The 115343-nt window shown below is 70.5% G+C and carries 95 protein-coding genes and 1 pseudogene (2 of these 96 only partly in view); 53 read left to right on the top strand and 43 right to left on the bottom strand.

All coding sequences use genetic code 11. The features are described from left to right. A protein-coding gene (locus OG905_RS29795; protein WP_328678686.1) for a carbohydrate kinase family protein crosses the window boundary here: on the bottom strand, positions 1-828 show its 5' portion. The gene continues 147 nt to the left of window position 1, outside the view; 828 of the gene's 975 nt are visible here — the first part of the coding sequence; the start codon lies at positions 826-828; its stop codon lies off the left edge, out of view. A gap of 130 nt (positions 829-958) precedes the next feature. Between OG905_RS29795 and OG905_RS29790 the strand changes: the two genes are divergently transcribed. Both OG905_RS29790 and OG905_RS29785 read left to right on the top strand, forming a co-directional pair. Continuing rightward, positions 959-1165 carry a hypothetical protein gene (locus OG905_RS29790; RefSeq protein WP_266477263.1) on the top strand — a complete coding sequence of 69 codons (207 nt, stop codon included), beginning with the start codon at positions 959-961 and terminating at the stop codon, positions 1163-1165. 117 nt (positions 1166-1282) lie between these two features. Beyond that, a complete protein-coding gene (locus tag OG905_RS29785) occupies positions 1283-2761 on the top strand; it encodes a hypothetical protein (RefSeq protein ID WP_328678685.1) in 1479 nt (492 codons plus the stop codon). An 84-nt stretch (positions 2762-2845) separates the two neighbouring features. Here the strand turns inward: OG905_RS29785 and OG905_RS29780 are convergent, their stop codons facing one another. Then, positions 2846-3202, bottom strand: a complete 357-nt coding sequence (locus OG905_RS29780) for a HesB/IscA family protein (RefSeq protein WP_107018256.1) — start codon at positions 3200-3202, stop codon at positions 2846-2848. A gap of 276 nt (positions 3203-3478) precedes the next feature. Between OG905_RS29780 and nadA the strand changes: the two genes are divergently transcribed. Beyond that, positions 3479-4669: a quinolinate synthase NadA gene (gene nadA, locus OG905_RS29775; protein WP_328678671.1), complete on the top strand. Its 1191-nt coding sequence runs from the start codon at positions 3479-3481 to the stop codon at positions 4667-4669. A gap of 268 nt (positions 4670-4937) precedes the next feature. Here the strand turns inward: nadA and OG905_RS29770 are convergent, their stop codons facing one another. The 6 genes from OG905_RS29770 to OG905_RS29745 form a co-directional block, all read right to left on the bottom strand. Beyond that, positions 4938-5615: an alpha/beta fold hydrolase gene (locus tag OG905_RS29770; RefSeq protein ID WP_328678669.1), complete on the bottom strand. Its 678-nt coding sequence runs from the start codon at positions 5613-5615 to the stop codon at positions 4938-4940. A gap of 93 nt (positions 5616-5708) precedes the next feature. Continuing rightward, the gene (locus OG905_RS29765) at positions 5709-8840 is read right to left on the bottom strand and encodes an efflux RND transporter permease subunit (protein ID WP_328678668.1); all 3132 of its coding nucleotides are present in this window, start codon (positions 8838-8840) and stop codon (positions 5709-5711) included. 158 nt (positions 8841-8998) lie between these two features. Further along, on the bottom strand, positions 8999-9685 hold the full coding sequence (locus tag OG905_RS29760) for a response regulator transcription factor (RefSeq protein WP_328678666.1): 687 nt from the start codon (positions 9683-9685) through the stop codon (positions 8999-9001). Next, positions 9682-10902, bottom strand: a complete 1221-nt coding sequence (locus tag OG905_RS29755; RefSeq protein ID WP_328678665.1) for a sensor histidine kinase — start codon at positions 10900-10902, stop codon at positions 9682-9684. Before OG905_RS29755 ends, OG905_RS29760 begins: the two co-directional genes overlap by 4 nt. Positions 10903-11050: 148 nt before the next feature. Next, on the bottom strand, positions 11051-11329 hold the full coding sequence (gene pspAA / locus OG905_RS29750; RefSeq protein ID WP_328678664.1) for a PspA-associated protein PspAA: 279 nt from the start codon (positions 11327-11329) through the stop codon (positions 11051-11053). A gap of 9 nt (positions 11330-11338) precedes the next feature. Next, positions 11339-12133, bottom strand: coding sequence for a PspA/IM30 family protein (locus tag OG905_RS29745; RefSeq protein WP_266477245.1), 795 nt, complete (start codon positions 12131-12133; stop codon positions 11339-11341). 349 nt (positions 12134-12482) lie between these two features. Here OG905_RS29745 and OG905_RS29740 point away from each other — a divergent pair, with 349 nt between their 5' ends. The 3 genes from OG905_RS29740 (at position 12483) to OG905_RS29730 (ending at position 15926) form a co-directional block, all read left to right on the top strand. After that, the gene (locus OG905_RS29740) at positions 12483-13079 is read left to right on the top strand and encodes a DUF3043 domain-containing protein (protein ID WP_328678663.1); all 597 of its coding nucleotides are present in this window, start codon (positions 12483-12485) and stop codon (positions 13077-13079) included. Between the two features lie 68 nt (positions 13080-13147). Beyond that, the gene (locus OG905_RS29735; RefSeq protein ID WP_328678662.1) at positions 13148-13873 is read left to right on the top strand and encodes a class I SAM-dependent methyltransferase; all 726 of its coding nucleotides are present in this window, start codon (positions 13148-13150) and stop codon (positions 13871-13873) included. 283 nt (positions 13874-14156) lie between these two features. After that, entirely contained in the window at positions 14157-15926 is a 1770-nt protein-coding gene (locus tag OG905_RS29730) for an ABC transporter ATP-binding protein (protein ID WP_328678661.1), read from the top strand. A 177-nt stretch (positions 15927-16103) separates the two neighbouring features. Here OG905_RS29730 and OG905_RS29725 read toward each other — a convergent pair whose 3' ends face one another. After that, positions 16104-16313, bottom strand: coding sequence for a hypothetical protein (locus OG905_RS29725; RefSeq protein WP_328678660.1), 210 nt, complete (start codon positions 16311-16313; stop codon positions 16104-16106). A gap of 96 nt (positions 16314-16409) precedes the next feature. On the opposite strand from OG905_RS29725, the gene OG905_RS29720 reads away from it, so the two are divergent. From OG905_RS29720 to OG905_RS29705, 4 genes are all read left to right on the top strand, one after another. Beyond that, complete coding sequence (locus OG905_RS29720) at positions 16410-17612, top strand: bifunctional adenosylcobinamide kinase/adenosylcobinamide-phosphate guanylyltransferase (protein ID WP_328678659.1); 1203 nt, start codon at positions 16410-16412, stop codon at positions 17610-17612. Between the two features lie 45 nt (positions 17613-17657). Beyond that, a complete protein-coding gene (cobT, locus tag OG905_RS29715; protein WP_328678658.1) occupies positions 17658-18746 on the top strand; it encodes a nicotinate-nucleotide--dimethylbenzimidazole phosphoribosyltransferase in 1089 nt (362 codons plus the stop codon). An 80-nt stretch (positions 18747-18826) separates the two neighbouring features. Further along, the gene (locus OG905_RS29710) at positions 18827-20602 is read left to right on the top strand and encodes a phosphatidylglycerol lysyltransferase domain-containing protein (protein ID WP_328678657.1); all 1776 of its coding nucleotides are present in this window, start codon (positions 18827-18829) and stop codon (positions 20600-20602) included. After that, positions 20599-21309: a hypothetical protein gene (locus tag OG905_RS29705; protein ID WP_328678656.1), complete on the top strand. Its 711-nt coding sequence runs from the start codon at positions 20599-20601 to the stop codon at positions 21307-21309. The genes OG905_RS29710 and OG905_RS29705 overlap by 4 nt, the downstream gene beginning before the upstream one ends. On the opposite strand, the gene OG905_RS29700 is transcribed toward OG905_RS29705, so the two are convergent. Continuing rightward, the gene (locus tag OG905_RS29700; protein ID WP_328678655.1) at positions 21258-22013 is read right to left on the bottom strand and encodes a hypothetical protein; all 756 of its coding nucleotides are present in this window, start codon (positions 22011-22013) and stop codon (positions 21258-21260) included. The genes OG905_RS29705 and OG905_RS29700 overlap by 52 nt on opposite strands. A 79-nt stretch (positions 22014-22092) precedes the next feature. Here OG905_RS29700 and OG905_RS29695 point away from each other — a divergent pair, with 79 nt between their 5' ends. Beyond that, positions 22093-22869 (top strand): adenosylcobinamide-GDP ribazoletransferase, encoded by a 777-nt coding sequence (locus OG905_RS29695; protein WP_328678654.1) that lies wholly within the window; start codon positions 22093-22095, stop codon positions 22867-22869. On the opposite strand, the gene OG905_RS29690 is transcribed toward OG905_RS29695, so the two are convergent. From OG905_RS29690 to OG905_RS29670, 5 genes are read right to left on the bottom strand one after another with little or no spacing between them, the layout of a single operon-like run. Then, complete coding sequence (locus tag OG905_RS29690) at positions 22866-23663, bottom strand: endo alpha-1,4 polygalactosaminidase (protein WP_328678653.1); 798 nt, start codon at positions 23661-23663, stop codon at positions 22866-22868. The two genes, OG905_RS29695 and OG905_RS29690, sit on opposite strands and share 4 nt — an antisense overlap. Next, positions 23660-24307: a spherulation-specific family 4 protein gene (locus OG905_RS29685; RefSeq protein WP_328678652.1), complete on the bottom strand. Its 648-nt coding sequence runs from the start codon at positions 24305-24307 to the stop codon at positions 23660-23662. The genes OG905_RS29690 and OG905_RS29685 overlap by 4 nt, the downstream gene beginning before the upstream one ends. Continuing rightward, positions 24304-25902, bottom strand: coding sequence for a hypothetical protein (locus OG905_RS29680; RefSeq protein ID WP_328678651.1), 1599 nt, complete (start codon positions 25900-25902; stop codon positions 24304-24306). Before OG905_RS29680 ends, OG905_RS29685 begins: the two co-directional genes overlap by 4 nt. Continuing rightward, positions 25875-27347: a GT4 family glycosyltransferase PelF gene (pelF, locus tag OG905_RS29675; RefSeq protein WP_328678650.1), complete on the bottom strand. Its 1473-nt coding sequence runs from the start codon at positions 27345-27347 to the stop codon at positions 25875-25877. Before pelF ends, OG905_RS29680 begins: the two co-directional genes overlap by 28 nt. Before the next feature lie 32 nt (positions 27348-27379). Next, a complete protein-coding gene (locus tag OG905_RS29670) occupies positions 27380-29434 on the bottom strand; it encodes a hypothetical protein (RefSeq protein WP_328678649.1) in 2055 nt (684 codons plus the stop codon). Between the two features lie 287 nt (positions 29435-29721). Here OG905_RS29670 and OG905_RS29665 point away from each other — a divergent pair, with 287 nt between their 5' ends. The 7 genes from OG905_RS29665 to OG905_RS29635 all read left to right on the top strand — a co-directional run bounded on the left by OG905_RS29665 (position 29722) and on the right by OG905_RS29635 (position 40538). Continuing rightward, complete coding sequence (locus OG905_RS29665; RefSeq protein ID WP_328678648.1) at positions 29722-31266, top strand: leucyl aminopeptidase; 1545 nt, start codon at positions 29722-29724, stop codon at positions 31264-31266. Between the two features lie 266 nt (positions 31267-31532). Then, positions 31533-32921 carry a dihydrolipoyl dehydrogenase gene (lpdA, locus tag OG905_RS29660; RefSeq protein WP_328678646.1) on the top strand — a complete coding sequence of 463 codons (1389 nt, stop codon included), beginning with the start codon at positions 31533-31535 and terminating at the stop codon, positions 32919-32921. 52 nt (positions 32922-32973) lie between these two features. After that, on the top strand, positions 32974-34716 hold the full coding sequence (gene sucB, locus OG905_RS29655) for a 2-oxoglutarate dehydrogenase, E2 component, dihydrolipoamide succinyltransferase (RefSeq protein WP_328678645.1): 1743 nt from the start codon (positions 32974-32976) through the stop codon (positions 34714-34716). A 94-nt stretch (positions 34717-34810) separates the two neighbouring features. Then, the gene (locus OG905_RS29650) at positions 34811-35434 is read left to right on the top strand and encodes a GntR family transcriptional regulator (protein ID WP_328678644.1); all 624 of its coding nucleotides are present in this window, start codon (positions 34811-34813) and stop codon (positions 35432-35434) included. A 263-nt stretch (positions 35435-35697) separates the two neighbouring features. Continuing rightward, positions 35698-38391 carry a pyruvate dehydrogenase (acetyl-transferring), homodimeric type gene (gene aceE, locus OG905_RS29645; RefSeq protein ID WP_328678642.1) on the top strand — a complete coding sequence of 898 codons (2694 nt, stop codon included), beginning with the start codon at positions 35698-35700 and terminating at the stop codon, positions 38389-38391. Positions 38392-38734: 343 nt separating this feature from the next. Continuing rightward, entirely contained in the window at positions 38735-39553 is an 819-nt protein-coding gene (locus tag OG905_RS29640; RefSeq protein ID WP_328678640.1) for a MerR family transcriptional regulator, read from the top strand. 19 nt (positions 39554-39572) lie between these two features. Continuing rightward, the gene (locus tag OG905_RS29635; RefSeq protein ID WP_328678638.1) at positions 39573-40538 is read left to right on the top strand and encodes a helix-turn-helix transcriptional regulator; all 966 of its coding nucleotides are present in this window, start codon (positions 39573-39575) and stop codon (positions 40536-40538) included. Here the strand turns inward: OG905_RS29635 and OG905_RS29630 are convergent. Next, the gene (locus OG905_RS29630) at positions 40529-41458 is read right to left on the bottom strand and encodes an SDR family oxidoreductase (RefSeq protein WP_328678637.1); all 930 of its coding nucleotides are present in this window, start codon (positions 41456-41458) and stop codon (positions 40529-40531) included. The two genes, OG905_RS29635 and OG905_RS29630, sit on opposite strands and share 10 nt — an antisense overlap. Before the next feature lie 122 nt (positions 41459-41580). On the opposite strand from OG905_RS29630, the gene OG905_RS29625 reads away from it, so the two are divergent. Continuing rightward, the gene (locus tag OG905_RS29625) at positions 41581-42102 is read left to right on the top strand and encodes a DUF4240 domain-containing protein (protein WP_328682677.1); all 522 of its coding nucleotides are present in this window, start codon (positions 41581-41583) and stop codon (positions 42100-42102) included. Positions 42103-42142: 40 nt separating this feature from the next. On the opposite strand, the gene OG905_RS29620 is transcribed toward OG905_RS29625, so the two are convergent. After that, positions 42143-42640: a GNAT family N-acetyltransferase gene (locus OG905_RS29620; protein WP_328678636.1), complete on the bottom strand. Its 498-nt coding sequence runs from the start codon at positions 42638-42640 to the stop codon at positions 42143-42145. Positions 42641-42684: 44 nt separating this feature from the next. On the opposite strand from OG905_RS29620, the gene OG905_RS29615 reads away from it, so the two are divergent. After that, positions 42685-43584 (top strand): TIGR01777 family oxidoreductase, encoded by a 900-nt coding sequence (locus OG905_RS29615; protein ID WP_328678634.1) that lies wholly within the window; start codon positions 42685-42687, stop codon positions 43582-43584. A 218-nt stretch (positions 43585-43802) separates the two neighbouring features. Continuing rightward, entirely contained in the window at positions 43803-45152 is a 1350-nt protein-coding gene (locus tag OG905_RS29610) for an NAD(P)/FAD-dependent oxidoreductase (protein ID WP_328678631.1), read from the top strand. A gap of 388 nt (positions 45153-45540) precedes the next feature. Here OG905_RS29610 and OG905_RS29605 read toward each other — a convergent pair whose 3' ends face one another. Beyond that, positions 45541-46983 (bottom strand): regulator, encoded by a 1443-nt coding sequence (locus OG905_RS29605; protein ID WP_328678628.1) that lies wholly within the window; start codon positions 46981-46983, stop codon positions 45541-45543. A gap of 238 nt (positions 46984-47221) precedes the next feature. On the opposite strand from OG905_RS29605, the gene lipB reads away from it, so the two are divergent. From lipB to OG905_RS29585, 4 genes are all read left to right on the top strand, one after another. Further along, positions 47222-48049 carry a lipoyl(octanoyl) transferase LipB gene (gene lipB, locus OG905_RS29600; protein WP_328678627.1) on the top strand — a complete coding sequence of 276 codons (828 nt, stop codon included), beginning with the start codon at positions 47222-47224 and terminating at the stop codon, positions 48047-48049. 102 nt (positions 48050-48151) lie between these two features. Then, entirely contained in the window at positions 48152-49120 is a 969-nt protein-coding gene (lipA, locus tag OG905_RS29595) for a lipoyl synthase (RefSeq protein WP_328678626.1), read from the top strand. A 291-nt stretch (positions 49121-49411) separates the two neighbouring features. Further along, a complete protein-coding gene (locus OG905_RS29590) occupies positions 49412-49621 on the top strand; it encodes an SCO2195 family GlnR-regulated protein (RefSeq protein WP_328682676.1) in 210 nt (69 codons plus the stop codon). A gap of 19 nt (positions 49622-49640) precedes the next feature. After that, the gene (locus tag OG905_RS29585; RefSeq protein ID WP_328678624.1) at positions 49641-50348 is read left to right on the top strand and encodes a DUF4191 domain-containing protein; all 708 of its coding nucleotides are present in this window, start codon (positions 49641-49643) and stop codon (positions 50346-50348) included. A gap of 89 nt (positions 50349-50437) precedes the next feature. Here the strand turns inward: OG905_RS29585 and OG905_RS29580 are convergent, their stop codons facing one another. Beyond that, complete coding sequence (locus tag OG905_RS29580; RefSeq protein ID WP_328678622.1) at positions 50438-50905, bottom strand: RDD family protein; 468 nt, start codon at positions 50903-50905, stop codon at positions 50438-50440. A 231-nt stretch (positions 50906-51136) separates the two neighbouring features. Here OG905_RS29580 and glnA point away from each other — a divergent pair, with 231 nt between their 5' ends. After that, a complete protein-coding gene (glnA, locus tag OG905_RS29575) occupies positions 51137-52546 on the top strand; it encodes a type I glutamate--ammonia ligase (RefSeq protein WP_328678620.1) in 1410 nt (469 codons plus the stop codon). 124 nt (positions 52547-52670) lie between these two features. Here glnA and OG905_RS29570 read toward each other — a convergent pair whose 3' ends face one another. The 6 genes from OG905_RS29570 to OG905_RS29545 form a co-directional block, all read right to left on the bottom strand. Next, a complete protein-coding gene (locus OG905_RS29570; RefSeq protein WP_328682674.1) occupies positions 52671-53816 on the bottom strand; it encodes an RNA polymerase sigma factor in 1146 nt (381 codons plus the stop codon). After that, entirely contained in the window at positions 53813-54232 is a 420-nt protein-coding gene (locus OG905_RS29565) for a YciI family protein (protein ID WP_328678619.1), read from the bottom strand. The genes OG905_RS29570 and OG905_RS29565 overlap by 4 nt, the downstream gene beginning before the upstream one ends. 627 nt (positions 54233-54859) lie before the next feature. Continuing rightward, positions 54860-56668 (bottom strand): choline/carnitine O-acyltransferase, encoded by a 1809-nt coding sequence (locus OG905_RS29560; protein ID WP_328682672.1) that lies wholly within the window; start codon positions 56666-56668, stop codon positions 54860-54862. Positions 56669-56670: 2 nt separating this feature from the next. After that, a complete protein-coding gene (locus OG905_RS29555) occupies positions 56671-57528 on the bottom strand; it encodes a class I SAM-dependent methyltransferase (RefSeq protein WP_328678618.1) in 858 nt (285 codons plus the stop codon). Positions 57529-57682: 154 nt separating this feature from the next. Then, positions 57683-58552: a HalD/BesD family halogenase gene (locus tag OG905_RS29550; protein WP_328678617.1), complete on the bottom strand. Its 870-nt coding sequence runs from the start codon at positions 58550-58552 to the stop codon at positions 57683-57685. 111 nt (positions 58553-58663) lie between these two features. Continuing rightward, positions 58664-59167 (bottom strand): NUDIX domain-containing protein, encoded by a 504-nt coding sequence (locus OG905_RS29545; protein WP_328678616.1) that lies wholly within the window; start codon positions 59165-59167, stop codon positions 58664-58666. 152 nt (positions 59168-59319) lie between these two features. On the opposite strand from OG905_RS29545, the gene OG905_RS29540 reads away from it, so the two are divergent. Further along, positions 59320-59928: a GNAT family N-acetyltransferase gene (locus tag OG905_RS29540; protein WP_328678615.1), complete on the top strand. Its 609-nt coding sequence runs from the start codon at positions 59320-59322 to the stop codon at positions 59926-59928. Positions 59929-59960: 32 nt separating this feature from the next. Beyond that, positions 59961-60803, top strand: coding sequence for an MOSC domain-containing protein (locus tag OG905_RS29535; RefSeq protein ID WP_328678614.1), 843 nt, complete (start codon positions 59961-59963; stop codon positions 60801-60803). A gap of 10 nt (positions 60804-60813) precedes the next feature. Here OG905_RS29535 and OG905_RS29530 read toward each other — a convergent pair whose 3' ends face one another. Next, positions 60814-62178: a glycoside hydrolase domain-containing protein gene (locus tag OG905_RS29530; protein WP_328678613.1), complete on the bottom strand. Its 1365-nt coding sequence runs from the start codon at positions 62176-62178 to the stop codon at positions 60814-60816. Between the two features lie 186 nt (positions 62179-62364). Beyond that, entirely contained in the window at positions 62365-62604 is a 240-nt protein-coding gene (locus tag OG905_RS29525) for a hypothetical protein (RefSeq protein WP_443044092.1), read from the bottom strand. Positions 62605-62785: 181 nt separating this feature from the next. Between OG905_RS29525 and OG905_RS29520 the strand changes: the two genes are divergently transcribed. Continuing rightward, positions 62786-63154, top strand: coding sequence for an arsenate reductase family protein (locus OG905_RS29520; protein ID WP_328678611.1), 369 nt, complete (start codon positions 62786-62788; stop codon positions 63152-63154). 121 nt (positions 63155-63275) lie between these two features. On the opposite strand, the gene OG905_RS29515 is transcribed toward OG905_RS29520, so the two are convergent. Beyond that, positions 63276-63836, bottom strand: a complete 561-nt coding sequence (locus OG905_RS29515; protein ID WP_328678610.1) for a DinB family protein — start codon at positions 63834-63836, stop codon at positions 63276-63278. A gap of 651 nt (positions 63837-64487) precedes the next feature. On the opposite strand from OG905_RS29515, the gene OG905_RS39230 reads away from it, so the two are divergent. Then, complete coding sequence (locus OG905_RS39230) at positions 64488-65078, top strand: hypothetical protein (protein ID WP_443044091.1); 591 nt, start codon at positions 64488-64490, stop codon at positions 65076-65078. Positions 65079-65139: 61 nt separating this feature from the next. Here OG905_RS39230 and OG905_RS29500 read toward each other — a convergent pair whose 3' ends face one another. Continuing rightward, entirely contained in the window at positions 65140-66048 is a 909-nt protein-coding gene (locus OG905_RS29500) for a Gfo/Idh/MocA family protein (RefSeq protein WP_328678609.1), read from the bottom strand. 282 nt (positions 66049-66330) lie between these two features. Between OG905_RS29500 and glnII the strand changes: the two genes are divergently transcribed. From glnII to OG905_RS29480, 3 genes are all read left to right on the top strand, one after another. Further along, positions 66331-67350, top strand: a complete 1020-nt coding sequence (gene glnII / locus OG905_RS29495; protein ID WP_328678608.1) for a glutamine synthetase — start codon at positions 66331-66333, stop codon at positions 67348-67350. Between the two features lie 359 nt (positions 67351-67709). Further along, entirely contained in the window at positions 67710-68267 is a 558-nt protein-coding gene (locus tag OG905_RS29485; protein ID WP_328678606.1) for a winged helix-turn-helix domain-containing protein, read from the top strand. 87 nt (positions 68268-68354) lie between these two features. Continuing rightward, positions 68355-69353: an SDR family oxidoreductase gene (locus tag OG905_RS29480; RefSeq protein ID WP_328678605.1), complete on the top strand. Its 999-nt coding sequence runs from the start codon at positions 68355-68357 to the stop codon at positions 69351-69353. 231 nt (positions 69354-69584) lie between these two features. Here the strand turns inward: OG905_RS29480 and OG905_RS29475 are convergent, their stop codons facing one another. Then, complete coding sequence (locus OG905_RS29475; protein WP_328678604.1) at positions 69585-71714, bottom strand: MMPL family transporter; 2130 nt, start codon at positions 71712-71714, stop codon at positions 69585-69587. A gap of 216 nt (positions 71715-71930) precedes the next feature. Between OG905_RS29475 and OG905_RS29470 the strand changes: the two genes are divergently transcribed. Next, complete coding sequence (locus tag OG905_RS29470) at positions 71931-73199, top strand: sensor histidine kinase (RefSeq protein WP_328678603.1); 1269 nt, start codon at positions 71931-71933, stop codon at positions 73197-73199. After that, positions 73184-73831 carry a response regulator transcription factor gene (locus OG905_RS29465; RefSeq protein ID WP_328678602.1) on the top strand — a complete coding sequence of 216 codons (648 nt, stop codon included), beginning with the start codon at positions 73184-73186 and terminating at the stop codon, positions 73829-73831. The genes OG905_RS29470 and OG905_RS29465 overlap by 16 nt, the downstream gene beginning before the upstream one ends. A gap of 23 nt (positions 73832-73854) precedes the next feature. Here OG905_RS29465 and OG905_RS29460 read toward each other — a convergent pair whose 3' ends face one another. Continuing rightward, positions 73855-74388: a GNAT family N-acetyltransferase gene (locus tag OG905_RS29460; protein ID WP_328678601.1), complete on the bottom strand. Its 534-nt coding sequence runs from the start codon at positions 74386-74388 to the stop codon at positions 73855-73857. 198 nt (positions 74389-74586) lie between these two features. Here OG905_RS29460 and OG905_RS29455 point away from each other — a divergent pair, with 198 nt between their 5' ends. Beyond that, positions 74587-76146, top strand: coding sequence for a DUF1996 domain-containing protein (locus OG905_RS29455; protein WP_328678600.1), 1560 nt, complete (start codon positions 74587-74589; stop codon positions 76144-76146). Between the two features lie 72 nt (positions 76147-76218). On the opposite strand, the gene OG905_RS29450 is transcribed toward OG905_RS29455, so the two are convergent. Continuing rightward, entirely contained in the window at positions 76219-76707 is a 489-nt protein-coding gene (locus tag OG905_RS29450; RefSeq protein ID WP_328678599.1) for a hypothetical protein, read from the bottom strand. Positions 76708-76809: 102 nt separating this feature from the next. Between OG905_RS29450 and OG905_RS29445 the strand changes: the two genes are divergently transcribed. The 4 genes from OG905_RS29445 to OG905_RS29430 all read left to right on the top strand — a co-directional run bounded on the left by OG905_RS29445 (position 76810) and on the right by OG905_RS29430 (position 84182). Next, entirely contained in the window at positions 76810-79872 is a 3063-nt protein-coding gene (locus OG905_RS29445) for an alpha-N-acetylglucosaminidase (RefSeq protein WP_328678598.1), read from the top strand. A 68-nt stretch (positions 79873-79940) separates the two neighbouring features. Then, positions 79941-80735 (top strand): tyrosine-protein phosphatase, encoded by a 795-nt coding sequence (locus OG905_RS29440; RefSeq protein ID WP_328678597.1) that lies wholly within the window; start codon positions 79941-79943, stop codon positions 80733-80735. A 75-nt stretch (positions 80736-80810) separates the two neighbouring features. Next, a complete protein-coding gene (locus tag OG905_RS29435) occupies positions 80811-82793 on the top strand; it encodes a hypothetical protein (RefSeq protein WP_328678596.1) in 1983 nt (660 codons plus the stop codon). Positions 82794-83459: 666 nt separating this feature from the next. Further along, on the top strand, positions 83460-84182 hold the full coding sequence (locus tag OG905_RS29430) for a TetR/AcrR family transcriptional regulator (protein WP_328678595.1): 723 nt from the start codon (positions 83460-83462) through the stop codon (positions 84180-84182). Here the strand turns inward: OG905_RS29430 and OG905_RS29425 are convergent. Then, positions 84167-84517, bottom strand: coding sequence for a 5-carboxymethyl-2-hydroxymuconate Delta-isomerase (locus tag OG905_RS29425; RefSeq protein WP_328678594.1), 351 nt, complete (start codon positions 84515-84517; stop codon positions 84167-84169). The genes OG905_RS29430 and OG905_RS29425 overlap by 16 nt on opposite strands. 90 nt (positions 84518-84607) lie before the next feature. Here OG905_RS29425 and OG905_RS29420 point away from each other — a divergent pair, with 90 nt between their 5' ends. Next, positions 84608-85117: a GNAT family N-acetyltransferase gene (locus OG905_RS29420; RefSeq protein WP_328678593.1), complete on the top strand. Its 510-nt coding sequence runs from the start codon at positions 84608-84610 to the stop codon at positions 85115-85117. A 32-nt stretch (positions 85118-85149) separates the two neighbouring features. Here the strand turns inward: OG905_RS29420 and OG905_RS29415 are convergent, their stop codons facing one another. The 3 genes from OG905_RS29415 to OG905_RS29405 form a co-directional block, all read right to left on the bottom strand. Beyond that, positions 85150-86739: a fused response regulator/phosphatase gene (locus OG905_RS29415; RefSeq protein ID WP_328678592.1), complete on the bottom strand. Its 1590-nt coding sequence runs from the start codon at positions 86737-86739 to the stop codon at positions 85150-85152. A gap of 24 nt (positions 86740-86763) precedes the next feature. Beyond that, on the bottom strand, positions 86764-92058 hold the full coding sequence (gene pulA, locus OG905_RS29410; protein WP_443044009.1) for a pullulanase-type alpha-1,6-glucosidase: 5295 nt from the start codon (positions 92056-92058) through the stop codon (positions 86764-86766). A gap of 215 nt (positions 92059-92273) precedes the next feature. Then, on the bottom strand, positions 92274-93959 hold the full coding sequence (locus tag OG905_RS29405) for a carbohydrate-binding module family 20 domain-containing protein (RefSeq protein WP_328678591.1): 1686 nt from the start codon (positions 93957-93959) through the stop codon (positions 92274-92276). 737 nt (positions 93960-94696) lie between these two features. Here OG905_RS29405 and OG905_RS29400 point away from each other — a divergent pair. Both OG905_RS29400 and OG905_RS29395 read left to right on the top strand, forming a co-directional pair. Continuing rightward, positions 94697-95206 carry a GNAT family N-acetyltransferase gene (locus OG905_RS29400; protein WP_328678590.1) on the top strand — a complete coding sequence of 170 codons (510 nt, stop codon included), beginning with the start codon at positions 94697-94699 and terminating at the stop codon, positions 95204-95206. A 10-nt stretch (positions 95207-95216) separates the two neighbouring features. After that, the gene (locus OG905_RS29395; protein ID WP_328678589.1) at positions 95217-95687 is read left to right on the top strand and encodes a hypothetical protein; all 471 of its coding nucleotides are present in this window, start codon (positions 95217-95219) and stop codon (positions 95685-95687) included. 128 nt (positions 95688-95815) lie between these two features. Here the strand turns inward: OG905_RS29395 and OG905_RS29390 are convergent, their stop codons facing one another. Further along, entirely contained in the window at positions 95816-96343 is a 528-nt protein-coding gene (locus OG905_RS29390; protein WP_328678588.1) for a GNAT family N-acetyltransferase, read from the bottom strand. Positions 96344-96433: 90 nt separating this feature from the next. Here OG905_RS29390 and OG905_RS29385 point away from each other — a divergent pair. Continuing rightward, positions 96434-96765: pseudogene (locus OG905_RS29385) on the top strand (helix-turn-helix domain-containing protein); the annotation flags it as partial. A 38-nt stretch (positions 96766-96803) separates the two neighbouring features. Here OG905_RS29385 and OG905_RS29380 read toward each other — a convergent pair. From OG905_RS29380 to OG905_RS29360, 5 genes are all read right to left on the bottom strand, one after another. Next, positions 96804-97889: a LacI family DNA-binding transcriptional regulator gene (locus OG905_RS29380; RefSeq protein WP_443044008.1), complete on the bottom strand. Its 1086-nt coding sequence runs from the start codon at positions 97887-97889 to the stop codon at positions 96804-96806. Next, the gene (locus tag OG905_RS29375) at positions 97874-99541 is read right to left on the bottom strand and encodes a glycoside hydrolase family 13 protein (protein WP_328678587.1); all 1668 of its coding nucleotides are present in this window, start codon (positions 99539-99541) and stop codon (positions 97874-97876) included. Before OG905_RS29375 ends, OG905_RS29380 begins: the two co-directional genes overlap by 16 nt. Before the next feature lie 108 nt (positions 99542-99649). After that, positions 99650-100573, bottom strand: coding sequence for a sugar ABC transporter permease (locus OG905_RS29370; protein WP_328678586.1), 924 nt, complete (start codon positions 100571-100573; stop codon positions 99650-99652). A gap of 53 nt (positions 100574-100626) precedes the next feature. Then, on the bottom strand, positions 100627-101625 hold the full coding sequence (locus OG905_RS29365; RefSeq protein ID WP_328678585.1) for a carbohydrate ABC transporter permease: 999 nt from the start codon (positions 101623-101625) through the stop codon (positions 100627-100629). A 97-nt stretch (positions 101626-101722) separates the two neighbouring features. Continuing rightward, positions 101723-102997 (bottom strand): extracellular solute-binding protein, encoded by a 1275-nt coding sequence (locus OG905_RS29360; RefSeq protein ID WP_328678584.1) that lies wholly within the window; start codon positions 102995-102997, stop codon positions 101723-101725. Positions 102998-103361: 364 nt separating this feature from the next. Between OG905_RS29360 and OG905_RS29355 the strand changes: the two genes are divergently transcribed. From OG905_RS29355 to OG905_RS29345, 3 genes are all read left to right on the top strand, one after another. Beyond that, positions 103362-105008, top strand: a complete 1647-nt coding sequence (locus tag OG905_RS29355; RefSeq protein WP_328678583.1) for a glycoside hydrolase family 13 protein — start codon at positions 103362-103364, stop codon at positions 105006-105008. A 25-nt stretch (positions 105009-105033) separates the two neighbouring features. Beyond that, the gene (locus tag OG905_RS29350) at positions 105034-106080 is read left to right on the top strand and encodes a LacI family DNA-binding transcriptional regulator (protein WP_328678582.1); all 1047 of its coding nucleotides are present in this window, start codon (positions 105034-105036) and stop codon (positions 106078-106080) included. Positions 106081-106161: 81 nt separating this feature from the next. Further along, on the top strand, positions 106162-107040 hold the full coding sequence (locus OG905_RS29345) for a phosphatase PAP2 family protein (RefSeq protein ID WP_328678581.1): 879 nt from the start codon (positions 106162-106164) through the stop codon (positions 107038-107040). Between the two features lie 618 nt (positions 107041-107658). On the opposite strand, the gene OG905_RS29340 is transcribed toward OG905_RS29345, so the two are convergent. After that, the gene (locus OG905_RS29340; RefSeq protein ID WP_328678580.1) at positions 107659-110673 is read right to left on the bottom strand and encodes a bifunctional [glutamine synthetase] adenylyltransferase/[glutamine synthetase]-adenylyl-L-tyrosine phosphorylase; all 3015 of its coding nucleotides are present in this window, start codon (positions 110671-110673) and stop codon (positions 107659-107661) included. 180 nt (positions 110674-110853) lie between these two features. On the opposite strand from OG905_RS29340, the gene OG905_RS29335 reads away from it, so the two are divergent. From OG905_RS29335 to OG905_RS29310, 6 genes are all read left to right on the top strand, one after another. Further along, the gene (locus OG905_RS29335; protein WP_328678579.1) at positions 110854-111366 is read left to right on the top strand and encodes a pyridoxamine 5'-phosphate oxidase family protein; all 513 of its coding nucleotides are present in this window, start codon (positions 110854-110856) and stop codon (positions 111364-111366) included. Between the two features lie 40 nt (positions 111367-111406). Further along, entirely contained in the window at positions 111407-111838 is a 432-nt protein-coding gene (locus OG905_RS29330; RefSeq protein WP_328682666.1) for a VOC family protein, read from the top strand. 267 nt (positions 111839-112105) lie between these two features. Further along, the gene (locus OG905_RS29325; RefSeq protein ID WP_328678578.1) at positions 112106-112495 is read left to right on the top strand and encodes a response regulator; all 390 of its coding nucleotides are present in this window, start codon (positions 112106-112108) and stop codon (positions 112493-112495) included. After that, positions 112495-112869 carry a response regulator transcription factor gene (locus OG905_RS29320; RefSeq protein ID WP_266477124.1) on the top strand — a complete coding sequence of 125 codons (375 nt, stop codon included), beginning with the start codon at positions 112495-112497 and terminating at the stop codon, positions 112867-112869. The genes OG905_RS29325 and OG905_RS29320 overlap by 1 nt, the downstream gene beginning before the upstream one ends. Next, positions 112866-113966: a HEAT repeat domain-containing protein gene (locus OG905_RS29315; protein WP_328678577.1), complete on the top strand. Its 1101-nt coding sequence runs from the start codon at positions 112866-112868 to the stop codon at positions 113964-113966. The genes OG905_RS29320 and OG905_RS29315 overlap by 4 nt, the downstream gene beginning before the upstream one ends. Then, positions 113963-115343, top strand: partial view of a glycosyltransferase family 2 protein gene (locus OG905_RS29310; RefSeq protein WP_328678576.1) — the 5' portion only. It continues 161 nt past the right edge of the window; the window shows 1381 of its 1542 coding nt (coding positions 1-1381); it begins with the start codon at positions 113963-113965; its stop codon lies off the right edge, out of view. The genes OG905_RS29315 and OG905_RS29310 overlap by 4 nt, the downstream gene beginning before the upstream one ends.

Raw genomic sequence — 115343 nt, 5'->3', positions numbered from 1 at the left:
CGCGCGCTGGTGGCCCACGCCCCAGGACAGGCCCGACAGGAAGCCCGCGCGGAACGCGTCGCCGACGCCGGTCGGGTCGACCTTGGCGTCCTCCTCGGGGCAGCCGACCTCGATCGGCTCCTCGCCCTCCTGCTCGATGCGGACGCCGTTCGAGCCGAGCGTGGTGACCCGGGTCCCGACCTTGCCCAGGATCTCGGCGTCGGTCCAGCCCGTCTTGGACTCGATGAGCCCCTTCTCGTACTCGTTGGAGAAGAGGTAGGTGGCGCCGTCCAGGAGCGTGCGGATGTCGTCGCCGCTCATGCGCGCGATCTGCTGGGAGAAGTCCGCGGCGAACGGGATGGAGCGGGTCCGGCACTCCTCGGTGTGGCGGAGCATCGCCTCGGGGTCGTCCGCGCCGATCAGGACGAGGTCGAGGCCGCCGACCCGGTCCGCGACGGACTTCAGCTCGATCTGGCGGGCCTCGCTCATGGCGCCGGTGTAGAAGGAGCCGATCTGGTTGTGGTCGGCGTCCGTGGTGCACACGAAGCGCGCGGTGTGCAGGACTTCGGAGATCCGGACGGACGAGGTGTCCACGCCATGGCGGTCGAGCCAGGCGCGGTACTCGTCGAAGTCGGATCCGGCCGCGCCGACGAGGATCGGCCCGCTGCCGAGCTGGCCCATGCCGAAGCAGATGTTGGCGCCGACACCGCCCCTGCGGACATCGAGGTTGTCGACCAGGAAGGAGAGGGAGACCGTGTGCAGCTGGTCCGCGACCAGCTGGTCGGCGAAGCGGCCGGGGAAAGTCATGAGGTGGTCAGTGGCGATGGAGCCGGTGACTGCGATTCGCACGGCGAGGACGCTCCTGTGGCGGGGTGGCGTTGACAGTTAACGCTACCGGGTTTGGGCGCCCGCACTGAAGTGCGGAAACTACCCGATAGTAGGCCTTTTGTCATGGACCCCCGATGCATACGGTGCGGATATGACGAAGCCCATCGCCCGGCGCGAGCCGCGAGAGTCCGAGATCAGTCTGGCCCAGCTGCGCGGAGATTGCGCGCGAATGGCACCCCACTGGGTGGTTCCCGCGGCCGCCGTTCCCGCTCCCGTGCCCCCGTCGCACATCCATGGTGTCGTGGTACCGGCGTCTTCGGCCAGGTTGCTCGACGCCATGTCCGAATACGGCGACTGAGCCAGGGCGTACAACCCAGGGCGCACAACTGAGCGCGCACAAGGGAACCGTGCGCTCCCCCGCTCCGTCCCATCCGTGACCCCGTGCGACGGGGTCACGGAGACAAGGAGCGATGCGGTGAGCAGTACGGAAGACACGCACGACAGCCCCCGCCGCCGGCGTTCCCCGTTCGCCGTCGCCTCGGTGGCGGCGGCGGTGCTGGTCGCGGGCGGGGGTACGTACTTCGCGACCGCGGGCTTCGGGGGCGGCCACGACAGCGCCGACGCCAAGAGCGGCGCGCCGGGCCACGACGGCAATCCGCCCCCGCTCGCTGTCGAGGGCCGTACGGAGGGCGGGGACCGGGGCGGCATCGCGCCCGGTGAGCCCGACCCCTCGGGCGGCGGCGTGGTCTACAAGGCCGAGGGCAAGCTGCCAGCCGGACCGGCCGAGGCCGCTGTCCATCGCACGAAGGGCGCCGTGACCGCGGCCGAGGTGACCCGGCTGGCGAAGGCGCTCGGACTGCCGGGCACACCCCGGCTGGTCGGCCAGGCCTGGAAGATCGGGGCGGACAAGGACGGCGCGGGCCCGCTGCTCCAGGTCAACAAGCAGGCGCCGGGCACCTGGACCTTCGCCCGGTTCCTGGCGTCACCGGGCGGCGACAACTGCCTGAAGGGCAAGGAGTGCCCTGTGCGCGGCGAGACCTCGCCGACGGGCGCGAGCCCGGTGAGTGAGGAGGCCGCGAAGAAGGCCGCGTCGCCCGTGCTGAAGGCGCTCGGTCAGAGCGACGCCGATCTGGACGCACGCCAACTGATGGGCGCGGCGCGCGTGGTGAACGCCGACCCGCTGGTCGACGGGCTGCCGACATACGGCTGGACGACCGGGATCCAGGTCGGCGCGGACGGTCAAGTGGTGGGCGGCAGTGGGCAGTTGAAGACGCCCGTGAAGAGCGACGAGTACCCGGTGATCTCGGCCCAGGAGGCGCTGAAGCAGCTGAACAAGGACTCCCCGGGCAGCGGCACGATCGGGATCGGCGGCTGCGCCACGCCGGTACCACTGGAGGGCGAGCAGAAGCCCGAGGCTCCGTGCATGCCCAAGAGCAGGGTGAAGGGTCCGGAGCAACTGACGGTCACCAAGGCCGTCTTCGGTCTGGCCGCGCAGTACGTGGACGGGCAGCAGGCGCTCGTACCGTCGTGGCTGTTCGAGGTGAAGCCGAAGGGCGGCGCCCAGCCGTTCACGGTCACGCAGCTCGCGGTGGACCCGAAGTATCTGAAGGAGACCACTCCGCCGCAGCAGGACATCAGGCCGACCGAGCCGCCGCAGACTGCCCCGGCGCCGTCCGACCGGCGCATCGAGTCCTACACCGTGAGCGGGCGGACTCTGGCCCTGACCTTCTGGGGCGGTGTGTGCAGCGACTACGCGGCGAAGGCGAGCGAGAGCGGCACCTCGGTGACGGTCCGGATCGTCGAGACGAATCCCGACCCCGACCGGGTCTGCATCGCCATCGCCAAGGAGATCACCGAGAAGGTGGCGCTGAACAAGCCGCTGGGCGACCGGAAGGTCGTGGACGCGGCGACGGGTGAGGCCATCCCGGCGAGGCCGTCCGTCCCCGCGAAATAGCACGCGGGCACACGAAAAAGAGCATACGAAGGCGGCGGCCCCGCATGGGGGCCGCCGCCTTTCGTACGTGCGAGGTACGAAGCCTTAGCTGAAGGAGTCGCCGCAAGCGCAGGACCCGGTGGCGTTCGGGTTGTCGATCGTGAAGCCCTGCTTCTCGATCGTGTCCACGAAGTCGATGGACGCGCCGCCCAGGTACGGGGCACTCATCCGGTCGGTGACGACCTTCACGCCGCCGAAGTCCTTGACGACATCGCCGTCGAGCGAGCGCTCGTCGAAGAACAGCTGGTAGCGCAGGCCCGAGCAGCCGCCGGGCTGAACGGCCACGCGCAGCGCCAGGTCGTCCCGGCCTTCCTGCTCCAGCAGGCCCTTGACCTTGGCCGCGGCGGCGTCGGACAGGAGGATGCCGTCGCTCACGGTGGTGGTCTCGTCCGATACGGACATCTGCTTCTCTCCCGGGTTGTACGGAGACTGCTTGCCGACGGTTGCAACCGGCGGGGCCCCGGATTCATTCCGGGCGAGCCCTAGTCTTTCCCCTTCATGCTCGCACACCGGCCAAGCGAGGGGCAGCGGCCTGTGGACGGCGGGGTGCACCGCGGGTGTACGGGAGGGAGCAGGGGGGTGCGTCACATCGACGCTATGGACATCGTCAAAGTGACGTGAAGCAGTTATGATAGATAGCGTCAAATAGACGAGAAGTGCCTCTGCAGAAGAGAAAGGGTGCGTGACGTGACCACCGCCCAAGCCCGCCCTGAGCTCGACGTCCAGCCGACGCCGCTCGCCCTGCTGCTGCTCGGCCGCGAGGCCGACCCCAGGAGTGAGCGCGGCGTGGAGTGCCCCGGCGACCTGCCGTCCCCGTCCGACCCGGACCTGGTGGAGCGCGCCCGCGCGGCCAAGGAGAAGCTCGGCGACAAGGTCTTCGTCCTCGGCCACCACTACCAGCGCGACGAGGTCATCCAGTTCGCCGACGTCACCGGCGACTCCTTCAAGCTGGCCAAGGACGCCGCGGCCCGGCCGGAGGCCGAGTACATCGTGTTCTGCGGTGTGCACTTCATGGCCGAGTCCGCGGACATTCTGACCTCCGACGACCAGAAGGTCGTGCTGCCCGACCTGGCCGCCGGCTGCTCGATGGCCGACATGGCGACGGCCGAGCAGGTCGCCGAGTGCTGGGACGTGCTGTCCGAGGCCGGTGTAGCCGAGCAGGTCGTGCCCGTCTCGTACATGAACTCCTCGGCGGACATCAAGGCCTTCACCGGCAAGCACGGCGGCACGATCTGTACGTCGTCGAACGCGAAGCGTGCGCTGGACTGGGCCTTCGAGCAGGGCGAGAAGGTGCTCTTCCTCCCCGACCAGCACCTGGGGCGCAACACCGCGGTGCGCGAGATGGGCATGTCGCTCGACGACTGCGTCCTGTACAACCCGCACAAGCCGAACGGCGGGCTGAGTGTCGAGCAGCTGCGGGACGCCAAGATGATCCTGTGGCGCGGGCACTGCTCGGTGCACGGCCGCTTCTCGCTGGACTCGGTCAACGACGTGCGCGAGCGGATCCCGGGCGTGAACGTCCTCGTCCACCCCGAGTGCAAGCACGAGGTCGTGGCCGCCGCGGACTACGTCGGCTCGACGGAGTACATCATCAAGACGCTGGAGGCAGCCCCGGCCGGTTCCAAGTGGGCGATCGGCACCGAGCTCAACCTGGTCCGCCGGGTCGCGAACGCGCACCCCGACAAGGAGATCGTCTTCCTCGACAAGACGGTCTGCTTCTGCTCGACGATGAACCGCATCGACCTGCCGCACCTGGTGTGGGCGCTGGAGTCGCTGGCCGAGGGCAACCTGGTCAACCGGATCCAGGTCGACAAGGAGACGGAGAGCTTCGCGAAGCTCGCGCTGGAGCGGATGCTGGCGCTGCCGTAACGCTTGCGCCGTGCGTGTGAGGGGGCGCCCCGGCCGATCGCGGCCGGGGCGCCCCCCTTTGCAGGCCCTAGGGAGTGTCTTCAAAGTAGCGTCGTCCGCCCGGAGGGCGGGCCTGACGGCGTCTGGTGCGTGCGATCGCAAGGCGGAGGAAAGAGCCCACGCGGAGCGTCGGCGACTGACGACAACGCAGCGAGCGTGCGTGCCAGGCCTCGCCAGGTGGGGGTACCTCCCAGGCGAAGCTCTGGGGGAGGGACTTTGAAGACACGACCTAGCGGCAGATCAGGTCGGCCAGTTCCGCCGGGCGGCTCAGCGCGAGGAGGTGTCCGCCGGGCATCTCCTCGACGGCGATGCCCAGTCGTTCCCCGGCGATGCGGCGCTGGAAGTCGAGCGGGAAGAAGCGGTCCTCGCGCCCCTGGATACACCGGGTGGGGACGTCCGGCCAGGTGCCGAGCGGCCAGGGCTGGGTGAACACGGCCACCGTCGGTCCGGCCTCGCCCTGGGTCATGGCCTCCACGGTAACCTCCTGCGGAACGTCGTGGAAGAAATCCGTCAGCACGTCGAAGGCCGCGTTCGGGTTCCGGCCCTCCTGCACCGCGAAGGCCGCACGGGCCTTGGCCTGACCGGTGTTCGCCCACCAGTCCCCCGCACTCTCGCCGGGGGCCGGCACCATGGGGTTAACCAGGATCAGCCCGTCGACGGGGACGCGCTCGCAGACGAGCGGGGCGATGAATCCGGCCAACGACTGCGCGACGAGGACGAGTTCGCCGCCCGTGGGCGCGCCGATCGCCCGTACGACAGCGTCGGTGTACTCGGCGAGACCCGCGGACTCGTCCTGGGGCAGGTCCACGGTCACCACGTCATGGCCACGTGCGCCCAGCTCGGGCACGACCAAGTGCCAGTACCAGGCGCGGCCGTCCGCGCCGGGGATCAGTACGTACCTCGTCATGCGGCTCTCCTTACCCCGAAATGACCGAAAAGCACCACACCCGGCGGCGTCCCCCGCAAGGGACCGCCGCCGGGTGCGGTGCTTCGCGCCTGGTTACACGCCTGCCGGAGCCGGTTCCTCCGCCTTCTCGGAGTGCGGCTCACTCGCCGCGCCCGACCGGGCTGCCCGCTTCGCCGCCTTCTTCTTCGCGCGGCGTTCCTTGCGCAGCTCCACCATCGCGTACAGCGTCGGCACCAGCAGCAGCGTCAGCAGCGTCGAGGTGATCAGACCGCCGATCACCACCACCGCCAGCGGCTTGGCGATGAAGCCGCCCTCGCCGGTGACGCCGAGCGCCATCGGGAGCAGCGCGCAGATCGTCGCCAGTGCCGTCATCAGGATCGGGCGGAGCCGGTGGCGGCCGCCCTCGACGACCGCTTTCACCACGCCCAGGCCCTGGGCCCGGTACTGGTTGATCAGGTCGATGAGCACGATCGCGTTGGTGACCACGATGCCGATGAGCATCAGCATGCCGATCATCGCCGGGACGCCCATCGGCGTACCCGTCACGATCAGCAGACCGAGCGCGCCGGTCGCCGCGAACGGGATGGACACCAGCAGGATCAGCGGCTGGACCAGGCTCCGGAACGTCGCCACCAGCAGCATGAAGACGATGGCGATCGCCGCCAGCATCGCCAGGCCCAGCGAGGCGAAGGCGTCGTCCTGGTCGGAGGAGACGCCGCCGATCGAAGCGGTCGCGCCCTCCGGGAGGTCCAGCGACTTCAGCTTGCTCTGGAGCGAGGCGGAGACCGCGCCCGTGTTGTCGCCGGTCGGCTTCGCCGTGATCGTCGCGGCCCGCGAGCCGTCGATCCGGGTCATCGATACCGGGCCGGGGACCAGCTTCACATCGGCGATCTCACCGAGCTTCACCGTGCCGAGCGAGAGGTCGCGCAGCTCGGCCAGCGTCTTGGCCGGCTTGGCGGAGGTGATGACGACATCGCGCTCGGTGTCGTCGAGGATCGCCTTGCCCGAGGGGGTGCCGCGCACCGCCTGGCCGACGGCCAGACCCAGCGTGGTCTCGTTGAAGCCCGCGTCCGCGGCCTTCGCGTTCGCCCGGACGGAGATCCGCGGGATGCTCTGCGCCAGGTCGCTCTGTACGTCGGTGACGTCGTCGAGCTTCGCGACCTCGGCCCGTACCGCTTCCGAGGCCTTTTTCAGGGTGTCCGCGTCGGACGCCTTGACCACGACGCTCAGGTCCTGGTTGCCGAAGCCGTCGCCCGCCGCGATCGTCGTGTCGCCGATGCCCTTGAGCTTGCCGAGCTCCTCGTCGATGCGGTCGCGGGTCTTCTCGTACGACCCCGCGTCCTTCAGCGTGAGCTGGTAGGAGGCCTGGTTGGCGCCCGTACCGCCGCCGAAGGCCGCCATGAAGCCGGAGGAGCCGACGGTGACCTGGTAGTCCTTGATCTCGTCGATGCCGTCGAGGACCTTCTCGACCTTCCTGGCGGAGGCGTCGGCCGCCTCCAGGCTGGTGCCGGGGGCCAGTTCCTGCTTGACGGACATGACCTCCTGCTCGCCCTGGTCGAAGAAGTTGGTCTTGAGCAGGGGCGCCATGCCGAAGGTGCCGACGAGGACGAGCAGCGCCAGGGCGACGCTCGTGAGGCGGCGACGGGTCGCGAAGCGCAACACCGGGACGTACAGCCGCTGGAGCGGGCTGCGCGCCTCCTTCTCCTCCGCCTTGCGCCGGGCCTCCTCCGGGTCGATGCCGCGTACGGCCTTCGGCGCGCGCAGGAACCAGTACGAGAGCACCGGCACGACGGTCAGCGAGACCAGCAGCGAGGCGAGCAGGGCCGCGGTGATGGTCAGCGAGAACGAGCCGAACAGCTCGCCGACCATGCCGCCCACCAGGCCGATCGGCAGGAACACCGCGACGGTCGTCAGCGTGGACGCGGTGACCGCACCGGCCACCTCCTTGACCGCGGTAATGATCGCGCTCTGCCGCTCCTCGCCGTAGCCGAGGTGCCGCTTGATGTTCTCCAGGACCACGATCGAGTCGTCGACGACCCGGCCGATCGCGATGGTCAGCGCGCCCAGCGTGAGCATGTTGAGCGACAGGTCGCGGGTCCACAGCACGATCAGCGCGAGGACCACCGAGAGCGGGATGGAGACCGCGGTGACCAGGGTGGAGCGGAGCGAGGCCAGGAAGACCAGGATCACGATGACCGCGAAGAGCAGGCCGAGCGCGCCCTCGGTGGTCAGACCGGAGATCGACTTGGAGACGGCCGGGCCCTGGTCGGAGACGACGGTCAGCTCGGCGCCGGACCCCAGATCCTTGCGGAGCTTGGGCAGCTTGTCCTTGACGGCGTCGGAGATGGCGACGGCGCTGCCGTCGTTGTCCATGGTGGCGAGGACGGCGAGGCTCTGCTTGCCGTTCGTACGGGTGATGGAGACCCGCTCGGACTCTTCCTGCTTGACGGTGGCGATATCAGCCAGGCGTACCGGCCTGCCCTTGACCGGGCTCACGCGCAGGTCCTCGATCTGCTTCAGCGTGGTGAAGCCGCCGCCGACCTGGACGGTGCGGCTTTTGCCGTCCTCGGAGAAGGAACCGGCGGGCAGGGTGGCGCCGCCCGCCTTGAGTGCCTCGCCGAGGGCCAGGGTGTTCAGGCCCGCGGCCGCGAGCTTCTTCTCGTCGGGGGTGACGGAGACCTGGAGGTCCTGGACGCCGTCGACCGAGACCTGTCCGACGCCGTCGATGTCCTCGATGGCCGGGACGACGGTGCGCTCCAGCTGGTCGGCGAGCGCCTGCTGGTCCTTCGACGAGGTGACGGCGAGGACGACGGTCGGGATGTCGTCCGTCGAACCGGCGACGACCTGCGGGTCGACGTCCTCGGGCAGCTGGGTGCGGGCCCGGTTCACGGCCTGCTGGACATCGGCGACGAGCTGCTTGGTGCCGTCCCCATACTCGAAGCTGGCCATGATCACGGCGTTGCCCTCGCTCGCCGTGGAGGTGATCCCCTTGATGCCGTCGACGGCCTTGATGGTCGATTCGAGCGGTTCGACGACCTGCTTCTCGACCACATCGGGGGACGCGCCCTGGTAGGGGGCGAGCACCGACACCATCGGGAGCTCGATGGAAGGCAGCAGCTGCTGCTTGAGCTGCGGGATGGCGATCGCTCCGAAGACGATCGCGACGATCGACATCAGACCGACAAGGGCGCGTTGCGACAGGCTGAATCTGGACAGCCAGGACATGGGGTCTCTCTTCTGTGGCTTGCGCGGCAGGAAGGACTCGAAGGGGGCACAGTCAGCGGCCCACTTATACGATCAGGCATTCGAAGAGGCCCGACCGTCGCTCCCAGGTCCCGTTCCTTATGCCGCGCATACCGCAGCTGGAGTAGGCGGACCGCGGCTCACTCCACCCTTGGACGTACCAGGCCCGATTCGTACGCGACAACCACCAATTGGGCGCGGTCGCGGGCGCCCAGTTTCGCCATCGCCCGGTTCACATGTGTCTTGACCGTCAGCGGGCTGACCGCGAGACGCTCGGCGATCTCGTCGTTGGAGTGGCCGCCGCCGACCAGGACGAGGACCTCGCGCTCGCGGCCGGTGAGCCCGGCAAGGCGCTCGGAGTACGCCTGGGTCTCCTGCCCGTCGTCCGACGTGCCGCCCTGCGCGAGGAACTTGGCGATCAGGCCCTTGGTGGCGACCGGCGAGAGCAGCGCCTCGCCCGCGGCGGCGATCCGGATGGCGTTGAGCAGTTCCTCCGGTTCCGCGCCCTTGCCGAGGAAGCCCGAGGCCCCGGCCCGCAGCGACTGCACGACGTACTCGTCGACCTCGAAGGTGGTGAGCATGACGACGTGTACGTGAGCCAGCTCCGGGTCCGCGCTGATCATGCGGGTGGCGGCGAGCCCGTCCGTACCGGGCATCCGGATGTCCATCAGGACCACATCGGCCTTGGCGGAGCGGGCCAGGGCGAGAGCCTCGGCGCCGTCCGCGGCCTCGGCGACGACCTCCATGTCGGGTTCGGAGTCGACCAGGACCCGGAACGCGCTGCGCAGCAGTGTCTGGTCGTCGGCGAGCAGCACCCTGATCGTCATCTGTCCTCCCCCGTACGGGTCTTGAGGGGAAGTATCGCCTGTACACGGAAGCCGCCGCCGTAACGGGGGCCTGCGGTCAGCGCCCCGCCGAGTGCCGTGACCCGCTCGCGCATCCCGAGCAGACCGTGGCCGCCGCCGTCCGTCTGCCCGTCGGGCTCCACGCCGTTGTCGAGGACGGTGACCTCCAGCGTCGGGCCGACCCTGATCACGCTGACCTCGGCCTTGGCGTCCGTGCCCGCGTGCTTCTGCACATTGGTCAGCGCCTCCTGGATGATCCGGTACGCCGCGAGGTCGACGGCGGCCGGAAGCCGGACGCCGTCGTCGGCGCGAGCCACCTCGACCGGCAGTCCGGCCTGCTGGAAAGTGAGGACCAGTTCGTCGAGGACCTCCAGGCCGGGGGCCGGTTCGGTGGGGGCCTCGGGATCGCCGGACTGCCGCAGCAGTCCGACCGTGGCACGTAGTTCGTTGAGCGCGGAGCGGCTGGCCTCCCGCACATGGGCGAGGGCCTCCTTGGCCTGGTCGGGGCGTTTGTCCATGACATGCGCCGCGACTCCGGCCTGCACATTGACCAGGGCGATGTGGTGCGCGACCACATCGTGCAGATCGCGGGCGATCCGCAGCCGCTCCTCGGCGACCCGTCGCCGGGCCTCCTCCTCGCGGGTGCGCTCGGCGCGCTCGGCCCGTTCCCTTATCGCGTCGACGAAGGCGCGGCGGCTGCGCACGGCATCGCCGGCGGCCGCCGCCATCCCGGTCCAGGCGAAGATGCCGAGGTTCTCCTGCGTGTACCAGGGGGTCGAGCCGAAGAACATCGCCGCGCCGGTCAGCACGGTCATGGTCAGCAGGCCGACCCGCCAGGTGGTGGGCCGGTCGGTGCGCGAGGCGACCGTATAGAGCGCGATCACCGCGCTCATCGCGACCGGGGCCGCCGGATCCCCCACGACGAGCTCGAAGACGGACACCACTCCGGTGAAGAGGAGGACGGGCATCGGGTTGCGGCGGCGGAAGACGAGCGCCCCGGCCACCAGGACCATCAGCACCACACTGCGCAGCTCGGGGGTGCGGCTGCCGAACTCCGGGCCGTGCCGCCCGTTCGGGTCGGCGAAGGACCCGGCGACCATGCAGATCAGCACGACCGCTGCCAGCGCGCCGTCCAGCGCCAGCGGATGCGCGCGGAGCCAGAGCTGGGTGCGGGCGAACCCGGTGGCGAGTGAGGTCACATCCAGCAACGGTACGGCGTGCCGCGGCAGCCGCGTACACCCGCGAGCACAGCAGAAAACAGCAGAATGCCCCGCTCCGGATCAACCGGGGCGGGGCACGCCGTCTGTTGGAGTGAGGAGGTCGCCGGGGGTCGTCGGCCGGGGCTCGTCAGCCCGGAATGAGGCCGTCGTCGCCGAGCAGTTCCCGTACGTCTTCGAGCGTCGCGTCCGGAGCGGGAAGGATCAGCTCGGACGGCTCCAGGGAGTCGTCCGGCAGCGGCTCGCCGAGCTCCCGGACCTTCTCCAGGAGCGCGTGCAGAGTGCGGCGGAAGCCGAGGTCGTCGCCGCTCTCCATCTCGGCCAGCAGCTCGTCGTCGAGCTTGTTCAGTTCGGCGAGGTGGCTCTGAGCCACCTCCAGCTGACCCTCCCCCATGATCCGTACGATCATGACGAGTCCCTACTGCTTGTCGAACTTCGGGCGGTTCTGCTGCGAAGCGGCGTCCTGCGTGCCGTTGCCGCCTTCGATCGCCTGCTGCGAGGAGCTCGGGCCGCCCGCCAGCTCGGCCTTCATCCGCTGCAGCTCCAGCTCTACATCAGTACCACCGGAGATGCGGTCCAGCTCGGCGGCGATGTCGTCCTTCGCCATCCCGGACTGGTCGTCCAGGGCGCCGGAGGCGAGCAGCTCGTCGATCGCGCCCGCCCTGGCCTGCAGCTGCGCGGTCTTGTCCTCGGCCCGCTGGATCGCCAGGCCGACGTCACCCATCTCCTCGGAGATACCGGAGAAGGCCTCGCCGATCCGGGTCTGTGCCTGGGCCGCTGTGTAGGTGGCCTTGATGGTCTCCTTCTTCGTACGGAAGGCGTCGACCTTGGCCTGCAGCCGCTGGGCCGCGAGAGTGAGCTTCTCCTCCTCGCCCTGCAGCGTCTGGTGCTGCGTCTCCAGGTCGGTGACCTGCTGCTGGAGCGAGGCACGGCGGGACAGCGCCTCGCGCGCCAGGTCCTCACGGCCGAGCGCCAGCGCCTTGCGGCCCTGGTCCTCCAGCTTGGTCGACTGTCCCTGCAGCTGGTTCAGCTGCAATTCCAGCCGCTTGCGGGAGGTCGCCACATCGGCGACTCCGCGGCGCACCTTCTGCAGCAGTTCCAGCTGCTTCTGGTACGAGTAATCGAGGGTCTCGCGCGGATCCTCGGCCCGGTCAAGGGCCTTGTTTGCCTTCGCGCGGAAGATCATCCCCATACGCTTCATGACACCGCTCATGGGCTTCGCGCGCCCCCTTCTGACGGACTCAGCTTCAGCACTCCAACAGAACCCACAGTACGGGCCCTGCATCCATTACCGCACTGTTCGGGAGCGGATGCGCTCCTCCCCAAGGACGACTGCTCACGGGGCCGATCCGGCCCAAGGAGTAGGTGACCGTCAGGGAAACCACGGGCGACGTCCGCTCTGTCCGGCTTGTGGCCGGCTTCTGTCCTGTACTGACGCTCGGTGTTGCGGGATCGTTCCCCACCGGCGTTGGGTCCATGCGCCGACCCGTCTCCCACCACCGCCCTTCCAAAGAGGGACCTGCGGTCCCGCACCTCCTCCTTACCCCGTACCCTTGGGCTTTGTGTTTGGTAGCCGTTCCAAGGAAGAGAAGTCCCCCACCGACAAGGTGCCGCTGGACCTCTCCAAGCAGCCCCGCGACCCCGAGGCCCCCAAGGGCCGCCCCACGCCCAAGCGCAGTGAGGCCCAGACCCAGCGCCGCCGTGCCTCCAGCGCGCCGGCCGACCGCAAGGAGGCCACGAAGCGCCAGCGGGAAGCCCGCCGCGCGGACCTTGCCCGACAGCGCGAGGCCATGGCCAGCGGCGACGAACGGTATCTGCCGGCCCGTGACAAGGGACCGGTCCGCCGGTTCGTGCGGGACTTCGTCGACTCCCGCTTCTGCATCGCCGAGTTCTTCCTGCCGCTCGCGGTGGTGATCCTGGTCCTGAGCATGGTCCGGGTCGGCTCGCTGCAGAACATCGCACTGCTGCTGTGGCTCGGCGTGATCGTGCTGATCATCGTCGACTCCATCGGCCTGGCGTTCCGTATGAAGAGGCAGCTGAACGAGCGCTTCCCGAACGAGTCCAAGCGCGGCGCGGTCGCCTACGGCCTGATGCGTACCCTCCAGATGCGCCGACTGCGCCTGCCGAAGCCGCAGGTCAAGCGCGGAGAGCGGCCCTGAGCCCGGAAGTCTCCGGATTCGGGGGCGCTTCGGCCGAATGGCTGGCCGGGCTTGGCGGACTGCGCAACATGGTCCGCCAGGAGCTCGTCGCCCGTCAGCTCGACGAGCAGATAGCCGCCCGCTACCCGGTCGGGCAGCGGCTGCGGATCCTTGACGTCGGCATGGGCCAGGGCACCCAGGCGCTGCGCCTGGCACGGGCCGGTCACACCGTGACGGGCCTGGAGTCCGACGCCGAGATGCTCAAGGCGGCCCATCAGTCGCTGGCCGGCGAGCCGGCCGGGATCCGCGAGCGGGTCCGGCTGATCGAGGGCGACGGCCGCGACACCGGGGTGCACTTCCTGCCCGGCAGCTTCGACGTGGTGCTCTGCCACGGGGTGCTGATGTATGTCCAGGAGCCGGACGCGATGCTCGCGGGGCTGGCCAGGATGCTCGCGCCGGGGGGCCTGCTCTCCCTGCTGGTGCGCAACGGCGACGCGCTCGCCATGCGGCCCGGCCTCGCCGGGGACTGGCCGGGGGCACTGACCGCCTTCGACTCGGGCACGTACACCAACCGGCTCGGGCTGTCGGTGCGGGCGGACCGGCTGGAGGCGCTGACGGCGACCCTGGCGGGGATCGCGGCGCCGCTGCACGCCTGGTACGGCGTCCGGGTCTTCACTGACAACGTGCCGAACGACGCCGAGCTGCCCGCCGCGACGGAGCTGGAACGGCTGCTGGCCGCGGAGGACCGGGCGGGGCGCACGGAGCCCTACCGTCGGGTGGCGGCGCTCCTGCATCTGTGCGGAGTACGGGGCTGAGGACGCGGCTGCGGCTGCGCCGCTGCGCGGGGGAGTGTCCGCAAAGTATCGCCGTCCGCCCGAAGGGCGGGGCCCGCGGCGTCCGGTGCGTGCGATCGCAAGGCGCCGGTGCGCCCTCGTAGCGGAGCTACTTGGGCGTATCGGCAACGCAGCGAGCGTGCGTGCAGGGCGTCGCGGGCCAGGCGAGACTTTGCGGACACGACCTAGGCCGCATCCGGCCGAGTTCATGGCTGAATTCGGCTTCGGCACAGGTGTGTTGGGGTTTTTCAGCGTCCTCACTTGAGTGACCACCGCAGAAGCCACAGAGAAGCCGCCCGTCAGACTCCCGGCCCGGGAGACCTGGCGGGCGCTGTACGCACATTTCCGGCCGCACCGCTGGGTCGTCGCGCTCGGCGCGTCCCTGGCCCTGGTGGGCACGGTGACCGCACTCGCCCAGCCGCTCGCCGCCAAGTCCCTGGTCGACAAGCTCGGCCAGGACGAGTCGATCACCGGCGTCCTGCTGCTGCTCACCGCTCTGGTGGTGCTCGGCACGGCCATCGAGGCGGTGGGCACGTACATCCTGGAGCGCACCGCCGAGTCCGTGGTCCTTGCCGCACGCCGCTCGCTGATCGGGCGGCTGCTGCGGCTGAAGCTGCCCGAGGTGGAGCGCACCCAGCCCGGCGATCTGATGTCCCGCGTCACCTCCGACACGACGCTGCTGCGCGCGGTGACCACCCAGTCGATCGTCTCGGCGGCGACCGGCTCACTGGCCTTCCTCGCCACGATCGTGATGATGGGGCTGATGGACGTGGTCCTGCTCGGCGTCACGCTCGGCGTGATCGTGCTGATCGGCGGCTGTGTCGGGCTGCTGATGCCGAAGATCGCGCAGGCCACGAAGCGTTCACAGGAGGCGGTCGGCGAGATATCCACCGTGCTGGAGCGGGCCTTCGGGGCCTTCCGTACGGTCAAGGCCTCGGGCGCCGAGGAGCGCGAGACGGAGGTCGTGTCCAAGGCGGCACGGGAGGCGTGGCGGCACGGCGTACGGTCCGCGAAGTGGCAGTCGGCGGCCTGGTCGTCGGTGGGCCTGGCAGTGCAGGTGTCGTTCCTGGCGGTACTGGGGATCGGCGGGGCGCGGGTCGCCTCGGGCGCGATCTCCGTCTCGACGCTGGTGGCCTTCCTGCTGTTTCTCTTCTATCTGATCGACCCGGTGTCGAAGCTGGTGGAGGCGGCCTCGCAGTACCAGGTGGGCTCGGCGGCGATCGCGCGGATCGTGGAGGCGGAGCGGCTGGAGACGGAGACGCTGACACCGCCTGTGGGCGTCCCCGGCACGGGGCCCGCGTCGGTCGTCTTCAAGGACGTCACCTTCCGCTACCGGGACGATCTTCCCTATGTCCATCAGGGCGTCTCCTTCGAGGTGCCCGGCGCGGGGATGACGGCGTTCGTCGGCCCGTCGGGCGCGGGCAAGACGACGGTCTTCGGGCTGATCGAGCGCTTCTACGAGGCGGGTGGCGGGCGGATCCTCGTGGACGGCAAGGACATACGGGACTGGCCGCTGGCCGATCTGCGGGCCTCGATCGGCTACGTCGAGCAGGACGCTCCGGTGCTGTCGGGGACGCTGCGCGAGAACCTGGTCTTCGCGGCGCCCGACGCGAGCGAGGAGCAGATCCGGGACGTTCTCGTACGGGCCAGGCTCGATGCTCTGGTTGACCGGCTGCCGGACGGTCTCGAGACGGTGGTCGGGCACCGCGGTTCGAAGCTCTCGGGCGGCGAGCGCCAGCGAGTGGCGATCGCGCGGGCGCTGCTGCGTCGGCCGCGGCTGCTGCTTCTGGACGAGGCGACCTCGCAGCTGGACGCGGTCAACGAGATGGCGCTGCGGGATGTGGTCGCCGAGGTGTCGCGCGAGGTGACCGTGCTGGTGGTGGCCCACCGGCTGTCGACGGTGACGCTGGCGGACCGGATCGTGGTGATGGACGCGGGGAAGGTGCGGGCGGTGGGGACGCACGGCGAGCTGGTGGCATCGGATCCGCTGTACGGGGAGCTGGCGGCGACGCAGTTCCTGGCGACGGCGCGCTGATCGGGGGGCGGGTGGTGAGGCGAGGGCGGGTGGGGCGCCTGCGGCGGGCCTGTTCCCCTACCCGCCCCTTCCCGTAACCGGGGCGCTGCCCCCGGACCCCCGCGCCTCAAACGCCGGCGGGGCTGGATGTGCGGCGTGGCCGCACATTCAGCCCGTCCGGCGTTTGAGGACACGCCCCTACCCCTCGTTCGCGTGGAGAGACATCGGGCCGTAGATCTTCGTGCCGTCCTCCGACAGCACCACCTGGTCCGCCCCGCCCTCCAGCAAGTCCTTCCAGAACTCGCCGATCCAGGACTCCGCGTCACCCTGCGTCGTGAACTCCTCCGGCTGCATCGCCGGCTGGACCTCCGTTCCGTCGGACTTCTCGAAACGCCACGTCCATGCCATGTCCGCCTCCCACTCCCAGGGGCCACCAGCTGATCACTGCTGCCCGCAGCGTAGCCGGGCGCGCACGCCCCGCGGTGACGCGGGAGGATCAGAGGCGTGGAACTCACACTGCTCGGCACCGGCGCGCCCGCCGGACTCCCCCGGCCCGACTGTCCGTGCGCCGTCTGCGCCTCCGCGCGCGGGGCGTCCGCGCGGGCCGCCACCGCGCTGCTCGTGGACGGGGCCCTGCTGCTCGATCTCACGCCCGGCGCCGCCCTGGCCGCCGCGCGGGCGGGGCATTCCCTCGTCGGCGTACGGCAGGTGCTGCTGACGCATCCGCACGACGGGCCCGCGGTCGATCTGCCCGCCGGGCTGCCCGCGGCCGGGCGGGTGCCGGACGGGCGGAAGCTGACGCTGATCAGCGGGCACCGGGTGCGGGCCGTGCCGATGGACACCCCGGGCACGGGGTACGAGGTGACGTCGCCGGACGGCGAGCGGGTGCTGTATCTGCCGCCGGGCGGCTCGCCCGCGGGTCTCGCGGAGGGCCTCGCCGCGTACGAGATGGTCGTCGGCGATGTCGTGGGGCGGCCCGACGCGATCGCCCGGCTGCGCGCGTCCGGGGCGATCGGCCCGACCACCGATGTCGTCGCCGTGCACCTGGACCACGACGTTCCCGGCGGCGCCCCGGAGCTGGCTCGCCGGCTCGCGGCCGCGGGTGCGCGGGCGGTGCCCGACGGGACGACGCTGATCGTGGGTGAGTACCACGCCGTACCGGATCTGCCCCGCCGCACCCTTGTCACCGGCGGCGCCCGCTCGGGCAAGTCGCTTGAGGCCGAGCGCAGGCTGGAGACCTTCCCCGAGGTGCTGTACGTCGCGACCGGCGGCAGCCAGGAGGGGGACGCCGAGTGGGCGTCCCGGGTCTGTCTGCACCGCGAGCGCCGTCCCGGCTCCTGGCGTACGGCCGAGACCTGCGATCTCGTACCCCTGCTCGTCGAGGACGGGCCGCCGCTGCTGATCGACTGTCTGTCCCTGTGGCTGACCGACGCGATGGACAAGGTGGGCGCGTGGGACGACGCGACCTGGGCCACGGGTGGCGAGGACGCGCTGCGCGAGCGGGTCGCCGAGCTGGTCGCGGCCGTACGGGCCACCTCGCGCACTGTCGTCGCGGTGACCAACGAGGTCGGCAGCGGCGTCGTGCCCGCCACCGCGTCGGGCCGCCGCTTCCGCGACGAACTGGGCCGTCTCAACGCCGCTTTCGCCGACGAGTGCGAGCACCTCCTGCTGGTCGTCGCGGGCCAGGCCGTCGTGCTGCGCAGCTGACGGGCGCCGCGCAGACACGGCATGGCTGCCGGTACTGTTCGGCGAATGAGCAGGCTGAATCTCGACGACTTCTCCGATCTGATCGAGCGCCCCGACAGTGGCATCCGGCGTGACGCCGAGGAACGCCGGGAGCGGCTGATCGTGACGCCCGGTTCCCTCGGGCGGCTCGACGAGCTGGGCGAGTGGCTCTCCACCGCGCAGGCCTCGGTGCCGGTCAAGCCCATCGTGCAGCCGCGTGTGGTGCTGTTCGCCGGTGATCACGGAGTGGCCCAACTGGGCGTCTCCGCCCGGGAGTCCGGCTCCGCGCACCGGCTCGTGCGCGCCACGCTGGAGGGCGAGAGCCCGGTCGCCGTGCTGGCCCGCCGTGCGGGTGTGCCGGTGCGGATCGTGGACGCCGGTCTGGACTGCGACCCGGAGCTGCTGCCCGAGGAGGTCGTACGCCACCGGGTGCGGCGCGGCAGCGGACGGATCGACGTCGAGGACGCGCTGACGATCGAGGAGACCGAGGCGGCCGTACGCCTGGGCATGGCGATCGCCGACGAGGAGGCCGACTCCGGCACGGATCTGGTCGTACTCGGCGATCTGAGCGTCGGCGGCACCACGCCCGCTTCCACGCTGATCGCCGCGTTGTGCGGCACCGACGCCTCGGTGGTGACCGGCCGCGGCGGCGCGGGCATCGACGATCTGGCGTGGATGCGCAAGTGCGCGGCGATCCGCGACGCGCTGCGGCGCGCCCGGCCCGTGCTGGGTGATCAGCTGGAGCTGCTGGCGGCGGTGGGCGGCGCGGATCTGGCGGCGACGACCGGCTTCCTGCTGCAGAGCGCGGTACGCCGGATGCCGGTGATCCTCGACGGAGTCGTATCGGCGGCGTGTGCACTGGTCGGGCAGCGTGCCGCGTTCCGCGCGCCGGACTGGTGGCTCGCGGGCCAGGTGAGCGGCGAACCGGCGCAGGCGAAGGCACTGGACCGGATGGCGCTCAACCCGCTGCTCGATCAGGGCGTCACTGTGGGGGAAGGAACCGGGGCATTGCTCGCGCTCCCCCTCGTGCAGGCGGCCGCCGCGCTCGCGGCCGAACTGCCGGAGCGTACGGAGCCGGTGGATTCGGTGGAGCCGGTGGAGAGCGATTCGGACTGACGCGACGGCGCCGCGGCCGCCAACCAGGCAGCCGCAGCCTCGCCCATCTCGGCGCGTGATGCCCCATATCATCGCGTTTCATGGGAGAGGTCCGTTTGTCCAGCGTAGAGACGAGCCGAAGCACGAGCCGTAGCACCCACCGTTCACGGCGCAGCGCGGCGTTCGCCGTCTGGTATCTGCGCGCCGTGACGTTCATCAACCTCCTGAGCGCCGTCTGGGTCTCTCTCGGCCAGGATCTGCGGCGCCACAACATCGATAGCTACTTCACGCCGTATCTGCTGACGGCGGGCTTCGCCTCCGGAGCCTTCACGCTCTTCCTGGCCATCACCATGCGCCGCCGCAAGCGGGCCGCGTGGATCCTCAACTTCGTACTGGCGGGGCTCTTTCTGCTGCTCTTCGTCCTCGCGATCGCCGTCGACCCCGACATTCGCGAGCACGCCCAGAACTGGATCTCGCTCGGCCTGACCACCGCTTTCGTGCTCGCCCTGGCGCTCGGGCGCCGGGAGTTCTACGCGAAGGGCGACCGCTCCAACCCCCGGCTGGCCGCGGCCGTCGCCGTCGGCGGGCTGCTGGTCACCTCGCTGCTCGCCGCCATACTCGTCACCGCCACCAACTTCTCGACGGGCCACTCCACTTTCCTGGAGCGCTGGCGCTACGGCGCGATGCGCCTGGTCTCACTCGCCGCCGACGACTCCCGCTTCGCCGGGATCGCGACGCCCGGCTGGGTGAACGTCACGATCAACGTCCTGTCCACACTGCTGCTGCTCGCCGTGCTGTACGCGGCCTTCCGCTCCCGGCGGGCCGTCGACCCGCTCACCGAGGACGACGAGGAACGGCTGCGCGTCCTGCTCCAGCGCCACGGCGACCGGGACTCGCTCGGCTACTTCTCGCTGCGCCGCGAGAAGAGCGTGGTCTGGTCCCCCACCGGCAAGGCCGCCGTCGTCTACCGGGTCGTCGGAGGGGTCTCGCTCGCGTCGGGCGACCCGATCGGCGACCCGGAGGCCTGGCCCGGCGCGATCGCCCCCTGGCTGGCCGAGGCCCGCGAACACGGCTGGATCCCCGCCGTGATGGGCGCGAGCGAGGAAGCGGGCACCATCTACGCGCGGCACGGCCTGGACGCGCTGGAGCTCGGCGACGAGGCGATCGTCGAGACCGACGACTTCACCCTGGACGGACGCGCGATGCGGACCGTGCGCCAGGCCTGCAACCGGGTCAAGCGCGCCGGGTACGAGGTGCGGATCCGCCGCCACGAGGAGATCGCGCCCGAGGAGATGGACGTCCTTCTCCGGCGGGCGGACGACTGGCGCGACGGGGCCACCGAACGCGGCTTCTCGATGGCGCTCGGCCGGCTCGGCGATCCGGGTGACGGCCGCTGCGTGATACTCGAATGCACGGACGGCGACGGCGCGCTGCGGGCGGTTCTGAGCTTCGTGCCCTGGGGCCCCAAGGGCCTCTCGCTCGATCTGATGCGACGTGACCGGGACTCCGAGAACGGCCTGATGGAGTTCATGGTCATCGAACTCCTGCAGCGCGCGAACGAGATCGGGATCACACAGGTCTCGCTGAACTTCGCGATGTTCAGGTCGGTCTTCGAACGCGGCTCGAAGCTCGGCGCCGGTCCGGTGCTGAGGCTGTGGCGCTCGCTGCTCAGCTTCTTCTCCCGCTGGTGGCAGATCGAGTCGCTCTACCGCGCCAACGCCAAGTACCGACCGATCTGGGAGCCCCGTTTCATGCTCTTCGAGAAGAGCGCCGACCTGCTGCGCATCGGCATCGCCGCAGGCCGCGCCGAGGGCTTCCTGGAGGCGCCCGGTCTGCCCAAGTGGATGCACCGCAGACACCTGGAGACCAAGCGTTGAGCACGCTGAGCGCGTTCGCGCGCCGCGAGTGGGGACCCCTGTACTCGACTCTTCGGACGGCGGTCGTCACCGAGAAGTGGCGGGCCGTTCCGATGACGCTCGGGGCGGTCTGCCTCACCGCGTTCTTCCAGTTGGTGCAGAACCAGTCCTGGGGCTTCGGCCCGGTACGCGACATCGGCTTCGTCAAGGCGGATGACCCGCTGTGGGTGGCCCTGCTGCGCACTCCGCTGTCGCTGTTCGTGCCCGCGCTGGATCTGCCGGTGTGGGGAGCGCTGGCACAGGTGCTGGTGGTGTTCGGGATCGCGGAGATCTGTCTGGGCGGGTGGCGGACGCTGGCCATCGCGTACGTGTCGACGCTGGCCGGGACGACGTACGCGCGGATCGGCATCTCGCTCGGTCCCGACCATGTCCTCGGGCTGCCCGCGTCGGACGCCCAGGTCGTCGACACCGGCCCGTCCGCGGCGGTCATCGGTCTCGCGCTCTTCGTCTGCTGGCGCCACCACGCCTGGTTCACGGCCTCGCTGGTGATCGCCTCGATGATCGTCGAGGTGCTGGTCAAGAACAACCTCGCGGGCAAGGAGCATCTGACGGCGATCCTGGCCGTGTTCGCGGTGATCGGGATGTCGGCGCAACGACGGCGAAGGCGGCGCAGACTTCAGCGCTCGCGCACGGCGGGCCGGTCGGGCGCGCCGCCGATCAGGTCCTGAAGCTTGCGCCGCTTGCGGTCCCAGCGGCGGTCGTGGTGGAAGGAGCGCAGCCGGGCCTTGGCGCGGGCCTTGGGCCGGTTGCGGTAGAAGCGCCGGGCCCAGGGCGAGCCTGGCCGGGCAAGACGTACCGCTCCGAAGATCCCCACGAACGGCACCAGAACGCTGATGAGGGCCATCCGTGGCTTGCCCTTGAACATCGTGATGAGCACCAGCAGAAAGTTGATCACCAGCGTCAGGATCAGCGAGGCACGGTCCTGGCGTTCGTCGGCGCTCATGTCGTTGACGCCGAGCGGTGCGAAGCCACTGAGGACCAGCAGCGCCAGGGCCGCGGCGAGCACCACGACCTCCACGCTCTGACGGCCCTGCTCGGTCCAGTAGACGTCGTCGAGATGGAGGATCAGCGCGAACTCGTCCAGGACGAGGCCCGCCCCCATGCCGAAGATGACCGCGCAGACGGCGGCGGCGACGCCGTGCCGGCCGCTGCCGACCGCGCCGAAGCCGCCGATGACGGTGAGGATGACGCCGGGGACCACATGGTGGATGTGCATGCCGCCGGGGGTGACGTTCCGGAACGGCCCGCGCCCCGCCCTGATCATCCGGACGATCGTGCGGGTGATCACGAAGGTGAGCACGAAGGAGGTCAGCGCGAGCAGCATCGGGAGCTTTCCCGGCTCTGTGATGTTGCGGTAAAACCAGTGACCCATGCCGCCTGCTCCCGATATGTGGCTCTTGCGCAATTTACCTTCTGCCGGGCCGACTGTCGGGCCGGGCTACCCTTCGCCGGTGATCTCTTCGGCCGGTATACGTTTCGCTTTCGGCACCCTGACCGTCCTTCCGGTCCGTGTGAAGCGCTGGGACCGGGCCGCGGCACGCGCCGGAATGCTGTGCGCGCCGCTGGCCGGTCTGGTCGTGGGCCTGTGCGCGGCGGGCATCGGCGGAGTGCTGACGCTGCTGGGCTCGGGCCCGCTGCTCGCGGCCGTGGCCACCGTCGCCGTCCCGGCGGCGCTCACCCGCGGCCTCCATCTCGACGGCCTCGCCGACACGGCCGACGGTCTCGGCAGCGCCAAGCCCGCCGAGGACGCACTGCGGATCATGAAGCAGTCGGACATCGGTCCGTTCGGGGTCATCACGCTGCTGTTCGTGCTGCTCGCGCAGGTCGCGGTGGTGGCCGGGCTGTACGCCGAGGGCTGGGCGTACGGCGCGCTCGGCGCGGCGGTCTCGGCCGTGACCGCGCGCCTCGCCCTCACCCTCGCCTCCCGCACGGGCATCCCGGCGGCCCGCCCGGAGGGCCTGGGGGCGGCGGTCGCCGAGAGCGTTCCCGTACGCACCGGGCTGGCCGTCGCGGCGCTGGTCACCGCCGGCTGCGCGGCCGCGGGCACGCTCCTCGGCGGATACGGCGACGCAGTGCACCAGGCACTGGCGGTCCTGGCCGGTCTGGGCGCGGCCCAACTCCTGCTGCGTCACTGCGTACGGCGCTTCGGCGGGGTGACCGGGGACGTCTTCGGCGCGCTGGCGGAAACCGCGGCGACGGCCGCGCTGATCGCGCTGGCCCTCGGCTAACAGGGCCTGCGCCATACCCCCAGCTCGTACTTCTTCAGCATCGAGCTGAGCTTCAGCCGCCGGGCCTCGGGGCAGAACTCACTGGTCTTCAGCTCGTACTCGACATGGAAGACCGCCTTGCCCGCCTCGATGAACGACGTCAGCTCCTCGCACTCCTCGTGCTCCGCGCACTGTTCGTTGACCGCGAAGTCGAAGTCCCCCACCAGCTGCGGGATCTGGTCCAGGTCGTTCTTGAGGCCCACGGACAGGCCGCGGTCGTGGGCGAGGCGGGCGATCAGGCGGTTGTAGCGCAGCTGGTCGGCGGCGGTGACGGGGAAGCCGGTGGTGTTGGCGTAGCCGTCCATGTTGTCCGGCTCGACCGCGTCGAACCCCTTGGTGCGGCACATGTCGATGCGTGCCGCCATGAGGGGTTCGAGGATGTCGGTACGGCGGATGTCGAGCCAGCGCTCGCCGTCCCAGCCGTTGCCCCGGCCGAGGACCGACTTCGGGAACTTCCCGGCGTCCGGGCGGAAGTCCTCCCAGGCGCCGGTGGAGAGATAGCAGATGACCTTGCGGCCTCGGCGGTGCAGATCGTCGACCGCGGACTTGGGGTGGTCGAAGCCGTCGATGTCGTACACCGGCACATCCACGGTCGGATCGAGCCTGCCGCTGAGCTGCCACTGCCAGGCCACACCGGGCTCGGGCTGCCAGCGGCCGGGGGTCGGCCCGGGAGTCGGCTTGTCGTTGTCAGGCGATGTGGTGCAGCCCGCGAGTACGAGCAGGAGCAGCGCGAGCAGCAGCGGAGGACGTCTCACCGGGCGGGCTCCAGGGAGTGCGGGAGGGTGGCCCACGGGTGGGCCCCGGCGCCGGGCACGAGACAGTGCACGGCCGCTGTGGCACGAGCGTCGGAAGGGGCGGCATACACCAGATGGCAGAAGCGTTCGGGCGGGTGGGCGGCGGTCCAGAGCGGGACGGCGGTGCTCCGGTAGGTGTCCCACGGTCCCTCGAACGTGACCAGCAGGTCCACGAGTTCGGCATACGCGGGGTCGGGGTGGACGCCGTGGTTGAGGACGAGGGTCCCGGCTCCGGCCGCGCGGGCGGCGACGGCGAGGCGGCGGTAGTGGGGCAGCGCGTCCAGGTCCGCGGACGCCTGGTCGAGGAAGGCGCCGTCGGTGCCGTACCAGTCGCGGTGGCGCAGCAGGTCCCGTACGACGGCGGCGTGCGGGCGGCGCGCGTAGTCGGTGTCGGCGTATCCGAGGACGCGAACCCCGGCCGCACGCAGCCGCTCGGCGACCACCGCGAAGGCCGGGTCGGGGGCGTCGCCCGGGCCGTCGGCCGGGTTGAGCACCACGCCGTAGATCCGGGGCGCGGCGGCGACAAGGGCGTCCCAGGCGTCGGGCTGTTCGGCGGGATGCTCGTAGTACGGCACCAACTGGTTCTTCACGGAGCGCTTCCTCATATCCGGTGGGCCGTCGCACGGCCCAGCAGAACACACACCAGCCCCGCCAGCAGCCCCGCCGCCCCGGCCGCGACGCCGAGACCGAGGAGCCGCGTGCTTCCGGCGCCGGTGAACAGGGCGACGGTCTGGGCGAGTGCGGCCGTGCAGCAGACCGCGGCCGCGGCGGTCACCGCGCCGAACGACTGGAGCAGCAGCCCCGTCCACAGCGCCGTACCGATGAGCAGCAGGGTGGCCAGCCGGACCCCGCCGAGCGCGGGGGCGTCGGGCCACAGCAGCGTCCCGCCGACGGCGAGCACGAACAGGATCGCGAGATAGCCGGCCAGACACTCGGCGAGCACGGCGGCGGCGCCGCGCCGGAACGCCCGCGAGGTGGTGCTCGCGCGCAGCCCGGTGAGGCTCTCGCCGCGGCAGCGGTGAAGCAGCCATTCGGCGGGGCCCATGCTGAGGGTGAGTGCGACGGCGGACGGCGCGGACACGACGGCGCCGGGTCCGCCGGCGAGGACGTCGCCGAGGGCGGTGTGGAGGACGAGAAGACCGGTACCGAGGCCGAAGAGTCCGTGCGGGATCGAGGCCCGGACGGGCGGCCGGGTCTTTCCCCCACCCCGCCCTCCCCCAGAGCTTCGCCTGGGAGGTACCCCCATCCCTGAACTGGGGCTCCGCCCCAGACCCCGTGCGGTCGCTCCGCCCCCGAACCCCCGCGCCTCAATCGCCGGCGGGGCTGATTTTCTGCCGGTCCGGGGGAACCCCCCGGCCCCCAGCACGCCCCCCGCCAACCACACCGCCGCCCCCAGCGACACCACCAGCAACCCCACCCGCACCGGCACCCCCACCTCGTACGGGATCCCCAGCACCGCCCCCGCCGTCATCGGCAGCAGCGCGCACAGCAGCGCCCGTTCGCGGTCCAGGACCAGCAGGACCGTCGCCGCCGACAGATAAAGCGCCTGGGCCGCGGCGAAACCGGCAGCGGGCCATCGGCCCGGGCCCGGCGACGCCAGCGCCGCGGCCGTCGCAGCCGCCGCGCCGAGCAGCGCACCCGCGGGCGCGCCGGCCAGCAGGGAGCGTGCCGCCGCCTCGCGGTCGCCCAGGCCCAGCCAGGAGTAGGCGCGGTGGGAGAGCGCCTGGTTCCACACCCACCCGGTGAGCGCGCCCGCGAGCAGCGGGGCCAGGCCCGCTCCCCGCAGCAGCGGCGCGCCCAGCACGTAGGCGAGACCCGGCAGCGCGAAGACCAGCCCGCGCAGCAGACAGCCGAACAGCCCCACCCGCCAGGGGTCGACGGGCGGCCCGGGCGGTTCGGGATAGCTGCGCGGTATACGGGCGTACAGCTCCTCCGCCAGGGTGAAGGAGTCCTCGCGGCCGTAGGTGAGCCGGATGTGGTCGTCCGTCATGCCGTCGGATTCGAGGATCGCGGCGATCTCGTCGGGGTGGACCGCCGCCGCGGCCAACTCCTCCATCCGGTCGGCGAGTTCGTCGAGGGGATCGGCGGCCCGGCCGGACCCTTCGCGCTGCCGCGGCACCAGCGGCAGGGTGTCGACGTACCGGCCGGGCGGCCCTTGCCACAGCGGTCCGCTCACCCCAGGGCCCGCTTCGGAGCGCATACGTCTGCGTCCTCGCGCTCGGGCACTGCGGCCAGTTCGAGGTAGATACGGCGAAAGCCGTCCACCGAGCGCCGTAGCGTGAACCGGTCGACGACCCGCTGCCGGGCCAGCCGCCCCAACTCGGCCCGTCGTCCGGCGTCGCGCAGCAGGCCCAGCGTCGCCTCCGCCATCACCGCGGGTTCGCGCGGCGGCACCACGAGCCCGGTGTCACCGACCGCCTCCCGTACACCGCCGACGTCCGTGGAGACAGTGGCGCGACCGCAGGACATCGCCTCGATGAGCGAGAAGGGGAAGCCTTCGCTGATGCTGGACAGCAGCACCACGCTGCCCGACGCGTAGGCGCGGGCGACATCGCTGACCCGCCCCTCCCAGGCGATGCCGTCCACGACACCCAGTTCCGCCGCGAGTTTCTCCAGCCGGGTGCGGTAGGCCTCACCGCCCGCCGGTACCCCGCCGAACAACCGCAGCCGTGCTTCCGGGAGTTCGGCGCGGACGATGGCGTAGGCCCGGATCAGCGTCTCCAGGTCCTTGATCGGGTCGATCCGGCCGGCCCAGGAGATCGTCGGTACGTCCGGTTCGGGTCCTGCCTGTGGGAAGGCGTGCGGGTCGACGCCGTTGTAGACGGTGCGGATACGGTCCACGGGCGCCCCGCCCCGCTCCTCCCACCGCCGGTTGTACTGGTTGCAGGGCGTGATCAGATCGGCCCGCCGGTAGCCGAGCGTGTTGAGCTCCCGGTAGAAGCCCAGCATCAGGGCCTTCACGGGTGCTCGCTGGGCCTCGACGCGGTAGCCGAGATAGCGCTCGCGCAGATAGATGCCGTGCTCGGTCAGCAGGAACGGCACCCCTTCGAACCGCTGGGCCGACAGCGCGGGCAGGGTGGCGAGCCCCGCGCTGACGGCGTGCGCGATCGAGTCGTCGGGGAGCCGCGCCGCCAGCGGCCGCAGCGCGTGCTCCAGCAGATCGGTTGCGGTGAGCGCGTCGTGCACGGTGGGGCGGGACGCGGATATCCGCAGATGCGGCATGGTCCAGATCCATATCAGCGAGCGCAGTACGGACTCCGAGCGCAGCGCGGACGACAGCCGCCCGGCGCGGGCGAACTCGGCCAGCTGGTCCAGCCCTTCGCCGAAGTCGCAGCCCGCCGACGGATCGAGCACCGACAGCAGGAAGCGTTCGTAGACGTCGGTGAAGCGGCGCCGCTCCCGCCCGTGGAGCGGGAGCCGACGGCCCGGCACCGGCCCCCAGAGCGGGAAGGCGGTGTGTCGGTAGACGTTCGGCGGCAGCTCCCAGGTGACCGGCTCACGGCCGGTGCCGGTGAGGGCGACGACGTGGAAGTCGACCTCCGGCATGCCGCGTACGAGCTGGTCGCACCAGGTGGAAACGCCCCCGTGGATGTGCGGATAGGTGCCTTCGGTGAGCATGGTGACATGGCGCCCACGGCTCAGCATCGTTGTCCCCCCTGAACAGCGGTCATCGTCTCTCAGGCGGTCGGCAGCTTGAGCGTGACGGCCGACTGGAGCAGATCCGGCACGGTCCATGCCGAGCGTGCTCCCGCATACGCGGAACCGAACACCGTGCTGCCCAGGAGCAGTTGCTTACGGGTGCCCTCCGGCGCTGTCACCGGCGCGTTCACCCCCGACGGTGCCTTGACGGTGACGGTGTCGCCGATGCGGTACGCGGTCACCTTGCCGTCCGCGAGCTCCTTGTTCCAGACCGCGCGGCGCTGGAGCTCCGTACCGATCTCGCGCTGGCGCGGGTTGACGATCGGGGCGCTGTCGGCGAACAGAGCGCGGTAGTCGGCCAGCACCTTGTCGAGCACCGGGTAGAGGATGCGCTCCTCGGCGAGGTTGGACTGGTGGACGTAGTGCGGGCGCGGGTCGTTGGCCGTGACATGGCTCAGTGCGATACGGGCTTCCTGCGGCACGATGTACGACGCGTAGCCGGTCGCGGGGTCCAGCGGCTCGGCCAGGCAGGTGGAGGCGGGGTTGGTCTCGCAGACGCCGCTGCCCCCGTCGTCCTGCGCGGTGTAGATCCAGTTGTACTCGTCGGCCATCTCGGCGGCGGTGCCGACGTTGTAGTAGACGTTCATGGGGTGGCGCGGCACGGTCAGCGCCGTACCGACCTTGCGCTGCTGCGGCTCGCGGGAGTTGTCGCTCGCGGTCCACTTCACACCGTTGTCGGCGAGTGCCCCGGCGAGGTTCGGATTGTCCTGGGGCTGCTGCGGCAGGGTCATGAGGCCGGAGTGCTCGCCGGTGACCAGCTCGCTGCGGTCGATCGAGATGCCCTTGCCGGTGGCCCAGTTGTGGTTGTCGCGGATCTGCGCGGAGATGTCGGCGCGGCTCGTCCACTGCGTGGTGCCCGCGGCGTCCTCGGCGCACTGCCACGGCACGACCGAGACGTCCTGGATGCAGCCGAGGAACAGATGGGTGTAGGTGTGGTTGATCCAGCGGTACTGCGCGCGGTCGGCCAGCAGCTGGGCGGTGAGCGCGTCGGTGCCGCCGTGCTCGGCCTTCCACTCCTCGCCGGAGCCGGCGTTGTAGACCATGTCAAGGGTGAAGCCGCTGGTCTGTTGCCACTGCTTGGCGTACTGCGCGTCGGCGGCGGTCATCCGGATGTCGGTGGTGGTCGCTTCGGACCCGTCACCGCAGTCGATGTCGCCGGGCGTGCAGTTGCGTCCGGTGTCCCACCGGGCGTCCGGCGCGAAGACGTCGTCGATGTGCACGGCGAAGTACTGGCGGCTCTGCCCGAGGTGGATGCCCTGGGTGAGCCACTCGACCATGCCCCGGGCCAGCACCCGGAACTGGCGCTGGTAGCGGTTGTAGGCGAAGGTCACCACCATCTCGCGGCGCCCGTCGTGGGCGTACTCGCCGATCAGGCTGGCGCGCGCCCCGGCGTCGTCGACCGGGGTGTCCAGATAGCTGGTGAATCCCTCCCTCGGCCTGCCCGCGTAGCCGTAGCTCTCGGCGATCAGCGGGGAGTTGTCCTCGAAGGTGACGGGCCCGTCCAGATACCCGAAGGGTCCTGACGTGCGCCCCGCGGCGGTTACGGCGCTCTTCGCGCCGTCCAGAACGCCCGCGTAGCCGCCGTTGTCGGTGTACTCCAGGCCCACGCCCGGATGGGACCAGGTGTACGCGTCGATCTGGCGGATGCCGAAGGTCTGCTCGTACGCGAAGAGTGCTTCGTTCTCCGCGGCTCCGGCGGCCGACGACGCACCGAAGGGGTCCTCGTCGGGGACGACGACGCCCTGGTACTTGGCGCGCGGCCGCCCGCTGACGGTGTCGCTGAGGAAGGCGGCGTTCACCACCGGCCGCGCAGGATCGTCCAGCCGCAGCAGGCGGTAGGGCACCCCGATGTCCCTGAGCTCGGCGACGATCGCCTCGACCGCGCCCCCTCCGTCGTCGACGACGAGCACCGTCAGATCGATGCGCGGTACCGTGGCGGCCGCCGCTCCCGGCGCCGGTGCGGCGGTTGCCAGCACTCCGGCAGCCAGCAGCGCGGCCGCGATTCTGCCCGCGCGCGGTCCGTACGACCCCATGACTCTCCCCCCTCGCACGGCCGCTCGGACACACGCGTAGCGTGCGGAGGACCTGTGGAGATGATGCAAAGAAGCCCGTTGCCCCCTTGCCCGAATGGGGTGAGTGTGGCTGAGGTCTCGCCGCCCCGGCGCAGAACATGAAAGAGACTCCACGGACGAGTGAATTACCGCCGCCGTGAGCGAGACGTGTGACCGCGCGTAGGCTCTTGCCCGGCGTGGGATGCCGATCCATCCCCTGTCTACGGCTCTACGGCCCCGGAACTCAACGGAAGCGAGATTTCACCACCGTGACTGCTCTCACTCTCAGCACCGCCGGCGCGGCGACGCTCCGCGCCGACGCCCTCGTCGTCGGCGTCGCTAAGGGCGCCAAGGGCCCGGTCGTCGCGCCGGGCGCAGAGGCCGTGGACAAGGCGTTCGACGGACAGCTCGCCTCCGTGCTGGACACCCTCGGCGCCTCGGGTGCCGAGGGCGAGGTGACCAAGCTCCCGGCCCCCTCCTCCCTCAAGGCGCCGGTGATCCTGGCCGTCGGCCTGGGCGCGGTCCCCGAGAAGGGCGAGGCGTTCACCGCCGAATCGCTTCGCCGTGCCGCGGGCGCCGCCGCCCGTGCGCTGGCCGGTTCGAAGAAGGCCGCCTTCGCGCTGCCCGTCGAGGCGTCCGAGGACGCGGAGGCCATCGCTGAGGGCGCGCTGCTCGGCGCGTACTCCTTCACCGCCTACCAGGGCGGCGAGAAGGACGCGAAGAACACCAGGACCGGCAACGGCAACGGCCCGAAGCAGCCGCTCGCCGAGGTCGCCCTGCTCGGCGCCAAGCCGCGCGACAAGGCGTACAAGGCCGCGGCCGAGCGCGCGATCGCGCTGACCGAGGAGATCAACCGCGCCCGCGACCTGGTCAACACCCCGCCGAACGACCTCACCCCCGAGGCCTTCGCCGCCGTGGCCACCGCCGCCGGCAAGGAGCACGGCATCAAGGTCCAGGTCCTGGACGAGAAGGCGCTCCTCAAGGGCGGCTTCGGCGGCATCCTCGGCGTCGGCCAGGGTTCGCAGAACCCGCCGCGCCTGGTCAAGCTCTCCTACACCCACTCCAAGGCGGCCAAGACGCTCGCCCTGGTCGGCAAGGGCATCACCTACGACTCGGGCGGCATCTCGCTCAAGCCGGCCGGCCACAACGAGACGATGAAGTGCGACATGAGCGGCGCCGCCGCGGTGTTCGCCGCCGTCGTCGCGGCCGCCCGCCTGGGTCTCGCCGTCAATGTCACCGGCTGGCTCGCGCTCGCCGAGAACATGCCGTCGGGTTCGGCCACCCGCCCCGGCGACGTGCTGCGTATGTACAGCGGCAAGACGGTCGAGGTGCTCAACACCGACGCCGAGGGCCGTCTGGTCCTGGGCGACGCGCTCACCAGGGCATCCGAGGAGAACCCGGACGCGATCGTCGACGTGGCGACGCTGACCGGCGCGATGGTGATGGCGCTGGGCAACCGCACCTTCGGCATCATGGCGAACGACGACGCCTTCCGTACCTCGATCCACGAGATCGCGGAGGAGGTCGGCGAGCAGTCCTGGCCGATGCCGCTCCCCACCGAGCTGCGCAAGGGCATGGACTCCCCGACCGCCGACATCGCCAACATGGGTGAGCGGATGGGCGGCGGCCTCGTGGCCGGTCTGTTCCTGAAGGAGTTCGTGGGCGAGGGCATCACCTGGGCGCACCTGGACATCGCGGGCCCGGCCTTCCACGAGGGCGCGCCGTTCGGCTACACCCCCAAGGGCGGCACCGGCTCCGCGATCCGCACGCTGGTGAAGCTGGCCGAGCGCACGGCCGACGGCGACCTGGGTTAGTCGCTGCCGGGCCCGGCCCCCGGACCCGTGCCCCGATCGCAGGCGGAGGGAATCTTTGAGCCCGTCCTGCGCTTGAGAACACGGAGGTCCAGGGTCCGGGCCCGCGGTAACCCGGCCCCGGGTCCCGCCGTCCGTCAACAAGTGCGAAGATGGGTTCTCGGCAGGACAGGGCCCCCACCACAGGGCCGAAGAAACAGCGGCCGAACACCAGCCGCCGACCGGTCACAGAGGACCGGCGACCGGCGCACATGCATGGAGGACGTGACGTGGCGAACGACGCCAGCACCGTTTTCGACCTAGTGATCCTCGGCGGTGGTAGCGGCGGTTACGCTGCGGCGCTGCGTGGAGCTCAGCTGGGCCTGGACGTCGCCCTGATCGAGAAGGGCAAGGTCGGCGGCACCTGCCTGCACAACGGATGCATCCCCACGAAGGCACTGCTGCACGCCGGCGAAATCGCCGACCAGGCTCGTGAGGCCGACCAGTTCGGCGTCAAGGCCGCCTTCGAGGGCATCGACATGGCGGCGGTCCACAAGTACAAGGACGAGGTGATCTCGGGCCTGTACAAGGGTCTCCAGGGTCTGATCGCCTCCCGCAAGGTCACCTACATCGAGGGCGAGGGCCGGCTGTCCTCCCCCACCTCCGTCGACGTCAACGGCCAGCGCGTCCAGGGCCGCCACGTCCTTCTCGCCACCGGCTCCGTACCGAAGTCGCTGCCGGGCCTGGAGATCGACGGCAACCGCATCATCTCCTCGGACCACGCGCTGGTGCTGGACCGCGTCCCGCAGTCCGCGATCGTGCTGGGCGGCGGCGTCATCGGCGTCGAGTTCGCCTCCGCGTGGAAGTCCTTCGGCTCCGAGGTCACCGTCATCGAGGGCCTGAAGCACCTCGTCCCGGTCGAGGACGAGAACAGCTCGAAGCTTCTTGAGCGCGCGTTCCGCAAGCGCGGCATCAAGTTCAACCTGGGCACCTTCTTCGAGAAGGCCGAGTACACCGCGGACGGCGTGCGCGTCACGCTCGCGGACGGCAAGGCCTTCGAGGCCGAGGTGCTGCTCGTCGCCGTCGGCCGCGGCCCCGTCTCCGCCGGTCTCGGCTACGAGGAGCAGGGCGTCGCGATGGAGCGCGGCTACGTCCTGGTCGACGAGTACATGCAGACGAATGTCCCCACGATCTCCGCGGTCGGCGACCTCGTCCCGACCCTCCAGCTCGCGCACGTCGGCTTCGCCGAGGGCATCCTGGTTGCAGAGCGGCTGGCCGGTCTGAAGACCGTTCCGATCGACTACGACGGTGTGCCCCGGGTGACGTACTGCCACCCCGAGGTCGCCTCCGTGGGCATCACCGAGGCCAAGGCCAAGGAGATCTACGGTGCGGACAAGGTCGTCGCCCTGAAGTACAACCTCGCGGGCAACGGCAAGAGCAAGATCCTCAAGACCGCGGGCGAGATCAAGCTCGTCCAGGTCAAGGACGGCGCCGTGGTCGGCGTCCACATGGTCGGTGACCGTATGGGCGAGCAGGTCGGTGAGGCTCAGCTGATCTACAACTGGGAGGCTCTGCCGGCCGAGGTCGCGCAGCTCATCCACGCGCACCCGACGCAGAGCGAGGCGCTCGGCGAGGCCCACCTGGCACTCGCGGGCAAGCCCCTGCACTCCCACGACTGAGCCCCCCGGGCGCGACGACCATTCCGCACATTCGTTAGGAGCAACAGAAACCATGTCGGTTTCCGTAACCCTTCCGGCGCTCGGCGAGAGCGTCACCGAGGGCACTGTCACCCGCTGGCTGAAGGCCGAGGGCGAACGAGTCGAGGCCGACGAGCCGCTGCTCGAGGTGTCGACCGACAAGGTCGACACCGAGATCCCGGCCCCGGCCGCGGGCATCCTCGCCTCCATCAAGGTCGCCGAGGACGAGACCGTCGAGGTCGGCGCCGAGCTGGCGATCATCGACGACGGCAGCGGTGCGCCTGCCGCCGCCCCGGCTCCGGCTGCCGCCGAGACCCCGGCCGCCCCCGCCGCTCCGGCTCCGGTCGCCCAGGCTCCGGCCCCGGCCGCCGAGCCCGCTCCGGCCGCTGCCCCCGCGGGCGGCGCCACCGGTACGGACGTCGTTCTTCCGGCGCTCGGCGAGAGCGTCACCGAGGGCACCGTCACTCGCTGGCTCAAGCAGGTCGGCGAGAGCGTCGAGGCCGACGAGCCGCTGCTCGAGGTCTCCACGGACAAGGTCGACACCGAGATCCCGGCCCCGGCTTCCGGTGTGCTGCTGGAGATCACCGTCGGCGAGGACGAGACCGCGGAGGTCGGCGCCAAGCTGGCCGTGATCGGCGCCGCGGGTGCCGCTCCGGCCGCGGCTCCCGCGCCCGCCGCCCCGGCTCCGGCCCCGGCTGCTCCGGCTCCGGCTCCGGCTGCCCCTGTGGCTCCCGCGGCCCCGGCCGCTCCGGCTCCGGTCGCTGCCCCCGCGCCGGCCCCGGTCGCCGCTCCGGCTCCGGCTCCGGTCACCGCAGCCCCGGCTGCTCCGGCCGCGCCCGCCGCCGAAGCGAGCGACGCGTACGTGACCCCCCTGGTCCGTAAGCTCGCCGCCGAGAGCGGCGTTGACCTGGCCTCGGTCAAGGGCACCGGCGTCGGTGGCCGTATCCGCAAGCAGGACGTCATCGCAGCCGCGGAGGCCGCCAGGGCCGCCGCTGCCGCTCCGGCTCCTGCCGCCGCACCGGCCGCCGCGAAGGCTCCGGCCCTCGAGGTGTCCCCGCTGCGCGGTCAGACGGTCAAGATGACCCGCATGCGCAAGGTCATCGGCGACAACATGATGAAGGCCCTGCACACCCAGGCTCAGCTGACCTCGGTCGTCGAGGTCGACATCACCAAGGTGATGAGGCTGCGCAACCAGGCCAAGGACGCCTTCGCCGCCCGTGAGGGCGTCAAGCTGTCCCCCATGCCGTTCTTCGTGAAGGCCGCTGCCCAGGCGCTGAAGGCCCACCCGGTCATCAACGCCCGGATCAACGAGGACGAGGGCACCATCACGTACTTCGACTCGGAGAACATCGGCATCGCCGTGGACTCCGAGAAGGGTCTGATGACGCCGGTCATCAAGGGCGCGGGCGACCTGAACCTGGCCGGTATCTCCAAGGCCACCGCCGACCTGGCCGGCAAGGTCCGCGGCAACAAGATCACTCCGGACGAGCTGTCCGGCGCGACCTTCACCATCAGCAACACCGGCTCGCGCGGCGCCCTGTTCGACACGGTCATCGTGCCGCCGAACCAGGCCGCCATCCTGGGCATCGGCGCCACCGTCAAGCGTCCGGCGGTCATCGAGACCGCCGAGGGCACCGTCATCGGCGTCCGTGACATGACGTACCTGGCGCTCTCCTACGACCACCGCCTGGTGGACGGCGCCGACGCGGCCCGCTACCTGACGGCCGTCAAGGCGATCCTGGAGGCGGGCGAGTTCGAGGTCGAGCTCGGCCTGTAGGGCTCAACAGCAGTACGACGGCGCCCCGTCCGGAGTTGTTCCGGACGGGGCGCCGTATTGTCAGGGGTGCCAGATCGTTTCCGGAGGAGCCCTCATGACCCCGCCCGTCGTCCACTCGCTGCGCGAACAGATCCGCGAGCACATCGTGGAGGGGATCGTCAGCGGCCGCTGGAAGCCCGGCGAGCGGATCGTGGAGCGGCGCATCGCGACCGAGCTGCAGGTCTCCCAGACGCCCGTGCGCGAGGCGCTGCGGGAGCTGGAGAGCCTGCGGCTGATCGAGTCGGCGCCCAACAAGGGCGTACGCGTACGGAATCTCACCGCCGCCGATCTGGAGGAGAGCTACCCCGTACGGGCCGGTCTGGAGCAGATCGCCGCCGAGCTGGCGGCCGGGCGTCTCGCCGACGACTGCTCGGCGCTCGAGCCGCATGTGGCGGCGCTGCACGAGGCGGACCGGGCCGGGGACTCGGCGGCGCAGGTGCGGCACACGGTCGCCTTCCACCGGGAGCTGGTACGGGCCGCGCGCAACGGCGTACTGCTGCACACCTGGGAGGGGCTGGGCATCGAGGTGTTCACGGCGCTGTCGATCCGGTGGCTGGGGACGGTGCAGAAGTCGTACGCGGAGGAGCACGAGGAACTGGTGGCGGCGTTCCGGCGGCGCGACCCTGAGATCGGCGCGCTGGTCAAGGCTCACGTCCTCGGCTGCGCGCCGCGGGCTTGATTTTCAGCCCGTCCGGCGTTTGAGGACGGACACACCGGGTGACCGGGCGGACCGCGATGACCGGCGCCTGCCGGAAACGCCCCGTTTCGCGACGGCACCCTGTGCCCCATTTCGCGGCACTGGATGCCAATTTCCCGCCAAGCTTTGATCGATCATCGATCAGGGACTTACAGTCGTCTCCGGGTCCACCGACCCACCCGCCCTGTCCTGCCAGACACGGCACCCCCTATCTCCACCCCCCTCCTGTCCGGAAGGCGGCGACCATGCCCGACCCCGTACGCGTACGCAAGCTTCCGAGCGAGCTCGACCAGCTCCCGGACCGCGACGCCGAGGAAACCGCCGAGTGGGCGGCGTCTCTCGACGCCGTCACCGAGCACGCAGGACCGCACCGCGCCGCGTATCTGATGCGCCGTACCCTCCAGCACGCCGAGACGGCCGGGGTTCCCGTGCCCCGGCTGCTGGAGACGGACTACGTCAACACCATCCCCACCTCCGCCGAGCCCGCGTTCGACGGTGACGAGGCGATGGAGGCCCGCATCACCGCGTGGAACCGCTGGAACGCGGCCGCGATGGTCACCCGCGGTTCCCGCTTCGGCGTCGGCGGCCACATCGCCACCTTCGCCTCCGCCGCCTGGCTCTACGAGACCGGCTTCAACCACTTCTTCCGCGGCAAGGAGGGCGACGGCAGCGGCGACCAGCTCTACATCCAGGGCCACGCGTCCCCCGGCATCTACGCCCGCGCCTTCCTCGACGGACGCCTCACCGAGGCGCACCTCGACAACTTCCGCCAGGAGGCAGGCGGCAACGGCCTCCCGTCCTACCCGCACCCGCGGCGCCTGCCCTGGCTGTGGGAGTTCCCCACCGTCTCCATGGGCCTCGGCCCGCTCTCCGCGATCTACCAGGCGCGCTTCAACCGCTATCTGCACAATCGACGGATCAAGGACACGTCGCGCTCGCACGTCTGGGCCTTCCTCGGCGACGGCGAGATGGACGAGCCCGAGTCGACCGCCGCCCTCGCGCTCGCGTCGCGTGAGCGGCTCGACAACCTGACCTTCGTCATCAACTGCAACCTGCAGCGCCTCGACGGCCCGGTCCGCGCCAACTTCAAGATCGTGCAGGAGCTGGAGGCGCAGTTCCGCGGCGCCGGCTGGAATGTCGTCAAGTCGCTCTGGGGCTCCGCCTGGGACGAACTGTTCCAGCTGGACACGACGGGCGCGCTGGTGCGCCGCCTGCGCGAGGTCCCGGACGCGCAGTTCCAGACGTACGCCACCCGCGACGTCGCGTACATCCGCGAGCACTTCTTCGGTGCCGAGCCCGCGCTCGTCGAGCTGTCGAAGCTGATCAGCGACGCGAAGATCGCCGAATGCTTCTACACCTCCCGCGGTGGCCACGAGGCCCGCAAGGTGTACGCGGCGTACCGCGCGGCCGTCGAGCACAAGGACGCGCCGACGGTGATCCTCGCGCAGACGGTGAAGGGCTACACCCTCGGCAAGGGCTTCGAGTCCAAGAACGCCAACCACCAGATGAAGAAGCTGACGACCGACGAGTTCAAGGGCATGCGTGATCTGCTCGGACTCCCGATCGCGGACAGCGCGTTCGCCGACGGTCTGGTGCCCTACGGCCACCCCGGCGCCGACTCCGCCGAGGTCCGCTACCTCCAGGAGCGCCGCGCCGCCCTCGGCGGACCGGCCCCGGCCCGACGGGTGCACGCGGTCGCGCTGCCCGGACCCGATGAAAACACCGCGCGTGGCTTCAAGGCGCTCGAAAAGGGCTCCGGCAAGCAGGAGATGGCCACCACCATGGCGTTCGTACGCCTGGTCAAGGACCTGATGCGGGACAAGGAGACCGGCAGGCGCTGGGTCCCGATCGTCCCGGACGAGGCCCGCACCTTCGGTATGGAGTCGCTCTTCCCGTCGGCCGGTATCTACTCCCCGCTGGGCCAGACGTACGAGCCCGTCGACCGCGACCAGTTGATGTACTACAAGGAGGCCAAGGACGGCCAGATCCTCAACGAGGGGATCACCGAGGCCGGGGCCATGGCTGACTTCATCGCCGCCTCGACGTCGTACGCGACGCACGGCGAGCCGATGATCCCCTTCTACATCTTCTACTCGATGTTCGGCTGGCAGCGCACGGCCGACCAGATGTGGCAGCTCGCCGACCAGCTCGGCAAGGGCTTCATCGTCGGCGCGACGGCCGGCCGAACGACGCTGACCGGTGAGGGCCTTCAGCACGCGGACGGCCACTCGCATCTGATCGCGTCAACGAACCCGGCGTCGCTCAACTACGACCCCGCCTTCGCGTACGAGATCGCGGTCATCGTCAAGGACGGTCTGCGCCGGATGTACGGCCAGGCCCCCGAAGACAACGAGAACGTCTTCTACTACCTGACGGTCTACAACGAGCCGAAGGTGCAGCCCGCGATGCCTCAGGGCGTCGAGGAGGGCATCCTGCGCGGTCTCTACCGCTTCAAGGAGGGCGCGCCCGTCACCGCCGACGCTCCGCGGCTCCAGCTCCTCGCCTCCGGCACGGCCATCCACTGGGCCCTTGAGGCGCAGGAACTGCTCAGCTCCGACTGGGGAGTCACGGCCGACGTCTGGTCCGCGACCTCGTGGGGCGAGCTGCGCCGGGACGCGCTGGAGGCCGACGAGGCCCTGCTCCACGGCGAGCAGCGCACCCCGTACGTCACTCAGGCGCTGGAGGGCGCACCGGGCCCGGTCCTGGCGGTGTCCGACTGGATGCGCCAGGTCCCCGACCAGATCAGCCAGTGGGTCGAGCAGGACTACTCCTCGCTCGGCACGGACGGCTTCGGCCTGTCGGACACGCGTGAGGCGGCCCGTCGACACTTCGGCGTGGACGCCCAGTCGATCACGGTCGCGGCGCTGGCCCAGCTGGCCAGGCGCGGTGAGGTCCCGGCCTCGGCCGTGAAGGAGGCGCGCGAGCGCTACGGCCTCTGACGTCTGCTGTTGCTACGGACCCCCGGTGGCCGGACGGCCGCCGGGGGTTAGGCCCTGTCCGGCCGATCTTGCCGGGCTCGCGTGTCCTGGCACGCTCCCCCACAGCCTTCGGCGTGGGAGGGGCCCCCACCCCCGTAGCCCTTCGGGCACGGGAGGTGCCCCCATGCCGCGTTGCGTCAGTCGCCGACGCTCCGCTGCCTTCGGCGGGGGGACCCCCATCCTCCAGCTTGCGATCGCACGCACCAGACCCCGCTCCCTGATCCGGCCTGATCCAAAAGACAGGCCCTAGTCGTAGGTGATCCTTGACCCTGACACCGTGTGAAGGCCTGCACTAGGGGGCGTCATGTTCACCATCGGAGACTTCGCCAGGCACGGCCGTGTGTCGGCCCGCATGCTGCGTCACTACGACGCGATCGGGCTGCTGCGCCCCGAGCGCACCGACCCGTTCAGCGGTTACCGCTACTACGCGGCGGCCCAGCTCGCCCAGCTCAACCGCATCATCGCCCTCAAGGATCTCGGCTTCACACTGCAACAGGTGCAGGAGATCCTGGAGGGCAAGGTGAGCACCGAGGAGCTGCGCGGGATGCTCGCGCTGCGGCGGGCGGAGCTGGAGGCGGCGATGGCCGAGGCGGCCGCGAGGCTGTCCCAGGTCGAGGCGAGGCTCCGGTCGATCGAGAGCGAGGGGCACATGCCCACCGAGGACGTCATCATCAAGAGCATCCCCGCGGTACGGGTGGCCGAACTGACCGCTGTCGCCGCGAGTTACGGACCCGAGCACATCGGCCCGGTCATCAGCCCGCTGTACGAAGAGCTGTTCCGGCGCGTGGAGGCGGCTGGCGTGAGGCCGACGGGACCCGGCATCGCGTACTACGAGGACGCGCCCGGGGGCGACGGCGCGATCCTGGTGCACGCGGGAGTCACCGTCGCGGCCGGCCCGCAGCCCGGCTTCGACTTCGAGATCGTCGACCTGCCCGCCGTCGGGCGGGCAGCGACGATCGTGCACCGCGGACCGATGGACGCCGTGATGCCGACGGCCCAGAACCTGGCCCGCTGGATCGACGCGGGCGGCCACCGCTCGGCGGGCTACGCACGCGAGGTCAGCCTCGAATGCCCGGCGGACCGCGAGAAGTGGGTGACCGAGCTCCAGGAGCCGCTCGTCTGACCTCCGTCATCATGGAGTCATGCGCGCCGCCCGGCTGATCAAGATGGTTCTGCTCCTCCAGGCCAGGCCCTCGATGACCGGGGCCGAGCTGGCACGCGAGCTGGAGGTGTCGGAGCGGACCATCACCCGGGACGCGCTCGCGCTGTCGGAGGCCGGGGTGCCGGTCTACGCCGACCGCGGCCGGGCCGGGGGCTACCGTCTCGTGGGCGGCTACCGCATCCGGCTCACCGGGCTCGGGCGCAGTGAGGCGGAGGCCCTGTTCCTGTCGGGGCTCCCGGGCGCGCTGCGGGAGATGGGCCTTCAGGACGCGGCGTCCGCGGCGCGCCTGAAGGTGTCCGCGGCCCTGCTGCCCTCGCTGCGGGACGCCCCTCGGAGCGCGGCGCAGCGCTTCCATCTCGATGCCCCCGGCTGGTACCAGGAGCCGCGGACGCCGGATCTGCTGCCCGCCGTCGCGGAGGCGGTGTGGGACGACCGCCGGATCAGGGCCCGCTACCGGCGTCAGGATGCCGAGGTGGAGCGGGAGTTGGAGCCGTACGGGCTCGTGCTCAAGGCGGGCGTCTGGTATCTGTGCGCCCGCGCGGGCACGGCCTTCCGGGTGTACCGGATCGACCGGTTCACGGGCGTGGAGCCGGACGGCGAAGTCTTCGAGCGCGACGAGGAGTTCGACCTGCCCGCCTTCTGGGAGGAGCGCGCGGCACAGTTCGCGCGCTCCATCCTGCGTGCCGAGGTGGTGGTGCGGCTCACCGAGGAGGGCGCGGGCCGACTGCCGTACGTCACCGACCGGGCAGCGGCCCGCGAGGCGCTGGCTGCCGCGGAACCGCCGGACGAGCAGGGCCGGGTGACGCTCACGCTGCGGGTGGAGTCCCACGAGGTGGCTCACGGCCAGCTGTTCGGTCTGGGACCCCATGTGGAGGTGCTGGAGCCCACGGAACTGCGCTCCCTGTTCGCCGAGTCGGCGGAAACGGCCGCGCAGCTCTACCGGTAGTCCTCCATGGACGGCTTGTCCCCGGTCTGCTCCGCCGCCTTCTCCGCCATCATGTACGCCCAGACATCCGGCCGGCTGCCGTCCGCGTCGGTGACTCCGTACTCCTTGGCCAGCTCTCCGCTGGACAAGGACTGTCCGTTCCAGCGTGCGCGCTCCGGATCGGCGGCGAGCGCGGCGACTCCCCGGCCGAGATAGACCGGCGACTCGGACAGCGCCCAGTGCGGCTGCTTGTCGATCCCGTCGCGCCAGGTCTCCTCGGTGAGTTCGAAGATGTCGAGCATCTCCTCGGAGCGGATGAAGCCCGGGGTGACCGCCACGGCGCTGGCGCCCACGCTCTTCAGCTCCTCGCCCAGGATGAAGGCCATGCGGATCGGGGCGTTCTTGGCGAGGTCGTAGTAGAAGTTCTCGCGGAAACCCCTGTTGGTGGCGGCCGTGCCGTCGGTGACCTCGACGACCAGACCGCCGGGCTGCTTCACCAGCAGGGGAAGCGCGATGCTGCTGGTGATGATGTGGCTCTTGGCTCCGAGATCGAGCATCCGCAGCCCGCGCTCCAGCTCGACGTCCCACATCTTCGTGTTGAAGTCGAGCAGGAAGTTGCCGCCCCAGATGTCGTTGACCAGGATGTCGAGCCGGCCGTGGTCCCGCTCGATCCGCCCGACCAGCGCCCGGACCTGCCCGGGCTCCAGATGGTCCGTCGGTACGGCGATGCCTTCGCCGCCCGCGGCCGTGACCAGTTCCCCCGTCTCCTCGATGGTCTCCGTCGCCCGGCCGAGCTCGCTGACCTGCTCGCGGGTGGTCCTTCCGGTCGCGTAGACGGTCGCGCCCGCGGCGCCCAGCTGCACGGCGATGGCACGGCCCGCGCCCCGGGTGGCGCCCGCGACCAGTGCGACCTTCCCTGCCAGGGGTGTTTTCGTCGTCATGAACCGACCGTCGCACGGATACCCGACATCCTCTGTCCGCCATTCATCAGCTCATCGAAAGACTCAGCATTTCGGCGGCTCCGCGTGCGCAGCCCCCCGCCAACCACGATGCTTGTCCCGTGATGGACGAGACGGAGTTCTGGGAGATCATCGACAGCACCCGCGAGGCCGCCGAGGGCGACCCCGAGGACCAGGCCGATCTGCTGGTCGAGCGGCTGCTGCAGCTCGACCCCGACTCCGTGCTGGACTTCGCACGGCACTTCGAGGCCCGCTACAACCGCGCGTACACCTGGGATCTGTGGGGTGCGGCCGCCGTGCTGCTCGGCGGCGCCAGCGACGACGCCTTCGACTACTTCCGCTGCTGGCTGATCGGTCAGGGCCGGGAGATCTTCGAGGGCGCCGTGCACGATCCGGACACGCTCGCCGAGCTCCTCGACGAGTTCGACGAGGACATCGACGGGGACGGCGAGGAACTGGGCTACGCGGCGGACGAGGCGTACGAGCAGCTCACCGGCGTTGTCGCACCGGATCTGGGAATCCCGCCGCAGGCGGCCGAGCCGGTCGGCACACCGTTCGACTTCGACGACGACGCTGCCTTGGCGGGGCGATTCCCCAAGCTCTGGGAGCGTTTCGGGGAGCCGTGAGAACTCCCGTGCGCGGCGGGCGAGTTGCTTTCGCCGCTGCTCAGAGGGTGAGGCTGCGGCCCATCATCACGTCGTCGACGTACTGCCCGTGGAGAATGAACTCCCCCGGCAGCACGCCCTCGATCACGAAGCCCTCCGACTCGTACAGCGCCCGCGCCGGCTTGTTGTGGCCGAGCACCCGCAGCGTCATGCGCACCGCGCCCTGCCGCCGCGCCTCGTCGAACGCCGCCCGCAGCAGTGCCCGCCCGATGCCGCGCCCGCGCGCCCGGCCGGCCACCGCGAGGCCCTGGATCTGGCGCACATGCTGGTTGCAGGCGAGCGGGGTGGGCGGGATCAGCCGTATGTAGCCGACCACGCTGCCGTCGGCGTCCTCGGCGACCAGGAAGTGCTCGGGCCGGTGGTTCGAGTCGAAGAACGGATCGTAGGGCGGCCGGGGCTTTTGCTGTACGGCGTGCAGCGGCGACCAGGTGTCGCGGTCGAGCTCGCCGAGGGCCGCCTCGTCGGAGAGCAGTGCGGGACGTATGTGCGACTCGGGCATGGACGTCACTGTGCCATGCGCCTCCCGCGGGGCAGGATGGGCCCATGCGAATCGCGGTCACCGGTTCCACCGGGCTCATCGGTACGGCACTCGTAGGCTCGCTGCGCTCGGACGGACACGAGGTCGTGCGCCTGGTGCGCCGCCCACCGCAGGCCGGGGACGAGGTGGAGTGGGATCCGGAGCGGCAGTACGTCGACGCGGCGGGACTGGTCGGCTGCGAGGGCGTCGTGCACCTCGCGGGCGCCGGGATCGGCGAACGCCGCTGGAACGACGCGTACCGCAAGAAGATCAGGGACAGCCGCGTGCTGGGCACCGCCGCCGTGGCGGAGGCCCTGGCCTCGCTGGCCGAACCGCCGCGGGTGCTGGTCTGCGGCAGCGCGATCGGCTACTACGGCGACACGGGGGACCGCGCGGTGGACGAGAGCGCACCCCCGGGCGACGGATTTCTGCCAAACATGGCCGTGGAGTGGGAAGAGGCGGCGGCCCCGGCGCAGGAGGCGGGCATCCGGACTGCCATCGCCCGCACCGGACTTGTGGTCGCACGCGAGGGCGGGGCCTGGGGCCGGATGTTCCCGCTGTTCAAGGCCGGCCTCGGCGGGCGGCTCGGCAACGGCAGGCAGTACTGGAGCTTCATCTCGCTGCACGACGAGGTCGCGGCGCTGCGGCATCTCCTCGATACGGAGTCGCTGTCCGGGCCCTTCAACCTCACGGCCCCGGACCCGGTCACCAATCGCGAGGTCACGGCAGCGATGGGCCGCGCACTGCACCGTCCTACGGTCTTCGCGGTCCCGGCCCCGGCGCTGCGGATCGCGCTCGGCGAGCTGACCGGGGACATCCTGACCAGCGCGCGGGTGCTGCCGACGCGGCTGCTGGAGTCGGGCTTCTCGTTCGCGTTCCCCGGCATCGACGAGGCGATCGGCGCGGCCGTACACGCGTCCGTCTGAGCTTCGGGTCCGGGGCTCGATCGCGGGGCGGGAGCGCGAGGCGGGAGCCCGGGCTGCGCTCCCGGAAGGCCGCGTGCGCCCCCGCGCACCGGTGCTCCACCGCATGCGCGACTCCAGTTCGGCCACCCCTGCCTAGTCTCGGGCGGAACTCGGGTATTCCTCGGGCCTGTTGGGGGCATGAGCCTCCCACCAGCCGCGCCGACCTCGGGGAGGGGCACGTGCTCAGCAGCACCGCTCATCATGCGGACGTCATCATCGTCGGGGCCGGGATCGCCGGCCTCTCGGCGGCTCATCAACTGACCGGCGCAGGCGTCACGGTCAGGGTTCTGGAGGCCGCCCCCGAGGTGGGCGGCCGGATGGCCACCGAGGAGCTCGACGGTTTCCGGCTCGACCGCATAGGCCAGTTGCTCAACACTTCGTATCCCGAACTGCGCCGTACGGGCGGGCTCGGGGACGTCGCCCTGCGGCCCTTTTCGCCAGGCGTGCTCGTGCACAGCGGGGGACGGCTGCAGCGCACCGGTGAAGTGGTCCGCCGAACCGGCGAACCGGGGGGCGCGCGATGGGGGTCCCCGCACGCCCTCCGGGGCGTAGGGGGAGCATTCACCGTCGCACGCGCCCTTGCGAGCGCCCCCAGGCCGCTGGACCAGGCGCGGCTCGGCGCTTCCCTGGCCCGCCTCGCGGGCACCTCGGTGGACCGCCTGCTCGCCCGCCCCGAACGGGCCACGGCGGGCTCGCTCTGCGCCCGCGGCATGCCCGCCCGTACGGTCCACGGCTTCCTGCGGCCGCTGCTCTCCACGCTGCTCTGCGACCCGGCGCTCATCACCTCCAGCCGGTGCGCCGACCTCGCGCTGCGCGGCTTCGCACGCGGCCTGATGTGCGTGCCCGAGGGCGGCGCCGCGGCCCTGCCCCGGCAACTGGCGGCCGCCCTGCCGCCCGGCACGGTCCACACGGGCATCCGGGTCAGCGACGCCTCCATCAGCCGGGTCAGGACCCGGGAGTACGGCGAACTCCGCTGCCGCGCCCTGCTGCTGGCCACCGGCGCCCGCGCCGCCGCCGAACTGCTGCCGGGCCTGCGGGTGCCGCCCTTCCACCCGGTGACGGTGCTGCACCACACCGCGCCCAGAGCCCCGCTCGCCGACCCGGCCCTCGTCCTGGACGCGGACCGCGGCGGGCCCGTCTCGCACACCGCGGTCATGAGCGAGGTCGACCCCTCGCGCGCGCCGGCCGGCCGGGTGCTGATCTCCTCGACGGTGCTCGGGACTCCCCCGCCGTATGTGGACCGCAGGGTCCGTGCGCACCTCGCCACGCTGTACGGCACGCCGACCGACGACTGGGAACTCCTGTCGGTCCACCACGACCCGGAGGCGGTCCCGGCGATGCCCCCACCACACGACCTGCGCCGCCCGGTGCGGCTGCTGTCTGGCCTGTACGTCTGCGGGGACCACCGGGACACGAGCACGGTGCAGGGGGCGCTGTTCTCGGGCAGAAGGGCGGCGGAGGCGATCCTGCGCGACTTCGGCGTCCAGTCGTCACGGGAGGAGGCGTCCGCGTTCTCGGCGGCCGCCTAGGGCGTGTTTTAGAAGTCGCTCCCCCAGAGCTTCGCCTGGGAGGTACCCCCACCCCGCGACGCCTGGCACGCACACTCGCGGTGTTGTCGGAGTCGCCCAAGTACGTCCAGTACGAGGGCGATCCTCCGCCTTGCGATTGCACGCACCAGACGCCGCGGGGCCCGCCCTGCGGGCGGACGGCGCTACTTCTAAAACACGCCCTAGCGCACCCACTCTGGGGCTCCGCGCCTCAAACGCCGGCGAGGCTGAAGTTCAGCCCGTCCGGCGTTTGAGGACATGCGGCCGAAGGTCGCATACGGGGGTCTGGGGGCGTGCCCCCAGGTCGGGACGGGGGTACCTCCCACGGCCGCCAGGCCGTAGGAGGAGGGCGGGTAGGGGACAAACCCCCCTAGCCCAGCGCAGCGACCCGGTCCCGATAGTTCCGCACCGCCGCCGCGTCCCGGTACGGCTCCAGCCGGCGCTCGAATTCCCGCACGTACTCCACCGCCCGCGCCGACCGCATCTCCGACGCCTGCAACGCCGCCTCCGCCCCCAGCGCGCATGCCTGGTCCAGCTCCCCCAGCCCGAGCCGGGCGGACGCGAGCACCACCCGGCAGAAGAGGCGGCTGCGCGCGTACGCCGGCGCCCGCAGCTGCAGCGAGCGTTCCGCGTGCTGCACCGCCGAGCGGTACTGCTGCAGATCCCGGTGGCAGTGCCCGAACTCGTCCGCGAGCTGCGCCTCGTCGAAGAAGCGCGCCCAGTGCGGCACATCGTCCCCCGGCCGTGCCGTCTCCAGTGCCCGCTCGGCCCGCACCAGCGCGGCGGTGCACGCCCGCACCTCGCCGAGCACCCCGTGCCCGCGCGCCTCGACGGCGTGCAGCAGCGCCTGCACCACCGGCGGCGCCGAGCCCACGCCCTGCTGGGCGACGCGGGTCAGCTGGACCGCCTCGCGCCCGTGCCCGAGGTAGACCGCCTGGCGGCTCATGGTGACCAGCACATACGAGCCGTACGCCCGGTCGCCCGCGGCCTGGGAGAGCCGCAGCGCCTGGACGAAGTAGCGCTGGGCGAGCCCGTGCGCCGCGATGTCGTACGAGGTCCAGCCGGCCAGCCGCGTCAGATCCGCGGCCGCGGCGAACAGCCGCCGCCCGGTCACCTCCCCGTATGTGCCGCGCAGCATCGGCTCGGCCTCGTGCTCCAGATAGCGCACGAGGGCCTGCCGGGCGTGCCCGCCGCCGTAGGCGTTGTCGAGGCTGCGGAAGAGCTCGCCGACCGAACGCAGCGCCGCGATGTCGCCGCCGGAGACTTTCTGGCCGGGCCCCCGTTCGGTGCCGCGCTGACGGGGGACGGAGGCGCGGCCCTGCTGCGGGACACGGATCGTGCCGTTCTGCACGGCTTCTCCCCGGCTCACCCGCTCGTCGGCCCGGCCGATCAGCCAGTCCCGGCTCGGCACCACCAGACCGGCCGGGGTGAAGGCGATCTTGCGCAGCTCCACATGGCTGCCGGAGTCCTTGCGCCACAGCCCGCTGACGATGTCGACGGCCTCTTCGGGTGTGGCCGCGAACTCCAGACCGGCGTAGACGGGGGCGCAGGCGTCGAGACCGAGGTCCTGCGCCGACAGCCGGCGGCCGAGCCGCCGCGTGAAGACCTCGGCGATCAGCGCGGGCGTCGTACCGCGCGGCTGCTGCCCGCGCAGCCAGCGGGTGACGGACGTCTTGTCGTAGCGCAGATCGAGTCCGTGCTCGAGGCCGAGCTGGTCCACCCGACGGGCGAGTCCTGCGTTGGAGAATCCGGCTTCTGCGATGAGCGCGGCGAGCTGTCGGTTGGGGATGCGCTGCGGGGGTCGTTCCGTCATCAGCTGTGCGGTCTCCTGCCTTCCGGGCCGGGAGCAGCCCTCATGGAACGGCGCGAATTTAGCGGCACTTCCCACCCACACCGCCACCTTCGCTTCACATTCATCCGATCGTGTGAGGATTGAGGACGCCACTGACGGACATCCGGCGAACATCCCTGCCCGGCCGCTCTCCCGAGAGCCGCCGTACAGTGGCTGGGGCGTGATGAGTGCACGCTGAAGGTTCTAGGGAGGCACAGCCGTGAGTGAGCTCCGGTTCGTCCATCTGGGGTTCGGCGACGAAGCCGTCGAGTACCAGGAGGCGTGGCAGAAGCAGCGCGAGGTCCACGCCGCCCGCTTCGCCGACGAGGTCGAGGACACCTGTCTGCTGCTCGAGCATCCGCCGGTGTATACGGCGGGGCGGCGTACGCAGGACAGCGAGCGCCCGCTCGACGGCACTCCCGTCGTCGATGTCGACCGCGGCGGCAAGATCACCTGGCACGGCCCCGGCCAGCTGGTGGGCTACCCGATCCTCAAGCTGCCGCGTCCGGTGGATGTCGTCGCGCATGTCCGCAGGCTGGAGGACGCGCTGATCCTCACCTGCGCGGAGTTCGGCGTGGAGACGAGCCGGGTCGAGGGCCGCAGCGGCGTCTGGGTACTGGGCGACCCGGTGGACCAGCGCCCGGCGATCGGCGGTCTCTCGCTCGACTTCGACCCACGGCTCGAGGACGACGAGTTCGACCCGCGGCTGAACGGCCCGGAGTACGCGCCGTCCAACGCGGGCCAGCGCCGCGAGGACCGCAAACTCGCGGCGATCGGCATCCGTATCGCCAAGGGTGTCTCGATGCACGGCTTCGCGCTCAATGTGAACCCGGACAACACCTGGTTCGACCGGATCGTGCCGTGCGGGATCCGGGACGCGGGCGTGGCCTCACTGGCGAACGAGCTGGGTCGCGACATCACGATCGCGGAGGTGCTCCCCGTACTGGAGAGGCAGCTGCGCGAGGTACTTGAGCACGCGGACCTCAAGCCGCGCGTGATCGAGCGCGAGGCGGAGAAGCCGCGCGAGGCGGAGAAGGCGACCGTCTGAGGAATGCGGCCGTCCGGCCGCAGGTTGGCCAGACGTAAAGCCGTACGAATTACGGGCGTACCCTGGTGTTCGCCGAAGAATCGAAGCTGTAGGGAGCCGGTCGTGTCCGCAGTCGCACCCGACGGACGCAAGATGCTGCGCCTGGAGGTCCGCAACAGCCAGACCCCCATCGAGCGCAAGCCCGAGTGGATCAAGACCCGGGCGAAGATGGGCCCCGAGTACACGCAGATGCAGAAGCTCGTGAAGAGCGAGGGTCTGCACACCGTGTGCCAGGAAGCCGGCTGTCCGAACATCTACGAATGCTGGGAGGACCGCGAGGCGACCTTCCTCATCGGTGGCGACCAGTGCACCCGGCGCTGCGACTTCTGCCAGATCGACACAGGCAAGCCGCAGGCGCTGGACCGTGACGAGCCGCGCCGGGTGGGCGAGTCCGTCGTCACGATGGACCTGAACTACGCCACCATCACGGGCGTCGCGCGCGACGACCTGGAGGACGGCGGCGCCTGGCTGTACGCGGAGACCGTGCGCCAGATCCACTCGATGACCTCGCAGCGCGAGGCCGGCCGCACCAAGGTCGAGCTCCTCATCCCCGACTTCAACGCGGTGCCCGAGCAGCTGGCCGAGGTCTTCTCCGCCCGCCCCGAGGTGCTCGCGCACAATGTCGAGACCGTGCCGCGGATCTTCAAGCGGATCCGCCCCGGTTTCCGTTACGAGCGCTCCCTCGAGGTCATCACGCGCGCCCGCGAGGCGGGCCTGGTCACCAAGTCGAACCTCATCCTGGGCATGGGCGAGGAGCGCGAGGAGGTCAGCGAGGCGCTGTGGCACCTGCACGAGGCGGGTTGCGAGCTCATCACGATCACGCAGTATCTGCGTCCTTCGGTGCGCCACCACCCGGTCGAGCGCTGGGTGAAGCCGCACGAGTTCGTGGAGCTGAAGGAGGAGGCCGAGGAGATCGGCTTCTCCGGTGTGATGTCGGGCCCGCTGGTGCGTTCCTCGTACCGCGCGGGACGGCTGTTCCAGCAGGCGATGGAGCGGCGCGGCACCGCAGTGACCACGTCACAGGCTGTGTGAATTCAGGCACAAGCAACTACCGCAGAGTAACGGCGAGTTGGGCGCGGCCCGTACTCCCCCCGCAGGTCGGGGCGGCGTACGGGCCGCGTCACTCTTTCCGGCACGGGCGTAAACGTTTCATCGGTGTTTGACCCCGGGGTCACGCCCTGGTAACACCAATCAGTGACGCTGGCTCTACACACAGCACGCACCACCCCCGCTTCACCCCGCACGCACCGCCTCCCCGATACACCCCGTACCCCCCGCACCGTCCGCACCACGTCGATCCTCACCCCGAGGGGGACCTCCACCATGCAGGCCGCGCCGGTTCGACCCGTACGCGCAACCGCCATCCCGTCCGTCACCGATGCTCTGCGCGCCATGGAGTCGCTGCTTCTTCGCAGCGGGCAGCGCACCGCCCGCAGGAACGCATGGACCGCCGTCCTGGAAGACCGGCGCAGGGCCAAGGACCGGGTCGAGGCGCAGCATGTACTGGAGGCCGTGGCGGGTCGCACTTCCTAAGCCACGTAAACTTCCAGTCATGGCGAGGAAGGCAAACTCAGACAGCGCTGACGCTGCTGCGAACCCCGGGCGACTGAAGCAGATCGCCCTGACGTACAAGATGACCCGGAAGGCCGACCCGAAGGTCGGTCTTGTCGTCGCGGCTGTGGGAATCGTCACCTTCGGTGTCTTCCTCGCGATCGGTTTCTTGATCGACCACCCCGTGTATCTGGGCATCCTCGGATTCCTGCTGGGCTTCCTCGCGATGGCGATCGTCTTCGGACGCCGCGCCGAGCGGGCGGCCTTCGGGCAGATGGAGGGCCAGCCCGGCGCCGCGGCCGCGGTGCTGCAGAACGTGGGACGCGGCTGGACGACGACTCCGGCGGTTGCGATGAACCGCAGCCAGGACGTCGTGCACCGGGCGGTCGGCAAGGCCGGCATCGTGCTGGTGGCCGAGGGCAACCCGAACCGGTTGAAGACGCTTCTGGCGGCCGAGAAGAAGAAGATGGCGCGCATCGTGGTGGACGTGCCGGTGCACGACATCATGGTGGGCGACGGCGAGGGCCAGGTGCCGCTGAAGAAGGTGCGCACCACCATGCTGAAGCTGCCGCGCGTGCTCACCGGCCCGCAGGTCACGGCGGCGAACGACCGTCTGCGTGCGATGGGCGACCTGATGAGCAACATGCCGCTGCCGAAGGGTCCGATGCCGAAGGGCACGCGGATGCCGCGGGGCGGGAAGATGCGCTGATCCCTACGAAACAAGGCGGTGGCCCGGGACTGTGTCCCGGGCCACCGCCTTTTGTATCTGCCGTCTTTTGTATCTGCTGTATCTGCGCTCTAGATCCGCACCTGAACGGCGCGTGCGAGCCGGTCGTGCAGCCCGCGCCCGTCGCGGTCCCAGATCAGGGCCGGGATGGCGAGGGAGAGGAGCACGCTGCGCACCAGGACCCGGCCGGTCCCGAGCCGTCCGCCGTCCTCGGCGACGACGCGCAGTCCGAGGAGCCGCTTGCCCGGCGTGAAGCCGACCGTACCGATGGTGAGCACGCTCAGTACGAGAAAGATGCCGAGCGCCCAGTTCCCGGCGGCCTCCCGGTCACCATTGGCGAACAGTCCGTATGCGATCAGGAGGCACAGCCCCCAGTCGACGAAGACGGCGCCGAAGCGCCGCCCGAGAGGGGCGATGGAGCCCGGTCCGGCCTCCGGCAGGCCGAGCCGCATACCGCGGTGGCCGAAGTCGGCGCCCATGTCCTCGGCGGCCGCGCGTGGCCCGGACAGCCACGATCCGATTGCTTGCCTGTTGTCCACCGGACCACGGTACTGCGCCCGGTTTGGATCACTTCGGTCCGGGTCCTCGACAAGACCCTGAACCGTTGTGACAAGACCCCGGCCCCCCGACCCGGTTAACTTGGGCGAAACAAATGGGTCATGCTTGAGAAATCCGGTCTGCCTATGGTCGGGTCCAGCGTGTGCCACCGCACTGGCCGCACGACGAGCTACCACCCCGCCCGTCCCCGGGTCGGGAGTAGGAGGAGTTGGATGTTCCAGAACGCCGATGACGCCAAGAAGTTCATCGCGGACAACGACGTCAAGATGGTCGACGTCCGGTTCTGCGACCTTCCCGGCGTGATGCAGCACTTCACGATCCCGGCGACGGCGTTCGACCCGTCCGACGAGCTGGCCTTCGACGGCTCGTCGATCCGCGGCTTCCAGGCGATCCACGAGTCGGACATGGCGCTGCGCGCGGACCTGTCGACGGCGCGGCTCGACCCGTTCCGCAAGGACAAGACGCTCAACATCAACTTCTTCATCCACGACCCGATCACGGGCGAGCAGTACAGCCGTGACCCGCGCAACATCGCCAAGAAGGCGGAGGCGTACCTCGCCTCCACGGGCATCGCCGACACGGCGTACTTCGGTCCCGAGGCCGAGTTCTACGTCTTCGACAGCGTGCGCTTCGCCACCACGGCGAACGAGGGCTTCTACCACATCGACTCCGAGGCAGGCGCCTGGAACACCGGTGCGCTGGAGGACAACCGCGGCTACAAGGTCCGCTACAAGGGCGGCTACTTCCCGGCCCCGCCGGTCGACCACTTCGCCGACCTGCGCGCCGAGATCTCCCTGGAGCTGGAGGCGTCCGGCCTCCAGGTCGAGCGCCAGCACCACGAGGTGGGCACCGCCGGCCAGGCCGAGATCAACTACAAGTTCAACACGCTGCTCGCCGCGGCCGACGACCTGATGCTCTTCAAGTACATCGTGAAGAACGTCGCCTGGCGCAACGGCAAGACCGCGACCTTCATGCCGAAGCCGATCTTCGGCGACAACGGCTCGGGCATGCACGTCCACCAGTCGCTGTGGCAGGGCGGCATCCCGCTCTTCTACGACGAGCAGGGCTACGCGGGCCTGTCGGACACAGCCCGCTACTACATCGGCGGCATCCTCAAGCACGCCCCGTCGCTGCTGGCCTTCACCAACCCGACGGTGAACTCCTACCACCGCCTGGTGCCCGGCTTCGAGGCCCCGGTCAACCTGGTCTACTCGCAGCGCAACCGCTCGGCTGCGATGCGTATCCCGATCACGGGCTCGAACCCGAAGGCCAAGCGCGTCGAGTTCCGCGCCCCGGACCCGTCCTCGAACCCGTACCTGGCGTTCTCCGCGCTGCTGCTGGCGGGCCTCGACGGCGTCAAGAACAAGATCGAGCCGGCGGAGCCGATCGACAAGGACCTCTACGAGCTCGCCCCCGACGAGCACGCGAGCGTCCCGCAGGTCCCGACCTCCCTCCCGGCGGTGCTCGAGGCGCTGGAGGCGGACAACGAGTACCTGCAGGCGGGCGGTGTCTTCACGTCCGACCTGATCGAGACGTGGATCGACTACAAGCGGACGAGCGAAATCGCCCCGATCCAGCTGCGGCCGCACCCGCACGAGTTCGAGCTGTACTTCGACATCTAGGATCGCCGCGGGTCGCAGCGGGGTTCCGCTCGCCCGGGTCGTCTGTGGGCCGTCGGCCGTGCTCTTCCACCTCCGGAAGGCGCGGCCGACGGCCTTCGTGCTGCGGGAATCCGAGCGCGACCCGTCAGCGACACGGGCGGGCGTTGAGCCGGGCGGCCTGGCGCGTCAGGTGGTCGCGCTCGGCGAGGTTGGGTGCCTTGTGGGCCGCCTCGGTGTACAGCCGTGCCGCCGTCGCCAGGTCGCCGTCGCGCTCGTGGAGGTACGCCGCCACCGCGGCGTGGCGGGGCAGTGAGTCGTCCAGCGCCGCGAGCGCCGCCAGGCCGGCGCGCGGTCCGTCGGCCTCGCCGACGGCCACCGCGCGGTTGAGCCGGACGACCGGGCTGTCGGTCAGGCGCGCGAGCTCGTCGTACCACTCGACGATCTGCACCCAGTCAGTCTCCTCGGCGGTGGGCGCGTCGGCGTGGAGTGCCGCGATGGCGGCCTGGGCCTGGAACTCGCCCAGCCGGTCGCGGGCGAGGGCCGCCTGCAGGATCTCGACGCCCTCGGCGATCGACTCGGTGTCCCACCGGCCGCGGTCCTGCTCGGCGAGCGGCACCAGGCTGCCGTCGGGCGCGGTCCGGGCGGCACGCCGGGCGTGGTGGAGCAGCATGAGGGCGAGCAGCCCCGCCACCTCGGGGTGGTCGATCGCGGCCGCGAGCTGCCGGGTGAGGCGGATGGCCTCGGCGGCGAGGTCGACGTCGCCGGAGTAGCCCTCGTTGAAGACCAAGTAGAGGACGCGCAGCACGGTGGCGACGTCGCCGGGCTGGTCGAACCGCACGCCGGAGACGGTGCGCTTGGCCCGGCTGATGCGCTGCGCCATGGTCGCCTCGGGCACCAGGTAGGCCTGGGCGATCTGGCGGGTGGTCAGCCCGCCGACGGCGCGCAGCGTGAGCGCGACCGCGGACGACGGCGTCAGCGAGGGGTGGGCGCACAGGAAGTAGAGCTGGAGCGTGTCGTCCACCGCGGGCGCGGACCCGGGCGCCGGTTCCTCGTCGACGAGGTCCTCACGCCGGCGGCGGGCGGTGTCCGCCCGGGTCGCGTCGAGGAACTTGCGCCAGGCCACGGTGACCAGCCAGCCCTTCGCATCCCGCGGAGGGTCGGCCGGCCACACACGGACCGCCTCGACCAGCGCCTCCTGCACGGCGTCCTCGGCCGCCGCGAAGTCGGCTCCGCGGCGGACGAGGATCCCGAGCACGCTCGGCGTGAGGCTCCGGAGCAGGACCTCGTTCACTTGAAAGAGCACTCCGAGATGGTGGGCGAGAGGCCGTAGAACGGGCGCAGCTCGAGCCACTCGTGGATCGGCTTACCACCCGCCCCGGGGGCGGCCGACAGCTCCCCGGCCAGCTCTACGGCGCGCTCGTAGCTGTCGACGTCGATCACCATCCAGCCGGCGATGAGGTCCTTGGTCTCGGCGAACGGGCCGTCGGTGACCGGCGGGCGCCCCTCGCCGTCGTACCGGACGAACGTCCCCTCGGGTGCAAGGGCCTGGCTGTCGACGAACTCGCCGGTCTCCTCGAGCCGGGCCGCGAAGTCGTTCATGTACTGCACGTGGGCCGAGATCTCCTCCGGCGTCCACTGGTCCATGGGCACGTCGTTGACCGAAGCCGGGGCGCCGCGGTAGTGCTTCAGCAGCAGGTACTTGGCCATCGTGTTTCTCCTCGGTGCTGGTGCGACCCATTGTGGTCGCGTTCACTGCGGGGACGGAGCCAGTCACGGGTTCTCGACATCGCCGTCCGAATTTTTTGACTCTCGTAGATGAGCGTGGGTGCGCCCTCTCGCGGTGTCCGGGTCCACGGCGTGGCGCGAGGGCGAGACGGCGCGGTGCGCCGCGGACGGCTGACCGGGAAGTCGTCTGTGGGCCGTCGGCCGTGCTCTTCCACTTCCGGAAAGCGCGGCCGACGGCCGCTTCTGCGAGTGGCGCTCAGGCGCAACCGGCTCCGCGCCGAGGCAACCTCGCCGCCGTCGACCTCAGCCGATCACCCGAGCAGTGAAGCGAAAGCTCAGGATGATCGGCCAGGAAGCCGGCCGGTGTCAGGTACTGGTGGCGGCTGCGTAGGACCCGCTGGTCATCGACACCCAGCGGATGGACGCGCCCACCTGAGCCCGGGCCGGCACGGTGGGGAACGCCTCCCGCCTCGGTCGCCGAGCTCGGCTCACAGGCGACCGGAAGCGGGCACGGAGAGGTCCGCCCCGGACGGGGACGCCGGAAGCCGTTCGCCCACCGATGGGCTCGGCACCCGCGCGCGGGGGCGGACCGGTTCGTTCCGCGTACGCCTACTGCTCGGGCGCCAGCAGCTCCCGCAGCTCGGCCACCGCCTCCCGCAGCCTGTCCGCGAACGTGCGCATCTGGTCGGCCACCGCCCGCGGCGTGCTCAGGTAGACGTTGAAGCGCTCCGGCAGCAGGACGTACGCGATGCCGATGCACTGGAGGCTCGTCGAGCCGAAGCCGAAGTACTGGATGTTGTGGGACGGAGCCGAGCTCGTGCTCAGGTAGTCGTCGCGCATCGTCAGCCAGCCCGGTGTCCGGTACAGCGCCGGCTGTTCGGTCACCCTCAGCTCCCCGCCGCGACGGCGCTGGATCAGTTCCAGTTCCCACAGGTGCTGTTCGGGCACCCGAACGGCCTGGGATTCCTTCGCGCGGGTCACATGGCCCTGGGCCGCCGCCCGGAAGGCGGCGCGGCGGGTGGCCCGGTCCGTCGACGGGTTCTCCATCGTCGCGACGAAAGCGACCATCTCCGGGGTGACGACCCGCATCGCCTCGGTCCGCCCGTGCCGGTACTGGCGGGTGGCGATCGACTCGTACGTCGCGCCCAGGTGTCCCTTGGCCCGCTGGTGGGCCAGCTGGTAGGCGACCTGGACGAACGCGTCGGGCGAGACCCCCAGCGACTTGGCGGTGGTGGCGCCGAAGTCGTCGAACGACACGGTCGCGGTCGCGGTGGCCTGTCCGTACGCGGCGAACGCGTCGGCGGCCGAGCGCGCCTGGGCCCGCAGGGCGTCGTCCAGCTCGAACGCGATCGGTTCCAGTGCGGGCAGCCCCTGGGAGCGAGCCCCGGACTGCTGGGAGTGTTCCCCGGGCGGGGTGCTGAGCAGGGCGTCGGTGAAGCTGAGGATGGTCGTCCCGTCCAGCTCGCAGTGCTCGACGTTGATGCCCGCACGGCCGTCGGTGAAGACGACGAACGACACGGCCTTGTCGAACCACCGGTTGCCGCGGTCGCCGTACAGCAGTTGGTCGCAGGCCTCCTGGGTGTCCGCCGGTGCGAAGTCCTCCAGGCAGACGCAGAACAGCGCGGTCTCGATGTCGTCGAGTGCGTCGGCGTTGCGGGGGTGGCAGGCGAGCAGGGACTGCCGGGCGGCCGCCCATTCCGCGCGGGCCATGGTGGTGAGGTGGCCCACCGACACGTCCGCCGGTTCCGCGCCGGCCTTCATCGCGGCGCTCAGGCCCGCCTCGATGTCGTCCAGGCTGTGCGGGACACCGTCCTCGCCGAGCACGTCCAGCCGGAACATACCGCCCCGGAAGAACACGACGATGTGCCGTGCGTCGGACGGGCCCGGCCACGCCTCGGTGTAGGGGGCGCGTACGGTGTCCAGTTCGGCGCCGGGGATCCGGGTGGTGGAGAACAGGAACTTGTTCTGCACCATCGACTGGGGCACGCCGCGCTGGACCACCGGCGGGATGAGCCCCTGGTCGAGCTGCCGCTTGTAGTTGAGCGCCCCGGCGACGAGCCCGGCCGCCCGTTCCAGCTGCGCCTGGCCGGTGTCCTGGAACAGGAAGAAGAAGTTGGCGTTGAGCGCGATCCGGTCCCGGCGGCCCAGGTAGCGGTACGGCCAGAAGGTGTCGAGCCAGCTGTGCACGCCCTCCGTGGCGTCGTACGCCTCAAGCGCCGCGTGCAGCACCCGGCCGGGGCCGTCGGGCCGGAGAAAGGCTGCCACCTCCGCCTCCGTCTCCGCCCGCTCGTCGGCGGTCAGCAGCGGCGCGCACCAGGCGAGGAACCTCTCGCAGCTCGCCTCCAGCGCGGGCAGCGGCACGCGCGGAAGGCTGTCCTCCTGGGCGAAGGTCGCGTTGCCTGTTACATCCTGACTGATCTTCAACTCTGCTCTCGATTCGGATCGTTGGGGCCGGACGGGCGGTGCGGCCGGGAAAGGTGGAGCTGTGCGTACATCCAGCCTTCCGCCTCCAGGCCCCGCGCATCCACCCCGTTGGACGACATCGTGTCCAGGACGAGCGTCTGTTCCTCCGGGGAGGCGAACCTCCGCTGTTTGAAGACGCCTTCGACATGGATGGTCCGGTAGCCGAGTTCGGCGAGCGCGTGCTCGACGGGGTCGAACGGGAACATCCGCAGCGCGAAGTGCGCCATCCAGGGCCGGTGGGTGCCCTGCGCCTCGACGACGCGCTTGAGCGTCCGCTCGGTGACGTAGCCGAGGCAGCCCGTCGAGATCACCAGGTCCGTCCCGGCGAACTGGGCGCGCTGCCGCGGTGTGGGCTCGTGCGCCTCCAGGTCGGCGTGCACGGCGTCGTCGAGGAATCCGGCGTCGAGTGCGTACGACAGCGCGCTGGCGGAGGTGTCGAGGCCGACGAATCGTACGGGCTGCGCGGGCTGCCGCGAGCGGGCCAGCTCCCGGTCCCGGGCGAGCAGGGCCTCGCGGCTCTCCCCTTCACGCTCCATCTCGCGCTCCTCGTCGCCGTAGCGCGCGTACAGCTCGTCCATGGTCGCGTCGTACTTCAGCAGGGCGGCGTTGATTCCGTACGAACAGCCTATGTCCAGCACCTTCGGCACGGCGACGTGCTGGGAGTCCCGGTACTCCTTGATGAGCTTCGCGAAGTAGGGCTTGGCCAGTTGCGGAACGCAGTAGCCCAGGGGGCGCAGCACGCTGAAATAGGCGCGCGGATCGGGCTGGGTGTAGATGTGGTCGAGCGAGACTTTTCCGGTCGCGTCGAAACGCACAGGGCTTACTCCTCCATGGATCGCGTGGATCGCAGAGTGGGGGGACACGGCCTGCGACTAGGGCGTGTTTGAGAAGTCCCTCCCCCAGAGCTTCGCCTGGGAGGTACCCCCACCCGGCGGGCGGACGGCGCTGCTTCTCAAACACGCCCTAGCGTCAGTCCAGCAGCCGGTCGCCGCGGACGGCCCGGCCCTCGGCCGCCACGTGCTCGGGCAGGACGCGGCCGAAGAGCTGCCGGGTCCGTGCCACGCTCCCGATGACGCCGGGGCGCTCGCTGTAGGCGAATATCGCGGAGTGGCGCGCGATGTCGCCCCGCACGGGGCTGACCCGGTGCAGCGAGTAGCGGCCCTTGAACAACTGCAGGTCACCGGGTTGCAGGGACAGGGACCGGGTCAGCCGCTCGCCCCGGCCGTCCAGTACGTCGCGGACGTCGTCGAAGCTCTCGTCCTGCGCGGACCTGATGTTCGGGCAGTACTCGAAGACGCCGCCGGACTGCGCCTCCTGGGTGAGCATGCTGACGGTGAACTCGTTGGTGTCGAAGTGCCAGGGGTGTTCCATGCCCGGCTCGACGACGTTGAGAACCAGCCCGGAGAGCGGGTCGGCCAGTTCGTGAAGCTGCGGCAGTCCGAAGCAGCGGGCGACGAAGTGCTGGAACGCGGTGTGGGAGTAGAGCCGGCTGATGAGGGAGCCCGCGGGGATACGGTCCCGCGCGACGAACGCGTTGCCCCGCTCGAAGGTACGCCGGCCGGGGTGGTCCTCGGGCAGAGCCGAGTCCACGGGGATGTTGTAGACGTTGACGGTTTCGGTGTCGAAGTGCGCGCGCGGGGCGATGGCCGAGCACTCCTGCCGCAGGACATCGCGGAGTGAGGGGCGGATGAAGTCCGGCAGTACGGTGCAGCCGACGGTCGACAGTTCGCGCCGGGCACGGGAGACGACGGCCTGTCCCTCGGCGCTTTCGAGTTCCGACAGGGGGTAGCGGGCCGTGTCGACCACCTGGTCGAGCATGACGGCTTCCAGAGTGCTCATACGATCCTCTCAACGCCCGAACTCAACTGAGAAGTAACGGAGTTGAAGCTCCCACAGTGCCGCGAGGATGTCTGTGACACGTCACACGCGCCGACGGTCGTTTGGGTCGGCTCAGGATGCCCAGCCGCGCAGTGAGATCTGCGGGCCACCGGACAGGTAGTGGCGCAGGGCCGTGGCGGAGGTGGGTACGAATTCCTCGGGGAGGTCGCCGGTGTCGACCCAGCTGACCTGGGCGTGCTTGGCGGGTTCGCGGTTCTCGGGTTCCCCGGCCCATTGATGTGTGGCGAAGACGACGGTGAGGAACCCGTTGGGCGCGTCGACGCCCCAGGCGCCGTGGACGACCTGGGCGAGGCGCAGGTCGTCGGCCTTGACGGTCAGGCCGGTCTCCTCGCGGAGTTCGCGGACCGCGGTGTCGGTGATGGGCTCGCCCGGCTCGCTCTTGCCGACGGGGAGATCCCACCGGCCACGGGCGAACTTGTTGCCGGGGCCGCGCTGGAGGAGGACGACGCGGCTGGTCTCCCGGTCGTGGACGATGACGGCGGCGACGAGGACGGTCATCGCATCGAGCGCGGGCGGGAGGGCCGGTGGGCGGTGCTCGGTGTTCGGCTGGGCCACTGCATCCCCTCGTCGGTCAATCGGTCGGCCAGTCAGGCCGATTGGGCAGATTGGACAGAGTGGGCACCCTAGCGGCACGGTCACCCTGGCCGAGTTTGCACTAGTGCAATAGTGGATTGCGGCTAGTGCAGGATCGGGCTACGGTTCGGATCATGCCTGCCAAGACACCGCAGCCCGTGACGCTGACCGGCCACCATGTACGCCTCGAACCGTTGACGACGGATCACCTCGGAGACCTCTTCGCCGCCGGCGGGGGTGACGACGAGGTCTGGCGCTGGCAGGGCGGCCCCACTCCGCACACGCAGGACGAGCTCGGCCACAAGCTCCGTGAACTGCTCAAGGACGCCGAACACGGCACGTACCTCCCGTTCGCCGTCATCCAGCGCGCGACCGGCAGGGCCGTGGGCTGGACCACGTACATGGACGTCGACACGCAGGACGAGCGCCTGGAGATCGGCTGGACGTGGTACGGCCGCGCGTCGTGGCGTACGGCGGTCAACACCGAGACGAAGCTGCTGTTGCTCAACCACGCTTTCGAGGAACTGGGCATGGGGCGCGTCCAGTTGAAGACGGACCATATGAACGAGCGGTCCCAGGCCGCCATCGCCCGCCTCGGGGCGCAGCGGGAAGGCGTCCTGCGCCGCCACAGGCAGCGTCCGGACGGGACATGGCGGGACAGCGTCTATTTCTCGATCCTCGCGGACGAGTGGCCCGGGGTGAAGGCTCGCCTCGGCGACCGGCTCCGGGGTTCGGAAGGATGACCGCCCGCGGGGCGCACATACGATCGGGTCGCATGGGGATCACTGTGCAGAAGCTGACGTACTACCCGGTCAAGGGCTGTGCCGGAACCGGTGTCGAGTCCGCCCGGGTCGGCGTGATGGGGCTGGAGCACGACCGGACGTTCATGGTCGTCGACGCCGCGGACGGGTCGTTCCGCAGTCAGCGGGCGCTGCCCGCCATGGCCGCGATCCGGCCGGAGATCGTCGGCGGGGGTGCCGCGCTGCGGCTGGCCGCGGACGGGGTCGAGAGCGTACTGCTGGACGTCGACCCGGACGGGGAGCGGCGGCCGGTGAGCATGTTCGGGCGCGACATCGGGGAGGGCGCGGATCAGGGGGACGCCGCCGCCGAGTGGTTCTCACAGGTGCTGGGGGCGAAGTCCCGGCTGGTGCGGGTGCCTTCGGACTTCGACCGGGACGGGTGGGGCGAGACGCCCGGCAAGGTCGGTTTCGCGGACGCGCATGCGGTGCTGGTGGCGTCCCAGGCCTCGCTCGACGGCCTGAACGCACGGATCACGGCGCGGGGCGCTGCCCCGGTGCCGATGGACCGCTTCCGGGCGAACATCGTCCTCGACGGCTGCGCCGAGCCGCACGCCGAGGACGAGATGCGCCGCCTGGAAATCGGTACGGTGCACCTCGCGTACGCGGTCAGGGCGATGCGGTGCAGCGTCCCGCTGGTCGACCAGCTCACAGGCCTGCGCGCGGGCCCCGAGCCGATCCGCACGCTCGCGACGTACCGGCGGGAGCCGGAGTACGAGAACAAGGTCAGCTTCGGCATGAAGGCGGCGGTCGTGGAGCGCGGGTCGCTGGCGGTGGGAGACCCGGTTCTGCCGACGTGGGCGTCAGGGGCGGCTGCCTGAAGGCCCTCATTCAGCAGCGGGGAGCCGGTTTGCTGTAGGTCGTGTTGCTGGGGGTCGCCACGTAGTAGTCCGTGACGTAGCGGGTGTTGTCGAGGCGGTCCCATATCTTCGTCGTGCCGACCGCCGAGCCCGACTTCTGGCAGACCACCCACGCCAGCGCCCCGTTGGGGGACGTGCCACCTATGGAGGACGAGGTGCCGGGGCCCGTGTGTTCGGCGACGGTCGCGCTGGTCTGGTAGGGGTACGTACAGCGCGGCAGCGGGGCACTGTAGGTGGTGTTGGACGGGGTGCTGACGTAGTAGTCGGTGACGTACGTGCCGTCCGTGAGCTTGTCCCATATGGCCGTGGTGCCGACCGCGGAACCCGGGGCCTGGCACGCCACCTTGACCGCGGAATTGGGCGCGTACGTCTTCGCGACGGGGTAGCTCGTCGAGGGGCCGGTGCGGGCGTTGAGCGTGGTGGCGCTCGTCGCCGTGTAGGTGTACGCCACGGTGGCGACCGGCGCGTCGAGCCTGTCGGTGTCGATGTTGAGGGTGACGCCGCCGTAGGTCTCGTCGTGGTCGCCCTTGAACTGCTTGGCCCGCTGGTGCACCGCCCACTTGGAGTCGGCGATGTTGGTCCAGCCCTTGAGCGAGTCGACCGAGTCGAAGCGGGCGATCCACAGTGCGTCGGGGCGGGCGTAGGAGGTGGAGGTGTACACGTCGGAGAGCTGCTGCGCGCCCAGGTTGAGGTTCATGTACACGCCCGAGACATAGCCGAGCCGGTGCAGCTCCTTCGTCCAGCCGGAGAGGAACGCCAGCACGCCGGTCCGGCAGGTGGCGTCGGTCTGCGAGTAGGCCTCGATGTCGTTGTAGAACGCGCTGCCGGGCTGCATGCCGAGCGCCTTGCCCTTGGCGACGGCGTCGCCGGCCGCGGCCGTGCCCTGGCCCTTGGCGGTCGTGGCGGCCCGGCTGATCTTCGCGTCGGTGGGCCTGCCGCCGCACGGCGGTTGCAGGCCCTTGTAAATGGGCAGCAGGCGCCACTTCAGCGCGGACACGGACGAGACCCACGACGCGGTCAGTTGCGGCTGGGCGCAGGTGCGGGTGATGCCCCCGATGTACACCCCGACGGCGCGGTACGGCGAGGCGCCCCACGCCTGGATCGCCGACAGCGGTGGCGCCGTACAGGTGTCGAAGGCGAGTCCGGAGTAGCGGGTCGCGCTCGCCCCCGCGGCATACGCGACCGAGGTGGCCGGTTCGGCCGCGGCGGGCGGGGCGAAGGTGAGGGCGGAGCCGGCGCTCAGTACGCCGGCGGCCGTGAACACGAGGAAACTGCGGCGGATACGGCGGATACCGCCGTTACCGCGGAGACGAAGGCCGTGGTGCGGATGCGACATGACTGCCCCCGGAGCGACTCGGACCGTGAGACCAGAATGCGCTGTTCTGCGCCGATCGGACCCTGCGACACCGGGGTTTTGTTGAAGGCAACCTGCCGCCGCCCCGCCACTGTCACCCAGGAGCGACGGGTGACAGCGGCGGGACGGCATGCCTCGGTCGGCGAACTCGTCAGCGCCCGCAGCGGATCAGCGGCCGTAACGGATCAGCGCCCGCACCATCCGGCACGTCGTGTCCGACGGCGGGTGGATTCCGATGCTCTCCGCAGTCGCACGTATCGTGCGGTTGTCCGCCGTCGCCGGGTGATAGACCCCCGAGTCGAGCAGGGCGATCGCCAGGCGCATGGCTTTGAGTCGGCGGTTGTGCGAGACGTACCACTCGCGCGGCTGTCCGGCCGGGAGCGGCTTCTTCTTCAGCGGCTGGTACATGGACGAGGACAGAGACGCGGACACGGACACGGGCTTCGAAATGAGTGTGGCAACGGCCATCGGCAACCTCCTGGCGCGGTGGCGGGACCATCCCGAACTACTGTTCAGTCTACTGGCTACCACTGACAATCCGCCCTGGCCAGGCGGTGTTTGAGGGGCGCGTGAGCGGTACCGTGGCGGCATGGAGATCTGGATCAACCCCGCCTGTTCCAAGTGCCGCAGTGCCGTCGATCTGCTCGACGGCGAGGGCGCGTCGTACACCGTCCGGCGCTATCTGGAGGACGTGCCGAGCGAGGAGGAGATACGGGCCGTACTCGCGCGGCTCGGGCTTGAGCCGTGGGACATCACGCGGACGCAGGAAGCCGTGGCGAAGGAGCTCGGGCTCAAGGAGTGGGCACGGGACGAGGGTTCCCGGGACCGGTGGGTCACCGCGCTCGCGCAGCACCCGAAGCTGATTCAGCGGCCGATCATCACCGCGGACGACGGGACGGCGGTCGTGGGGCGTACGGACGAGGCGGTACGGGACGCGCTCGGCCGGTCCTCGCAGTAGCTCGGACCGGTACGAGCTCACAGCGGCACGGAGTACCAGCGGCGGTGCGTCAGCGGCTCGACAAGCAGGACGCCCGCCGCAGCCGCGACCCCGGCCGCCGGGAATGAGCCCCCGGCCCTCGTCACTGGCCCACCCGTCCGTCGATGCACTCGCGCAACAGGTCGGCGTGCCCGCAGTGACGGGCGTACTCCTCGACCCTGTGCACCATCAGCTCCCGAACCGCGATCCCGTCCTTCCCCACACGCTCGCTCAGATCCGGGTGCTCGGCCAGCGCCGCGTCGGTCGCGGCCTGCTCGCGCGCCAGAGCGGAGTACGCAGCGTCGACCACGGCCTGCTCGGCGACAGCTCCGCCGAAGTCCGCGCCACCCTCGCCGTACACCTTCGGCAGCGGATCACCGTCGCTGATCCAGTTGCGCCAGTCCCGTTCCACCTCGACGAGGTGCCGAAGCAGGCCGAGCAGCGACATCGTCGACGGCGGAACCGACCGACGGGCCAGTTGCTCCGCATCCAGGCCCTCGCACTTCATCCGCAGGGTCATGCGGTAGTTCGTCAGGAAGTCCTGCAGCGTCGCGAGCTCGCCCTCCGGACTGACTCCTTCGCTGTCGCGGGGGTCGTCGTCCGGGTCAGCCCACATGTCGGGGTAGATGGTTGCGCGGCTCCATCGTGCGGGTTGGTCAGTCATGCGTTCCATGGTCGTCCGTGAGGGCTCAAGCTCGCTAGTGAGTTTTGGTCCGGACGAGCGGGTGTGCGCGGTCGTTCCAGCTGTCGATGAACGCGCGGAGGAGTCACCCCCAGAACCCTCTGAGCTGCGCCAACCTTAAGAAAAGTTAAGGAAGTTGTGGGTGGGAGGGCTGAGAAACACGCGGTGCCTACTCGTACGTAACGGCACACGGAACCGACCCGACAGGAGTCCCACGTGTCGCGCAAGAAGACCCTCAGCGCCAAGAAGAAGATCGCTCTGCTCGTCGGCGCCGCCGCGGTAGTCGGCGGTACGGCAGTGGCCATGACCGGCACCAGCAACGCGTCGGTGGCCTGCGACGGACTGACCCAGGCCCTGAACAACAACGAGAGCTTCATCGCCGGCCAGCGTGCCAATCCGGACGCGCAGTCCGAGGCCCGGATCGCGAACCGGCAGGCGGTCATCGAGGAGATCAAGCGGAAGCAGGCGGCTTCCGGGTGCGAGGTGGGAGGCGGGGGAGGTGAGGCCGCTCAGCCGCCCGCGGGAGAGCAGGGCGGCGACCAGAACGGCGACCAGGGCGGAAACCAGGCCGGCGACCAGAACGGCGGCGGACAGGCCAACGGCGAAGTCGTCTGCGCCGGGTCGACCGTCACCCTGTCCGGCGAAGGCGGCGCACCCGCCGCCTCCAGCAACCAGTTCCCGATCGGCACCACCCTCAAGGTGACCAACCTCGACAACAACAAGGCCACCACGGTCAAGGTCACTTCGACGTCCGGCAGCTGCGCCCTGCTGAACAACGCGGCCTTCGAGCAGGTCCGCGAGCCCGGCAAGAACCTCATCCGCAAGGCCAGGATCGAGAAGATCGGGAACGGCGACCAGGCCGGCAATCAGGGCGGCGACCAGGCCGGCGACCAGAACGCCGGTCAGAACGCCGGTCAGAACGGCGACCAGGGCGGAAACCAGGCCGGCGACCAGAACGGCGGCGGACAGGCCAACGGCGAAGTCGTCTGCGCCGGGTCGACCGTCACCCTGTCCGGCGAAGGCGGCGCACCCGCCGCCTCCAGCAACCAGTTCCCGGTCGGCACCAGCCTCAAGGTGACCAACCTCGACAACAACAAGTCGACGACGGTCAAGGTCACTTCCGCGTCCGGCAGCTGCGCCCTGCTGAACAACGCGGCCTTCGAGCAGGTCCGCGAGCCCGGCAAGTTCCTGATCCGCAAGGCCAGGATCGAGCGCGTCGGCTGACCCTGACGGTCGTCAACGGGAATCCCAGGACGGTGCCGAACCCCCTACGGCACCGTCCTGGTCACCGATCGAGCAGGAGCTCCGCCTCCGCCAGGATCTGAGTCACCCGCAGCCCGAACCGTACGTCGCAGTCGTGCGCCCGCCCCGTACGCACCGACTCCAGCAGCGCGTCCACCGCCGCCTCGAACGAACGCACCGCATCTCCCCACACCGGCAGTTGGACCGTTCCCCGTTCGCCGACGAGCTCGATGCGCACGCCCGACGCCCTCACCGGCGCGCTCAGGCCCAGCGTCGCCGTGCTCGACGCCCCCGACGTGTGCCGCAGCACCAGATGCACGGTGTCCTTGGGCCCGCGCGCCGCGGTCACCTCCGTCACATCGCCGAGTGCCGGGATCAGTACGGAGAGCACATGCGGGCCGACGTCCCACAGTCCGCCCTTCTCACGCCGCCACGGCGAGGCGGCGTACGGGCTGTCTCCACCCGGCGCGTACAGCGAGCCGAGCCACTGCGCATGAGCCGTGAACCAGCCGCCCGCCGCCACCTGTTCGGCGATCCAGGCCGCCGTGCCGGCGGCGAAGCGCAAGGTACAGAAGACCACCGAAGCGACCCCGGCGCGCTCGGCCGCCCGTGCCGCCTCGCTCGCCGCCGCCACACTCGTGGCGACCGGCTTGTCCAGCAGAAGATGGCAGCCCGCCGCTGCGGCACGGGCCGCGAGCGGTGCCTGGATGTCCGGCGGCAGCGCGAAGGCGACCGCGTCACTGGCGGCGAGGAGGGCGTCCACGCCGTCGTCACCGGAGAAGGCGGCGGTACCGTGCGCGCCGGCCAGGGAGGCGGCCGCCTCGGGCCGTCTGGCCCACACCCCGGTGAAGTCGACCTGCGGGTGCGCGGCGAGCGCGGGAGCCTGGGTGCGCTCCGCCCAGGGGCCGGCGCCGATGAGTCCGATACGCAGCTGCTTCGCGGGCTTCGTCATGCGGCTCAGTCTGCCCGTGAACGCCGCAGGCCCCCTCGATCCCGACGGAGGCCGTGTCCCACCGAACCCTTGTATACGACATGGACGCTGCTCAAGCAGGGGGCCAGGCTGGTGGCCGGAGACTGAATCCGCAGGTGAAGGAGGGGGAAGAGGGGGCTCACGCGAAGCCGGGCCGGGTCACCGGTCCGGCGTAACGTGGGGTTCACAAACGGGCAACGGACGGGAAATCCCGTATTGCGAAGCTGCGCGACATACCGCTGCACCCGCAAAGGATGAGGCCCCGTGACCTTCAAGGCTGAGTACATCTGGATCGACGGCACCGAGCCGACCGCCAAGCTTCGCTCGAAGACGAAGATCCTTAACGACGGCGCCGAGCTGCCCATCTGGGGCTTCGACGGATCCAGCACCAACCAGGCCGAGGGCCACGCCTCCGACCGGGTGCTCAAGCCGGTCTTCTCCTGCCCGGACCCGATCCGCGGCGGCGACGACGTCCTTGTGATGTGCGAGGTCCTCAACACGGACATGACGCCGCACGAGTCCAACACGCGTGCAGCGCTCGCCGAGGTGGCCCAGAAGTTCGCCGCCCAGGAGCCGATCTTCGGCATCGAGCAGGAGTACACCTTCTTCAAGGGCTCCCGTCCGCTCGGTTTCCCCGAGAGCGGCTTCCCGGCCGCGCAGGGCGGCTACTACTGCGGTGTCGGCGCGGACGAGATCTTCGGCCGTGACATCGTCGAGGCGCACCTGGAGAACTGCCTCAAGGCGGGTCTGGGCATCTCCGGCATCAACGCCGAGGTCATGCCGGGCCAGTGGGAGTTCCAGGTCGGGCCGCTCTCCCCGCTGGAGGTCTCCGACCAGCTGTGGGTGGCCCGCTGGCTCCTCTACCGCACCGCCGAGGACTTCGAGGTCTCCGCGACCCTCGACCCCAAGCCGGTCAAGGGCGACTGGAACGGCGCGGGCGCGCACACCAACTTCTCGACCAAGGCGATGCGCGAGGGCTACGACGCGATCATCACCGCCTGCGAGTCGCTGGGCGAGGGCTCCAAGCCGCTCGACCACGTCAAGAACTACGGCGCGGGCATCGACGACCGTCTGACCGGCCTGCACGAGACCGCCCCGTGGAACGAGTACAGCTACGGCGTCTCGGACCGCGGCGCCTCGGTCCGTATCCCGTGGCAGGTCGAGCAGGACGGCAAGGGCTACATCGAGGACCGCCGCCCGAACGCCAACGTCGACCCCTACGTCGTCACGCAACTGATCGTCGACACCTGCTGCACCGCGCTGGAGAAGGCCGGCCAGGTCTGATCCCGCCGCCATGCCGCGTTCACAAGGGCGTCCACCGGTCCGACCGGTGGGCGCCCTTCGGCGTGCCTCACGCAGAGGGAGTGCAAGGGCCGTATCAAGGAACGGAAGCCGAGTGCTGCCGCACCATGTCATCTGCTTCAATGGGCACATGGCCAGCCACCAGCACACCGCGACAGGTCGCACCGACCTCGAGCCGTTCTGGCCTTCCCGGCAGCACCACGACTTCGACCGGGTGTGTTGCCGCGCGGTGAACGCGCAGGCCCTCTAAAGCCGCTCACCCCGGTCTTCGGCCAGCGCGCACGACGTACGTCCGTCCTCTCGACTCGACGACTTCCTCCGCGCGAAAGAGCTGACCTCTCATGGCGAACTCCCGTTCCATCTCCGCCGTCCCCACCACTACCCTGCCCCCCGAGGGCCGTCACCGACTGCGTGCCGTCGAACGCGACGAGGTCGTCGCACCGGCCGCCCTCGTCGATGTCGCCGACTTCCTGCCGCCGGGTGCCACCTGGCTGCCCGCGCCGCCGCACACCCTGCCCACTCTTCCGGGCCGGCCGCCGATGGTCGGCTATCTCGTCCTCGTACCGGCCGATCAGCAGCCGCAGCGGGAGCAGGAGCAGGAGCCCGGCGAGCAGGGTGACGGTCCCGTACGGATCGACGCCACGCAGCGCACCGCCCTCGTGGACGGGCAGGCGCTGGATCTGACCTACCTCGAGTTCGAACTGCTCGCGCATCTGGTCGCGCACCCCCACCGGGTGCACACGCGCGACCAGTTGGTGACCACGGTGTGGGGCTACGGGCATGTGGGCGACGGCCGGACCGTCGACGTCCATGTGGCCCGGCTGCGCCGGAAGCTGGGCGCCGAGCACCGCCGTACGATCCAGACCGTGCGGCGGGTCGGCTACAAGTACACGCCGTAACCCACGCGCCGCAGCCCGTCGCCCCGGTGTTTCCCTGGCAGCGGAATCCCTGTGCCGACGGCCGTCCCACCAGGCAGAGTCGCCGGTATGAGACTTCTGATTCTGGGGGGCACGGCGTTCGTCGGCCGTGCGGTGGTCGAGTCGGCGCTGGCCCGCGGCTGGGAGGTCACGGTCTTCCATCGCGGGCGGCACGAAGCACCGGCCGGTGCGGCCACGTTGCTCGGCGACCGCACGGCTCCTGACGGCCTGGCGGCGCTCGCCGAGGGCGAGTGGGACGTCGTCGTCGACACCTGGTCGGCGGCGCCGTCCGCCGTACGGGACGCGGCCCGGCTGCTCGCGGGGCGCGTCGGTCGTTATGTCTATGTGTCGAGCGCTTCCGTGTACGCCTGGCCGCCGGCGGCCGGTTACGACGAGACCAGCCCGGTGGTCGAGAGCTCGGCCGACGCGGGCGACGTGCCGTACGCGGAGGCCAAGCGGGGCGGCGAGCTGGCCGCGGTCCGGTCCTTCGGCGAGGACCGCGCGCTGCTGGTCCGCGCGGGCCTGATCATCGGGCCCGGGGAGAACATCGGCCGCCTGCCGTGGTGGCTGGGCCGGATCGCCCGCGGCGGCCCGGTCCTCACACCGGGACCGCGGGACACACCGCTGCAGTACATCGACGTACGCGACCTGGCGGACTGGATGCTCCAGGCGGCCGAGCGAGGGCTGAGCGGTCCGTACAACCTGGTGAGCGAGCAGGGGCACACGACGATCGGGGAACTGCTGGAGGCGTGCGGGCGGGCGACGGGGTTGGTGCCCGAGCTCCGGTGGACCCCGGCCGAGGCGATCCTCGCGGCGGGCATCCAGCCCTGGACGGACCTGCCGATCTGGATCCCCCAGGCCGAACAGCCCGAGCTCTACAACGCGGTGCACGGCGTCGGCGTCGCGAAGGCGGTGGGGGCGGGACTGAGGTGTCGGCCGGTCGGCGAGACGGTGGCGGACACGTGGGCGTGGCTCCGGTCGATCGGGGGGAGGGCGCCGCAGCGGGGGGACCGGCCGGTGGTGGGGCTGTCGCGGGAGCTGGAGGCGGAGGTTCTGGGCGGCGCGTGACGCTGCGCCTGCGGCGGGGCTGTTCCCCACCCCGCCCCTTCCCGTAACCGGGGACGCTGCCCCCGGACCCCCGCGCCTCAATCGCCGGCGGGGCTGAATGTGCGGCCGAAGGTTGCATAAGGGGGTCTGGGGGCTTGCCCCCAGTTCGGGATGGGGGTACCTCCCACGGCCGCCAGGCCGTAGGGGGAGGGCGGGTAGGGGAACAAACCCCCCGGCCCGCGCCACGATCGCCTAGCCCACCGGCACCGCATTGCCCGCCCGGGACGACCCCGCCGTATCCACCTCGCCGTGGTCCACCCGCGGCAGCCACCCCAGCCCCCTCGGCGTGCGCCAGTTCCGTTCGCCCAGCAGGGCCATCGCCGACGGCAGCAGCACCATCCGTACGATCGTCGCGTCCAGCAGCACCGCCACCGCCAGGCCCACGCCCATCTGCTGCATGTCCTGCATGGACAGCGTCGCGAAGACCGCGAACACCGCGACCATGATCGCCGCCGCGCCCGTCACCGCGCCCGCCGTGCGGCGGATGCCCTCGTGGATCGCGTCCCGCGTCGACGCGCCGCGGTCACGCGCCTCGCGGATCCGGGAGACCACGAAGACGTGGTAGTCCATGGACAGCCCGAACAGCACCACCAGGACGAACAGCGGCATCCAGCCCTCGATCGCGCCGACCGCCTCCGTGCCCAGCGCGGACGCGCCCCAGCCGTGCTGGAAGACCGCGACCATGACGCCGTACGCCGCCGCCACCGAGAGCAGGTTGAGCAGGATCGACGTGACGGCGATGACGTACGAGCGGAAGCAGAACAGCATCAGCAGGAACGTCACGGCCGTGATGAACGCGAGGACCGGCACGATGCCCCGCTTCAGCTGGTCGTTGAAGTCGACCGACGAGGCGAGCTCACCGCCGACATAGGCCTGCGCCCCGGTGCCGTCGAAAGCCTCGGGGACCGTCGTGTCGCGTAGCTGGGCCAGCGCGTCCTTGCCGGTCAGCGGCACCTCGATCTCCGCGATGTTCTGCGCCGGGTGAAGGGTGACCTTGTCGAACGTCGCCAGCGCCCCCCGCACACGCTCCGAGCCGATGTCGTCCGCCTTGACGACCACCCGCGCCGGCTCGGGCCCGCCCGGGAAGGCCTCCGTGATCTTCTTGTACGCCACCGACAGCGCCGCGTCCGAGCCGAACTGCTTCTCCATTCCCAGCTGTTCGGTCTTCATCCCCAGCGCCGGTGCCGCGAGCGCCAGCAGCACGGCCACCGCGCCGAAGGCGAAGAGTTTCGGCCTGGCGAGTACGGGGCGCAGCACCGCCCCCGCCACGGAGCCGCTCGCGTGCGCGCCCTTCTTGGTGCGGCGGTTCAGGAACGGGATCCGGCCCGCGTCGATCCGGTCCCCCAGCCAGGCCAGCAGCGCGGGCAGCACGGTCACCGAACCGAGCATCGCGATGAACACGACGAGGACAGTGGCGAGTGCGAAGCCCTTGAAGAGCATCAGCCCGGACAGGAACATCCCGGCCATCGCGAGCATCACGGTCACACCGGAGACCAGGACGGCCCGGCCGCTGGTCGCGGCCGCGATCCGCAGCGCGGTCTCGGCGTCGTGGCCCGCGGCCCGCTCGTCGCGCTCGCGCCGCAGGTAGAAGAGGCAGTAGTCGACGCCGACAGCGAGGCCCATCAGGAACATCACGGAGTAGGTCGTCTGGAACAGATGCAGCTGGTGGCTGGCGAGCGAGAGCAGGCCGAAGGCCGCCATGCACGCGGTCAGTGCGAGGCCGACCGGCAGCAGCGCGGCGACGACCGCGCCGAAGGCGACGAGCAGAATGCCGAGCGCCAGCGGCACCGCGGTGAACTCGGCCTGCTGGAAGTCATCGGAGAGCAGGTCCCCGAGCCACTTCTCCGAGCTGGCCTGCCCGAACTGGTGCACTTCGACGCCCTGTTGGGCCATGCCGGTGTCCCGTACGGCATCGAGCACCGGCTGAACCCGGTCCGCCGCCGTCTTGGAGTCGCCCTTGATCTCGAAGCGGATCAGCGCTTCCCTGCCGTTCTTCGAGGCGAGCGGCGGCTGGACCTTCTGTGCCTCGCCGGTCTTCTCGATCGCCGCCGCGAGTTCGCGCGCCGCGTCCTTCCAGCCGCCGGCCGTCCTGCTGCTGACCAGCACCAGCTCACCGGCCGGCTGGTCCAGGCCCGCGTCGTCGAGGATCTTCTGGGCCCGCGCGGAGTCGCCTGTGCCCTGTTCGGACTCGGACATCTCGACCATCCCCGTTGCCCCGCCGACAACCGCGGCGAGGACGACGAAGAGCAGCCAGCCGATGATCGCCGTTTTGCGATGGTGTGCGCTCCACACACCCATACGTGCCGCGAGGTTACGCCTCATGGCTTCTGCCCCCAGAGGTAAGCGCCGAACAAGTCGACTACGACGCTAGAAATCCGCGGGCCCGCGCCCCAGCCGTCAGAACCCCCTCTCGTGGAGACGAAAGGCGAGCTCAGAGGGGTGGTGCCAGGTACACCCCCATCCGGGGGCGAAGCCCAGTGCCGTCGGCCACGGGCTGCCTCCAGACTGGTGTCCGAGACCGATCAACGAGGGGAACCCATGAAGGCGACGAAGGCACGTGACGCGGTGGTGGCCGGCGCACAGGGCCTGGCCCTGACACTGATGGGGCTGATCGGATCGATCACCCTCTTCGTCCTGTCGGTGGTCTCCATCGCCCTGATCCCCATCGGCGTGGGTGTCCTCACCACTCCCGCCGTACTGACCCTGGTGCGGGCCCACGCCAACCAGCGGCGGCTGCTGGCGGCCCGGTGGTCCTCGCTGCGCGTCCCCGTCCCGTACCGCCCCTTCCCGCGCGACCTGCGCAGCGGCGTCATCGGGCAGGTCGAGCGCTGCACGCTGATGCTGAAGGACCCGGCGACCTGGCGGGACATGCAGTGGCTGCTCGTGGACATGACGGCGGGGGCCATCGTCGCGATCCTCCCGCCGTTTTGGGTGCTGGACGGCATCTTCGGCCTGCTGCTGCTGGCGGGTCTGTGGCAGCCGATCGTCAGCGCGAGCGGCACCTACTGGTACTCGTTCATCCCGGTCACCAGCTGGGGCACAGCCGGCCTGGCCGCTCTGCTCGGACTTGTCTGGCTGGCCCTCGCCATGAGAGTCAACCAGCCGCTGATCCGCGCCCACTTCAGGCTGACCCGCGCGATGCTCGCCCCGAACCACGAGATGGAGCTGGAGCAGCGCATCGACCGGCTCACCGAGACCCGGCACGACGCCCTGGACACCTCCGCGGCCGAACTGCGCCGTATCGAGCGGGATCTGCACGACGGGGCGCAGGCCCGGCTGGTCGCGATGGGCATGAACCTCGGCACGATCGAGGCACTCATCGAGAAGGACCCGGCGCAGGCCAAGGAGCTCATCTCCAAGGCCCGCGAGTCCTCCGCCGAGGCGCTGACCGAACTGCGCGACCTGGTACGCGGCATCCACCCGCCGGTCCTTGCGGAGCGCGGGCTCGGTGACGCGGTCAAGGCTCTGGCGCTGCGGCTCCCGGTGAACACCGAGGTGGACGTGGAGCTGCCCGGCCGCGCCGACGCCCCGGTCGAGTCGGCCGCGTACTTCGCCGTCAGCGAGACCCTCACCAACGCGGTCAAGCACGCGGGGGCCGACCGGATCTGGGTCGACCTGACGTACTCGGGCGGCTCGCTGCGGATCGCGGTGACGGACAACGGCAAGGGCGGCGCGACGATCGGGACCGGATCAGGACTCAGCGGCATCGAACGCCGGCTCGGTACATTCGACGGCGTACTGGCCGTCAGCAGCCCTGCGGGCGGCCCCACCATGGTCACCATGGAGATCCCTTGCGAGTTGTTCTAGCCGAAGATCTGTTCCTGCTGCGCGACGGACTGGTCCGCATGCTGGAGGCGTACGACTTCGAGATCCTGGCGGCCGTGGAGAGCGGGCCCGAACTGACCAAGGCCCTTGCGGAGTTGGAGCCGGACGTGGCCGTCGTCGACGTCCGGCTGCCGCCCTCGCACACGGACGAGGGCCTGCAGTGCGCGCTGGCGGCGCGGCGGGCCCGGCCGGGACTGCCGGTGCTCGTGCTGTCACAGCATGTGGAGCAGCTGTACGCGCGCGAGCTGCTGGCCGACGGCAACGGCGGGGTCGGCTATCTCCTCAAGGACCGGGTCTTCGACGTGGAGCAGTTCATCGACGCGGTACGGCGGGTGGCGGCCGGCGGGACGGCGATGGATCCGCAGGTGATCTCCCAGCTGCTGTCGCGGCGGTCCCAGGACAAGCCGATGGGCGGACTGACCCCGCGTGAGCTGGAGGTCATCGAGCTGATGGCGCAGGGCCGTTCCAATGCGGCGATCGCCTCACAGCTGGTCGTCACGGAGCGCGCGGTGGCCAAGCACACGTCCAACATCTTCGCGAAGCTGGACCTGCCGGTGTCGGACGACGACAACCGGCGGGTGCTCGCGGTGCTGGCGTATCTCGACCGAGGCTAGGGCCTGGACAAGGACACAGCCCGTCAGGCCTCGTACTCGGTGAGGTCGATCGCGTAGACGTGCAGCGGGAAGCCGTACTCGGGGTGCGTCGTCTCGTGGTCCAGCTCCATGCCGAGCTTGCGCATCACGTTCTCCGACGCGTCGTTGCCCAGCCGCGCGATGCTGATCACCCGGTCCAGGCCCCGGTCCCTGAGCGCGAACTCCAGTGTGGCGGCGGCCGCTTCGGAGGCGTACCCCTGGCCCCAGTACGGGCTGCCGAGCCGCCAGCCGATCTCCACCGCGGGCAGTACCTCGGGCAGGAAGGTGGGCACGGACAGGCCGACGAAGCCCGCCAGTTCGCCCGAGGCGAGCAGTTCGACGGCGAAGAGTCCGAAGCCCTCCTCGTCCCACTCCTCCTCCCAGCGCTCGATGTCCTCGGCGGTCTGCTCCGCATCACGTACGGAGCCGTCTCCGATCCACTGCATGACCTGCGGGTCCGCGTTGATTTCGGCCATGGGGGCGAGGTCGTCCTCGCGCCAGCGGCGCAGCAGGAGCCTGGGGGTGTGGATCTCGGTCATGCGCCCCATCCTGCCATCCCGGCCGCCGTCCGACTTCGGCGCAATCCACCGGGTTTGCTTCTGGAGAATTCTACGAATTCCTGCTTCAAACCAGCTCGGCTTGAACACCCCATGAGCCCCACCCGTATGGATGGTCGCGCTTCTCCCTCAGTCGGGACCCCCTTATACCCACACCCGACGACGAAGCAGAGGAGTTCCATGGGACGCACAAGAAAACGCTCGACGCTGGCGAACCGGGCGATCGTTGCCTCCGCCGCATTGATCCTGGGCGGGGGTGGGCTGGTCGGCGTCAATGTGTACGCATCCGCGGGCGAAGGCTGGTCCTGGTCCGGTCAGGGAAACGAGCAGACGCAGACGAAGAACGCCGGAGCTGAGATCTCCACGATCGACTGCCCCGAGGTCGCGAACGATATCCGCGAGGTGCCCGACCAGGCACGCCCGGAGGTCGACGGCGAGCTGGCGAAGATGGACAGCCAGATCACCGACGCGTACAAGCAGTTCGCAGACCAGAAGGAGGAGATCGAACGGGATCCACAGCTGGCTCAGAACGCCATTCTGAATCCGCTGAAGGACAAGCGGACGGCGAGCATCGAGCGTATTTCCATCGCGATCGGCCGGTCCGGTCAGCCGCCCCAGGGACTTGACTCCCTCGCTCAGTGCAGCCTGCGCGCCGACGACAACGCCGACAACCAGGACGGCCAGAACGGCGACCAGAACGGTGACCAGAACAACGGCGACGGTCAGAACGACAACGGCCAGGACGGCGGTCAGAATGGTGACCAAAATGGCGGCCAGGACGACAATCAGGGCAATGACCAGGGCAATGACGGTGGTCAGGGCAACGATCAGGGCAACGGCAACGGACAGGGCGGCAATGGCCCCGAAGCAGCCGACTTCGTAGACATCCAGTCCGTCCAGCCCAACGTCCAGCAGCCGCGGCAGCGCCGCGGCGGCTCCAGGGGTTCGTTCGTCACCGAGTGCGGAAAGAACGAGAACGGCAAGTTCAATCCGGACAATGTCATCGTCGCCCCTGGTGTGAGCAATGGCGCGCACCATATGCACGACTACGTCGGCAATCAGGCCAATGACGCTTTTGCCAGCGACGACGATCTCGCAAACGGGGACACCAGTTGCCAGAATCAGGGCGACAAGTCCACGTACTACTGGCCCGTGCTGCGTCTGCAGAACGGACAGAACGAGAACGACGCCGATGCGGACGGCGGCGGCAAGGACCAGAACGTCGGAGAGATCCAGACTCCGTCCGAGGTCACGCTGAATTTCGTCGGCAACCCGGTCAGCAAGGTGACCGCGATGCCCCGCTTCCTGCGCATCATCACCGGTGACGCCAAGGCATTCGTCAACGGCGACGCGAACGCGAACGCTTCCTGGAGCTGCACCGGTTTCGAGGACCGTCAGCTGAAGGACAAGTACCCGATCTGCCCCCAGGGCAGCCAGGTGGTGCGGTCGTTCAAGTTCCAGAGCTGCTGGGACGGTCAGAACACCGACAGTGCCAATCACCGCACCCATGTGGCGTTCGCGGACGCCAATGGCAACTGCGGCAATGGATTCAAGGCGATTCCGCAGCTGGTCCAGCGGATCGTCTACGACGTCCCGCCGGGTCCCGGTTTCGCGGTCGACTCCTTCCCCGAGCAGCTGCACAAGCCGGTCACGGACCACGGTGACTTCATCAACGTCTTCGACGAGAACCTGATGAACAAGGTGGTGAACTGCATCAACAACGGCCAGAAGTGCCAGTGACCCACTGACACGATCGCCTGAAACGGCCGGATCGGCTCCTCTGGGAATGGGAGCCGATCCGGTCGTTTTCTGTCAGCTCCCGTGGTGTCCCGAGTGGCCGCCCTCGCTCCCGGCACTGTCACCGGTGCTCCCGGAGTGGTGCTCCGAGCCGGTCTCCACCGTCCCGCCGAGCCGGCCGCGCAGCGCGGTCACCACCTTGGCGTCGCCGACCGCGACCCACCTGCGGCCCACCAGATACGAGCCGCCGTAGTCATTGGCCGCGTTGATCCATTCGCGCTGGCCCCGGTCGGTGGCGAAGGTGGCCAGCACATACTTGCCGTCGCCGGTCGTGCAGTTGGCCTGCCGCAGCTCGGCCGCGTCCGTCTGGATGTTCGGCTTGCACTGCGCCTGCTGGGCCAGCTGCTCCAGGGTGCCGGTCGCCGTCTTGGGGGCCTTGTCGCCGTCCCCGCCACGCCCGTCGCCGTCGTCGCCCGATCCGCAGGCCGCGGCAAGGGTCAGTGCCAGAATTGCCAGTGCTGCGCGGGCCGTCCGCCTCGCGCCCGTGTTCGTACTCGTCCGCATCCGGCCATCGTGCCTTGTCGGCCGCCTTTCGCGCCGCCGAACTCCCGGTAACCTGCGCGACGCACGCACCTGTTGTGACGGGAGCAACATGGAGGAGCACCGATGGCCGAGTTGTCGAGACGTACCGTACTGGGCACCGCGGGAGCGATCGGCTTAGGTGCGGCACTCGCCGGGCACACCTCGGCGGCCGCCGCGCCCGCGGCGCCGTTCGCCACCTCGCCCGCCCGGGAGGCGCTCGGGCGCCTGCTGCCCCGGCACGCCGGCCAGTTCAGGCTGCGGGAGCTGGAGGGGCCCGAGCGCTTCCGCGTCACCGGCTCCCGGGGCCGTATCGAGGTCGAGGGCACCAGTGCGGCCGTACTGCTCACCGGGGTGCACTGGTACCTCAAGTACGTCTGCCGGGCGCACATCTCCTGGTCGGGCAGTCAGCTCGACCTGCCGGCGCTGCTGCCCGCGCCGCGCACGGCACTGGAGCGCTCCGCGACCGTCCCGCACCGGTTCGCGTACAACGACACGCACGACGGCTACACCGCGCCGTACGCGGACTGGGCCCGCTGGGAGCGCCTGCTCGACATCCTCGCCCTGCACGGCTGCAACGAAGTCCTGGTCACACCCGGCCAGGAGGCCGTCTACCACCGCCTCCTGATGGACTTCGGATACTCCGACACCGAGGCCCGCACCTGGCTGCCGGCGCCCTCGCACCAGCCGTGGTGGCTGCTGCAGAACATGAGCGGCTACGGCGGCCCGCTCTCCCCCGAGCTCATCGGCCGACGCGCCGACCTCGGCAGACGCATCACCGACCGGATGCGCCAGCTCGGGATGCACCCGGTCCTGCCCGGCTACTTCGGCACGGTCCCGGACGGCTTCACCGCCCGCAATCCCGGTGCCCGTGTCATCCCCCAGGGCACCTGGAACGGGCTGCGCCGACCCGACTGGCTGGACCCGCGCACCCAGAGCTTCTCCGACGTCGCCGCGGCCTTCTACCGGCACCAGGGGGAACTGTTCGGCGAGACCTTCCACTTCAAGATGGATCTGCTGCACGAGGGCGGCACACCGGGAGACGTCCCGGTCGCCGATGCCGCCCGTGCGGTCGAGACCTCGCTGCAGACCGCCCGGCCCGGCGCCACCTGGGTGATCCTCGGCTGGCAGGCCAATCCGCGCCCGGCGCTGCTCGATGCCATCGACACCGACCGGGTGCTGATCGTGGACGGGCTCTCCGATCTGGACACGGTCACCGACCGGGAGAAGGAGTGGGGCGGGGCTCCGTACGCCTTCGGCACCATCCCGAACTTCGGCGGGCGTACGACCATCGGCGCGAACACCGACCGCTGGACGGCCAAGTTCACGGCCTGGCGCGACAAGCCGGGCAGCGCGCTGGCCGGAACCGCGTACATGCCGGAGGCCGCCGAGCGCGACCCGGCCGCGCTGGAGCTGTTCAGCGAGCTCGCCTGGCGCGAGGAGACGATCGACCGGGACGCGTGGTTCGAGGAGTACGCCGAGATCCGCTACGGCGGCGAGGACGGTTCGGCGCGTGCCGCCTTCGCCGCGCTCGCCGCGACGGCGTACAAGCTCACCAGCACCGACGGGCGGCCCTACGACTCGCTGTTCTGCCGCCGCCCCGGCATGACCTCTTCGATCGGCACCGCCTTCGATCCGGCGGGCTTCGACCGGGCGTTCGCGGCGCTGCTCGGCGTACGGCCCTCGCTGCGGGACAGTGACGCCTACCGGCACGATGTGACCGACCTGGCCCGCCAGGCACTCGCCAACCGCTCCCGCACGCTTCAGCTTCCGCTGCGGGCCGCCTACCAGAACAAGGACGTGGACACCTTCCGCGCCGTCTCGGCGCTGTGGCTGAGACTCATGCGGCTGAGCGACACGATGGCGGGCTGTCACCGCTCCTTCCTGCTCGGCCCCTGGCTGGAGGACGCCAAACGGCTGGCCACCGGCGCGGACGAGGCGGTCGAGCTGGAGCGCACGGCCCGGGCACTGATCACCACCTGGGCGGACCGGGCCGCGGCCAATCAGCTCAGCAACTACGCCAACCGCGACTGGCACGGGCTGATCAACGACGTCCATCTGCCGCAGTGGGAGGCCTATCTGGAGGAGCTGGCCACCGCCCTGGCCGAGGGCCGCGCCCCCACGCCCTTCGACTGGTATCCGGCCGAGGAGGCCTGGACGAAGGACCGGCGCGCCTATCCGGTGCGGGCCACGGGTGACGCGTACCGCACCGCCCGCAGGGTTTACGACACCCTCGCCACCGCCCCCTACCAGGGCTACGTCGACGTCACCGTGAAGCCGCCCGCCTTCACGCCCGGCAGCACCGGCACCGTCACGGCCGCCTTCCGCAACCTCAACGGGCTGCGCTCCACCGGCCGCGTCGACTTCGAGCTGACCGGCCTGGACGCCGAGCCGCAGGGCGACCCTTTCCTGGACAGTGTCCCGGCGGGCGGCACCGGCACGGTCTCCTGGCAGGTGACGGCCCCGGCCGATCCGATCGACGAGCCGTTGCGCGCGATGCCGTACGCGCTGCGCACGCAGTACGGGCCGCGCGGCGAGGAGCGCGTGACCGTCCCCCAGCAGGGCTCGCTCTTCCTCGCATCGCCGCTGGATGCCGCGTGGCGTACGTACACGAGCAACGCGGCCGTCTTCGGGCAGGCCGGCGACCGGTTCGCGATCAACGGCGGGGGCACCGACCTGTGGCGGGGCACCACCCACTTCGGCACCGCCTTTCGCGAGGGCGGTCTGACGGTGGGCGCGAGCGTCGAGCTGCGGGTGGACTCCCAGGAGAACACGAGCAGTTGGGCCCGGGCGGGCATCGTCGTCCGCAACGGCCTCGCGCGGCCGGGCGACGCCGGTTTCCTGAATCTGGCCGCCACACCGGGGCAGGGCGTCGTCCTGTCGTACGACACGAACGGCGACGGCACCCTCGACACGTACAAACGCATCCTCGGCGTCAAGGCCCCGGTGCTGCTCCGGCTGACCCGCGACGCCGGGACCTCCTTCACCGGCTCCTGCTCGACGGACGGCGGCGCCACCTGGCGCTCGGTCGCCACGGTGTCCGTCCCGGGAGCCGCGGACGTCCAGGACGTGGGACTTTTCATGAGCGCGGCCAACGGCGGCGGCGGAGCGCGGGGCACGGTCCACTTCAGCGGGTGGTCGGTCACATAGGTTGTTTACATCGATAAAGCCCCTTTCCGATCCTTTCGGGGCCTGTCCGAGCCAGGGAGCCGCCCGCCATGACCGCGATCCCCGCCACCACCGTCGCCAATCTCCGCGACCTCGGAGGCACGCCCCTGCCCGCGGGCCATGCCGTGCGCTCCGGTCTGCTCTTCCGCTCCGGGCAGCTCGACCGGCTCGATCCCACAGCCGATCCGGTCGTCGCCGCCCTCGGGATCCGTACGATCGTCGACTTCCGCACGCAGGCCGAACGCCTCGCCCGCCCGGACCGCATCCCCGCCGGCGGCCGACTGCTCCTCGCCGACGTGCTCGCCGACCGGGTCTCCTCCGGGCTGTTGCCGGCCGCCGCGAAGCTCAAGCAGGTGCTGGCCGATCCGGTCCTCGCCGAGCGGGAGTTGGGCGGCGGCCGGGCCCAGCAGATGTTCGCCGACACCTATCGCGGCTTCGTCACCGCCGACTCGGCGCGCGCCGCCTACCGCGCCTTCCTGACCGAGGTCGCGGACCCCGATGCGGGCCCGCTGCTCTTCCACTGCACGGCGGGCAAGGACCGTACCGGCTGGGCCGCGACGATCGTCCTCACCCTGCTCGGCGCGCCGCCCGAGGCGGTGGAGGCGGAGTATCTCGCCGTCAATCCGGCGGTACGGCAGGCCTTCGCACCGCTCATCGAAGGCTTCATCGCACAGGGCGGCGACCCCGAGACCGCCCTCGCGGTCATCGGCGTCGTGCCCGAGTATCTGGCGGCCGCACTGGACGAGGTCGAGGCCCGCTACGGCACGATGGAGAAATACGTGGTCGAAGGGCTCGGCGTGCCGGTCCAGGCGATCGAGCACATCCACGAACGGCTGGCCGGCTGACAGGACCTTGAGATCGGTGCGCCCCGATCGGGGGGCGGCGGGTGACCATAGGACCATTCGCTCGTTCTGCTGAACGTGCGCCCACAGGATGTCGTCAACACCCCTGCCCCGTCCGCTCCCGCTCCCGTTCCCGACCCCGGCCCGGTCGCGGTCGAGCAGGCCGAGGCGGCCCTCGTCGAGCACTACACCCGGCTCGTACGGATCGCGTATCTCGTACTGCCCCCCACCCTCGGCCGCAATCGCCGCGTCCTCACCGCGCATGCTCTCGTGCAGCGCTCCCTGCCGCGCGGCCGCACCACACCGGCGGGCGCCGCCGACCCCGCGGACTCCATCCCCGGCTCGCGCCGGGCGCCCGGCGACGCCGACCCCGGCTATGTGTACGTACGGGGACGGGTGCTCCGCCAGGCCCTGGACGCCGGGCTCCCGCTGAAGCGGCTCGCCCGGCCCAGGCGCGCCCAGCTCCCGCCGCTGCTGCCCCATGTGTGGGGTCTGCGGGTCTTCCCCCGCTCCGGCGGAGCCGACGAACTCGCCCTGGACCAGCACCTGTCCGCGCTCTCCGGGCCCGCCCGCGCTGCCTATGTCCTGCGCGGCCTGGAGGAGATGGCCGACACCGACGTACGTCATGTGCTCAGCGTCGCCGGGGTGGCGGACCCGCATGCCGCGCTGGCCGAGGCGGACGGGATGGAGGCCGCGGTGGGGGCGGGAGCGGCCGCGCTGCTCGAATCCGCCGAGTTCGATCCGTGTTCGCTCCAGGCCCGCCCCACCGATCTGATGCGGCGCCGCCAGCACGTCAAGGCGGCCCTGGTCGCGGCCGCGGCACTCGCGGTGTGCGGGGCACTGCTCGGGCTGCCGGGCGACGGCTGGGGTCCCGACGGAGCGGCCGCGCCGCCCTATGCCCGCAATCCCACCGCCGAAACCGCCCTGGACCCGGCCAAGTTGATCCGCGTCTCCCCCGCGGAATGGCTGCAGTCCTCCCGTACGGACTTCTCCGTCTGGCCGACCCGTGGCGGCCTCACCGATGACGCGGCACTGCTGCGCCGGGCGCTCGCCGTGTGGGCGCGGCCCGGCAGCACGGTCCAGGTCTCCGCGACCCCCGGCACACCGCCGGGGCCGCCGATGGGTTCGCCGCAGTTGCTGTACGCGGGCGAGGTCGACCAGGCGAACGTGGTGCTGCTGCACGACGGGCTGCGGGTGGTCCGCTACGCCGAGCCGAAGGACGGCGGCGGGGGCGTGGCGCTCGACTTCGCCCGCACGGACGCCGCGGACGCTGCTTCGTCGGGGGCGCTGGTGGCGGGCCGTACCGAGAGCAACGTCCGCTATCTGACGGCGCCCTGGGTGCGGGCGACGTCCGTACGGGACCTGCTCGACCCGGCGGGCGCGGCGCGGCCGCTGACCCGGGGCCCGGACGGGGTCACCTCACCGCTGCCGAGCCCGGCGCAGGCCAGGGACTGCAAGACCTGGGACGTGCTGGAGCTTGTGGACGGCACGGCCGAGCGGCTGCTGACCGACCTCGGCGAACTGACCCCGGCCCGGCTCACCTCGGGCCCCCCGTCGGCGCCGCGGGACGTCGCCGGGAAAACAGCTCGGGCCTCGTGGGCCCGTACGGCCTGTCTGCTGCCCGGGGTGCGGGCGCACGGTGTACGCAGCGTCAACTCATGGACGTACGCGGAGCAGACCCTGCCCGAGTCGAACGGCAGGGCGGCGTGGCTGTGCACACGGGCGGAGACCTGGCGGGGCACGGGGAGCCGGGTGATGGCCCAGTTCCAGGCCCCCGGTGCGCAGGCGGGCGCACCCGGCGCGATCGCGGCGCGTTCCGAGGACTCGCCGTCCTGCGGGGTGCGTGACCCGCAGGTCCTGGCGGGCGTCCTGTGGAAGTCCCGAGGGGGCCGCTGGTACGTGCTCGCGGCGGGCAGCGACCAATTCAGGTCGCTGACCACATCGGGCGGGGTCGACGGCAGCGCGCGCGGCAATGTGCTGGCGGTCCCGGCGAAGGAGGGGGCGCGGGCGGAGCTCAACGGCCGCCTGGGCGACGGGAGTCGCGTGGGCGCCCTGCACTAGGGCCTGTCGTTTGGATCAGGCCGGATCAGTGAGCGGGGTCTGGTGCGTGCGATCGCAGGCCGGAGGATGGGGGTCCCCCCGCCGAAGGCAGGGGGAGAGCCGACGCGGAGCGTCGGCGACTGACGACAACGCAGCATGGGGGCACCTCCCGTGCCCGAAGGGCTACGGGGGTGGGGGCCCCTCCCACGCCGAAGGCTGTGGGGGAGCGTGCCAGGCCACGCGAACCCGGCAAGATCCGAACGACAGGCCCTAGCCGCGACCTCCCGGTCCCGGGTGCCCTTGTGGCCCGCTCCGCGGTCCCGGTCTCCCGGCCGCTCCGCGGCCGGATGTGGTGCCGGGTCGCCCGGCACCACGGCCCGCACACCAGCGCGCCCCGCGCCGGGCCGGTTGACCGCTCCGCGGTCACGAATCCCGGCCGCTCCGCGGCCCGCTGAGCTGCGCGGCGAGTCCAAGGCACCCGCTTCCACTCCCGTGGACCTCCGACCGTTTGTGCGGCCTGTCGGGGTGCCCCGGCACCCCAAGTCCAGCGCACCCGCGGCGCTGCGGCGCGAAGCTGCCGCGCCGGCATGGGGCCCTGGGGGTGCCCCGCGCCCCCTCAACATGGGGCGGGTGGCTGGTGCTGGACCGGTAGAACAGGTGCGCGGCCGCCGTGGGTAGGCTGTGCGCATGACGACCGGGGTACGCCGCAGGATGGGCGTCGACGAGCGCAGACAGCAGCTGATCAGCGTGGCTCTCGAGCTGTTCAGCCACCGCTCCCCCGACGACGTGTCGATAGACGAGATAGCCGCGGCCGCCGGTATCTCGCGGCCTCTCGTCTACCACTACTTCCCCGGTAAGCAGAGCCTGTACGAGGCCGCACTGCGGCGCGCCGCCGACGAGCTGGCCGGGCGTTTCCACGAGCCTCCGGAGGGGCCGCTGGGGGCGCGGCTGCTGCGGGTCATGGGCCGGTTCTTCGACTTCGTGGACGAGCACGGGCCCGGGTTCTCCGCGCTGATGCGGGGCGGTCCTGCGGTCGGCTGTTCGACGACGAACGCGATGATCGACGAGGTCAGGCAGGCGGCGTACGAGCAGATCCTGGCGCATCTGGGGATCGGCGAGCCGCCCGCGCGGCTTCAGTTGGTCGTACGGTCCTGGGTGTCGCTCGCCGAGTCGACGGCGCTGATCTGGCTGGACGGGCGGCGGATCCCGCGCGCCGAGCTGGAGTTGCAGCTGGTGCACGACTTCGCGGCGCTGTGCGCGGTGAGCGCGGCCTATGACGAGGAGATGGCGGGCATCCTGCTGCGCGTCCTGCGCGACGAGCCGGCCGATGGGCCCTTCGGCGATCTGGTCGGCCGGCTCGTGTCGCTGGCGCCCTCGCTGGACCGGGTGCCGACTCAGCGCTTGCGGTAGGACGGCTCCAGGTCGCGCACTTCGGCGGAGAGGACGGGCGCGATGCCCTCCGCGGGCCCCAGATGACCGGCGAGGAGTTCGAGGACGGCCTCCGACAACCGGGCCTTGAGCTCGGGGCTGCGGCCCGGCAGCACGGCGATCCCGATGTGGACGAGGGCGTCCGCGGGCGTGCCCCCGGCGACGACCGTCTCGTCGACGCGGCGGAAGCGGGTCTTGCAGGCGGAGAGCTGGGTGTCGATCGTCTCGACGATCAGCGGGTGCAGGGCGAGCGCGAAGGTGCGGCGGTCGAAGGCGGACGCGAGGCTGTCGGAGTAGTCGACGGTGATCTGCGGCATCGGGCGCTCCAGCACGGGTGATCGGTGGGACCGGGCGGTTGTGGGACCCACCCTTTCGCAGGTCTCCGTGATCCCGTCAATAATGCCGGAGTGAAGATCACTTGTCGGCTCGCCGCCCATTCCGATACGGACACCCTTGTCGCGCTCTTCGACGGTGCCGCGCGCTGGATGCAGCTCAACGGCATCGCGCAGTGGAAGCCCGGTGACAAGGACGCCGACCACTTCCGGCACTGGATCAAGGAGGGTGAGGTCTGGATCGCGGAGAGAGAGGACGGCGACGCCATCGGGGCGTACGAACTGTGGTGGGAGGACCAGCCCGCCTGGGGGATCCAGCCTCCGGTGGCGGGGTATGTGCACCGCCTGATGATCGACCGGGACACGGCACCGGAGGGCTTCGGCCGACTGCTGCTCGCCCACGCGGAGCAGCGCATCGCCGATACGGGGCGGGAGTTCGTACGGCTGGACTGTCTGTCCAGCAATCCGGCGCTGCGGACGTACTACGAGGCGGCGGGCTACCGGGTCGCCGGCGAGGAGCCGGGCAAGGTGGCCAAGGACGGCAGCCGTTACGGAGTGGTCCTGCTGGAGAAGCCGGTCAACTGAACCCCGTCAGCTGATGTCCCTCAACGGATTGCTCAACCGCAGCCGGTCAGCTGAAGCGCCAGCAGAGCGACGTCGTCCTCGCGGGTGCCGAAGCAGTCCAGCAGGGTGTCGCAGAGCGGTGAGACGCCCGGTGGCGCGTCTGCCGCGGCATGGCGGAGGCGTTCGAGCGAGACCGTGAGGTCCGTGCCGCGGGTCTCGATCAGACCGTCCGTGACCAGCAACAGCCTCTCTCCCCCGACCAGTCGGGCGTCGGTCGGCGGGGGACGGTCCAGGCCGAGGCCGAGCAGCGGGCCCGAGGTCTGGACGTAGGACGCCGTGGCTCCGGCGGAGACGATCAGCGGGGGGATGTGGCCCGCGTTCGCGATCTTGATGCGGCCGCCGCGGGGGTCCATCAGGGCGAGGCAGACCGTGGCCGTGGAATCCGGGTGGTAGCGCTGGAGCATCCGGTCCAGGCGGTGCAGCAGCACGGCGGGGTCGCTCTCGTCGGTGGCGTACGCGCGCAGGGCGTGCCGCAGTTCGACCATCACCGTCGCCGCGTCCAGGGAGTGGCCAACGACATCGCCGACGCCGACGAGGACACCGTGCGGCGTCGGCAGGGTCACATAGAAGTCGCCGCCGATCTCGGCCTGGGTGGAGGCGGGGACGTACCGTACGGCGATCTCGGCGCCGGGGATCTCGGGCAGCCGCTGCGGCAGGAAGCTGTGCTGGAGGGTGAGGGCGAGATGCCGTTCCTCCGCGGATGTACGCAGCGATTCGGCGGCCAGGGCCGTGGCCCGGGCGAGCTGGGTGAGCAGCAGCGCGGCCTCCGGATCGGCCCTGCGGTAGCCGGGGGTGGCCAGGCAGACCGGAGGCTGGTCCTCACTGCTGCGGGCGAGCAGCAGCCGGGCGTCGGTGGCGAGGCCGCGCCGGAAGAAACCGGCCGGCCACAGCGGCTCGGGCGCGAGAAGGCTCTGGACGCCGGTGCGTCCGGACATGGCGCGCTGGAGCAGTCGTGCCACGGCCGTGCGGGCGCTCTCGTCGGGGCGGGGGCCGCGCTCGCCCGCGCGCCCCACGTGCAGTTCACCGCCGGAGCCGAGGACGAGGGCGACAGCCGGGCCGCCGACGAGGCGCGCGGTCCCGGCGGTGGCCGCGTCGGCCAGCTCCTGGGGGCTGCGTGCGGTGTGCACCTCCATCGTCGCGGCGGCCAGCTGCGTCATCCGCTCGGCCTGCGCCTCGGCGTCGTGGCGGGAGCGGGCCCCGCGCAGGGCGGCGCGCATGACGGCCTGGATCTCCTCCGGCTCGACGGGGACCGTCAGATACGCCTCGGCCCCTGCGTCCAGGCCGCGGGTGCGGTCCTGCGGGGTGACGGCGGTGGCGGAGAAGTGCACCACCGGCATCGTCGCGACGACGGGGAGCTGCTTGATGCGGCGGCACAGTTCGAAGCCGTTCATGTCGGGCAGTCCGACATCCACCAGCGCGGCGTCCGGCAACGCACCGGCCTTGAGCCTCGTGTCGAGCTCGACCAGTGCGTCGCCGGCGCTTGCGGCGGGGATCACCAGATGCCCCGCCCTGTGCAGGACCGCGCCCATGGCGTAGCGGTTGGCATCGGTGTCGTCCACCACCAGCACGGTGGTGCCGTCCATCCGGTCACCGTAACGCCGCGGGCCTCACTTCCGTTCGAAGACGGCGACAGTACGCCCTGGAACGGCGAAGGTTCCCGAACTCCCCTCGAACGAGGCCTTCTTGACGGTAGAGTCCGCCCCCGCCGCCTGGACGGGGTGCAGGCCGTACGTGCGGCCGGCGAGGGCTTCGGCCCGCTGGGTCTGCGTGTCCGGTGTCGCGTTGAAGACAACCACCAGGTCACCGAGGACCATGGTGATCACGCCGGGGGTCTCGTCCCTGCCCGAGAGCGGGAAGGAGACCGTGGACTGCACCTCGCCCGCGGACGCCAGGCCGAAGGCCTTCTCGGTGGCGCGGATGGTGAGCAGATCCCGGTAGGCGGCCGATGCGCCGTCGATCCCGTCGCAGCCCACCGCGAGCGAGGGCTCCGTCAACAGCGGCTTGGCGAAGGGCCACTTGGACTTGTTGTCGGCCTGCGGAGGCAGTCCGCGCCCGAAGCCGTTGCCGTCCCTGCAGTCCCAGTGGATCGCGTTGAACCAGTCGCCGCTGTCGTACGAATTGCGGTCCAGCGACTTGGAGCGCAGCAGGTCCGACCCGGCCTGGGAGAGCGCGGGCCCCTGCGAGAGCGCAGCTGTCGCCATCGCGAGGACCTGCATCCGTGCCCGGGCGGCCGATGAGGTGGCCTTGGGGAGCTTGAAGGCCAGCGCGTCGTAGAGGGATTCGTTGTCGTGGGCGTCCGTGTAGGCGAGGGCGTCGCCGGGGGCGGCCGCGTATCCGGCGGGGGCGCCGTTGTAGTCGACCTCGGAGCCCTTGACGGTGCGGCCGGAGCTGTCGGTGAAGGTGTACGCGGCGAGATTGCCCGTGAGGCCGACCTTGATCAGGTCCTGGTAGTGCAGCAGGCGGGCCTTCTGCTCGGCGGGAGTGCCGTTCGCCGCGGACGAGTTGGGGTCGGTGTACAGGCCTGAGGCGAAGCCCTGGATTCCCGGGTTCTCGTCGAAGGGGCCGCCGCCGCGGACCGCGTCACGGGCCCGGTCGGAGAAGGTCGCGATCCCTGTCCCGGCCATGTTCTTCTGGGTCGCCTGGACGAAGCGGGCGTCGTCCGCGATCTCGCCGAAGTTCCAGCCCTCGCCGTAGAGAATGATCTTCTTGCCGTCCACGCCGTCGCGCTCGACGGTGAGCGCGTCGAGCGCCTTGCGGACCGCGAGGATGTTGGCCTTCGGGTGGTGGCCCATCAGGTCGAAGCGGAAGCCGTCGACCTTGTACTCCTTGGCCCAGGTGACGACCGAGTCGACGACGAGCTTGCCCATCATGGCGTTCTCGGGCGCGGTGTTGGCGCAGCAGGTGGAGGTGGCGACGGTGCCGTCGGCGAGGAGGCGCTGGTAGTAGCCGGGCACGATCTTGTCGAGTACGGACTTGTCGGCCTGGCCGCTCGCCACGGTGTGGTTGTAGACGACGTCCATGACCGTGCGCAGGCCACCCTCGCCCAGGGACTGGACCATCTGCCGGAACTCGACCGTGCGCCGCGTTCCTTCGGGGTCGGACGCGTAGGAGCCTTCGGGGACGGTGTAGTGCAGCGGGTCGTAGCCCCAGTTGTACGCGTCCTTCGCGGCAGCCTTGGCGATGCACGCCTGCTGCTCCTCGGAGTCGGGCACGTACACCTTCAGGTCGCAGTCGGGGACGGTCTGGTCGGACTTCTTCTCGGGGATGGTGCCGATGTCGAAGGCGGGCAGGAGGTGGACGTAGGACGTCCCGGACGCGGCGAGCGCGCGCAGATGTCTCATCCCGGCCGATTCGCGGTCGGTGAAGGCGAGGTACTGGCCCGGGTGTTTGGAGGTGCGGTCCGCGACCGAGAAGTCGCGGATGTGCAGCTCCTGGATCTGCGCGTCACGCAGCGGCACGGCCGCGGGCTTCTTCAGGGTCGCCCAGCCCTTGGGGGCGAGCCGCGGATCGGCGAGGTCGACGACCAGGCTGCGGGCCGAGTCGGTGGTCAGGGCGGTGGAGTACGGGTCGGTGACCTTGTTGGTGACGACCTTCTGGACGCTGGGCGCCCAGACCTTGACCACGTAGCGGTACGGCTTGCCCGCCCAGCTCTTCGGCCCGCTGACGGACCAGACGCCGCTGGTGCCGTTGCGCCGCATCGGATACGTCGTGCCGTCGAGTTCGAGGGAGACGGACTGAGCGGTGGGGGCCCACAGGGACAGGGTGGGGCGGCCGCGGTCGAAGACCGGACCGAGCTTCGCGCCGGTCGCGTCGTACAGATCGTCGAGAACTCCCGGGATCTGTACGCCGGTCGCGGCGAGCAGTGCGCCGTTCGCGGCGCGCTGGGTGGCGATCAGCTGGCCGCGCAGGGCATCGCGCACCCGGTCGCGGTCGCGCGGGTCGACGGTGAAGGCCGGGTACGCGGCGAGGTGCGGGTACCTGGCCTTCTGCGCGTCGGTCAGGGCGGCGGGGTTCAGTCGCAGCCAGCGGCCCTCGTCGCTGAGTGCCCCCTCGACGACGGAGATGCCGCCGTTCGGCGCGTACACCAGTTGCTGGCTGGTCGCGTCGGTGGCCTTCACCTTCCACACGACGGTGTCCCGGTCGATCCACTGCGCCTCGGCCTTCGCCAGGTCGAGCGAGGGCGCGCCGCCGGTCTGCGGCAGCAGGTACTTCGGCTGCCCGGCCAGCAGCCAGACCTCGTTCGTATACGTCGCGAGGTCCAGGGACTGGTCGCTCGGCAGGTCCTTCTGGTCGCCCCTGTGGACGATGTAGCTGAGCGAGGTCGCGCCCGCGGCGAGCGGCACCTCGAAGGTCACTCCGTACGCGTCCTTCCTCACCGGCTGGAGCGGCCTGGACCAGTCGGTCGGATCCTTCGCGCCGGTCCAGGTGTGCAGACCCCAGCCGTCGTAGTCGCCATCGGGCCGGTGGTAGTGCAGGACGGCCTTGGTCTTGTCCTGCGGAGGGTAGGCGCCGTCGGGCGCGGTGACGGACTGGCCGTCCTTGCCCTGCGCTATCCAGACCTGGCCGGTGCGGGCGAGGTCGATCGTCCGCTGCGGGCCGTCGGCCGAGCCGTTCTTCTCGACGGTGTACGGGAGGGCCGAGGCGCCTTCGGCGAGCTTGACCCAGGCGAACGCGCCGTACGCGTCACGCCCGGTGAACGCGGCCTGCTGCTCGCCGGCCTTCAGCTGCCAGCCGTCGTAGTCGCCGTCGGGGCGCTGGTAGTGGACGACCGCGAAGTCGCGCTCGACGGCCACCGGCTTCTGGGGCGGCGGTGCCTGCCCGGCGGTCGTCTCCGCCAGGGCACTGGCTGTACGTCCCGCGCTGTCGACCACAACTGCCTTGTAGCGAAGGGAGGTTCCGGCCGCCACCGTGGCGTCGATGTGCTGGGTGACCTTGTACGGGGCGTGGTCGGCGGAGCCGAGGGTGCGCCAGGCGCCGTTGCCGGTCTGGGCGGCGAAGACGACACGGTCGAGCTGCCCGCCGCCGGTCTGGGCGCTGATCTCGACGGTGCCGGTGGCTCCGGCGGGCGGGGCCTTGAGGGTGACGACGGGCTTGGCGGCCGGCTGAGCCAGAGGCTTTGCGGCCTTCAGCACCAGCGACGACAGCGCGGGGACGGTGAGAGTGATCTTCCCGTCGGTGGCGTGCACCGCGCCCGAACCGCCGTACAGGGTGACAAAGTCGGCCGCGTCCGCCGGGACGGTCACGGTCGTGGGCGCGGCCTGGTTGTTGGCGGCGACGATGTACTCGGTGCGCGTCCTGGCATCCGTACGGGAGAAGGCGTACACCGAGTCCTTGGCGTACCGCTCCTTCTGGACGCCGTCGCGCAGCGCCGGGTGGTCCTTGGTGAGCTTCGACAGCGCGGCGATCGAGCGGTACAGCGGGTGCCCGGTGTCGTACGCGTCCGACGCGTGCGTACGGTCCGTGCCCAGCTGGTCGTCGTCCAGATAGTCGGGGGTCTTGGACGCGAACAGGCTCTGGCGGGCGTCCTTGTCGCCGCCCGCGCCGGTGAATCCCTGCTCGTCGCCGTAGTAGACGACCGGGTTGCCGCGGTTCAGGAACATCAGCTCGTACCCGAGCCGCGCCCGCTTCAGCAGCTCGGCGTCGTCGGCCTTCGGATTGTCCTGCGTGAGGAAGGTGCCGATCCGGCCCATGTCGTGGTTGCCGAGGAAGGTCACCTGCTCATAGGCGTTGGCCTTGTCGCTGGTGTAGCGGTAGTCGTCGGCGAAGACCTTCCCGAGACGCTCGGCGGGCGCACCCTGCGAGGCGAAGGCGCGGGCCGCGTCCTGGAAGGGGAAGTCGAGGGTGGCGTCGAGCCGGCCGCGGGTGACGTACGGCGAGGTGATCGCCGTGTCCGCGGAGAAGACCTCGCCGAACATGAAGAAGTCGTCACGGCCGCGCCTGGCGGCGTACGCGTCGAGCGCGGTGGCCCACTGGGTCCAGAAGTCCATGTCGACGTGCTTGACGGTGTCGATGCGGAAGCCGTCGATGTCGAAGTCGCGGACCCACTTCTCGTAGATCTGCTCCATGCCCTTCACGAGCTCGGGACGCTCGGTCCACAGGTCGTCGAGGCCGGAGAAGTCGCCGTACTCGGAGCTCTCGCCCGCGAAGGTCGAATCGCCCCGGTTGTGGTACATCGTGGGGTCGTTGAGCCAGGCGGGAACCTTGTGACCACTGGCCTTGGGGGTGTACGGGAAGGAGTCGGCGTCGACCTTGCCGATCGCCGCCCGGTCGTCGAAGGGGCGGCCGTCCTTGTCGAGGTACGGATAGGCGCCCTTGGGGCGGTAGCCGTACTTCTTCTCCGCGTAGTCGACGGTGTCGGCGGTGTGGTTCGTGATGACGTCGAAGAAGACCTTCATGCCCTTGCCGTGGGCCTTGTCGATCAGCTTCTCGAGATCGGCGTTGGTGCCGAAGTGGGGGTCGACCTGGGTGAAGTCGGTGATCCAGTACCCGTGGTACCCGGCCGACGCGTCCTTGCCGGTGCCCTGGACGGGCCGGTTCTTGAAGATCGGCGCGAGCCAGATGGCGGTGGTGCCGAGGCCCTTGATGTAGTCGAGCTTCCCGGTCAGCCCTTTGAGGTCGCCGCCCTGGTAGAAGCCCTTGTCGGCGGGGTCGTAACCGGTCTCCAGACGCGAACCGGTCAGCCCGCCGCGGTCGTTGGACGTGTCGCCGTTGGCGAACCGGTCGGGCAGGACGAAGTAGAACTGCTCCCGGGTCAGATCGTGCCGGGCGGGCTGCGCGGCGAGCGCGGTGTCGGAGGGTGGGGCGGGGGGTCTGGGGGCGGAGGCGGCGGGGCCGGCGGATATGAGCGCGGCGAGGATGGCGACCGCGGTGCCTAGGGCGGTGCGGCGGGTGGTGGTGGTCACCGGTTTGGGTCTCCTTTGAACTGGGGCTCCGCCCCAGACCCCGCTCCTCAAACGCCGGAGGGGCTGAAGTTCAGCCCGTCCGGCGCTTGAGGACACTCCCCCTACGCCCTGCGGGCGTGGGGGGACCCCCAGAAGGGCGTACGGGGTCCAGGGGGCGAAGCCCCTTGGTTACGGGAAGGGGCGGGGTGGGGGCAAAGCCCGCCGCAGGCGCAGCGTTACGTGCGGAACGTGTCCGACAAGGTCACCGAACCGCTCGCCGGCACCGTCGCCGACCGGTTCGCGCCCGTCTCCCACGTCACCGCCCCCGCCGCGTCCTTGCGGATGTACTTGTACTCGAACGCCGTCCCCGCGGGCAGCGCGACGTCCAGCTTCCAGACCGGATAGCTCGCCGGGTCCAGCTTCAGCGCGCCGGCCGGGTTCCAGTTGCCGAGTGCCGCCTGGTTGCCGGTGACGTAGATGTTCTGTCCGGTCACCGTCGTCGCGTTGACGTTGAAGGACGCGCCCGTCGCCGAACTCGACCCGCAGTTGCGGGCGTTGACATGCAGCGCGACCGCCGTGTTCGAGCCGAGCGTCGCCGTGAACTGGCCGGAGCCGTTCACCGTCACTCCCCTGCCGGACTGCACGTCGCAGTAGTCGCCCGCCGGCAGCGAGGTCTGGAAGGTCCGGGTCAGCGAGGACCCCTCGTGGTTGATGGCGACGTAGGCCTTCGAGCCGCGTCCGAAGGCGATCTGGTCCGCGCCGTTGTCCCACCAGTTCGTCACGGCCTGGCCTCGCGCGGTGTTCCGGAAGGCGACCATGGAGGAGATCTCCCGCCACGCGTGCTGGCACTTCCAGCCGTCGCTGTAACAGGCGTTCACCGTCCCGCCGTTCGGCGGCCCCGCTTCCTTGTCCGACCACTCGTAGCCGGAGTGAATGTCCGGGGAGCCGTAGGGCCAGGCCAGCATGAAGACGTTGGCGAGTGTGTAGTTCGCGCCGTCCTTGTAGTTGAGGGTGTCGCCGCCGCGCTCGGTGTCGTGGTTGTCGACGAAGACCGCCGACTTCCCGGACTCCATGTAGCCCCAGCCCTCGCCGTAGTTCTTCAGGTAGGCGAGGTTCTCGTTGTTGAAGACCTGCTTGAGGCCGCGGGCGTAACGGAACTCCTGAACGTCCCCGTTGCCCAGGTACTCGCTCGGCGAGACCGCCTCGCTCGCGCCGTAGATCGCCTCCTGCTTCCAGTACACGCCGGGGTTGCTGAGCCGGGACTTGATGTTGGCGAGGTCGGCGGCGGGCATGTGCTTGGCGGCGTCGATACGGAAGCCGTCGACGCCGAGCGTGAGCAGATCGTTCAGGTAGGCGGCGATGCGTCCGCGTACGTAGTCCTCACCGGTGTCCAGATCGGCGAGCTGGACGAGCTCACAGTTCTGGACGTTGGCGCGGTCCTGGTAGTTGGTGATGGTCGACCGGCAGTCGTCCATGTCGGCGCCGGAGTAGATGCCGGGGTAGGAGTACTTCTCGTAACTCGAGCCGCCCGTGCCGGTGCCGGACGCGGATGCCATGTGGTTGATGACGCTGTCGACGACGACCTTGACGCCGGCCGCGTGGCAGGTGTTCACCATGCTGCTGAACGCGGCGCGGTCGCCGAGACGGCCGGCGATCTTGTAACTGACGGGCTGGTACGAGGTCCACCACTGCGCGCCCTGGATGTGCTCCTGGGGCGGGGAGACCTGGACGAATCCATAGCCCGCGGGTCCGAGCTGGTCGGTGCACGCCTTGGCGACCGAAGCGAAGTTCCACTCGAACAGGACGGCGGTCACGTCCTTGTCGCCGGGCGGCGTCGCCTGGGCGGCTCCAGGTGGCGCGATCACTGCGACCGCAGCGCCCGCCACCAGGGCGAGCGCGGCAGCCAGAGGTCTGCTGGCCATATGTCCTCCTGCACAGCACTGTGCATACGTGGGGGAATGCGGGTGACGGTGAGCCTTGCCCGGCAACGCGCCATGCCCGTAAGGCCTTTGTGGTGCTGATGATTCTTGCTGCAAGAACGCAGAAAGATATTGCGGTCGCGACCGTACGAGTCTCGCGGGCCAGGGTCAACCCTTTGGACACGCTGTCGTAGCGCCGCGGAAATCTTGCTGTTTCCTCACTGCAAGACCTTTCGCAAGTTTTGCAGTGGTGTTACGTTCAACCTTGACTCCGGGCCGGTCGGCCGGGGGCCCGGCAGACCCGGGCCCCACGCGCCCGGCGGGCCGGTCCGGTCCCGGCGGATCGGGGCGCCTGCGGCGGGCCTTGTCCCCTACCCGCCCTACCCCTACGGCCTGGCGGCCGTGGGGGATGACAGCTTGGCGCGCACCGCCGGCCCGTATTCGTTGGTCAGCGTGAGGCCACCCGCGTTAACCGGCATTCCACCAGTCGACACGAACGGCCAGGTGGGACCTACCTGCGAGGCAAGCTAAGGGTTGTGGCGTAACTGCTGGTCGTCACTGATGACGCTTCATGAAAACGGCCACCCCCTGCTTGGGCTGACCTCAGAGTTGCTCGCCCTGATGCCCCACATGGACGAGGGGTGTGAGACGTTGCGGCGGCCGCGGACTTCACCACGTGTCGAGGGCCTGCACGCGAAATCCTCTGGTCCGTAGGCTCCTTGGGGTGATCGGATGGGCGCATGAGTCTTCCTCGTACCGGGGCGGCCGAGGTTGTCGTGCCAGTCCTCGTCCGTGATCTGACGCCCGATGATCTGCCGGCCTGTACGTGGTCCGGCTCGACCGTCCATCTGATGCAGGTGGAACGGGAGTTGGTGCGTGCGGCAGCGGGGGATGTGGACTATCTGGCGGTGTGCACCCCGGCCGATGTTCCGGTGGCGATCGGGGGCATCGACTACCAGGTCACGGCCGACGTGGGCACACTCTGGCAGCTCGGGGTACTCCCGGCCCTGCAGTCGTGTGGTCTGGGCACCATGCTCATCCGGGCCGCGGAGGACCGCATCAGGTCACGCGGCCTGCACAGGGCCGAGCTCGCGGTGGAGCAGAGCAATCCACGTGCCCGGGCTCTGTACGAGCGACTGGGCTACCTGGCCCATGGTCGCCGACCGGACGCCTGGGACGTCCAGGCGCCGGACGGCTCACTGCTCCGGTACGAGACCATGTGCACGCTGATGCACAAGGACTTGTCGTAGGGGGCGCCGCGTGGCGATGGAAGTGTGGGCACCGATCTTTTCACTCGCAGGCGTCGCCCTCGGCGGCGGCCTGACGGCGCTCTCCCAGCGCGCCACTCAGCGCTCCGCCGAACGGCTGGAGGAACGCCGCCAGGCAGCGGCCACCAGCGAGGCGCGCCGAGCGGAGCAGATGCAGGCGATCAAGGACTTCATCGCCTGCGCCCTGGATGCCGAACGGGCGGCCTACAGCCGTCCCGAGGCTTGGGGCGATGACGAAGGCTGGAACAGTACCGCTTTGGGTGCCATGACCAGGCTCTGGATCGCTGAACGGCACCTCGTGCTGCTCAGCGACGCGGACCTGCACGCCCCTGTGCACACATACGGTCGGGCACTCAACCAGGCGGTGTGGCGAGAGATCGGCGACGTCGAGGTCAACGAGCACCTCGAGGAACACAAGATCGCCTTCATGGCCGCAGCACGCGCGAGCCTCGCCTTCCCTTGAGTCCAGGCAACCTAGGTGGGACCCCTCCGTTCAGGAACCGCCAAGACGAGCGGCCTGCGACGCCCGTCTCGAAACCCTGAGCAGCTGGGAACGAAGAGCGACACTGGCCGATTTCACGGTTCCCATCATCACTGGAGAGCGACGCGCAGATCCCGGATGTACCAGTGGAACCGTGTGCCGTCCTTGCTGTGCGGCTGCTTGCCGGGGGTGAATCCTGCCCGCCGCGCGACGGCGGCGGATGCGGGATTCTCCGGCTCCACCTGGATCACCGCCTCCTCCCCGCCCTCACTGGCTGCGTACTGGGACGCCAAGAGGACCGCGCAGGTAGCCAGGCCACGCCCCCTCCAGGACGGATAGAGGCCGTAGGCGACATTCACCTGGCCGGGAGCCAAGCCCTCCCCTGTGAACCGCAAGTCGATCGTCCCCGCGAGCGCCTCGTCGGCGCCTACCCGGATGCCGAAAGCGCGGAGCGGCCCGGCAGTGTCCCACTGTTCCCAGCAGTGCTGGAAGTACGCTTCAACGCCCTCGCGCGTGCCGGGACCACCGTTGAGCCAGCGAACCAGCAGCTCATCCTCCCCCGTGAGATGCGCCTTCACATCGTCCAGGCGCAGCGGCGACAGAGTGATGATCCCGTCGGACAGCTTCACTTCATGCATCCGCCGATTCTTGACGCCGAAGCTGCGTCGCACCAGCGGATTCCGCGAGACGTCGCCCAGAGCTACCCCACCGCTGGGGATGATCTTGGTGTGGCTGGTGTGATCACGGCGTCGGAGCCGTCTTGGACAGCCCCGTTCACCGGGCTGAGTCCGCGCTGCTTCGGCAAGTTGCTGACCGCACTGCGGCGCGAAGGCGCGGATGCGGTCCGGAGGGACGAGCGTGGAGCCTGCCGTTGGAGGACCGGGTCCTGCTGGTCACTGTGTACTGGCGCACCAACCTGACGCTGCGGCAGCTCGCCCCTCTGTTCGGCATCTCGAAGTCCGCGGACGACCGCATCATCGACCATCTCGGGCCGGCACTCGCACTCCAGCCCCGCAAGCGGTTTCGCGGGGACACCGTCCTGATCGTGGACGGCACCCTTAAGGGAAGGGGCGGGGTGGGGAACAACCCCCGCCGCACCTACCGCCGCGCCTGCGCCGTCGAGCCCCGTACCACGAGCTCCGGCTGGAAGACATATTCCGTGCTCTGTACGGGACTTCCCTGGATCTCCTCCAGCAGCGCACCCACCGCCGCCGCGGCCATCGCCTTCACCGGCTGCCGTACCGTCGTCAGCGGCGGATCGGTGAACGCCACCAGCTGCGAGTCGTCGAAGCCGACCACCGAGAGGTCGTACGGCACCTCCAGGCCCCGTTCCCGGGCCGCCCTGACCACGCCGAGGGCCATCATGTCGCTTCCGCAGACGATCGCGGTGCATCCCTTGTCCAGCAGCGCTCCGGCCGCCTGATGGCCGCCCTCGACACTGAACAGGGAGCGCTGGACCAGCTGTTCGGCCGCCGCGGCGGTGTAGCCGTGGATGCCGACGAGGGCGTCCGTGAACCCCTCGGCCTTGCGGCTGGCCGGCACATAGCGCAGGGGGCCGATCGCGAGACCGATCCGCTCGTGCCCCAGCTCGGCCAGATGGTGTACGGCCATCCGCATCGCCGCCCGGTCGTCGCAGGAGACGCAGGGCGCGCTGATGTGCTCGCTGTAGCCGTTGATGAGGACGAACGGGACGCCCCGGCCGGCGAGTTCGGCGTACCGCGAGTGGTCGGCCGAGGTGTCGGAGTGCACCCCGGACAGGAACACGATGCCGTTGACACCGCTCTGCTGGAGCTGTTCGACCAGTTCGTCCTCGGTCGCCCCGCCCGGCAGCTGGGTGCACAGGACCGGCGTGTAGCCGTGCCCGGCCAGCACCTGTTCGACGGCCTGGGCGAAGGCGGGGAAGATCGGGTTGGTGAGCTCGGGGGTCAGCAGGCCGACGAGGCCCGCGCTGCGCTGCCGCAGCCGTACGGGCCTCTCGTAGCCGAGCACGTCGAGCGCCGCGAGCACCCGCTGGCGGGTACCGCTCGCGACGCCCGACTTGCCGTTCATGACCCGGCTGGCCGTCGCCTCGCTGACCGAGGCCTGGGCCGCGATGTCCGCGAGCCGCGGGGTGGCGCCGGTCTGGACGGCACCGCCCCGCGACGACTCGCCCCGCGAGGGGGGAATGGTCACTCTGTCCACCACACAGCGCTGTCCGCGGGCAGTTCGACCTCGCCGCCGGCCGGCTCGACGGCGGTGCCGGCCAGCAGGACGCGGCCGGGGGCCGGGATCCGTACGGCCGTGCCCGTGGTGTTCACAGTGCAGACGAAGCCGCCCGGGCGCCGCAGGGCGAGCACCCCCTCGGGGGCGTCCAGCCACTCGACCGCGTCGCCCGCCCCGAGCGCGGGGTGCTCCCGGCGCACCGCGAGCGCGCTGCGGTACAGCTCCAGGGTCGAGTCCGAAACCCCGGTCTGCGCCTCGACGCTGAGCGCGGCCCAGCTGTCCGGCTGGGGCAGCCAGCTGCCGCCGGTGCCGAAGCCGTACGAAGCACCTTCGACTGTCCAGGGGATCGGCACCCGGCAGCCGTCGCGGAAGCCGTCCTGGCCCTCGGTGCGGCCGAAGGCCGGGTCCTGGCGTACCTCGTCGGGCAGATCGGTGACGTCGGGGAGTCCGAGCTCCTCGCCCTGGTAGAGGTACGCGGAGCCGGGCAGCGCCAGCATCAGCAGGGTGGCGGCGCGGGCCCGGCGCAGGCCGAGCTCGCGGTCACCGGCCTCGCGGATCTGGGTGCCGGCGGGCGGGTTCGCGAAGCGGGTGGCGTGCCGGGTCACGTCGTGGTTGGAGAGCACCCACGTGGCCGGGGCGCCGACGGGCCGCATGGCGCCCAGCGACACGTCGATGACCGCGCGCAGTTCGGCCGCGTCCCAATGCGTGCCCAGGTACTGGAAGTTGAAGGCCTGGTGCAGCTCGTCGGGGCGGACGTAGTTGGCGGTGCGCTCGACGGTCGGGGTCCAGGCCTCGGCCACCGCGATCCGGTCGCCGGGGTACTCGTCCAGGATCGTGCGCCAGGCGCGGTAGATCTCGTGGACACCGTCCTGGTCGAAGAACGGCATGACATCGCTGCCCAGCAGCTTGAGCTGGTCGCCGGAGCCTATGTCGGGCAGACCTGCCGCCTTGACCAGGCCGTGGGCGACGTCGATGCGGAAGCCGTCGACGCCCATGTCGAGCCAGAAGCGCAGGATGGAGCGGAACTCGTCGGCGACGGCAGGGTGTTCCCAGTTGAAGTCGGGCTGCTCGGGCGCGAAGAGGTGCAGGTACCAGTCACCAGGGGTGCCGTCCGGGTTCTGGGTACGGGTCCAGGCGGAGCCGCCGAAGATGGACTCCCAGTCGTTGGGCGGCAGTTCACCGTCGGTGCCCTTGCCGGGGCGGAAGTGGTAGCGCTCGCGCAGCGGTGATCCCGGGCCCTCGCGCAGCGCGCGCTTGAACCATTCGTGCGCGTCGGAGGAGTGGTTGGGCACCAGGTCGACGATGATCCGCAGCCCGAGGTCGTGGGCGTCGCGGATCAGCGCGTCGGCGTCCAGCAGCGTGCCGAACATCGGGTCGATGGCGCGGTAGTCGGCCACGTCGTACCCGGCGTCGGCCTGCGGGGAGGCGTAGAAGGGGCTGAGCCAGACGGCGTCGACACCGAGGTCCTTCAGGTACGGCAGCCGGCTGCGGATGCCCGGAAGGTCGCCCATGCCGTCGCCGTTCCCGTCGGCGAAGCTGCGGGGGTACACCTGGTAGATGACGGCGCTTCTCCACCAGTCCGCCGAAGCAGTCCGGTCGGTGGTGTGATGGGCGTCAGCCAGGTACTGGGTCATTCTCGATCCCTTGGAGGCTCGGAGGCTCGGTGCAGCGGTTCGGGCGAAACGTCAGACAGCAGGGCGCACCCGGCCGGTGTTCGGGCCGGGTGCCCCGGGTCGTACGGGTCAGGATTTGGCGGCGCCGGCGGTGAGACCGGTGACCAGGTGGCGCTGGACCAGATAGAAGAACAGCGACGCGGGGATGGCGATGAGCACGGAGGTCGCGGCCATCAGGTCCCACTGGGTGTCGTGCTCGCTGATGAAGCTGGTCAGGCCGACGGCGAGGGTGTACTTGTCCTCGCTGAGCATGAAGACCGACGCGTAGGCGACCTCGGCCCAGGCGGTGAGGAAGGTGTAGAACGCGGCGACCGCCAGGCCCGGCCGGGCGAGCGGCAGGATCAGCCGGTAGAAGGTGCCGAAGGGCGAGAGGCCGTCGACCCGGCCGGCTTCGTCGATCTCCTTGGGGATGGTGTCGAAGTATCCCTTGAGCAGCCAGGCGCAGTACGGGATCGCGGTGGTGCAGTAGACCAGGATCAGCGCCCAGTAGGTGTCCAGCAGACCCATGTTGGCCAGGATGTTGTAGAGCGGCACCATGAGGATGGCGACCGGGAACATCTGCGTGACCAGGAAGGTCCACATCAGCTGGCGGTGCCCGGGGAAGCGCATGCGGGAGACCGCGTAGCCGGAGCTGGCGGCGATGAAGACGCCGAGCAGGCACGTACCGAGCGCGACGATCAGCGAGTTGGCGAACCACTGGAGGAACTCGGTGTCGCCGAGAACGGTCGTGTAGTTCTCGAAGCTGATCTTGTCTGCGATGTCACCCGGGTGCAGGTAGTCGGTCTTGTCCGGGCCCAGCGAGATCCAGGCGATCCAGCCGATCGGGAAGGCCGCTATGAAGGAGGCGGCGATCAGCACGGTGTGGATGAGCACGGACGCGGAACGGGGGCGCTCGCCGCGCTTCAGCTGTCGCTTGCCTGCGGCGGGCTTGCGGGGCGGGACGGCGGCTGCCCCTTCGGCGGCCGAGACCGGGGCATCTGCGGTGGTGCTCATGGGGGTCGCTCCCCTCTCTTTCGTCATGGCTGGTTCCTTTTCCGGGGCGGCCGTCAGACGGCCTTCTCGTTGCGGGCCAGCCAGCGCCGGTAGAAGGAGGCGAAGACGATGAGCATCGACAGGATGATGACGCCGTACGCGGCGGAGCCGGCGTAGTCGCGCGGGTCCTGGCCGAAGCCGAGGCGGTAGGCCCAGGTGACGAGGATCTGTGCCTCGGGCGCTCCGGTCGCGCCGAACAGCAGGAAGATCACGACGAACTGGTTGAAGGTCCAGATGATGCCGAGCAGCACGACCGTGCTGCTGACGGAGCGCAGGCCGGGAACCGTGACATGGCGGAAGCGCTGCCAGGGCGTCGCACCGTCGACCTCGGCGGCCTCGTAGAGCTCGGGCGGGATCGACTGCAGTCCGCCGAGCAGCGAGACCATCATGAAGGGGACGCCGACCCAGGTGTTGACCATGATGGCGGCGGTCCGCTGCCAGAAGGGGTCACTCAGCCAGGGCGCGGTGGGCAGATGGAGCGAATCCAGCGCCAGGTTGAGGATGCCGCCGTCGTCGGCGAGGATCAGCCGCCAGGCGAAGACGGTGACAAAGGTCGGCACGGCCCACGGCAGGATCAGGACCATCCGGTAGAAGGTGCGGCCGCGGAGCTTGCGGTTGAGCAGCAGCGCGAGCCCCATGCCGATGCTGTAGTGCAGGGCCACACAGACCATGGTCCAGACGATGGTCCAGGTGAAGTGGGGCCAGAACTGGTGGTCGCCCCCGGAGAGGATCTCCGCGTAGTTGTCGAAACCCACCCAGGAGAAGCTGTCGGGGATCTTGTTGACGCCGATCGTCTTGCCGACGTTGTTGCTGTTGGCGTCGGTCAGCGACAAATAGATGCCGCGGATCAGCGGGTAGACCACCAGCACACCGATGACCGCGACCACCGGGGCCACCATGGCCCAGGCGTACCAATTGCGGTTGTACGACTGCCTGATACGGCTGATCGGCCCGCGGCGCGGCGCGGGGCCACGGCGGGTCTTCTCACTTCCGCCCTCGACGGCGACGGTCATCTTCGACACCTTTGCGACAGATTCTTAAGCGGGTGTACGGCGTGCGCCGTGGTGGTACGGCCGGGGTTTCCCGGCCGTACCACCACGGGCGACGGTGTTAGGAGAAGTCCTTGAGCAGCTTCTTGTAGGACTCGGCGGTGGTGTCCAGACCCTTCTGGGTGCTCACCTTGCCCTGCAGGATCGCGGTGAGGCCGGTGCCGAGGTCGGCGAAGAGCGAGCTGTACTCGGGCAGTTCCGGACGCGGCCGGGCGGAGCCGGCGAGGATCGCCTGGAACTCGGCGATGCCCGGGGTGGCCTTGACCTCGGCGGTGTAGGCGGAGGTGCGGGTCGGCAGCGTGCCGTTCTTCAGCGCGATCTTGGCCTGGGTCGCACCCGAGGTCATGAAGCCGACGAACTTCTGGGCCGCGGCCTGGTGCGCCTTGTCGGAACCGGCGTAGACCGAGAGGTTGTGGCCACCGGTCGGGGCGCCGGCCTTGCCGGTGGAGCCGGCCGGGACACCGGAGATGCCCAGGTTGGCCTTGTCCTTGAACGCGGTGCCCTTGTAGACGTTCGTCAGCTCCCACGGGCCCTGGACGATCATCGCGACCTTGCCGGTGTTGAAGGCGTCCATCATGTGGGCGTAGGAGTCGGCGGTCACATCGAGCTTGGCGACACCCGGCGAGGCGAGCAGGGCCTTGGTCGCGTCGACGGCCTTGACGGCCTCGGGCGAGTTGACGGTGATCTTCTTCGAGCCGGCGTCGACCATGTCGGTGCCCTCGCCGAAGAGGAAGGGAAGCTCGAAGTAGGAGTCGGCGCGGAGCTGGAAGCCGTCGACTCCGGCCTTCTCCTTGACCGCCTTGGAGACCGTCTTGATCTCTTCCCAGGTGGTCGGGGCCTTGTCGAAGCCCGCCTTCTTCAGGATCTCCTTGTTCCACATCAGGCCGAGGGAGTCGGTGACGAAGGGGGCACCGTAGGTCTTGCCCTCGTACTGGGCCTGCTTGAGGAGCGAGGGGGTGATGTCCTCGGTCTGCTTGAGAGCGTCCGTGCCGTCGAGCGGGGCCAGGAACTGCGACTTGGCCCAGGAGGCGGTCCAGCCGACCTCGGCGCGGATGATGTCGGGAGCGCCCTTGCTGCCGGCCGCGGTCTGGAACTTGTTCTGCGCCTGGTCGAACGGGACGTTGACGTAGTTGACCTTGATGTCCTTGTTCGCCTTTTCGAACTCGGCGATCATCGCCTTGTACGTAGGCGCCTCATTGGTCGCGTTCGACGTGTCCCACCAGGTCAGGGTGACCGGGCCGCCGGCCTTGTCACCGCTGTCGCCGTCTCCGCCGCACGCCGTCGCTGCCATTGCCAGTGCCGCAACCAGCGCGGTGGCCGCTATGCCACGCCGCATGTGAACTCCTTCAGAGATGCCCGAGATGGCGGGGGCGACCAGGCCCCCTGCCGACCGCTCCCTCGCGGCGCCGGGTTCGGGCCAGAACGTAACAAGGATGAAAGAGAGCCGAAAGACCTTGCGGCAATTTTCTGCAAGAGCAGGGGATCGTTACATCCACGTGTCCTGACAGTTGCCATCGCATCGCTTGACGGCAGCTGTTTCTGCCGTCCAGGGAGCTCCACACTGGGCTGCAACTACTTTCGCAAGCTCTTGCAGAGCTGATATTTTGGTTCCCGGAGCACCGTCACCACCGGGCCCGCACCCACGTTGACCTCGTTAGTTGCACGTCCCCCCGCCCCGGACCTGACGAGAGGGACCCTGAATGACCCACGAGCTCGCTTCCGCCGTCGGCCTTCCCTCCCCCACTCCGGCCGAGGGGCCGCTTGCTGCAAGCAATTCCAGCAAGGGCCGCGGCTGGTGGCGCGATGCCGTCATCTACCAGGTGTACGTGCGCTCCTTCGCCGACAGCGACGGCGACGGCATCGGCGATCTGCGCGGGACCACCCAGCGCCTGCCGTATCTCGCCCAGCTGGGCATCGACGCCGTCTGGCTCACGCCGTTCTACGCCTCTCCGCAGGCCGACGGCGGCTACGACGTCGCCGACTACCGGACCGTCGACCCGCTCTTCGGGAACCTCGCCGACGCGGACGATCTCGTACGCACCGCCCACGAGCTGGGCATGAGGGTGATCGTGGACATCGTCCCCAACCACACCTCGGACCAGCACCCGTGGTTCCGGGCTGCGCTCGCGGGCCCGACGAGCCAGTCAGCGGGGTCGGCCCGCGAGCGCTACTACTTCCGGCCAGGCAAGGGCCCGGCCGGCGAGCTGCCGCCCAACGACTGGGAGTCGGTCTTCGGCGGCCCCGCCTGGACCCGCACGGCGGACGGCGAGTGGTACCTCCACCTCTTCGCCCCCGAGCAGCCGGACCTCAACTGGGACAACCGGGAGGTCCACGAGGAGTTCGAGTCCGTCCTGCGTTTCTGGCTGGACCTCGGCGTCGACGGTTTCCGGATCGATGTCGCCCACGGCATGATCAAGGCGGCCGGACTGCCGGACATCGGCCACAAGGAACAGGCCAGGCTCATCGGGGCGCAGAAACTTCCCTTCTTCGACCAGGACGGCGTGCACGAGATCCACCGCTCCTGGCGCAGGCTCCTCGACTCCTACCCCGGCGACCGGATCGGCGTGGCCGAGGCCTGGGCACCGAGCCCGGACCGGCTCGCGCTGTACGTACGCCCCGACGAACTGCACCAGGCCTTCAACTTCCAGTTCCTGCGGTGCCCCTGGGACCCGGCGGCGATGCGCGCCGTGATCGACGAGTCACTGGCCGCGACCGCCTCGGTGGGAGCGACCACCACCTGGGTGCTCTCCAACCACGACGTGGTCCGCCACCCCACCCGCTACGGCGGCGGGCGCCGCGGGCTGCGCCGGGCCCGCGCGGCCGCGCTGCTGATGCTGGCGCTGCCCGGCTCCGCGTACGTCTACCAGGGCGAGGAGCTCGGCCTGCCCGAGGTCACCGATCTGCCCGACGAGGTGCGCCAGGACCCCGCCTTCTTCCGCGCGGCGGGCCAGGACGGCTTCCGCGACGGCTGCCGGGTGCCGATCCCGTGGGCCGGCCAGGAGCCGCCGTACGGCTTCGGCCCCGGATCCAGCTGGCTGCCGCAGCCCGACAGCTGGCGGGAGCTGTCCGTCGAGGCCCAGACCGGCGACCCGTACTCGACGCTCGAGCTCTACCGCTCGGCGCTGGAGCTGCGGCGCCGGCTGCCGGGCGGGCCGATGCGCTGGCTGCCCGGGCCCGAGGGGCTGCTCGCACTGTCCCGGCCGGGCCTGGTCTGCACGCTCAACACCACCGGATCCGTCATCGAAATCCCGCTGCCGGGACGGCTGTTGCTCTCGACCGACGGTATGGAACCATCGGGAGACACAGCCCGTATTCCGACCGATTCCTGCGCGTGGTGGGCAATCTGACATGCGACCGGTACAGTCCAATCCCGTGACCGCACGGCTCGCCGACATCGCAGCCCAGGCGGGGGTCAGCGAAGCCACAGTCAGCCGCGTGCTCAACGGCAAGCCCGGTGTGGCCGCGGCCACCCGTGAATCCGTACTCGCGGCGCTCGACGTCCTCGGATACGAGCGGCCGGTGCGGCTGCGGCAGCGCAGCGCGGGACTGGTCGGCCTCATAACTCCGGAGCTCGACAACCCGATCTTTCCGGCGCTCGCCCAGGTCATCGGCCAGGCCCTGACCCGGCAGGGGTACACACCGGTACTGGCCACCCAGACCCCGGGCGGTTCCACCGAGGACGAGCTCACCGAAATGCTGGTGGACCGCGGGGTCTCGGGGATCATCTTCGTCTCGGGCCTGCACGCGGACACCACAGCCGACATGCAGCGTTACGACCAGCTACGCGGCCAGGGTGTCCCCTATGTCCTCCTGGGCGGCTTCTCGCCCAAGGTGAAGGCCCCCTTCGTCTCCCCCGACGACCGGGCCGCGATGCACCTCGCCGTGACCCACCTCGCCTCGCTCGGCCACACCCGGATCGGGCTCGCGGTGGGCCCCAAGCGCTTCGTGCCCGTCCTGCGGAAGATCGAGGGTTTCCAGCAGGCGATGGAGGTCCAACTCGGCCTCTCCGCCGAGGAGTCCGAGCAGCTGATCCAGCACTCCCTCTACACCCTCGAAGGCGGTCAGGCGGCCGCCGGCGCCCTGATCGGCCTCGGCTGCACCGCCGTGGTGTGCGCGAGCGACATGATGGCGCTCGGTGCGATCCGGGCCGCGCGGGGTCTGGGCCTGGAGGTGCCTCGCGACATCTCCGTGGTGGGCTTCGACGACTCCCCGCTCATAGCGTTCACGGATCCGCCGCTGACGACCATCCGGCAGCCGGTCCTCGCCATGGGGCAGGCGGCCGTCCGGACTCTGCTGGAGGAGATCGGGGGCACCCCGGCCCCGCACAGCGAGTTCGTCTTCATGCCTGAGCTGGTGGTACGGGGCTCAACCGCTTCGGGGCCCGTACAGCGCCCTCGGGGTGACCCGCAGAAGCAGTAGTCCGTACGGTGGAGGGAATGCGTACTGAACCAGACCGAGGGATGATCGGTGTGGGACGCGAATCTGGCAGACTCTCTCCCCATGGGTGAAGCGACCGTGAAGACACTGGAAGGCCGGACGGCCACCCCGCCACCCATCGTGGACGAGGAACGCCCGGCATCGACGCCTGCGCCGAGCGGTCGGGCGCGCTCACCGCGCCGTCCACGGCTGTGGTTCGAAATACTTCTGATCGCGGTCAGTTACTGGACGTATTCACTCGTCCGCAATGCGGTACCGGAGCAGAAGTCCGCGGCCCTGAGCAACGCGGACTGGATCTGGGACGTCGAGCGCTCCCTGGGCCTCGCCTTCGAGCAGTCGGTCAACCACACCATGAACTCGGTGTCATGGCTGATCGTGTCGATGAACTACTACTACGCGACGCTGCACTTCATTGTGACGATCGGCGTGCTGGTCTGGCTCTACCGCGGCCATCCCGGGCGTTACGCGGCCGCGCGTCTGGTGCTCTTTGCAACGACCGCGGTGGCACTGGTCGGTTACTACCTGTATCCGCTCGCTCCGCCGAGGCTGATGAACGGCCATGACTTCATCGACACCGTGCTGGTCCATCACACCTGGGGTTCGATGGCCTCGGGCAACCTGAAGAACATGTCGAACCAGTACGCCGCCATGCCGTCCATGCACATCGGCTGGTCGCTCTGGTGCGGCCTCATCATCTTCGCGCTGGCGTCCACGCCCTGGGCGAAGATCCTCGGTGTCCTCTACCCGGTGGCCACGCTCGTGGTCATCGTGGCAACGGCGAACCACTTCTGGCTGGACGCGGTCGGCGGCATGATGTGCCTGGCCTTCGGCTTCGCGGTCTCGTACGCCTGGTACCGGGCGCTTCCGCACCAGCTGCCCCGGCAGGTGGACCGGCCGGACCGCCAGGCGCGGCTGCGTCCCCGCTTCACCGCGGGAAGATGAGCGGCCGCCCGGACGCCGCGTCCGCCGGATCCCGGTAGCCGCGTGCGTGCCGCGCCGCCCGCTGGGCTCCGGGAGAGCCTCCGGCTCGGGGGCGCCGCAGGCACCAGCCACCACCCGGTACCTGGCCCCGGGCTCTCCGCGCCGCGAAGCCGGCGCTCGGGCGGGGGGTTTTCCCCCACCCCGCCCCTTCCCGAAACCGGGGACTGACGCCCCCGGGCCCCGGGGCGCCCGCTTCGCGGCGCGGTCGGCTGAGGCAGCAGGGGCTGCGCCCCCGAACCCTGCTCGGCGCCGGCTTCGCGGCGGGGCGGCCGGCTGCCGCGTGCCGCGTGCCGCGGAGAACGGGGGCAACGGGGGCCGCCGCCACGTACCGCCTGTGCCCTCCGCGCCGCGAGCCGACACTCAGGCGCGGGGCGTCAGCCCCCGCTTGAACCCGCAACCCCCCGGGCTCTGGGGCGATGCCCCCGCACCCGCCCCAGCCCGCTGGCACCGCCCGGCGAAGCCGACGCCGAGCGCGGGCGCGGGTTCGCCAGCCCCGCTGAACCCATACCACCCGGGGCCCGGGGGCGCAGCCCCCGGTTCCGGGAAGGGGCGGGTGGGGAAACTCCCCCGGCCGCACCCCTACGCTCCGTAGAACAGCACCTCCACCACCGCCCGCGCCCGCCGCGTTATCCGACGGTAGTCGTCCAGCATGGCCCCGCTGTGCCCCACCTGCAGCTCCCGCCCCGTCACCCCCGGCCCGTACCCCAAGTACCGCCCCACCGCCGCCAGTTCGCGGCCGTCCGAGGGGAAGGTGTCGCCCGGGCGGCCGCGGACCAGCATCACGCCGTTGCGGACGCGGGTCGCCAGTACCCACGCCTCGTCGAGGATCTGCGCGTCCTCCGTGTCGATCAGGCCCGCCGCGTGTGCCGCCCGCAGGGCCTCGCGGGTGCGGGTCGTGCGCAGGCCCGGTTCCGCCCAGCCGTGGCGCATCTGGAGCAGCTGGACCGTCCATTCCACGTCGCTCAGCCCGCCGCGCCCGAGCTTCGTGTGGAGCGTGGGGTCCGCCCCCCGCGGCAGGCGTTCGGACTCCATCCGGGCCTTCAGCCGCCGGATCTCGCGGACGGCGTCCTCCCCGAGCCCCTCCGCGGGATACCGCAGCGGGTCGATCAGGTCGATGAAGCGCCGCCCCAGCTCCTGGTCCCCCGCCATCGGCTCCGCGCGCAGCAGCGCCTGGCTCTCCCACACCAGCGACCACCGCCGGTAGTACGCCTCGTAGGAGGCGAGGGTGCGGACCATCGGACCGCTCTTGCCCTCCGGCCGCAGATCCGCGTCGATCAGCAACGGCGGGTCTGTCGTGGGCAGTTGGAGGAGTCGGCGCATCTCCGTGACGACCGTGTTCGCGGCCCGAGACGCCTCCTGTTCGTCCACACCCTCGCGCGGCTCATGGACGAAGAGCACGTCCGCGTCGGAGCCGTAACTCTGCTCGTGTCCCCCGAAGCGCCCCATGCCGATGACCGCGAACCGGGTCGGCAGCTCGTCGCCCCACTGCTCGCGCACCGCGGCCCGCAGTGCCCCCGCGATCGTCGCCGCGTTCAGGTCGGTGACCGCGCTGCCGACCCGGTCCACCAGCGCGCCCGGGTCCGCCTCGGCGGGGCTTTCCTCGGTGCCGTAGGAACCGATCAGGTCGGCCGCCGCGGTACGGAACAGCTCCCGTCGGCGTACGCCACGCGCCACCGCGACCGCGCCCTCCGGGGTGTCGGCGCGTCCGACGGCCGCCAGGATCTCCTGCTCCAGGTGCTCGCGGCCGCGCGGCCCCAGCCCCTCCGGATCGCCGAGCAGCGCCACCGCCTCGGGGGCCCGCAGCAGCAGGTCTGGGGCGAGCCGCCCGGCGGACAGCACGCGCGCCAGGTTCTCCGCGGCCGCGCCCTCGTCGCGCAGCAGCCGCAGATACCAGGGCGTCTTGCCGAGCGCGTCGGACACCTTGCGGAAACCCAGCAGACCGGCGTCCGGATCGGCCGAGTCGGCGAACCAGCCGAGCAGCACCGGCAGCAGGGTGCGCTGGATCGCGGCCTTCCTCGTCACCCCGGACGAGAGCGCCTCCAGATGCCGCAGGGCCGCCGCGGGATCCGCGTAACCGAGCGCCTCCAGCCGCTGCCCCGCCGCCTTCGGGCTGAGCCGCGTCTCGCCGGGCGTGAGCTGGGCGACGGCGTCCAGCAGCGGCCGGTAGAAGAGCTTCTCGTGCAGCCGCCGCACGACCGCCGCGTGCCGCTTCCACTCCTTGTTGAGCTCGGCGACGGGGTCCGTACGCAGCCCGAGCGAGCGCCCGAGGCGCCGCAGATCGGACTCGGCCTCGGGCACCAGATGCGTACGCCGCAGCCGGTACAGCTGGATGCGGTGCTCCATGGCGCGCAGAAAGCGGTACGCCGCATCCATCTGGGCGGCGTCCGCGCGTCCCACATAGCCGCCCGCCGCCAGTGCCCGCAGGGCCTCCAGCGTGGTGCCGCTGTGCAGCGTCGCGTCGCTGCGGCCGTGGACCAGCTGCAGCAGCTGCACGGCGAACTCGACGTCCCGAAGCCCGCCCGGGCCGAGCTTGAGCTCGCGTTCGATCTCGGCCGCGGGGATGTTGTCGACGACGCGGCGGCGCATCTTCTGCACGTCCGGGACGAAGTTCTCGCGCTCGGCGGCCTGCCACACCATGGGCGACACGGCCTCGATGTAGTCCTCGCCGAGCCCGGGGTCCCCGGCGACCGGCCGGGCCTTGAGCAGTGCCTGGAACTCCCAGGTCTTGGCCCAGCGCTGGTAGTACGCGACATGGCTGGACAGGGTGCGCACCAGCGGGCCGTTGCGTCCCTCGGGCCGCAGATTGGCGTCGACGGGCCAGATCGTGCCCTCGACGGTCGTGTCGGAGCAGATCCGCATCAGATGCGAGGCCAGCCGGGTCGCGGCCTGCATGGCCTTGTTCTCGTCGGCGCCGTCGGCGGCTTCGCCGACGAAGATGACGTCCACGTCGGAGACGTAGTTGAGTTCGTGGCCGCCGCACTTGCCCATGGCGATGACGGCGAGCCGGCACTGCGCCGCGTCGCCGGGCGCCGAGGCACGGGCGATGGCGAGGGCGGCGCGCAGGGTGGCCGTGGCCAGATCGGCCAGTTCGGCGGCGGTCTCGGCGACATCGGTCGTGCCGCACACGTCGCGGGCCGCTATGGACAGCAGGCACCGCCGGTAGGCGACGCGCAGCGACACCGTATCGGTGGCATCGGCGAGGCCGCGCTCGAAGTCCGCGACGCCCGGGTGCAGATCGGCCGCCTCGTAGGTGACGAGCGCCTGCCAGTCGCGCGGGTGGCGGGCGAGATGGTCGCCGAGTGCCTCGGACGCGCCGAGCACGCCGAGCAGCCGGTCGCGCAGGGGCTTCGCGGTGATCAGGGTGTCGAGGAGGCTCTGCCGGCCGGCGGGGGGCTGCGCCTCGACGAGCCGTACGAGGGCGCGCAGCGCGAGGTCGGGGTCGGCGACCGCGCCGAGCGCGTCGAGGAGGACGGGGTCGGAGCGTACGGAAGCCATGTCGGAGAGGCCGAGGAGCCGTTCGGCGGCGGACGGATCGGTGAAGCCGTGCCGCAGCAGTCGCGTGAAGGTACTGCTTCTGCGCCCCGACACCGTCATCCCGTCGTCTCCCGTCCTGCCCAGCTCAAGGAACGTCGCGCCCGATCAAGGGCCCCTGATTCGAGCCTAGGCCCTGTCCGGCCGATCAGGACCCTCGTGATCCCGTCCGGCGTCGGCCGATGAATAGGGGCGCCGCTCCCGGTCTACACATTCGGTGACCCGAGTGGAGAGGACCGCACCATGCCCGAGAACGAGCCCCTGACCAAGCTGGACGCCCGCTACAGCGACGAAAAGGCCACCGCCGACGATTGGACCGATGCGGTCGAGCGCCTGAAGGCGGCCGAAATCTACTGGCTGTCGACCGTGCGCCCGGAGGGCCGGCCGCATGTCACCCCGCTGATCGGCGTCTGGCACGACGGCGGGCTGCATTTCTGTACCGGCGCCGACGAGCGGAAGGCGAAAAACCTCCGCGATAATCGGGAGGTGGTCCTCACCACCGGTGCCAATGCCCTGGGCGAGGGCTACGACGTGGTGGTCGAGGGAGCGGCGGCACGTGTAACCGACGAGACGCGACTGCGCGCGCTGGCGGACGCGTACATCGAGAAGTACGGCTCGGACTGGACCTTCGAGGTCCGCGACGGCGCGTTCGTGCACCAGGCCGGCACCGCTCTGGTCTTCCGTGTGGAGCCGCGCACGGCCTTCGGCTTCGCGAAGAGCCCGTACAGCCAGACCCGTTGGCAGTTCACCGAATAGAGGAGCTCCACCGATGGAACCGACGGCCCCCACGGAACCGATGGAACTGACGCTTGAAGTGATCATGATCCCGGTCACGGATCTCGACCGGTCGAAGAAGTTCTACGAGCAGGGCTGCGGCTTCAAGGTCGACCTCGACCGGGAAGTGGCCCCGGGCATCCGCATCATCCATATGACCCCGCCGGGCTCGCGCTGCTCCGTCTCCATGGGCAGCGGCCTCCCGGGCCGCCCCGGCCAGACCCCCATGGCTCCCGGCTCGCTTCAGGGCCTCCAACTGTGCGTGACGGACATCGCGGCGGCCCGCGCGGCCTTTGTCGAGCGGTCGGTGGACGTCAGCGAGATCCAGCACGTGGGCGCGAGCGGCTGGGAGGACGGCCCGGGCGACACATGGAACTCGTTCATGTTCTTCCAGGACCCGGACGGCAACGGCTGGGTCATCCAGGAAGCGCCTGCTCCGCTTTCGGAGCGCTGAGCGGACGCGAGTGTGTGACGCCGCACGGCGTCACACAACTCCCGGTCCCGACAGGCCCGTTGCCCAACCCGCCTGCCTCCCGGCCGAATTGGCCGACTTTCCGGCCCCGCTCCTTCGTCACCCTCGGTAAGCCAGGCCCCTCGGCGCCAGTTGGCCGGTCCGGACCCTGGTACCGGGGGCACCCGCCGGCCGTTACCGACAGTGATCATAAATGTGGCAGGCAAGGCAAAACGCACATACCTTGATGGCAGGTGACGCGATACTTCCGTGACAAGGACAGTAATGGGCACTCCGCGCGTACTCGTGATCGAAGACAATCTGGACGTCAGTGCCCTGCTGGAGCGTCATCTGCGGGGGCTGGGATGCCAGGTGGCCGTCGCGGACACCGGCGAGGAGGGCCTCGAGCTCGCCTTCGCGGACCCACCCGACATGGCGATCATCGACATCCTGCTCCCCGGTATCGACGGCCGGGAAGTCATCCGCAGACTGCGCGCGGACAGCCGTACGGGCAAGTGCCACCTCGTCGTCTCCTCAGTGCTCGACCAGCAGGATCTCTCCGAGCTGGCGGTGGACGCGATGCTGGCCAAACCGTTCCGGCGCTCAAGTGTGATGCACCTCCTCGACTCCTTCCGGAATTCCGCATCCCAGGAGACGTAATGCCTCGAGTCCTCATAGCCGATGACGATGGCGACATACGGGACCTTGTCGCTTTCAAACTGACCCAGAGCGGTCATGAGGTCATCGCCGTGGAGGACGGCATGGCCGCGCTCAAGGCAGCGCGCAGCCAGCCGGTCGATGTCGCTCTGCTCGACATACGCATGCCCGGGATGTCCGGCCTGGATGTGTGCCGCGAACTCCGCGCGGCGCCCGAGACCGCCTCGCTCCCCGTCATCCTGATCACCGCCCGCTCCCAGGAGGGAGACGTCGAGACGGGATTCGCCGCGGGAGCCGACGACTACATCATCAAGCCGTTCAGCCCGCGCGAACTGAGCAGCCGGGTCCAGGCCGTGCTCACCAGGGCCTCCCGGTGATCGCCACCAGTCTCGTCACCGGCGCGCTGATGTGCCTGGTGACCGTCGTGGTGCTGCTGGGGGTACTGATCGTCGGCCTGCGCGTCGTCCGTCACTACCGGCAGCGCCGACGAGACCGGATCGTGGCCCCGGTGCGGGGCGTGCTGCTGGAGCTCCTGTGCGCGGAGGAGGACGAGCAGCGCGAGGCGCTGGACCAGCTCTCGGAGCTCGACGACCGCACCTGGGGGGCGCTGGAGCCCACGGTGGCGCTGATGTTCGGCAAGGTCTCCGGACAGGCCAGAACCGCGCTCATCGAGTTGTTCGAGCGCCGCGGGGCCACCGCGGATGCCGTGGCGGATCTGGGCCGCCGGGGCGCGGTCCGGCGGGGCCGCGCCGCGGAAGTGCTCGGCCAGCTCCGTCACCGGCCCGCGGCCCCACCGCTCTGCCGCCTGCTGGACGACCGCGACCCGGAGGTGCGGCTGGTCGCCGCGCGGGCGCTGGGCCTGATCGGAGAACCTTCGGTCGTTCCACAGCTGCTGGACTGCCTCTACGGACCGCGGACCGTACCGCCCGCCGTGGTCACCCGGGCACTGACGTCCTTCGGGCCGGAAGCCCTGCGGAGCATCGCGGCGGGCCTGGAGCACCCGGAGCCGCTCGTCCGGGCGGTGGCGATCGAGACGCTGGGCGCGATCGGCGGGGTCTCCAGGACCGCCGAGATCGCGAGCGCTCTGCGCGAGGAATCCGATGCGGAGGTGCGTATCAGGGCTGCCCGCGCGCTGGGCAGGCTCGGCATGCCGGACGGCCTTGAGCCGCTGCTGGCCGCGGTGGGCCCCGGTCAGCCGGTCGCCCTGCGCAGGGTGGCCGCCGGGGCCCTGGGCAGCCTGGGTGCCGTGGCCGCCACGGCCCGGTTGCGGGGTCTGCTCGGCGACCCGGATGATCATGTGGCCGCCACCGCGGCCCGGTCGCTGCTGCGCCTCGGCGACGTGGGCGGCGTCGAATTGCGGGCAGCCGCCGACGGCCGTTGGGGCCTGCGTGCGGCGGCACAGGCCAGGGCGGCGCTCGCGGAGTCGTCCGTCATCGGCGCGTCCTCCGCCCACGTCGCCGAGGCGGCCCCGTGAGTGCGGTGAGCGCTGCCGACATCCTGAGCCCGGTGCACGCACCCGGCGCCAGGAGCCTTGCGAGCGACGGGTCGCTGGATTGGCTACGGGACGCGGGGCACACCCTGATCACGGTGAGCGACAGCGCGATCCTCGTGTACTTCGCGGTCATCAACACCTGCTATCTGCTGCTGATACTCGTCGCCGTCGGAGAGCTCGTCAGGAGGCTGCGCCGGGCATCCTTCGCGGGCTACGAAGACGCCTCCGCGAGTCCCTTCACCCCGCCGGTGTCGCTGATCATGCCTGCGTACAACGAGGAGACGTCGATCGCGGAGGCGGTCCGGGCCATGCTCCTGCTGCGCTACCCGGTCTTCGAGGTCGTCGTCGTGGACGACGGCTCCGCCGACGGGACGCTGGACGCCCTGCGGGACGCGTTCGACCTCGTCGAGGTGGAGCGCGTCGTGCCCGACGACGTACCGGTGCGCGGTGGGGTGCAGTCGGTCCATCTGCCCAGAGGCGGACCGGTGCCTCTCGTGGTGGCCCGCAAGGAGAACGGCGGCAAGGCCGACGCCCTCAACGCCGGAATCAACCTGGCACGCTATCCGCTGCTGTGCATGGTGGACGCGGACTCGATCCTGGACTCCGAGTCGCTGCTGGCGGTGGCCAAGCCGTTCTGCGACGACCCCCTTCGGGTGGTCGCCACCGGCGGCGTGGTCGGCATCGCCAACGGCTGCACCGTTGTCGCAGGCCGGGTCGTCGAGCCGCGCGTGCCCCGGGAGCTGCTGGGCCGCATCCAAGTGGTCGAGTATCTGCGGGCCTTCATGCTCGGACGTACGGGGTGGTCGAAGGTCGGCGGCCTGCTGGTCATCGCCGGTGCCTTCGGTCTCTTCCGGCGGGACATGGTGGTGGCGGTGGGCGGCATGGACGCGGGCTGCATCGGCGAGGATGCCGAACTGGTCGTCCGCCTGCACCGGTATCTGCGTGACCAGGGCCGCGACTACCGCATCGTCTTCGTCAGTGAGCCGATCTCCTGGAGCGAGGCGCCGTCGACGAGGAAGGCCCTGTCGGGACAGCGGCGGCGGTGGCATCGCGGGCTGACGGAGATCCTGCTGAAGCACCGCCGCATGATCGGCAACCCCCGGTACGGCCGGATCGGGCTGGTGTCGCTGCCCTTCTACGTGTTCTTCGAACTGCTCGCCCCCGTCATCGAACTGGCCGGTCTCGTCCTGGTACCCGTGAGCGTGCTGCTCGGCGCGGTCGACCCGGACTTCGTGTGGCGCTTCCTGCTCGTCGCGTACGGCTACGCCCTGGTGGTCAGCCTGGTGTCGCTGGCGGTGGAGGAGTACGCCTTCCACCGGTTCGCACGGTCGCGGGACATCTGGGGTGCTGTCGTCGGGG

The sequence above is a fragment of the Streptomyces sp. NBC_00322 genome (assembly GCF_036147535.1).
Taxonomy (GTDB): domain Bacteria; phylum Actinomycetota; class Actinomycetes; order Streptomycetales; family Streptomycetaceae; genus Streptomyces.
Note: the sequence above shows the minus strand (reverse complement) of the source record. Positions and strands in the feature narration are given on the sequence as shown.

What these genes read in the sequence shown, in the direction of transcription:
- OG905_RS29640 (WP_328678640.1), top strand. Translation starts at nt 38,735, where the DNA reads ATGTTCACCATCGGAGACTTCGCCAGGCACGGCCGTGTGTCGGCCCGC.
- OG905_RS29760 (WP_328678666.1), bottom strand. Translation starts at nt 9,685, where the DNA reads ATGACGATCAGGGTGCTGCTCGCCGACGACCAGACACTGCTGCGCAGC.
- OG905_RS29440 (WP_328678597.1), top strand. Translation starts at nt 79,941, where the DNA reads ATGACCGCGATCCCCGCCACCACCGTCGCCAATCTCCGCGACCTCGGA.
- sucB (WP_328678645.1), top strand. Translation starts at nt 32,974, where the DNA reads ATGTCGGTTTCCGTAACCCTTCCGGCGCTCGGCGAGAGCGTCACCGAG.
- OG905_RS29550 (WP_328678617.1), bottom strand. Translation starts at nt 58,552, where the DNA reads ATGAGCACTCTGGAAGCCGTCATGCTCGACCAGGTGGTCGACACGGCC.
- OG905_RS29345 (WP_328678581.1), top strand. Translation starts at nt 106,162, where the DNA reads ATGGGTGAAGCGACCGTGAAGACACTGGAAGGCCGGACGGCCACCCCG.
- OG905_RS29470 (WP_328678603.1), top strand. Translation starts at nt 71,931, where the DNA reads ATGAAGGCGACGAAGGCACGTGACGCGGTGGTGGCCGGCGCACAGGGC.
- OG905_RS29535 (WP_328678614.1), top strand. Translation starts at nt 59,961, where the DNA reads ATGGGGATCACTGTGCAGAAGCTGACGTACTACCCGGTCAAGGGCTGT.
- OG905_RS29500 (WP_328678609.1), bottom strand. Translation starts at nt 66,048, where the DNA reads ATGACGAAGCCCGCGAAGCAGCTGCGTATCGGACTCATCGGCGCCGGC.
- OG905_RS29745 (WP_266477245.1), bottom strand. Translation starts at nt 12,133, where the DNA reads ATGAGCGGTGTCATGAAGCGTATGGGGATGATCTTCCGCGCGAAGGCA.
- OG905_RS29390 (WP_328678588.1), bottom strand. Translation starts at nt 96,343, where the DNA reads ATGCATGAAGTGAAGCTGTCCGACGGGATCATCACTCTGTCGCCGCTG.
- OG905_RS29330 (WP_328682666.1), top strand. Translation starts at nt 111,407, where the DNA reads ATGGAACTGACGCTTGAAGTGATCATGATCCCGGTCACGGATCTCGAC.
- OG905_RS29355 (WP_328678583.1), top strand. Translation starts at nt 103,362, where the DNA reads ATGACCCACGAGCTCGCTTCCGCCGTCGGCCTTCCCTCCCCCACTCCG.
- OG905_RS29405 (WP_328678591.1), bottom strand. Translation starts at nt 93,959, where the DNA reads ATGGCCAGCAGACCTCTGGCTGCCGCGCTCGCCCTGGTGGCGGGCGCT.
- OG905_RS29360 (WP_328678584.1), bottom strand. Translation starts at nt 102,997, where the DNA reads ATGCGGCGTGGCATAGCGGCCACCGCGCTGGTTGCGGCACTGGCAATG.
- OG905_RS29565 (WP_328678619.1), bottom strand. Translation starts at nt 54,232, where the DNA reads ATGGCCAAGTACCTGCTGCTGAAGCACTACCGCGGCGCCCCGGCTTCG.
- OG905_RS29415 (WP_328678592.1), bottom strand. Translation starts at nt 86,739, where the DNA reads ATGGACGGCACCACCGTGCTGGTGGTGGACGACACCGATGCCAACCGC.
- OG905_RS29520 (WP_328678611.1), top strand. Translation starts at nt 62,786, where the DNA reads ATGGAGATCTGGATCAACCCCGCCTGTTCCAAGTGCCGCAGTGCCGTC.
- OG905_RS29460 (WP_328678601.1), bottom strand. Translation starts at nt 74,388, where the DNA reads ATGACCGAGATCCACACCCCCAGGCTCCTGCTGCGCCGCTGGCGCGAG.
- OG905_RS29475 (WP_328678604.1), bottom strand. Translation starts at nt 71,714, where the DNA reads ATGAGGCGTAACCTCGCGGCACGTATGGGTGTGTGGAGCGCACACCAT.
- OG905_RS29780 (WP_107018256.1), bottom strand. Translation starts at nt 3,202, where the DNA reads ATGTCCGTATCGGACGAGACCACCACCGTGAGCGACGGCATCCTCCTG.
- OG905_RS29400 (WP_328678590.1), top strand. Translation starts at nt 94,697, where the DNA reads ATGAGTCTTCCTCGTACCGGGGCGGCCGAGGTTGTCGTGCCAGTCCTC.
- OG905_RS29615 (WP_328678634.1), top strand. Translation starts at nt 42,685, where the DNA reads ATGCGAATCGCGGTCACCGGTTCCACCGGGCTCATCGGTACGGCACTC.
- OG905_RS29445 (WP_328678598.1), top strand. Translation starts at nt 76,810, where the DNA reads ATGGCCGAGTTGTCGAGACGTACCGTACTGGGCACCGCGGGAGCGATC.
- OG905_RS29525 (WP_443044092.1), bottom strand. Translation starts at nt 62,604, where the DNA reads ATGTACCAGCCGCTGAAGAAGAAGCCGCTCCCGGCCGGACAGCCGCGC.
- glnA (WP_328678620.1), top strand. Translation starts at nt 51,137, where the DNA reads ATGTTCCAGAACGCCGATGACGCCAAGAAGTTCATCGCGGACAACGAC.
- OG905_RS29590 (WP_328682676.1), top strand. Translation starts at nt 49,412, where the DNA reads ATGCAGGCCGCGCCGGTTCGACCCGTACGCGCAACCGCCATCCCGTCC.
- OG905_RS29485 (WP_328678606.1), top strand. Translation starts at nt 67,710, where the DNA reads ATGGCGAACTCCCGTTCCATCTCCGCCGTCCCCACCACTACCCTGCCC.
- OG905_RS29480 (WP_328678605.1), top strand. Translation starts at nt 68,355, where the DNA reads ATGAGACTTCTGATTCTGGGGGGCACGGCGTTCGTCGGCCGTGCGGTG.
- OG905_RS29340 (WP_328678580.1), bottom strand. Translation starts at nt 110,673, where the DNA reads ATGACGGTGTCGGGGCGCAGAAGCAGTACCTTCACGCGACTGCTGCGG.
- OG905_RS29540 (WP_328678615.1), top strand. Translation starts at nt 59,320, where the DNA reads ATGCCTGCCAAGACACCGCAGCCCGTGACGCTGACCGGCCACCATGTA.
- OG905_RS29530 (WP_328678613.1), bottom strand. Translation starts at nt 62,178, where the DNA reads ATGTCGCATCCGCACCACGGCCTTCGTCTCCGCGGTAACGGCGGTATC.
- OG905_RS29710 (WP_328678657.1), top strand. Translation starts at nt 18,827, where the DNA reads ATGGGAGAGGTCCGTTTGTCCAGCGTAGAGACGAGCCGAAGCACGAGC.
- pelF (WP_328678650.1), bottom strand. Translation starts at nt 27,347, where the DNA reads ATGCTGAGCCGTGGGCGCCATGTCACCATGCTCACCGAAGGCACCTAT.
- OG905_RS29625 (WP_328682677.1), top strand. Translation starts at nt 41,581, where the DNA reads ATGGACGAGACGGAGTTCTGGGAGATCATCGACAGCACCCGCGAGGCC.
- OG905_RS29320 (WP_266477124.1), top strand. Translation starts at nt 112,495, where the DNA reads ATGCCTCGAGTCCTCATAGCCGATGACGATGGCGACATACGGGACCTT.
- OG905_RS29425 (WP_328678594.1), bottom strand. Translation starts at nt 84,517, where the DNA reads ATGCCGCAGATCACCGTCGACTACTCCGACAGCCTCGCGTCCGCCTTC.
- OG905_RS29735 (WP_328678662.1), top strand. Translation starts at nt 13,148, where the DNA reads ATGGTCCGCCAGGAGCTCGTCGCCCGTCAGCTCGACGAGCAGATAGCC.
- OG905_RS29605 (WP_328678628.1), bottom strand. Translation starts at nt 46,983, where the DNA reads ATGACGGAACGACCCCCGCAGCGCATCCCCAACCGACAGCTCGCCGCG.
- OG905_RS29365 (WP_328678585.1), bottom strand. Translation starts at nt 101,625, where the DNA reads ATGACCGTCGCCGTCGAGGGCGGAAGTGAGAAGACCCGCCGTGGCCCC.
- OG905_RS29335 (WP_328678579.1), top strand. Translation starts at nt 110,854, where the DNA reads ATGCCCGAGAACGAGCCCCTGACCAAGCTGGACGCCCGCTACAGCGAC.
- OG905_RS29635 (WP_328678638.1), top strand. Translation starts at nt 39,573, where the DNA reads ATGCGCGCCGCCCGGCTGATCAAGATGGTTCTGCTCCTCCAGGCCAGG.
- cobT (WP_328678658.1), top strand. Translation starts at nt 17,658, where the DNA reads ATGAGCAGGCTGAATCTCGACGACTTCTCCGATCTGATCGAGCGCCCC.
- OG905_RS29455 (WP_328678600.1), top strand. Translation starts at nt 74,587, where the DNA reads ATGGGACGCACAAGAAAACGCTCGACGCTGGCGAACCGGGCGATCGTT.
- OG905_RS29620 (WP_328678636.1), bottom strand. Translation starts at nt 42,640, where the DNA reads ATGCCCGAGTCGCACATACGTCCCGCACTGCTCTCCGACGAGGCGGCC.
- OG905_RS29630 (WP_328678637.1), bottom strand. Translation starts at nt 41,458, where the DNA reads ATGACGACGAAAACACCCCTGGCAGGGAAGGTCGCACTGGTCGCGGGC.
- OG905_RS29790 (WP_266477263.1), top strand. Translation starts at nt 959, where the DNA reads ATGACGAAGCCCATCGCCCGGCGCGAGCCGCGAGAGTCCGAGATCAGT.
- OG905_RS29370 (WP_328678586.1), bottom strand. Translation starts at nt 100,573, where the DNA reads ATGAGCACCACCGCAGATGCCCCGGTCTCGGCCGCCGAAGGGGCAGCC.
- OG905_RS29680 (WP_328678651.1), bottom strand. Translation starts at nt 25,902, where the DNA reads ATGCGCTCCGAAGCGGGCCCTGGGGTGAGCGGACCGCTGTGGCAAGGG.
- OG905_RS29375 (WP_328678587.1), bottom strand. Translation starts at nt 99,541, where the DNA reads ATGACCCAGTACCTGGCTGACGCCCATCACACCACCGACCGGACTGCT.
- OG905_RS29430 (WP_328678595.1), top strand. Translation starts at nt 83,460, where the DNA reads ATGACGACCGGGGTACGCCGCAGGATGGGCGTCGACGAGCGCAGACAG.
- OG905_RS29585 (WP_328678624.1), top strand. Translation starts at nt 49,641, where the DNA reads ATGGCGAGGAAGGCAAACTCAGACAGCGCTGACGCTGCTGCGAACCCC.
- OG905_RS29670 (WP_328678649.1), bottom strand. Translation starts at nt 29,434, where the DNA reads ATGGGGTCGTACGGACCGCGCGCGGGCAGAATCGCGGCCGCGCTGCTG.
- OG905_RS29685 (WP_328678652.1), bottom strand. Translation starts at nt 24,307, where the DNA reads ATGAGGAAGCGCTCCGTGAAGAACCAGTTGGTGCCGTACTACGAGCAT.
- OG905_RS29770 (WP_328678669.1), bottom strand. Translation starts at nt 5,615, where the DNA reads ATGACGAGGTACGTACTGATCCCCGGCGCGGACGGCCGCGCCTGGTAC.
- OG905_RS29725 (WP_328678660.1), bottom strand. Translation starts at nt 16,313, where the DNA reads ATGGCATGGACGTGGCGTTTCGAGAAGTCCGACGGAACGGAGGTCCAG.
- OG905_RS29650 (WP_328678644.1), top strand. Translation starts at nt 34,811, where the DNA reads ATGACCCCGCCCGTCGTCCACTCGCTGCGCGAACAGATCCGCGAGCAC.
- OG905_RS29765 (WP_328678668.1), bottom strand. Translation starts at nt 8,840, where the DNA reads ATGTCCTGGCTGTCCAGATTCAGCCTGTCGCAACGCGCCCTTGTCGGT.
- OG905_RS29515 (WP_328678610.1), bottom strand. Translation starts at nt 63,836, where the DNA reads ATGACTGACCAACCCGCACGATGGAGCCGCGCAACCATCTACCCCGAC.
- OG905_RS29450 (WP_328678599.1), bottom strand. Translation starts at nt 76,707, where the DNA reads ATGCGGACGAGTACGAACACGGGCGCGAGGCGGACGGCCCGCGCAGCA.
- aceE (WP_328678642.1), top strand. Translation starts at nt 35,698, where the DNA reads ATGCCCGACCCCGTACGCGTACGCAAGCTTCCGAGCGAGCTCGACCAG.
- pspAA (WP_328678664.1), bottom strand. Translation starts at nt 11,329, where the DNA reads ATGATCGTACGGATCATGGGGGAGGGTCAGCTGGAGGTGGCTCAGAGC.
- OG905_RS29700 (WP_328678655.1), bottom strand. Translation starts at nt 22,013, where the DNA reads ATGGGTCACTGGTTTTACCGCAACATCACAGAGCCGGGAAAGCTCCCG.